Source organism: Paenibacillus sp. EZ-K15, from assembly GCF_002573715.1.
GTDB lineage: Bacteria > Bacillota > Bacilli > Paenibacillales > Paenibacillaceae > Paenibacillus_AQ.
Genome location: NZ_PDHM01000016.1, coordinates 1 through 115,343 on the forward strand (window position 1 = coordinate 1; position 115,343 = coordinate 115,343).

Annotated in this window: 109 protein-coding genes (1 of these 109 running past the window's edge); 89 read left to right on the plus strand and 20 right to left on the minus strand. The window is 48.0% G+C overall.

Annotated elements, in window-relative coordinates:
* The first annotated feature begins 163 nt into the window (after positions 1-163).
* The 4 genes from CRG97_RS12595 to CRG97_RS12610 all read left to right on the plus strand — a co-directional run bounded on the left by CRG97_RS12595 (position 164) and on the right by CRG97_RS12610 (position 2,575).
* A complete protein-coding gene (locus CRG97_RS12595) occupies positions 164-370 on the plus strand; it encodes a DUF896 domain-containing protein (RefSeq protein ID WP_098743267.1) in 207 nt (68 codons plus the stop codon).
* Positions 371-530: 160 nt separating this feature from the next.
* The gene (locus CRG97_RS12600; RefSeq protein WP_076321146.1) at positions 531-1,055 is read left to right on the plus strand and encodes a hypothetical protein; all 525 of its coding nucleotides are present in this window, start codon (positions 531-533) and stop codon (positions 1,053-1,055) included.
* A gap of 42 nt (positions 1,056-1,097) precedes the next feature.
* Positions 1,098-1,889 (plus strand): HAD family hydrolase, encoded by a 792-nt coding sequence (locus CRG97_RS12605; protein ID WP_076321147.1) that lies wholly within the window; start codon positions 1,098-1,100, stop codon positions 1,887-1,889.
* A gap of 281 nt (positions 1,890-2,170) precedes the next feature.
* Positions 2,171-2,575: a FixH family protein gene (locus tag CRG97_RS12610; RefSeq protein ID WP_098743268.1), complete on the plus strand. Its 405-nt coding sequence runs from the start codon at positions 2,171-2,173 to the stop codon at positions 2,573-2,575.
* A gap of 90 nt (positions 2,576-2,665) precedes the next feature.
* On the opposite strand, the gene CRG97_RS12615 is transcribed toward CRG97_RS12610, so the two are convergent.
* The gene (locus CRG97_RS12615; protein WP_098743269.1) at positions 2,666-3,202 is read right to left on the minus strand and encodes a cupin domain-containing protein; all 537 of its coding nucleotides are present in this window, start codon (positions 3,200-3,202) and stop codon (positions 2,666-2,668) included.
* 169 nt (positions 3,203-3,371) lie between these two features.
* On the opposite strand from CRG97_RS12615, the gene metH reads away from it, so the two are divergent.
* The 22 genes from metH to CRG97_RS12725 all read left to right on the plus strand — a co-directional run bounded on the left by metH (position 3,372) and on the right by CRG97_RS12725 (position 28,236).
* Positions 3,372-6,812, plus strand: a complete 3,441-nt coding sequence (gene metH, locus CRG97_RS12620; RefSeq protein WP_098743270.1) for a methionine synthase — start codon at positions 3,372-3,374, stop codon at positions 6,810-6,812.
* An 86-nt stretch (positions 6,813-6,898) separates the two neighbouring features.
* Entirely contained in the window at positions 6,899-7,828 is a 930-nt protein-coding gene (rnz, locus tag CRG97_RS12625) for a ribonuclease Z (protein WP_098743271.1), read from the plus strand.
* Positions 7,829-8,199: 371 nt separating this feature from the next.
* Positions 8,200-8,994, plus strand: coding sequence for a TIGR01457 family HAD-type hydrolase (locus CRG97_RS12630; RefSeq protein ID WP_098743272.1), 795 nt, complete (start codon positions 8,200-8,202; stop codon positions 8,992-8,994).
* A gap of 51 nt (positions 8,995-9,045) precedes the next feature.
* Positions 9,046-9,864, plus strand: coding sequence for a DNA-formamidopyrimidine glycosylase (mutM, locus tag CRG97_RS12635; protein WP_098743273.1), 819 nt, complete (start codon positions 9,046-9,048; stop codon positions 9,862-9,864).
* A complete protein-coding gene (locus CRG97_RS12640) occupies positions 9,854-10,702 on the plus strand; it encodes a deoxyribonuclease IV (protein ID WP_098743274.1) in 849 nt (282 codons plus the stop codon). The genes mutM and CRG97_RS12640 overlap by 11 nt, the downstream gene beginning before the upstream one ends.
* A 17-nt stretch (positions 10,703-10,719) precedes the next feature.
* Positions 10,720-11,058 carry a cyclic-phosphate processing receiver domain-containing protein gene (locus tag CRG97_RS12645; protein ID WP_076321155.1) on the plus strand — a complete coding sequence of 113 codons (339 nt, stop codon included), beginning with the start codon at positions 10,720-10,722 and terminating at the stop codon, positions 11,056-11,058.
* A complete protein-coding gene (locus CRG97_RS12650) occupies positions 11,055-11,402 on the plus strand; it encodes a thioredoxin family protein (protein WP_098743275.1) in 348 nt (115 codons plus the stop codon). Before CRG97_RS12645 ends, CRG97_RS12650 begins: the two co-directional genes overlap by 4 nt.
* Positions 11,399-12,172 (plus strand): ABC transporter ATP-binding protein, encoded by a 774-nt coding sequence (locus tag CRG97_RS12655; protein ID WP_098743276.1) that lies wholly within the window; start codon positions 11,399-11,401, stop codon positions 12,170-12,172. Before CRG97_RS12650 ends, CRG97_RS12655 begins: the two co-directional genes overlap by 4 nt.
* A 5-nt stretch (positions 12,173-12,177) precedes the next feature.
* Entirely contained in the window at positions 12,178-13,254 is a 1,077-nt protein-coding gene (locus CRG97_RS12660; protein WP_076321157.1) for an SAM-dependent methyltransferase, read from the plus strand.
* Between the two features lie 161 nt (positions 13,255-13,415).
* Positions 13,416-14,882 (plus strand): serine/threonine protein kinase, encoded by a 1,467-nt coding sequence (locus CRG97_RS12665; protein WP_098743277.1) that lies wholly within the window; start codon positions 13,416-13,418, stop codon positions 14,880-14,882.
* 28 nt (positions 14,883-14,910) lie between these two features.
* On the plus strand, positions 14,911-16,020 hold the full coding sequence (locus tag CRG97_RS12670; protein ID WP_098743278.1) for an SAF domain-containing protein: 1,110 nt from the start codon (positions 14,911-14,913) through the stop codon (positions 16,018-16,020).
* Between the two features lie 53 nt (positions 16,021-16,073).
* Positions 16,074-16,781, plus strand: a complete 708-nt coding sequence (locus CRG97_RS12675) for a hypothetical protein (RefSeq protein WP_098743279.1) — start codon at positions 16,074-16,076, stop codon at positions 16,779-16,781.
* Entirely contained in the window at positions 16,778-17,647 is an 870-nt protein-coding gene (locus CRG97_RS12680; RefSeq protein ID WP_098743280.1) for a CpaE/TadZ family protein, read from the plus strand. The genes CRG97_RS12675 and CRG97_RS12680 overlap by 4 nt, the downstream gene beginning before the upstream one ends.
* Positions 17,634-19,544, plus strand: a complete 1,911-nt coding sequence (locus CRG97_RS12685) for an ATPase, T2SS/T4P/T4SS family (RefSeq protein ID WP_098743281.1) — start codon at positions 17,634-17,636, stop codon at positions 19,542-19,544. The genes CRG97_RS12680 and CRG97_RS12685 overlap by 14 nt, the downstream gene beginning before the upstream one ends.
* Positions 19,534-21,606, plus strand: coding sequence for a hypothetical protein (locus CRG97_RS12690; protein ID WP_098743282.1), 2,073 nt, complete (start codon positions 19,534-19,536; stop codon positions 21,604-21,606). Before CRG97_RS12685 ends, CRG97_RS12690 begins: the two co-directional genes overlap by 11 nt.
* A gap of 74 nt (positions 21,607-21,680) precedes the next feature.
* Entirely contained in the window at positions 21,681-22,139 is a 459-nt protein-coding gene (locus tag CRG97_RS12695) for an ABC transporter permease (RefSeq protein ID WP_076321164.1), read from the plus strand.
* A gap of 24 nt (positions 22,140-22,163) precedes the next feature.
* Entirely contained in the window at positions 22,164-22,559 is a 396-nt protein-coding gene (locus CRG97_RS12700) for a hypothetical protein (RefSeq protein WP_237566376.1), read from the plus strand.
* A 5-nt stretch (positions 22,560-22,564) separates the two neighbouring features.
* Positions 22,565-23,119 (plus strand): hypothetical protein, encoded by a 555-nt coding sequence (locus tag CRG97_RS12705; RefSeq protein WP_098743283.1) that lies wholly within the window; start codon positions 22,565-22,567, stop codon positions 23,117-23,119.
* Positions 23,106-24,101 (plus strand): hypothetical protein, encoded by a 996-nt coding sequence (locus CRG97_RS12710; protein WP_098743284.1) that lies wholly within the window; start codon positions 23,106-23,108, stop codon positions 24,099-24,101. The genes CRG97_RS12705 and CRG97_RS12710 overlap by 14 nt, the downstream gene beginning before the upstream one ends.
* A 122-nt stretch (positions 24,102-24,223) precedes the next feature.
* The gene (locus CRG97_RS12715; RefSeq protein ID WP_098743285.1) at positions 24,224-25,777 is read left to right on the plus strand and encodes an ABC-F family ATP-binding cassette domain-containing protein; all 1,554 of its coding nucleotides are present in this window, start codon (positions 24,224-24,226) and stop codon (positions 25,775-25,777) included.
* A gap of 393 nt (positions 25,778-26,170) precedes the next feature.
* Positions 26,171-26,980 (plus strand): aminoglycoside phosphotransferase family protein, encoded by an 810-nt coding sequence (locus CRG97_RS12720; RefSeq protein ID WP_098743286.1) that lies wholly within the window; start codon positions 26,171-26,173, stop codon positions 26,978-26,980.
* Positions 26,981-27,162: 182 nt separating this feature from the next.
* The gene (locus CRG97_RS12725; protein WP_237566438.1) at positions 27,163-28,236 is read left to right on the plus strand and encodes a ThiF family adenylyltransferase; all 1,074 of its coding nucleotides are present in this window, start codon (positions 27,163-27,165) and stop codon (positions 28,234-28,236) included.
* A gap of 99 nt (positions 28,237-28,335) precedes the next feature.
* Here CRG97_RS12725 and CRG97_RS12730 read toward each other — a convergent pair whose 3' ends face one another.
* Entirely contained in the window at positions 28,336-31,686 is a 3,351-nt protein-coding gene (locus tag CRG97_RS12730) for a discoidin domain-containing protein (protein ID WP_098743288.1), read from the minus strand.
* Positions 31,687-31,912: 226 nt separating this feature from the next.
* Between CRG97_RS12730 and CRG97_RS12735 the strand changes: the two genes are divergently transcribed.
* Positions 31,913-32,635 carry a response regulator transcription factor gene (locus CRG97_RS12735; RefSeq protein WP_098743289.1) on the plus strand — a complete coding sequence of 241 codons (723 nt, stop codon included), beginning with the start codon at positions 31,913-31,915 and terminating at the stop codon, positions 32,633-32,635.
* A 53-nt stretch (positions 32,636-32,688) separates the two neighbouring features.
* Here the strand turns inward: CRG97_RS12735 and CRG97_RS12740 are convergent, their stop codons facing one another.
* Both CRG97_RS12740 and CRG97_RS12745 read right to left on the minus strand, forming a co-directional pair.
* The gene (locus CRG97_RS12740) at positions 32,689-33,183 is read right to left on the minus strand and encodes a C40 family peptidase (protein ID WP_098743290.1); all 495 of its coding nucleotides are present in this window, start codon (positions 33,181-33,183) and stop codon (positions 32,689-32,691) included.
* A 267-nt stretch (positions 33,184-33,450) separates the two neighbouring features.
* Positions 33,451-34,095: a thiamine diphosphokinase gene (locus CRG97_RS12745; RefSeq protein ID WP_098743291.1), complete on the minus strand. Its 645-nt coding sequence runs from the start codon at positions 34,093-34,095 to the stop codon at positions 33,451-33,453.
* 139 nt (positions 34,096-34,234) lie between these two features.
* Here CRG97_RS12745 and CRG97_RS12750 point away from each other — a divergent pair, with 139 nt between their 5' ends.
* Together CRG97_RS12750 and CRG97_RS12755 are read left to right on the plus strand one after the other, a co-directional pair.
* The gene (locus CRG97_RS12750; protein ID WP_098745046.1) at positions 34,235-34,882 is read left to right on the plus strand and encodes a trimeric intracellular cation channel family protein; all 648 of its coding nucleotides are present in this window, start codon (positions 34,235-34,237) and stop codon (positions 34,880-34,882) included.
* A gap of 79 nt (positions 34,883-34,961) precedes the next feature.
* Entirely contained in the window at positions 34,962-35,426 is a 465-nt protein-coding gene (locus CRG97_RS12755; RefSeq protein ID WP_098743292.1) for a low molecular weight protein-tyrosine-phosphatase, read from the plus strand.
* A gap of 304 nt (positions 35,427-35,730) precedes the next feature.
* Here the strand turns inward: CRG97_RS12755 and CRG97_RS12760 are convergent, their stop codons facing one another.
* Positions 35,731-36,459 (minus strand): alpha/beta hydrolase, encoded by a 729-nt coding sequence (locus tag CRG97_RS12760; protein ID WP_098743293.1) that lies wholly within the window; start codon positions 36,457-36,459, stop codon positions 35,731-35,733.
* Positions 36,460-36,715: 256 nt separating this feature from the next.
* Between CRG97_RS12760 and pdhA the strand changes: the two genes are divergently transcribed.
* The 8 genes from pdhA (at position 36,716) to CRG97_RS12800 (ending at position 47,412) form a co-directional block, all read left to right on the plus strand.
* Complete coding sequence (gene pdhA, locus CRG97_RS12765; protein ID WP_076321344.1) at positions 36,716-37,783, plus strand: pyruvate dehydrogenase (acetyl-transferring) E1 component subunit alpha; 1,068 nt, start codon at positions 36,716-36,718, stop codon at positions 37,781-37,783.
* A 167-nt stretch (positions 37,784-37,950) separates the two neighbouring features.
* A complete protein-coding gene (locus CRG97_RS12770) occupies positions 37,951-38,928 on the plus strand; it encodes an alpha-ketoacid dehydrogenase subunit beta (RefSeq protein WP_098743294.1) in 978 nt (325 codons plus the stop codon).
* A 29-nt stretch (positions 38,929-38,957) separates the two neighbouring features.
* A complete protein-coding gene (locus CRG97_RS12775; RefSeq protein WP_098743295.1) occupies positions 38,958-40,277 on the plus strand; it encodes a dihydrolipoamide acetyltransferase family protein in 1,320 nt (439 codons plus the stop codon).
* Positions 40,278-40,280: 3 nt separating this feature from the next.
* Positions 40,281-41,696: a dihydrolipoyl dehydrogenase gene (gene lpdA, locus CRG97_RS12780; protein ID WP_009589200.1), complete on the plus strand. Its 1,416-nt coding sequence runs from the start codon at positions 40,281-40,283 to the stop codon at positions 41,694-41,696.
* A gap of 138 nt (positions 41,697-41,834) precedes the next feature.
* Positions 41,835-42,629, plus strand: coding sequence for a thymidylate synthase (gene thyA / locus CRG97_RS12785; protein WP_098743296.1), 795 nt, complete (start codon positions 41,835-41,837; stop codon positions 42,627-42,629).
* Between the two features lie 58 nt (positions 42,630-42,687).
* On the plus strand, positions 42,688-43,176 hold the full coding sequence (locus CRG97_RS12790; protein ID WP_098743297.1) for a dihydrofolate reductase: 489 nt from the start codon (positions 42,688-42,690) through the stop codon (positions 43,174-43,176).
* A gap of 341 nt (positions 43,177-43,517) precedes the next feature.
* Positions 43,518-45,005, plus strand: a complete 1,488-nt coding sequence (locus CRG97_RS12795; RefSeq protein WP_098743298.1) for a glutamate synthase subunit beta — start codon at positions 43,518-43,520, stop codon at positions 45,003-45,005.
* 115 nt (positions 45,006-45,120) lie between these two features.
* Complete coding sequence (locus tag CRG97_RS12800) at positions 45,121-47,412, plus strand: type IA DNA topoisomerase (RefSeq protein ID WP_098743299.1); 2,292 nt, start codon at positions 45,121-45,123, stop codon at positions 47,410-47,412.
* A 70-nt stretch (positions 47,413-47,482) separates the two neighbouring features.
* On the opposite strand, the gene CRG97_RS12805 is transcribed toward CRG97_RS12800, so the two are convergent.
* Together CRG97_RS12805 and CRG97_RS12810 are read right to left on the minus strand one after the other, a co-directional pair.
* Positions 47,483-48,220 (minus strand): HAD family hydrolase, encoded by a 738-nt coding sequence (locus CRG97_RS12805; protein ID WP_098743300.1) that lies wholly within the window; start codon positions 48,218-48,220, stop codon positions 47,483-47,485.
* Positions 48,221-48,236: 16 nt separating this feature from the next.
* The gene (locus CRG97_RS12810; protein ID WP_098743301.1) at positions 48,237-49,154 is read right to left on the minus strand and encodes an ArsR/SmtB family transcription factor; all 918 of its coding nucleotides are present in this window, start codon (positions 49,152-49,154) and stop codon (positions 48,237-48,239) included.
* A 129-nt stretch (positions 49,155-49,283) separates the two neighbouring features.
* Between CRG97_RS12810 and CRG97_RS12815 the strand changes: the two genes are divergently transcribed.
* The 6 genes from CRG97_RS12815 (at position 49,284) to CRG97_RS12840 (ending at position 55,527) form a co-directional block, all read left to right on the plus strand.
* Positions 49,284-50,465: an MFS transporter gene (locus CRG97_RS12815; protein ID WP_098743302.1), complete on the plus strand. Its 1,182-nt coding sequence runs from the start codon at positions 49,284-49,286 to the stop codon at positions 50,463-50,465.
* A gap of 83 nt (positions 50,466-50,548) precedes the next feature.
* Complete coding sequence (locus CRG97_RS12820) at positions 50,549-51,268, plus strand: phosphonate ABC transporter ATP-binding protein (protein ID WP_098743303.1); 720 nt, start codon at positions 50,549-50,551, stop codon at positions 51,266-51,268.
* A gap of 145 nt (positions 51,269-51,413) precedes the next feature.
* The gene (locus CRG97_RS12825; RefSeq protein ID WP_237566377.1) at positions 51,414-52,658 is read left to right on the plus strand and encodes a hypothetical protein; all 1,245 of its coding nucleotides are present in this window, start codon (positions 51,414-51,416) and stop codon (positions 52,656-52,658) included.
* A 3-nt stretch (positions 52,659-52,661) separates the two neighbouring features.
* Positions 52,662-53,360 (plus strand): response regulator transcription factor, encoded by a 699-nt coding sequence (locus tag CRG97_RS12830; protein WP_098743304.1) that lies wholly within the window; start codon positions 52,662-52,664, stop codon positions 53,358-53,360.
* On the plus strand, positions 53,357-54,811 hold the full coding sequence (locus CRG97_RS12835) for a sensor histidine kinase (protein WP_098743305.1): 1,455 nt from the start codon (positions 53,357-53,359) through the stop codon (positions 54,809-54,811). The genes CRG97_RS12830 and CRG97_RS12835 overlap by 4 nt, the downstream gene beginning before the upstream one ends.
* A 185-nt stretch (positions 54,812-54,996) precedes the next feature.
* A complete protein-coding gene (locus CRG97_RS12840; protein ID WP_098743306.1) occupies positions 54,997-55,527 on the plus strand; it encodes a GNAT family N-acetyltransferase in 531 nt (176 codons plus the stop codon).
* 152 nt (positions 55,528-55,679) lie between these two features.
* Here CRG97_RS12840 and CRG97_RS12845 read toward each other — a convergent pair whose 3' ends face one another.
* Complete coding sequence (locus CRG97_RS12845; protein ID WP_098743307.1) at positions 55,680-56,894, minus strand: glucose-1-phosphate adenylyltransferase; 1,215 nt, start codon at positions 56,892-56,894, stop codon at positions 55,680-55,682.
* Positions 56,895-57,118: 224 nt separating this feature from the next.
* Here CRG97_RS12845 and glgB point away from each other — a divergent pair, with 224 nt between their 5' ends.
* Positions 57,119-59,098, plus strand: a complete 1,980-nt coding sequence (gene glgB, locus CRG97_RS12850; RefSeq protein WP_098743308.1) for a 1,4-alpha-glucan branching protein GlgB — start codon at positions 57,119-57,121, stop codon at positions 59,096-59,098.
* Positions 59,095-60,534 carry a glycogen synthase GlgA gene (gene glgA / locus CRG97_RS12855; protein WP_098743309.1) on the plus strand — a complete coding sequence of 480 codons (1,440 nt, stop codon included), beginning with the start codon at positions 59,095-59,097 and terminating at the stop codon, positions 60,532-60,534. Before glgB ends, glgA begins: the two co-directional genes overlap by 4 nt.
* A gap of 154 nt (positions 60,535-60,688) precedes the next feature.
* Here the strand turns inward: glgA and CRG97_RS12860 are convergent, their stop codons facing one another.
* A complete protein-coding gene (locus CRG97_RS12860) occupies positions 60,689-62,437 on the minus strand; it encodes an alpha-glycosidase (RefSeq protein ID WP_098743310.1) in 1,749 nt (582 codons plus the stop codon).
* Between the two features lie 560 nt (positions 62,438-62,997).
* Here CRG97_RS12860 and CRG97_RS12865 point away from each other — a divergent pair.
* The 3 genes from CRG97_RS12865 to CRG97_RS12875 all read left to right on the plus strand — a co-directional run bounded on the left by CRG97_RS12865 (position 62,998) and on the right by CRG97_RS12875 (position 66,066).
* A complete protein-coding gene (locus CRG97_RS12865; protein ID WP_098743311.1) occupies positions 62,998-64,440 on the plus strand; it encodes an ABC transporter substrate-binding protein/permease in 1,443 nt (480 codons plus the stop codon).
* A complete protein-coding gene (locus CRG97_RS12870) occupies positions 64,427-65,149 on the plus strand; it encodes an amino acid ABC transporter ATP-binding protein (RefSeq protein ID WP_202618915.1) in 723 nt (240 codons plus the stop codon). The genes CRG97_RS12865 and CRG97_RS12870 overlap by 14 nt, the downstream gene beginning before the upstream one ends.
* 185 nt (positions 65,150-65,334) lie before the next feature.
* Entirely contained in the window at positions 65,335-66,066 is a 732-nt protein-coding gene (locus tag CRG97_RS12875) for a 3D domain-containing protein (RefSeq protein ID WP_098743313.1), read from the plus strand.
* Between the two features lie 78 nt (positions 66,067-66,144).
* On the opposite strand, the gene CRG97_RS12880 is transcribed toward CRG97_RS12875, so the two are convergent.
* Positions 66,145-66,993 carry a polysaccharide deacetylase family protein gene (locus tag CRG97_RS12880; protein ID WP_098743314.1) on the minus strand — a complete coding sequence of 283 codons (849 nt, stop codon included), beginning with the start codon at positions 66,991-66,993 and terminating at the stop codon, positions 66,145-66,147.
* A gap of 167 nt (positions 66,994-67,160) precedes the next feature.
* Here CRG97_RS12880 and CRG97_RS12885 point away from each other — a divergent pair, with 167 nt between their 5' ends.
* The 7 genes from CRG97_RS12885 to mobB all read left to right on the plus strand — a co-directional run bounded on the left by CRG97_RS12885 (position 67,161) and on the right by mobB (position 72,867).
* The gene (locus CRG97_RS12885; RefSeq protein ID WP_098743315.1) at positions 67,161-68,183 is read left to right on the plus strand and encodes an NADH:flavin oxidoreductase/NADH oxidase; all 1,023 of its coding nucleotides are present in this window, start codon (positions 67,161-67,163) and stop codon (positions 68,181-68,183) included.
* A gap of 189 nt (positions 68,184-68,372) precedes the next feature.
* Positions 68,373-69,041 carry a PspA/IM30 family protein gene (locus CRG97_RS12890; RefSeq protein ID WP_076321197.1) on the plus strand — a complete coding sequence of 223 codons (669 nt, stop codon included), beginning with the start codon at positions 68,373-68,375 and terminating at the stop codon, positions 69,039-69,041.
* Between the two features lie 198 nt (positions 69,042-69,239).
* Positions 69,240-69,644, plus strand: a complete 405-nt coding sequence (locus CRG97_RS12895) for a DUF350 domain-containing protein (RefSeq protein WP_098743316.1) — start codon at positions 69,240-69,242, stop codon at positions 69,642-69,644.
* Positions 69,645-69,674: 30 nt separating this feature from the next.
* Positions 69,675-70,181 carry a DUF4178 domain-containing protein gene (locus tag CRG97_RS12900; protein WP_098743317.1) on the plus strand — a complete coding sequence of 169 codons (507 nt, stop codon included), beginning with the start codon at positions 69,675-69,677 and terminating at the stop codon, positions 70,179-70,181.
* Between the two features lie 10 nt (positions 70,182-70,191).
* Positions 70,192-70,923, plus strand: coding sequence for a DUF4247 domain-containing protein (locus CRG97_RS12905; protein ID WP_098743318.1), 732 nt, complete (start codon positions 70,192-70,194; stop codon positions 70,921-70,923).
* Positions 70,924-71,077: 154 nt separating this feature from the next.
* Positions 71,078-72,367 (plus strand): molybdopterin molybdotransferase MoeA, encoded by a 1,290-nt coding sequence (locus CRG97_RS12910; protein WP_098745052.1) that lies wholly within the window; start codon positions 71,078-71,080, stop codon positions 72,365-72,367.
* The gene (gene mobB / locus CRG97_RS12915) at positions 72,364-72,867 is read left to right on the plus strand and encodes a molybdopterin-guanine dinucleotide biosynthesis protein B (protein ID WP_098743319.1); all 504 of its coding nucleotides are present in this window, start codon (positions 72,364-72,366) and stop codon (positions 72,865-72,867) included. The genes CRG97_RS12910 and mobB overlap by 4 nt, the downstream gene beginning before the upstream one ends.
* Positions 72,868-72,878: 11 nt before the next feature.
* Here mobB and xerS read toward each other — a convergent pair whose 3' ends face one another.
* Positions 72,879-73,961 carry a tyrosine recombinase XerS gene (xerS, locus tag CRG97_RS12920; RefSeq protein WP_098743320.1) on the minus strand — a complete coding sequence of 361 codons (1,083 nt, stop codon included), beginning with the start codon at positions 73,959-73,961 and terminating at the stop codon, positions 72,879-72,881.
* Positions 73,962-74,165: 204 nt separating this feature from the next.
* Here xerS and CRG97_RS12925 point away from each other — a divergent pair, with 204 nt between their 5' ends.
* From CRG97_RS12925 to CRG97_RS12950, 6 genes are all read left to right on the plus strand, one after another.
* Entirely contained in the window at positions 74,166-74,669 is a 504-nt protein-coding gene (locus tag CRG97_RS12925) for a GNAT family N-acetyltransferase (protein WP_098743321.1), read from the plus strand.
* Between the two features lie 81 nt (positions 74,670-74,750).
* The gene (locus tag CRG97_RS12930) at positions 74,751-75,524 is read left to right on the plus strand and encodes an SDR family NAD(P)-dependent oxidoreductase (RefSeq protein WP_098743322.1); all 774 of its coding nucleotides are present in this window, start codon (positions 74,751-74,753) and stop codon (positions 75,522-75,524) included.
* A 127-nt stretch (positions 75,525-75,651) separates the two neighbouring features.
* The gene (locus tag CRG97_RS12935) at positions 75,652-76,539 is read left to right on the plus strand and encodes an aldo/keto reductase (RefSeq protein ID WP_098743323.1); all 888 of its coding nucleotides are present in this window, start codon (positions 75,652-75,654) and stop codon (positions 76,537-76,539) included.
* Between the two features lie 356 nt (positions 76,540-76,895).
* Positions 76,896-78,236 (plus strand): ABC transporter substrate-binding protein, encoded by a 1,341-nt coding sequence (locus CRG97_RS12940; protein ID WP_098743324.1) that lies wholly within the window; start codon positions 76,896-76,898, stop codon positions 78,234-78,236.
* Between the two features lie 118 nt (positions 78,237-78,354).
* Positions 78,355-79,212 (plus strand): carbohydrate ABC transporter permease, encoded by an 858-nt coding sequence (locus tag CRG97_RS12945; protein WP_076321207.1) that lies wholly within the window; start codon positions 78,355-78,357, stop codon positions 79,210-79,212.
* Positions 79,213-79,233: 21 nt separating this feature from the next.
* Complete coding sequence (locus tag CRG97_RS12950; protein ID WP_076321208.1) at positions 79,234-80,106, plus strand: carbohydrate ABC transporter permease; 873 nt, start codon at positions 79,234-79,236, stop codon at positions 80,104-80,106.
* Between the two features lie 123 nt (positions 80,107-80,229).
* Here the strand turns inward: CRG97_RS12950 and CRG97_RS12955 are convergent, their stop codons facing one another.
* Complete coding sequence (locus CRG97_RS12955) at positions 80,230-81,168, minus strand: NAD(P)-dependent oxidoreductase (RefSeq protein ID WP_098743325.1); 939 nt, start codon at positions 81,166-81,168, stop codon at positions 80,230-80,232.
* Between the two features lie 288 nt (positions 81,169-81,456).
* On the opposite strand from CRG97_RS12955, the gene CRG97_RS12960 reads away from it, so the two are divergent.
* A complete protein-coding gene (locus CRG97_RS12960) occupies positions 81,457-81,891 on the plus strand; it encodes a MarR family winged helix-turn-helix transcriptional regulator (protein WP_076321209.1) in 435 nt (144 codons plus the stop codon).
* A gap of 54 nt (positions 81,892-81,945) precedes the next feature.
* Positions 81,946-82,581 (plus strand): NAD(P)-dependent oxidoreductase, encoded by a 636-nt coding sequence (locus CRG97_RS12965; RefSeq protein ID WP_098743326.1) that lies wholly within the window; start codon positions 81,946-81,948, stop codon positions 82,579-82,581.
* Positions 82,582-83,127: 546 nt separating this feature from the next.
* Here the strand turns inward: CRG97_RS12965 and CRG97_RS12970 are convergent.
* Positions 83,128-83,589 carry an Hsp20/alpha crystallin family protein gene (locus CRG97_RS12970; protein ID WP_098743327.1) on the minus strand — a complete coding sequence of 154 codons (462 nt, stop codon included), beginning with the start codon at positions 83,587-83,589 and terminating at the stop codon, positions 83,128-83,130.
* A gap of 122 nt (positions 83,590-83,711) precedes the next feature.
* Here CRG97_RS12970 and CRG97_RS12975 point away from each other — a divergent pair, with 122 nt between their 5' ends.
* From CRG97_RS12975 to CRG97_RS12995, 5 genes are read left to right on the plus strand one after another with little or no spacing between them, the layout of a single operon-like run.
* Positions 83,712-83,936 carry a spore germination protein gene (locus CRG97_RS12975; protein ID WP_098743328.1) on the plus strand — a complete coding sequence of 75 codons (225 nt, stop codon included), beginning with the start codon at positions 83,712-83,714 and terminating at the stop codon, positions 83,934-83,936.
* Positions 83,937-83,950: 14 nt separating this feature from the next.
* Positions 83,951-84,181 carry a spore germination protein GerPB gene (locus tag CRG97_RS12980; RefSeq protein WP_098743329.1) on the plus strand — a complete coding sequence of 77 codons (231 nt, stop codon included), beginning with the start codon at positions 83,951-83,953 and terminating at the stop codon, positions 84,179-84,181.
* 50 nt (positions 84,182-84,231) lie between these two features.
* Complete coding sequence (gene gerPC / locus CRG97_RS12985; RefSeq protein WP_098743330.1) at positions 84,232-84,849, plus strand: spore germination protein GerPC; 618 nt, start codon at positions 84,232-84,234, stop codon at positions 84,847-84,849.
* Positions 84,827-85,012: a spore gernimation protein GerPD gene (locus CRG97_RS12990; RefSeq protein WP_098743331.1), complete on the plus strand. Its 186-nt coding sequence runs from the start codon at positions 84,827-84,829 to the stop codon at positions 85,010-85,012. Before gerPC ends, CRG97_RS12990 begins: the two co-directional genes overlap by 23 nt.
* Positions 85,009-85,437: a spore germination protein GerPE gene (locus CRG97_RS12995; RefSeq protein WP_098743334.1), complete on the plus strand. Its 429-nt coding sequence runs from the start codon at positions 85,009-85,011 to the stop codon at positions 85,435-85,437. The genes CRG97_RS12990 and CRG97_RS12995 overlap by 4 nt, the downstream gene beginning before the upstream one ends.
* A 194-nt stretch (positions 85,438-85,631) precedes the next feature.
* Here CRG97_RS12995 and tlp read toward each other — a convergent pair whose 3' ends face one another.
* Complete coding sequence (gene tlp / locus CRG97_RS13000) at positions 85,632-85,859, minus strand: small acid-soluble spore protein Tlp (RefSeq protein ID WP_071218157.1); 228 nt, start codon at positions 85,857-85,859, stop codon at positions 85,632-85,634.
* A 223-nt stretch (positions 85,860-86,082) separates the two neighbouring features.
* Here tlp and CRG97_RS13005 point away from each other — a divergent pair, with 223 nt between their 5' ends.
* The 15 genes from CRG97_RS13005 (at position 86,083) to CRG97_RS13075 (ending at position 102,488) form a co-directional block, all read left to right on the plus strand.
* Positions 86,083-87,375: a YCF48-related protein gene (locus tag CRG97_RS13005; RefSeq protein ID WP_098743337.1), complete on the plus strand. Its 1,293-nt coding sequence runs from the start codon at positions 86,083-86,085 to the stop codon at positions 87,373-87,375.
* Between the two features lie 196 nt (positions 87,376-87,571).
* Entirely contained in the window at positions 87,572-87,754 is a 183-nt protein-coding gene (locus CRG97_RS13010) for a hypothetical protein (RefSeq protein WP_076321218.1), read from the plus strand.
* Positions 87,755-87,977: 223 nt separating this feature from the next.
* Positions 87,978-88,394: a DUF2500 domain-containing protein gene (locus tag CRG97_RS13015; RefSeq protein WP_098743339.1), complete on the plus strand. Its 417-nt coding sequence runs from the start codon at positions 87,978-87,980 to the stop codon at positions 88,392-88,394.
* A 67-nt stretch (positions 88,395-88,461) separates the two neighbouring features.
* Positions 88,462-89,211 carry an SDR family NAD(P)-dependent oxidoreductase gene (locus CRG97_RS13020; RefSeq protein WP_098743341.1) on the plus strand — a complete coding sequence of 250 codons (750 nt, stop codon included), beginning with the start codon at positions 88,462-88,464 and terminating at the stop codon, positions 89,209-89,211.
* 202 nt (positions 89,212-89,413) lie between these two features.
* Positions 89,414-91,747 carry an AraC family transcriptional regulator gene (locus CRG97_RS13025; protein ID WP_098743344.1) on the plus strand — a complete coding sequence of 778 codons (2,334 nt, stop codon included), beginning with the start codon at positions 89,414-89,416 and terminating at the stop codon, positions 91,745-91,747.
* Between the two features lie 141 nt (positions 91,748-91,888).
* Positions 91,889-93,520, plus strand: a complete 1,632-nt coding sequence (locus tag CRG97_RS13030) for a type 2 periplasmic-binding domain-containing protein (protein ID WP_098743346.1) — start codon at positions 91,889-91,891, stop codon at positions 93,518-93,520.
* An 82-nt stretch (positions 93,521-93,602) separates the two neighbouring features.
* Complete coding sequence (locus tag CRG97_RS13035; RefSeq protein WP_076321223.1) at positions 93,603-94,562, plus strand: ABC transporter permease; 960 nt, start codon at positions 93,603-93,605, stop codon at positions 94,560-94,562.
* Between the two features lie 14 nt (positions 94,563-94,576).
* Positions 94,577-95,458, plus strand: coding sequence for a carbohydrate ABC transporter permease (locus tag CRG97_RS13040; RefSeq protein WP_098743349.1), 882 nt, complete (start codon positions 94,577-94,579; stop codon positions 95,456-95,458).
* 15 nt (positions 95,459-95,473) lie between these two features.
* Positions 95,474-96,601: a glycoside hydrolase family 88 protein gene (locus CRG97_RS13045; RefSeq protein WP_098743351.1), complete on the plus strand. Its 1,128-nt coding sequence runs from the start codon at positions 95,474-95,476 to the stop codon at positions 96,599-96,601.
* Between the two features lie 173 nt (positions 96,602-96,774).
* The gene (locus CRG97_RS13050; protein WP_098743354.1) at positions 96,775-97,416 is read left to right on the plus strand and encodes a copper resistance CopC family protein; all 642 of its coding nucleotides are present in this window, start codon (positions 96,775-96,777) and stop codon (positions 97,414-97,416) included.
* Positions 97,417-98,505 carry a copper resistance D family protein gene (locus CRG97_RS13055; RefSeq protein ID WP_098743357.1) on the plus strand — a complete coding sequence of 363 codons (1,089 nt, stop codon included), beginning with the start codon at positions 97,417-97,419 and terminating at the stop codon, positions 98,503-98,505.
* 152 nt (positions 98,506-98,657) lie between these two features.
* Entirely contained in the window at positions 98,658-99,089 is a 432-nt protein-coding gene (locus CRG97_RS13060) for a GNAT family N-acetyltransferase (protein ID WP_098743360.1), read from the plus strand.
* A 70-nt stretch (positions 99,090-99,159) separates the two neighbouring features.
* Complete coding sequence (locus CRG97_RS13065) at positions 99,160-100,860, plus strand: GAF domain-containing sensor histidine kinase (protein WP_202618916.1); 1,701 nt, start codon at positions 99,160-99,162, stop codon at positions 100,858-100,860.
* Positions 100,857-101,498: a response regulator gene (locus CRG97_RS13070; RefSeq protein ID WP_098743363.1), complete on the plus strand. Its 642-nt coding sequence runs from the start codon at positions 100,857-100,859 to the stop codon at positions 101,496-101,498. Before CRG97_RS13065 ends, CRG97_RS13070 begins: the two co-directional genes overlap by 4 nt.
* A gap of 174 nt (positions 101,499-101,672) precedes the next feature.
* Entirely contained in the window at positions 101,673-102,488 is an 816-nt protein-coding gene (locus CRG97_RS13075) for an NmrA family NAD(P)-binding protein (protein ID WP_098743365.1), read from the plus strand.
* 43 nt (positions 102,489-102,531) lie between these two features.
* Here CRG97_RS13075 and CRG97_RS13080 read toward each other — a convergent pair whose 3' ends face one another.
* Positions 102,532-103,401, minus strand: coding sequence for an AraC family transcriptional regulator (locus tag CRG97_RS13080; RefSeq protein WP_098743368.1), 870 nt, complete (start codon positions 103,399-103,401; stop codon positions 102,532-102,534).
* Positions 103,402-103,605: 204 nt separating this feature from the next.
* Between CRG97_RS13080 and CRG97_RS13085 the strand changes: the two genes are divergently transcribed.
* The 5 genes from CRG97_RS13085 to CRG97_RS13105 all read left to right on the plus strand — a co-directional run bounded on the left by CRG97_RS13085 (position 103,606) and on the right by CRG97_RS13105 (position 109,758).
* Positions 103,606-106,287 carry a glycoside hydrolase family 78 protein gene (locus tag CRG97_RS13085; protein ID WP_098743371.1) on the plus strand — a complete coding sequence of 894 codons (2,682 nt, stop codon included), beginning with the start codon at positions 103,606-103,608 and terminating at the stop codon, positions 106,285-106,287.
* Between the two features lie 134 nt (positions 106,288-106,421).
* Positions 106,422-106,844 (plus strand): cell wall hydrolase, encoded by a 423-nt coding sequence (locus CRG97_RS13090; protein WP_098743374.1) that lies wholly within the window; start codon positions 106,422-106,424, stop codon positions 106,842-106,844.
* A gap of 88 nt (positions 106,845-106,932) precedes the next feature.
* Positions 106,933-107,334 carry a spore coat protein GerQ gene (gene gerQ, locus CRG97_RS13095; RefSeq protein ID WP_481856198.1) on the plus strand — a complete coding sequence of 134 codons (402 nt, stop codon included), beginning with the start codon at positions 106,933-106,935 and terminating at the stop codon, positions 107,332-107,334.
* A 444-nt stretch (positions 107,335-107,778) separates the two neighbouring features.
* A complete protein-coding gene (locus CRG97_RS13100; RefSeq protein WP_098743380.1) occupies positions 107,779-109,098 on the plus strand; it encodes a hemolysin family protein in 1,320 nt (439 codons plus the stop codon).
* A gap of 159 nt (positions 109,099-109,257) precedes the next feature.
* Positions 109,258-109,758 carry a hypothetical protein gene (locus tag CRG97_RS13105; RefSeq protein WP_237566378.1) on the plus strand — a complete coding sequence of 167 codons (501 nt, stop codon included), beginning with the start codon at positions 109,258-109,260 and terminating at the stop codon, positions 109,756-109,758.
* 280 nt (positions 109,759-110,038) lie between these two features.
* On the opposite strand, the gene CRG97_RS13110 is transcribed toward CRG97_RS13105, so the two are convergent.
* From CRG97_RS13110 to CRG97_RS13125, 4 genes are all read right to left on the minus strand, one after another.
* Positions 110,039-110,851, minus strand: coding sequence for a DUF4367 domain-containing protein (locus tag CRG97_RS13110; protein WP_098743383.1), 813 nt, complete (start codon positions 110,849-110,851; stop codon positions 110,039-110,041).
* Positions 110,829-111,419: an RNA polymerase sigma factor gene (locus CRG97_RS13115; RefSeq protein ID WP_098743387.1), complete on the minus strand. Its 591-nt coding sequence runs from the start codon at positions 111,417-111,419 to the stop codon at positions 110,829-110,831. Before CRG97_RS13115 ends, CRG97_RS13110 begins: the two co-directional genes overlap by 23 nt.
* A 405-nt stretch (positions 111,420-111,824) precedes the next feature.
* Positions 111,825-113,054, minus strand: a complete 1,230-nt coding sequence (locus tag CRG97_RS13120; protein WP_098743390.1) for an aminopeptidase — start codon at positions 113,052-113,054, stop codon at positions 111,825-111,827.
* Between the two features lie 167 nt (positions 113,055-113,221).
* Positions 113,222-114,454: an aminopeptidase gene (locus tag CRG97_RS13125; protein WP_098743393.1), complete on the minus strand. Its 1,233-nt coding sequence runs from the start codon at positions 114,452-114,454 to the stop codon at positions 113,222-113,224.
* Between the two features lie 143 nt (positions 114,455-114,597).
* Between CRG97_RS13125 and CRG97_RS13130 the strand changes: the two genes are divergently transcribed.
* Positions 114,598-114,873, plus strand: a complete 276-nt coding sequence (locus CRG97_RS13130) for a hypothetical protein (RefSeq protein WP_071224350.1) — start codon at positions 114,598-114,600, stop codon at positions 114,871-114,873.
* A gap of 114 nt (positions 114,874-114,987) precedes the next feature.
* Here CRG97_RS13130 and CRG97_RS13135 read toward each other — a convergent pair whose 3' ends face one another.
* Positions 114,988-115,343: the final stretch of a TrkH family potassium uptake protein gene (locus CRG97_RS13135; protein WP_098743396.1), read on the minus strand. Its footprint extends 997 nt past the window's final position; the window shows 356 of its 1,353 coding nt (coding positions 998-1,353); its start codon lies off the right edge, out of view; the stop codon is at positions 114,988-114,990.

The following is a 115,343-nucleotide window of genomic DNA, read 5'->3' on the forward strand; positions in this document are numbered from 1 at the left end:
TTTGTCTTAGTAGGTTTATTATTACTACAAGTTTAAGAGGTGTCCACTTTTTATTCTAGGTGCATATTTGTTCTTAATCAGAGTTTGCAAGGGTGCAGTTGCCTTGACAAGCTCTTTTTCACATGTTTAAGTTATACATGATATCGGAATTGGAGGAGAAGTCATGGACATCGATACTTTGGTTGAACGCATCAATCTACTAGCAAGAAAACAGAAAAGTGAGGGATTGACCGCGGAAGAGCTCAAGGAACGGGCTGAGCTTCGGGAAATATACCTTAACAATATTCGGGGTAACTTTAGACAACAGCTGGAATCGATCGAATGGGTTGATGAAAATGAACAAAAAGGCGGCCCGCGATTAAAACATTAGTCGATAAACTTGCGCATGGATCTACAACCAGTGATTCATGACCAGATAGTAGGATAGAATTATAATACTTGGGGTGCCGATTATTCGCGGGAATCGAATACGGTTACCCCAAGTTTATATGGATTGGTAATATATTGAAATTGAATCCAGGGGGAACCATATGTCACGATCATGGGAAAGAAAAGTCAACAAAAATATGTCACAGCTCAACAAGCAGCGTAAGAAGCAGGGGCTGACCTCGTACCAAGGCTCTGCCGTTACTGATAAGCATGATGTATTTAAGGGACGTAAATATGTACTTCCGTTAGTGCTTGTTGCATTGGCTGGTGTGTATGCACTTCTTGGAACGGCGACGTCCGAGGCTGCAGGTGGAAGCAACGATGTACTGAACTGGGTAGGTGTCAGCTTGTACATTCTGTTAGCGCTTATGATTTTCTTACGCAAGCCTTATTTGAAGATTGAGCGTGCTTCCGTATCCACCATGAAGTTCAATCGGGAACGTCGACTGGCTGTATCGGATATCGAGAAGATCAAATTGGCTTCGGGTTCCGTCGTGATCCAGGGCAAGGGGAAAGCAGGCAACTGGGTATTCTCGCGTATGATGAATCTTTATGATACGAAAGCGATGGGCGAAAGATTAGAAGAGTTCGCAAAAACTCATCAAATTCCAGTAGAGCATAATTAACAAATAGAATAGATCAAAGTGTATATGAGGAGTGGGAGAGACATGCCGATAGCTGCGGTTTTGTTTGATTTGGACGACACGTTATTGTGGGATGAACGTAGTGTGGAAGAAGCGTTTGAAGTGACATGCCAGGCCGGAGCGAACGAGACCGGCATTGATGCCAAAGCACTGTTGGCCGCAGTACGGGAAGAAGCGAGAGCATTATATGAATCATATGATACCTTTGCTTTTACCAAAATGATCGGAATTAATCCTTTCGAAGGCTTGTGGGCTAATTTCACGGCTGGATCGCAGCCTGAATTCAGAAAACTGCAGGAGCTGGCACCCGTATACCGCAAGGAATCATGGCGACGCGGACTTCAGCGCCTGGGCGTTGATCATGAAACATTGGCCGAAACGTTGGCTGCACAATTCGCTGCTGAACGCAGAACAAGACCATATGTATATGAAGAAACGTTTGAAGTTCTGAAGGAATTGCAGGGAAATGTAAAGCTGCTGCTTCTCACGAACGGAAGTCCGGATCTGCAGCAGGAGAAGCTGGACGGTGTTCCAGAACTGGTTCCTTATTTTGATCATATCATCATCTCCGGTGATTTTGGCAAAGGGAAGCCGGATGTCTCCATCTTCCAGCATGCACTTGACTTGTTGGGTGTTGAGGCGGATCAGGCCGTGATGGTGGGAGATAAGCTGACCACGGACATTAAAGGCGGAAATGCGGCAGGACTGCATACGGTTTGGATCAATCGGGTAAACCGACCTCATGATCCGTCCATTCAACCGAAGTTTGAGATCAAACATTTATCGGAGCTGCATGCCATCGTCGCATCCTTGTAAACTACGCAATGAAGAACTCACACCCGAATAATGGGTGCGCAAAGGTACATAGGAACAGCCCTAACAGCAGATTCTGCGGTTATGGGCTGTTTTTTGTTGGTTACACAATCGGACTTGAGCCGTGCATTTGGCAATGATAAACGTCACACAATTGTAAGCTGCATGAGATAGAAGTAAAAGAATAATGCGATATAATGGTTTAGGTAACTTAACGAGGTTTGGTAATGACCATTACGTGAATGAACCATACATAGCCCTATTCTGTAAAAGAGGTGTAGAGAATGACCCGAAAAAAGATAGCCTTACTTGCAGCCATGGTGCTGATGGCGGTTGCGCTTGCCGCATGTAATGACAGCAAAACGGAATCCGGAGAAGATGTGATGGCGGAACCCATCATTGTCGAGCTGTCTTTGACGCCGGAGAGCATTAAGGCTGGCGAGAAGGTGCTGATCGAAGCGAAAGTGACGCAAGCCGGCAGTCCGGTGGAAGATGCCAACGATGTGGAATTTGAAGTCACGCTGGAAGGCGGAGGCGTTCAGGCAAAGGTCCCGGTTAAGCATGATCAGGACGGGGTTTACAAAATGGAGAAAACCTTCGATGAGGCTGGAACCTATCGCATCGTTTCACATGTCACGGCGAGAGGACAGCATTCCATGCCGTTGAAGGAACTGAAGGTAACGGAGTAACACATCGCTAATAAATAAGGCAGCACATGGTCCGCAAGGCGGATCGATGCGCTGCCTTATTTCGTTTTCCTATTCAATCTGCCCGCAGGCTTATTGGAATTGAGGATCTTCTACCGGTGTAGCAACCCAGCCGTTCTCTTCAATGAAAAGACGAACAGCGATGATCTGCTTGTTCTCCATCAATGTGAAGAAGTGAGGTGTGTTTTCCGGTACGGAAATGACATCGCCTGGCTCAAGCTCAACATTAAAGTAACCGACATCGTCGGAGCCCTTAATAATGAAGATTCCCTTACCGCCGACAATCGCACGGATTTCGTCTTCCGCGTGGGTGTGAACCTCTTCGAATTTTTTCAACAGGTCCTCGATATTGGGCGTGGATTCGGAAAGTGTGATGACATCCCAAATTTTGTAGCCGCGTCTTGAAGCCAAGTCACGAATTTCTTCATCATAGATGTCCAAAATGCGCTTCTTATCGTCATCACTAAGCTTGAAATTTTCTTGAAGCGCTGCCGGGAGTTTTTCCATATTCCAGTGCTCGTAAACAACCTCTTGGTTATTCAGGAATTCCCGAACATTATCTTCTCCAGTAATGCGTTCGTTCGTGTTGCGAATCACAATCTCTGCCATTTCTTTAACCCTCTTTCTCCCGTTGGATTAATATGTATTATAGCCCCCCTCACAGCATTTGTCATCTGCAAATGTTGATTTGTACCTATTGCAACGCAATATTTCGGCTTTTCTATTGAAAAATATTCTGATACACTAAGATTTAACGTTTTCGGGGGAGGTTTATGAGTTGAACAAGCCTAGCTTACAAGAAATACTTAAAGAACGAATATTAATTCTTGATGGTGCCATGGGCACAATGATCCAGCAGGAGGACCTCTCAGCTGAAGATTTTGGCGGCCCGGACCTTGATGGCTGTAATGAAATGCTGGTCATTCATCGACCGGATGTCATTCAAAAAATACATGAACAATATCTTGAAGCAGGTGCCGACCTGATTGAAACCAATACGTTTGGCGCAACCTCCGTTGTGCTTGCTGAATACGATATTCCTGAGCTTGCCCGGGAAATCAACCTGAAAGCGGCTCATTTGGCCCGCGCAGCGGTTGAAAAATATTCCACGCCGGACAACCCGCGCTATGTGGTAGGAGCGATGGGTCCGACAACCAAGACGTTATCGGTTACCGGTGGTGTGACCTTTGCCGAATTGATCGAGAGCTACGAGGAGCAAGCCGTTGCCTTGATTGAGGGCGGGGTTGATGCGCTTCTGCTCGAAACATCGCAGGATACATTAAATGTGAAGGCCGGGAGCATTGGGATTCGCCAAGCGTTTGATAAAACGGGTGTCACGCTTCCAATTATGATATCCGGTACGATTGAGCCGATGGGGACGACGCTGGCCGGACAAAACATAGAAGCATTCTACATTTCGTTGGAACATCTGAATCCCGTATCGATTGGCCTTAACTGTGCAACGGGCCCGGAATTCATGCGTGACCATATTCGCTCCTTATCCGAAATGTCGAGAAGTGCCATCAGCTGTTATCCTAACGCGGGTCTCCCAGACGAGAACGGGCAGTACCATGAATCTCCTGAATCGTTGGCTCAAAAGATGGGGGCTTTTGCTGAAAAAGGCTGGCTCAACATCGCCGGCGGATGCTGTGGGACAACACCCGACCATATTCGCGCTTTAAAACAAACGATGGATGGTTTCTCCCCCCGACCGCTGGATGGTGGACATTTGCCGGCATTATCCGGTATCGAGCCGGTATATATCGAGCAGGAAAACCGACCGTATATGGTAGGGGAGAGAACGAATGTTCTGGGTTCCAGAAAGTTTAAGCGTTTAATTGTAGAAGGTAAATATGAGGAAGCCTCCGAGATCGCTCGTGCCCAGGTCAAGAATGGCGCGCATGTCATTGATGTTTGCGTACAGGATCCGGATCGTGAAGAATCGGAAGATATGATTAAATTCCTGGAGCTAGTAGTTAAAAAGGTTAAAGTGCCGCTCATGATCGATACCACGGATCCGGCCGTTATTGACCTGGCGCTGCAATATTCGCAAGGGAAAGCGATTATTAACTCTATTAACCTTGAAGACGGTGAAGAGAAGTTTGAGCATGTGATCCCGTTGGTGCATAAATACGGTGCCGCGGTTGTCGTAGGAACCATTGATGAGACTGGTCAGGCAATTCATCGTGACGACAAGCTGAAGGTGGCCCAGCGTTCTTATGATCTGTTGGTGAACAAATATGGCGTTTCGCCGGAGGACATTATTTTCGACACGCTTGTATTCCCGGTAGGTACAGGGGACGAGCAGTATATCGGATCAGCCAAGGAAACGATTGAAGGCATCCGCATAATAAAAGAAGCCATGCCAAAAGTGCATACGATTCTCGGAATCAGTAACGTTTCTTTCGGTTTGCCGGAAGCGGGCCGTGAAGTCCTGAACTCCGTGTATCTGTATGAGTGCACAAAAGCCGGATTGGACTACGCAATCGTGAATACCGAGAAGCTGGAGCGTTATGCCTCGATCCCAGAAGAAGAGCGTCGCTTAGCCGAGGATCTGATATACAGAACCAATGATGAGACGTTGGCGGCTTTTGTCGCAGCATTCCGGGATAAAAAGATAGAGAAGAAGGTTAAGGTATCCAATCTGACACTCGAGGAGCGACTTGCATCCTATGTAGTGGAAGGTTCTAAGGAAGGCCTCATTCCGGACTTAGATATAGCATTGACCAAATACGGCGCGCTCGAGATCATTAATGGACCACTGATGGCCGGGATGACCGAGGTTGGGCGTTTGTTCAACAACAATGAACTGATTGTCGCGGAGGTGCTGCAAAGTGCTGAAGTAATGAAGGCATCCGTAGCGTATCTGGAATCCTTTATGGAGAAAAACGAGACGTCGATCAAAGGGAAAATCATGCTTGCCACCGTGAAGGGGGACGTGCACGATATCGGTAAAAATCTGGTGGAGATCATCTTGTCCAACAATGGTTATCAAATCATTAATTTGGGTATAAAAGTACCACCGGAGCAAATTATCGAGGCATACCGCCGTGAGCAGCCTGATGCTATCGGTTTGTCCGGTTTGCTGGTGAAGTCAGCCCAACAGATGGTATCCACCGCCCAGGATTTGAAAAACGCAGGCATTAGCGTTCCGATCATGGTAGGGGGGGCGGCTCTGACACGGAAATTCACGAAGACCCGCATTCGTCCCGAGTATGACGGCATGGTGCTTTATGCCAAGGACGCCATGGATGGTCTTGCGTTGGCCAACCAGCTCAGCGATCCGGTGCAGCGGACGAGAATAGCGGAAGAGATTAAGGCAGAACAGGAAGCTGATGCTGCCGCTCCGCAAGTGGTTAAAGTGATGCCGAAGCTGTCAGAAGGACTGCGATCCAAAATTTCGACCGATGCTCCTGTATATTTACCGCCGGATATGGAGCGGCATGTGCTCCGGAATTATCCGATTTCGCACATTCTGCCTTATATCAACATGCAGATGCTGTTAGGACATCATTTAGGCCTGAAAGGCTCAGTGGAACAGCTGCTGAAAGCCAATGACCCGAAGGCGGTATCGCTTAAGGAGACCGTTGATGGTATTCTGGAAGAGGCCGTTCAATCGGGGATCATACAGGCGCATGCAATGTACCGTTTCTTCCCGGCACAGTCAAGAGGAAATGATATTCTAATATACGATCCAAAAGATACAACAAAAGTGTTGCATACCTTTACGTTTCCAAGACAACAGGTTGAGCCGTACCTGTGCTTGGCGGATTTCCTGAAATCCGTAGATAGCGGGGTTATGGATTACGTTGGATTCCTTGTCGTTACAGCCGGCCACGGCGTCGGAAAATTGTCCGGGGAATGGAAGGACAAGGGTGACTATTTGCGCTCCCACGCGCTTCAATCGGTCGCCCTGGAAACGGCAGAAGGGCTGGCGGAGCGGATTCACCATATGATGCGGGATACGTGGGGATACCCCGATCCGGCAGACATGACCATGAAACAGCGCTTGGGAGCGAGATACCAAGGCATTCGCGTATCATTCGGGTATCCGGCCTGTCCGGATCTGGAGGATCAGGAACCGTTATTTAAATTGATGCAGCCAGAAGATATCGGCGTTCATCTAACCGAAGGTTTCATGATGGAACCTGAGGCATCGGTATCCGCCATGGTGTTCAGTCATCCGGAAGCTCATTATTTTAACGTAGATAAAGCTTAACATTTGAATACCGGTACAGCCGGTTTGAAATCCTCCGAATGTTTCGGGGGATTTCTCCGGTTTACAACCGAAAGGGGAGAAGAGGGATGGAACTCTATTTTCTAGGAACAAATGCGGGGGTTCCTACGCTGCAGCGTAACGTGACCTCGATTGCACTGCGTATGCTGGAAGAACGAAGAAGTCTGTGGCTGTTTGATTGTGGAGAAGGCACGCAGCATCAAATATTGAAATCCCCGCTCAAGCTGTCCAAGCTTGAAAAGGTATTCATCACCCATATGCATGGTGACCATGTATTCGGTTTGCCAGGTTTGCTATCCAGCCGAGGTGCCCAAGGGGTAACTTCACCCCTGACGATATATGGTCCCCCTGGTATTAAGGCCTTCATTGAAACTACGCTGAGCATCAGCCAATCGCGCGTTCCTTATACGATGGAGGTCATTGAGCATACCGGAGGCGTGCTGTTTGAGGACGATAACTTCCTCGTGGAATCGGCAAAGCTGGATCACAGGGCCGAGAGTTATGGCTACCGTATCGTGGAGAAGGATCTTCCCGGCAGTCTGGACCTGAAACGGTTGGCGGACTATGGTCTCAAGCCAGGGCCGCTTTATGGCAAGCTGAAAAGAGGGGAAAGCGTGGAACTCGGCGACGGCCGATGGATTCATGCCTCTGATGTGCTCATGACACCGAAAAAAGGGAGAGTGGTCACGATTCTCGGGGATACAAGGCCATGCCCTGGAGTGGAGACTCTGGCCAAAGACGCCGATCTTTTGGTCCATGAAGCCACTTTCATGGAGGATCTGTCGGAGCTCGCGCACGAATACTATCACAGTACGGCTAAACAGGCGGCGGAAGCAGCGAAACGGGCTGGAGTAATATCGCTGTTCCTGACCCATTTCAGCTCCCGGTATAAGGATATGGAGCATTTGCAGCCGCTGCTCAAGGAAGCGCAGGAGATTTTTGAGAATACACGCTTGGCAGAGGATTTCGGATTGTACCCAATCCAGCGCAAATCATAAGTCAATAGAGCTGCTATTTACAGGGAAATATCGAGTGATGGAGTGAATTATTTTCCGGGAAAGCGCAGGAAATGACAAACCGGTTTATAATCACTAATGCTTGGACAGTCTTCGATATCTTTCGACTGATTAGCTACCGGGCTGAAGTACTCGCCATGAGCCTTGCAACCGGAAGTAGCCTTCTTTACAATAATACTAACTGGGGTTTCTACGTAAGTATGCTTCAGGATAGTGTATGAACCGTGGTTATACATATTTATACCGACATATGACGATGATTGACGATCACGGCGATGCCGAGAGATCCCATACTTTAGCCGATGAATCATTTATGGCGTGAAGGAAAGAAATAAAGAAGGTGCTATCAATTCATGGAAAAACCAAAACCAAAAGGATTACTGATTGACCTGGATGGAACGCTTTATCATGGCCGTTATCGAATTGAGGGGGCAGACCTTCTCATCGAGCGGCTGAAGGAATTGCAGATTCCTCTTCTGTATGTAACGAATAATTCATCACGAACACCCGGGCAGGTTGCGGCGCATCTGATGGAGATGGGGATACCTGCCTTGCCGGAGGAAGTCTGCACCTCTTCCCTGGCTGCAGCTAAATATATTGCGGAGAAGTCGCCGGGTGCCAAAGTGGCAATGCTCGGAGAAGAGGGGCTTCGTGAAGCGCTCTTGTCTGCTGGCCTGAATATCGTGGAGCAGTCCCCTGAATATGTGATTCAAGGAATCGACCGCTCGTTCCATTACGAGAAGTTAACCAGTGCCGTTCGCTGGATTCAGGAGGGTGCCGTGTCGATATTGACCAATCCTGATTTACAGCTTCCGTCGGACACCGGCTTGATGCCCGGTGCAGGTTCGCTGGGTGCTGCGATCGAAGCCGCTTCCGGAGTGAAACCGACGGTCATCGGAAAGCCGTCCTCGATTTTAATGAAATTTGCTTCGGATCGCCTCGGTTTGGCCCCGGAGGACACTTATGTAATCGGAGATAATATACGTACGGATATCGCTGCCGGCGCGCATGCCGGCTGTAAGACGGTGCTCGTTATGACCGGAATCACGACCGATCTCAATATGGAGGCGCATATGGAAGCCACGGGTGTCACACCGGACTTTATCTGCCGGGATTTGAGCGAAGTGATAAACCTGCTGTGCTCATAATGAGCGAAAGTGTACATTAACTTTTGTGATTGACGAAAGGGAAGATGAATGATGCCGGAACTGCCGGAAATGGAAAATTACCGAAGATTGTTATCGCAGAGCATTTTGAATGTGCCGATCACGAATGTTGTCGTGAACCGTGAAAAATCACTGAATGTGACGGTTGACGAGTTTACTTCCGAGTTAAAGGGAAGCAAGGTCATTTTTGTGGAACGTAGAGGCAAATACCTCATATTCCATCTGCATAACGGAGGCAGATTGCTGCTTCACCTCATGCTGGGCGGCATTTTGTATTTAGGGCATAGGGATGAGGAGCGTCCTTCAAGGTCGACCCAGGTCGAGATCACATTTGGTGAACAGGTGCTGTATTTTATCGGTCTGCGTCTGGGTTACTTGCATTTCTTAACAGCCAGAGAAGCGGAAAATGCGCTTAAAGAGCTTGGTCCTGAACTTCTGGATCGGCGAATGACCAAAGCGCGCTTCGTTGAACGGATTGGAAAACGACGGGGCGCTTTAAAAACAACGCTGGTTAATCAGCAGGTTGTCGCCGGAATTGGCAACTGTTATGCGGATGAGATTGCCTTTGATGCTCACATTCACCCGCTGTCCAAAATTCAGGATCTATCGGAGCAGTCTTTAGAGCAGTTATACGAGAGTGCCGTTAAAGTGATGCACGAGGCGACGGATGGCGGCGGATATATGGAAATGCCGTTTCAGGAAGGGGACACCCTGACGGGGGCTTATAACGACGAGTGCAAAGTTTACGATCGCGAAGGAGAGCCCTGTGTTCGCTGCGGCACGCCGATCGTGAAGGCGGAGCACACCTCGCGCAAAGTGTTCTTTTGTCCGAATTGTCAGCATGAAGTCTAAAGTCCGGATTGGAAGTCATGTCAGCACACGAGGCGGATTTCTCGCAGCAGCTCAGCATGCAGCCGGCATCGGTTCACTCGCCTATCAGTATTTCCCGAAAAATCCGCGCAGTCTTCATTTGAAGACGCCGGATGTCCGCAATGCCGCCGCATGCTCAAAGTTTTGTCAGGAACAAGGACTCGTTTCGATCGCGCACACACCATATCCGACGAATCTGGCGGTTGGCTTAACCCGGGGAGAAGAGTTTTACCAGTTGACCGTAGATTCCCTTAAGAATGATCTCATGATTGCCGAGGCTTGCGGATCGCTGGGTATCGTGGTTCATTTTGGGCATCTCAAGAGCCAGGATATCCTTGAAGGGTATCAGAATATTATTCGCTGCATGAATGATGTGTTGGCTTCCTGGACGGGAAGGGCCAAGCTGCTGATCGAGAATCAGGCGGGGGACCATGGGTCCATGGGGATGACGCTTGAAGAGAGTGTGAAGGTTAGACAGCTTGCTGATGATCCGGAAAAAATAGGCTTTTGCCTGGATACCTGCCACTTGTTTGCTGCCGGAGGCTGGGACATTTCGAATACGGATGAGCTCCTTGCCAGGGGCAAGTCGCTAGCCTATTGGGAATCCACCGTTGCCGTTCATCTGAACGATTCGAAATATGGGGCCGGTTCAAGAAAAGATCGCCACGCCCGCATCGGACAAGGTATGATAGGCACAGAAGCCTTGAAGCGTTTGGTTCTGGCACCGGAACTTGCGGGCAAGGCATTTGTCCTGGAAAGTGAAAAAGGGGCTGACGGCACGCATCGGGAAGACATCGCCAAGGTGCTGTCCTGGTCCTGATTAAGGGAGAGAGTAAAATGATTCATCTGTATTTAGACGACTGGCGCCCCAATCCGAAAGGATTTGCGCTGGCTCGAAACGGGGAAGAGTGCTTGTTGATGCTCCGTGAATGCGAAGTGGATGTTTTGTCGCTTGATTTTGAATTGGGGCACGGCCAGATGAACGGCGGCGACGTGGTTGCAGCCATGATCGCCGAAAACCTGCAGGCCAGGGAAATATACTTGCATACCTCAAGCCCGTCGGGCAGAAGAAAAATGTATGAGCTGCTCTATGAGCACATGCCGGAAAGCGTCCAGGTTCACAATGGGCCGATGCCGGAATCCGTTCTGCGGGAAGTTGCCCAGGGTTCAAGATGATTGAGGTTACACAGCGTGAATTGACAGAGAGGCTTGAATGGCACGAGCGCCTGACGAAACGAGATGCGAATGCGGAGCCTGTCATCGTATTTTTACATACGCCATTATGCGGCACATGTGCCGCTGCGCGTAAGATGATCGACATTGTGGAACATGTGGTGCCGGATGTACAGCTGCTCGAAGCCGATGTTAACTTTCTACCGGGCATTGTAGAACGGTATCAAATTCGCAGCGTTCCTGCATTGCTGGCTATTCAGTCGAGTCCCCTCGCCGCGCCGGAGGTGCTGTACCGGATGGGTTCCGTGCAGGATATCGTAAGTTTTGTTAGGAGTGTGAGGCCGTGATTTCGTTACAGCATGTGTCGCTCGTCAGAGGGAGCCGTCATATTCTGGATGATGTTAGTATCGAGATGAAGCCGGGACAGAACTGGGCCATTTTGGGCAGGAACGGATCAGGCAAAACGACGCTGCTGGAAATGATGACAGGATATATGTTTCCTTCCCGTGGGCGTGTTGAGGTCCTGGGTCATATTTACGGACAATGCGACGTTCGGGAGGTCCGGAAGTCCATTGGCTATATTAGCCAGTCATTATTAGAGAAATTGACCCTGAGCGACCCAGTCTGGGAAGTTGTGGCAACAGGGGCTTATGCCTTTCTGCGCTTCTACCAGGACATTCCGGAAGAGGCCACGAATCTAGCCTATTCCCTGCTGAACGAAATGAATTTCGGCCATCTGGCGGAGCAGCCTCTCGGGACATTGTCCCAAGGTGAACGGAAAAAGGTGATGTTGGCACGCTCCCTCATGGCCGATCCGAAGATTCTGATTATGGATGAGCCTTGTGCCGGCCTGGATTTGTATGAACGGGAGAAGATGCTGCAGGAGATTGACAACCTGAGGCAGCGCGAAATTACGGTTGTGTACGTCACGCATCATATCGAGGAGATTGTCCCTTTATTTACTCATGTGGCGCTCATGAAAGACGGCCGCTTAACGGGTGCGGGAACAAAAGAAGAGGTATTAAACCATGAACTTATCAAACAAACTTATGATATCGACGCTCAGCTGGAATGGGACGGCGGACGTCCCTGGATCAAAGTTATTTCTGGAGGTTAATCCGTTTGGATGAATTAAATGTGATGCAAGAGCATGAGGAACAGAAGCAAAATCACCGGGATTTTCACAGCAAGTGGGTATGCACAGCAAACCATGGTTTTGCTCCCTACGCCCAAGAAGAGCTGCGCCGGATGTTTGGCAGTTTAAAGAGCACGATGATGATGCCGGGCGAGGTGTTCTTGGCGACACTCGGCAGTTCCGAAGAGGAGGCGAAGCGGCTAATTACGTCTTCCCCGCCAATTTTTCTGCGGCATTTGTTTCCGGTACATCTGGAGGTAGCGGCCGATACCGCTGCCGAAGCATTGCATGCGGTCGTTGAGCATGTCATGAAGCAGGAGGAGATCGGCAGCAGCCGCGTATCCATCCAGATCCGAAAGACGGAGAACAGCTCGTGGAAGGAAAACCCGGCGGCGCTTCGAGATGAATTACAGCATCGCTTGGCTGCGCTAGAAATTGAATACACGGTTCAGGCGCCGGAGTGGATTATTTCACTATTCGCTGCTGACAGCGTCTGGTATGTTGGCGTGTCGCGGCCGGAGGACAACCTGTCGGATTGGAACGGAGGCGCCGTCCGCTTTCAACGGGAAGAGGGACAAATCTCAAGAGCCAAATTCAAGCTCCTTGAGGCGGAGAAACAGTTCGGGATTCCGTTTGATTCCTTCCGCAAGGCTGTCGATATCGGAGCAGCGCCTGGCGGATGGACATCCTTTCTATTGGAGCGCGGCCTGCAAGTTACGGCAGTTGATCCGGCGAAAATGCATCCATCACTCGATGGTCACAAAAACCTCCGCGTGATTCACAAGAATGCAGCGGACGTATCGTTTAGGGATTCTGAGTTTGACCTGTTAGTGTGTGATATGAGCTGGAGTCCTAAACAAATGGCCAGAATGGTGACCGGACTGCTGCACAGTCTTCAAACGGGCGGTACCGCTGTCATTACGGTGAAGCTGCTGACTAAGAAACCGATGGCGCTGGTAAAAGAAATCATGTCGGTGTTTGAAGAGTCCAGAATGCAGATTCAGGGAGCGAAGCAGCTGTTCCATAATCGGGACGAGATTACGCTATATATGATTAAGTATTAAAAAAGTCTTTACAAGTGAATGTAACTTGTTCTATAATGATTCCAAAATTAACCAATGACAACATTAGGGAAAGCATCCCGCTATTCATCACAATTCAGTGATGTGGCGGAGTGCTTTCCTTTTTTTTGTTGTGCTTGTAAGTCAGAGGAGAGGACGTTGACATGAATCAGCCTTGCAGATTGGTACATGGGGAAGTGTTGGGCGAGCGTTACGTGATTGACCGCGTGATTGGTGAAGGGGGCATGAGCTGTGTATATCTAGCCGAGGATCTGAAGCTGTCCGGGAAGAAATGGGCAGTGAAAGAGAGCTTGTCTGAACCCGGTATGCAGCGCGCCGTTCAGGATGAGGCACAGCTTCTGATTAAACTCAGTCACCCGCGGCTGCCGCGTATTGTCGATTTTTTTCATGTTCAGGATACCGGCTACACCTATTTAGTTATGGATTATATTCAGGGCATGACATTGGAGAAGTACTTCCGAGGATATCGGGGAAATGTGAATCCGGACTTCATTATGGAACTGATCGAGCAACTGCTGGATGTTCTGGAGTATCTCCATAATCACGAACCTCAGGTTATATTCCGAGATTTAAAGCCATCGAACATTATGCTGACCGATCAGCTGGAGGTTAGACTCATCGATTTTGGAATCGCGAGAAGTTATAAACAGGAGAGTGGCGAGGATACGGTCAAGCTAGGCACGGTTGGATTTGCAGCGCCGGAGCAATACGGAGGAAGGCAAAGCGATGCGAGATCGGACCTGTATGGACTTGGTGCGCTTCTGCTTTATCTCTCAACCGGAGGCAAATTCAGTGAATGGATAACGGGCGTGGAGCGACATATTCGTGGCGATTTACCAAGAGAGCTTGTGCCCGTTATCCGAAAGCTGCTGCAGTATGCTCCGGAGCACCGATATCAATCCACGGTAGAGGTTCGTTCAGCCCTAAACAGGCAGCAGTCGATTAGTGCGAATATAGCGGGTGTTCAGTCCAACACGCTAGCCGGGACGCTTGTGACGGCCGTATTGGGGACATCGTCCGGTGTAGGAACAACGCATAGCTGTATCGCATTTGGTCATTACTTGGCATCAAGGTACGGGAAGGTAGCGATCGTGGAAATGAGCGCAAAATCCACCGCCTTTACCCGGATTCAGGAAATTGCCGAGGGCGGGAAGCTGGGATACATCCGAAAATTCGAAATCAACGGGATTCATTTTTGGCGGCAAACGGCCAGAACGGAAGTTATTTCGCTACTCGGAGGCAGCTACGATGCAGTTGTGTTGGATTTGGGAGCATACCGGGACAGCGAACGGCTTGAGGAGTTCCTTCGGGCCGATCTGCCTATCGTTATCGGATCAGGAGCGGAGTGGCGACAGCATGATGTGGTGACGCTGGCCCGGATGCTGTTAAGACACCCACAGGCGGCCAGGATCTATGCACTGCCTCTCGCAGGAGAAGAAACAATTCAAGAGATGAGAAGAACGCTAGGAACGAATAAAGTTTATTCTTTACCCCTGCAATTGGATCCGTTTGAAGTACCGGACAGCAGCCGGGAGGCATTTGCACAGTTATTTCAGGACTACTTGCCGCCGGCAGAAAGGAAGCGAAGATTCAGGTTTCTAAAGAATTAACTGCATTTGAACTGAAGGAGATGAAGCAATGCCGATTATCAGGAGGCGCAGCCGCAAACTGATATTTGCTGGACTTGCCGGCGCAGCCGTAACGGGTGCCGTATGTGCCGGCGCAATGATGTATTATGTGCACGGTTATAAAGAGCAGCAGAATGAAGAGCGTACTAAATACGAGCAGCGAATCACGGAGCTTGAAGAGACGCAGCTGCAGCAGCTCAATTCAATGAAGGTTGCATGGGTCCCGTTAAAAGATATTCCGCCTGGTCATTTCATAGATGCGAAGGATATTAAGGAAGTGCGTTTGCCTGATGACGGTTCTTCCGGCAATCTGTTCTCGGTCAAGGAAGAGATCGCAGGGAAGGGGGCTAAGATCGAGCTGCTGCAGGGAACACCGATTACCCGCTCGATGCTCTTTGAAGAAGAGCCGACACCGTCTGATCTCCGTCATCGGGAGATGAAGTCCGTATATCTGCCAAGCAATTTACGCCAAGGGGATGTGATCGATGTAAGGGTTCAGTTTCCGACTGGACAGGATTACATCATTTTATCCAAGAAGAAGATCGACAAGCTTCAAAATCCAGCGTTCTGGACGACGTTAAGCGAGCAGGAGATTTTATTGCTTTCCAGCGCTTTGGTGGATGCTTATCTGCATGATGCAACGCTTTATGCACTCACTTATGTAGAGCCGGAGCTGCAAGATAGAGCGATTCCTAACTATCCTCCGAACGCTGAAGTAACGAAGCTGATTGCAAGTAACCCGAATATTGTGAAGAAAGCTGAGAAGTTTTTCGAGGTTACGCTGCGAAGCACGCTGGAAGAGGATTTAAAGAAGCTTCAGCCGAATCAGCAGGCTCAGGTATCCGACATGCATCATAACTCGATCTTTGCTAGCGGTGCAAGGAGTCCGGACTCCTGGAGTCCTGCGTCCAATATAAGCTCCCAAGCGAAATCTTCAACGGATACGGCATGGAATACCGCTGACATCCGTTCTGACGATGAGGCAAATACAGAGACTCCGCTCCGTGAAGAGCGGGATTCAGAAGCAGAGCAGATCTTGGGATCATCCGGCTCGCCAGAATCCCAGAATAGCAGTGATAAGGAATCACAAGAAGCGGAGTTGATATTCTCAAGTCCTTAGTAAGACAAGGCGAACCCCGAAGAACAGATGGTGAGTGAAGGAGTGTAATCAAAGTGAAGACTTGGATATTTACAGGCATCTGTGATAAGAGCGACATGCTCCTCTACATGTGCAAAATATTAGCCAATGGAGACAACAGAGTACTGCTCGTGGATGGTGCGATTGACGCGAAGTACAAACATTGCATAGCCGTGATGCATCCGCAGCTGCCGGTTATGGAGTTTGCCGGATTCGACGTGGCAACCGGATTTGAGAACTATACGTCGCTGATGGACTATCTGGAGGAAACAGACGAGAAGAAATATGACTATATCGTCATGGACGTAGAGAAGACGGAATTCCTGGACAAGATGCAGTGGGATACAGCAGATGCCCATGTTTGGGTTAGCGGGTTCGAGGTAACAGGACTGCGTAAGAGTACGGCTTTGCTTGATGAACTGAGAGCTTCAAGAACAGATGATCCGCTACCGCCTTTCCATCGGGTATATGTTCAGGTTATTGAAGATTTGATGGATGAAACCTACATTGAAGGCTATCTGGAAGACAGCCGGATTCAGTGGCTGGGTCCTCCCGTGAAAATGCCATGGGATGAATTGTTTTTCGCCTTGAAAATAAAAAATGAACATGCAGGAAGATTGGGCATCAAGCCATTGTCCAGACAGTATAAACGATCGCTTACCGAACTTCTCCGCCTTTTAACGGAAATGGAGCAGCGGCATATTCGCCGGGCACTTCGGCAAGCAGGAAGGAGGCATGCATGAGTCTGATTGCTGTATGGAGTCCCTTGAAGAGCGGCAGTGGCAGTACGATGTTGGCCTCGAGCTTACCTATCGTGTTGGCGCTTGAATATCAGGTCAAAGTGCTGCTCGCCCATGGTGGACATGCAGGGGAACGAGTGGAACAAGCCTTTACCTATAAGCAGGAATCATTAGATTATATGACGGCATTTCAAGATACCGGAATGGATGCATTGGAACGGCTTCGTGCAAGCGGGCGACTGAGCCCAGAGAATGTACGCAATTATACCTTGCCGCTCCTGTCTGATCGGCTCGATCTTTTATGTGGGCCGAAACCCATGTCTGCCGATGCTATACATGCCGCAAGAAATGCGGAGGACAGGAAACAGGCGGAACTTATGACCAGCGTGATGGAGTCCTCCAAGCGAAGTTACGACGTCACGGTAGCCGATGCAGGCAATGGAGTTCCTGGAGCGGCAGATCGTGCGATACTTCAAGCTGCAGACTTCATCGTAGTTGGTTTGAATCAGAATTTGCATGTCCTGGAGAGTGCGCTTAAACAGGAGTGGTTGCCCCCTGAAGTGAAGGACAAGGCATGCTTGTATATCGTCGGCAAATATGACCGGGATAGCCATTGTACACGTCAAAATATCAAGCGCCGCTTTGGCATCAAGACGACGGTACTTGGTGTTCCGTATTGTTCCAGGATGACGGATGCATGGAATATGCGCTCAGTTATGCCCTACATGCAGCGAAGCCGGGGAAGCGCTGACCTGAAACGCATGAGCTCACTATATAATGCGGTTCATAATCTGGCGGATGCCGTGGCTGAACACCTTGGTCTTCCTGCTGGCGGTTCGAAACTGGGAGGCCTGCATGCTCTTGGGTAATTCCTTGAATACGATATGGATCATCGTCATGATTTTGTTTGTATTGCTATTTGTATATCTGCGTTATTTGGATACCCGAAAACCGGCGGCTGCGATTTCGCGGGGATCGGATCCCTATTCTCTTGAAGCTATGACTGCGTTTGTTAAAGAAAGCCTCCATCAGCTGACGCACAGCCAGTTGTCTGATTTAGGGCTGCACGAAGAGGAGTATCGCCGCAGGCTGAACAAGCGAAGCGAATTGAGAAGTGCCCTCAAGGGCTGCGTTTCCGGAGATGTGCTGGATAAGGCGTATGTAAAGGATTTTTTAAAGCAGCTCCTGGTAAGAGACCTAGGTTTGAACGAGTCCAACATTCATGCAGCCATTCCGTTCGAAAACCTGACCGAGTTAACAGCCCAGGATCAATTCGAGATCATATTATACCTGTATAAGCAGAGGCACGGAGAGGATGCTTTATCCGTACTTCTTGAGACGTATGATCTTGCAGAGCCGCGCGTGATTCCAGGCTATGGAGAGGGCAGCGTTTATGCGGTTACCGAGGAGGACATCGCATATATCTATGAGTCAGAGAAGCGTCCGCTCTTGTTTCCGGAGAAGCTTGACATCGTCGTCCAGCGCATTTATCAGCAGTACAAAGGCTTTTCCGTTGTGGATGAAATCAGGGATCAACGGATCGACGGGATCAGTGGCGGCGTTAGTGGCATTCCTGTTAATCGTGACAGCGGGCAGGATATTTTTCACTCCCAGGATGAGTTCTTGGGGCTAAGTTTTTCGCATACCGAATCGCCTGCAACAGGCTGTGAGAGTGTGTGGATTTTTTATCGAGGGGTGTCGCTGCATCTAGCTTTTTTATCATTTGGTTCGATGCTGGAACTTAAGAGGGTATGTCAAAACATATACAAATATAATCATCCTGGGCAGCTTTCGGAAGCCAGCGGTTATAAAGTGAATGAGATGAAGGATGGCTCCAGGGTCGTTGTGGTCCGGCCCCCATTTGCCGAGTCCTGGGCGTTCTTTGTCCGCAAGTTTGATCTGCCCAAGGCTTCGCTGGATCAGTTAATTACGGGAAACGGCTCGGAATTGGTGATCGGTTTGTTGAGGTATTTAATGAAAGGCAGCCGGATTACGGCAATCACCGGTGCTCAGGGTTCCGGAAAAACAACGCTGCTCATGGCGATGGTGGGTCATATTTATGCGTCTTATACTCTTCGGGTTCAGGAGATGGCCTTTGAGCTGCATTTAAGGAAAATCTACAGCCGCCGGAATATTCTCAGCTTTAGGGAAACCGAGCATATTAGTGGGCAGGCAGGTCTGGATCTGCAGAAGAAAACGGACGGTACCGTTAATATTCTTGGTGAGGTTGCCAGTGACGAGGTAGCGTCATGGATGATACAGATGTCTCAAGTGGCAAGTTTGTTTACCGTGTTTACCCATCATGCCAAGACATTCAAAGACCTTGTACAATCTTTGCGCAACTCCTTGCTCAAGAACGGCGTTTTCAGGCAAGAGCATATTGCTGAGCAGCAGGTGGTCAGCGTGATCAACTTTGATATTCATCTTAGAAGAGACGCTTACGGTAACCGTTACATAGAGCGTATTACAGAGTGCATCCCGGTTGAGAAGGGATCCCTGCCACCATTTGAGGGAACTTCGGAAAACCGCTGGAAGAGCAGCATGGAGGAGTATTTTCAGCTAAGTGCAGAACATATGCGGAGATTGAACGAAGTAAGTTATTTCGTATCCCGTAATGTAATTGAATACCGGGACGGTGCCTATATCGCTGCCGCCAAGTTATCCGAAAGCAGTGTTCGTGAAATGACGGAGCAGATGCATCCGGAAGATGCCGAAGAATTCAGAGTGTTTCTGGCTTCGGGTTGGGGGGAACAAAGTGACCTCTAAAGATGTGTTAATACTGATTTTAATCATTTCTATGGCACTGTTTTCCATCACACTCGGTATCATGTCGTGGATGAACAGGAGACGAGGGTATCGTGAGGTAACTTCCGTCAAGGTGGATGCGGGCGAGGTAAGATCATTGCGGGGGATGTACCGGCAATGGTTTCAATTGGCCTATATGTATGGGATGAAGCTCCCGTTAATCAAAGCCTATCTTAAACGGATCAGACAGCGGATCGCGATCATGCATCCGTACGACGAAATATCACTCCGGTTTGAAACAGTGAGGCTAGCCTTCGCGATTACCGGCACGATCGGGTTAACTGCCATGCTCCTTATATGGAGTCATCCGGACTTGGGGTTTATTATCATTGTTATTCTCGCAGCAGCGGTTATTAACAATATGCTCGTTGAGATGTTCATTAACCGACTGGAACGAAAAATACTTATCCAATCGGTTGAATTGTTCTCCTCCGTCCGCCATCACTATCAGCAGCATGGAATGGTAGAGGAAGCTTTGTACGAGGGGGCGGAGACTTCTGGACATGAAATCTCTATGCATGCCCATCGGATCTACAATGCCTTGGTATCAAACGATCCTGATGACGAACTGGAGAGGTATTATGAGGTAGCGCCGAACCGATATCTTAAAGCGTTTGCGGGTATTTCACATCTGGTCATGGAGTTTGGCGATCATGCGAGAAAACAAGGCTCTATCTATCTGCATGGACTAAGCGGATTGACCAAGGAGATCCAATTGGAAATATTGCGCAGAGACAAGCTGGATTATTTAATGAAGGGCTTGAATGTGATTGCGTTGGCGCCGGTCTTTTTCACCAAACCGATTGAACGCTGGGCCAGAAGCAGTTTTCCGTCGATGGATGAGTTTTATATGAGCAAGCTCGGTTTTGTGACCAAGATATCAATTTATGTCATTATTCTCATTTCTTATATCTTGCTTCAGAAGCTCCAGCAAAATCGAGAAACGGATTACCGCGCAGAGGTTCAGAAGATGACCTTGGAAGAAAGGATGTACCGAATTGCTTCTATGCGCTGGCTTGTGAAGGTGATGGCTCCGACACCCGGTACGGTGAAATATGACAGGCAGGTACGGTTACTAAAGGAAAGCAACGCGAGAATCAAGTTCGAATGGCTCTATATCAGAAGGGTGACGTTTTTCCTCCTGGCTTTCTTTCTGTCGTTATCACTGGCAGTAGGCCTGCATGTGCAGGCAAAACATCATCTGCTGTATGTCCCCGTTTCCCTGAACCATTCCCTGTTCGGCCAAATGAATGAGATCGAACGTCGTCAGGCAGAAGAAACGGTTGAGCGTGATCGGCTGCTAATGGAACAATTGCATATGTCGCCGGATGTAACCGATGATCAGATCAAACAGATGGTCAGTGAGACAGACCCTATTGAATTGACCAAAGAACAAGTTGAGATCACAACTGATCGAATTATGACTAAATTGCAGCGCTATGATAGCGAGTATTTGAAATGGTGGGAGTTGCTCCTATCCTTTCTGGCAGGTATGGCTGCATATGCGGCGCCATTATGGCTGCTGCATTTTCACCGGAAAGTACGCAATATGGAAATGCGGCATGAAATTTATCAATTTCAGACGGTCATATCCATACTGCGTGGAATGGAGCGCATCTCGGTTGAGGGCATATTAGAATGGCTTAATCGGTTTGCCGTTATTTTTAAGATTCCCATTCAAAAAAGCTTGCTTCATTACGAACATGGCGCGCAGTTGGCATTGCTGGAGTTGAAGGAAGACGTCTGGTTTCCTGAATTTCAGCGGCTGGTGGACAAGCTGTTGCTTGCGGTAGATAAAGTACCGATCAAGGATGTTTTTGATGATCTCGATGGAGAAATGATATTTAGTTTCGAGCAGCGCAAGCAAGAGTATGAAGCGATGATCGACACGAAGGCCGCATGGGGGCGAATGATCGGTTTTACTCCGATGTATGCGCTGATTTTTATGTATCTTGTCATTCCGCTAATCGGCATGAGTTTCTCCCAGATGGAAACGTACTATGAGCAAATTCAACGATTATAACGATACGAGGATGGGTCAACCAGAATTATGATCAATAGGTTCAAAAAATAAATGAGAGAATGAGGGAGATTTCAATGAATAATGCATCATCCGCTTTAAAGGTTGCAGCAGGTATATTTCTGACCATTGCGCTGATTACCATTGTTGTTATTTTGTTTATTTCGGCCCAGGAGGCAACCAAAACCGCTCAGAACAACTTTTCAGATATTCAGACAGAGCTGTCCCAGGCAGCATTTACCGTGTATGACGGAACAACCATCAGCGGTTCTCAGGTGACAAACGCACTGCGTAAATACAAGGACAAGGATCAATTTGGCGTTTTCATAGCAACAGGGAAAAATAAAGCAGGGCAATGGTACGGCAATGTGTTGGAGAAGGACGGCTCGATTCCCAATCCGGATTCAAGACAAGGGAATATCGAACACGTTATGGATGAGAAAAGCCCAGAGTACGTTAATCCAAGCGGGAAATTTAAGGCCACCATCGTTAAGGATGATTCCAACGTGATCAGAGGCATCAAGTTTGATCAATAGTTATGAATGGAAAGGTGACTTGCCTTGCGTGAACAAACGATAAGCGCGCTTGAAATGGCAGCAGGAGTGGCATTATTTCTTGGCGCAGCCCTGTATGCATTCCAAATTCAGACGATGGTGGATGGCGGTATATCAGCCGCAGGCAGAATGACTCAGGAGCAGCATGCGGGTGTGATCACCGTAGAGATGACGAACGAGAACAGAAAGCTCATTTATAAGGGAAGCGAAGTATTATTCACGCTGCGAGAGGTTCAAGCAGGCGGCTTCAATATGTATGTGGATGGAGCACTGTTCCGATCAGGAAGTAATCCGGAGGAGCTGGATTTTTCGATCATTGATATGAACGCCCGTTATGCTACGGAGTACGTTCGGAGAATCGATGGAGATGTGGAGAGTATCCAGTTTGTTAAAGTGAGGTAACAACAATGTCAAACTCGGTTTCGAAATGGTTTGCTGCCTTTCTGGCGCTTCTCCTGCTGTACTTGGTTCCAGCAGGCGAGATGGCCAGAAGACAGGATGATCTGTCACGACTCGTTGTTTATCAATCCGTCACCAAATTCGTGGACAGTGTCCGTACGAAGGGGTATATTACTCCGATTATGTACAATGACTTCCTACAAGAGCTGGCAGCCACCGGGAACATTTACAATGTGGAGATGGAGCACCATCACAAGAAGTACCACCCGGAATATGCGGATCCTTCAGATCCTGGTACATTCCTGAACCGTTATTCCGTCGTATATGATGCTTACTATCAGGAAGATGTTATGGGATATTTGTTCCCGGAGTCGAATGTTGATAAACACGATGATAGACGCCGATACCGCTTAACGGCCGGAGATCACTTCCAGGTAAGTGTCAGTTCTCTGAATCGAACCCCCGGACTGATCATGTTCGATGCGCTGACCGGATCAAATTCAGGTGGCAAAGCAGCAATCGCATTCCCTTACGGAGGCTTGGTTCTGAATGAAGATTACTGATCTTGCCATCGTATTCACCGCCGTGTTTTTCCCCATGTTTATTATCTTGGGCATGCGTGCCGAGAGTCTGGAGGATGTCCGGTACGTAGAGATGAAATATTCGGCTGCGCTGCGCACAGCCGTCCAAGACGGCGGGATGATGCTGAACGATAATGAGACCCAGGACAAAGAGTCGGCATATGATTCTTTAAAATTTATGCGTGCGGACAAAGAGCGAGCGCTGGAGTCCTTTTCCCATACGCTGTACATCAATATGGGGATCGCGGATGATCCGGCTACGCAGACTGCCCTGTGGTGGTATATTCCTGCTATCGTTGTGCTGGATTATGACGGGTATTATATGTATGTTTCGCAAACCTTCACCAACGCGTATGGAGAGGAGCTCATGGAGCACAGATGGACACCCAAAATTCCTTATGCCTGGAATGATGGCAGGGGCAACAGCATCCAGTTTACATTGGATTCCTTCGTTCAGGTATATGAATCAGGTGGAGGTTCCTCCATCTGGCACTCTGGCTTTCGGGAGGATCTGACTGGCAGGACGGGTGTAGCTTTGCTGGAGGATAAGGATATGTTTGAACAAGTCAGGCGGATCACGATTGTGAATACCGTTCAAGATCATCTTGCTTATTACATACAGCGGCACAACCAAGTGGCGCTCCGAAACGGAGTATCTTATACGTTCGCGCTTCCGTTGATATCCCAGGAAGAGTGGGTGAATACGATTGATGATATCGGTATGATGGCGTTTATTCAAGGCATTCCCCTGGGCGATCAGTATTATAATAACTATGCCCTTGGAGGCGGCAGACTCGTTAAAGCTCCGGTCTATTTCGGAGGAGTGGATAGCAGGGGGCTCAAATATTATTATCGTGATGTCTGCCAATACAACCATCGCGTGGAAGAAGTGTTTCCGAGTGCCAAGGAGGCAGCGGCAGCCGGTTATCAGGAGAAAAGCTGTTCTAATCCCGGTGTTCTATAATCTCTGAAAGTTATGGTTTCTGCCGGACTCCAGGATGTGATACAATAAACTCTTGACTGTGTATATTTCGCTAAATTAACATGAAATAAGTTCATTTTATACAGACAGGAGTTACTATAGCCATGAGTTTATTGACTGTAGAGAACGTATCACATAATTTCGGGGAACGTACTCTATTTAAGAATGTATCCTTTCGTTTGTTGGCAGGCGAACATGTTGGTTTGGTTGGAGCAAACGGCGTAGGCAAGTCAACACTAATGAATATTTTGACCGGGCAGCTGTTAAAAGACAGCGGCAAGGTGGAGTGGACGCCGAAGATCCGGTACGGATATCTGGATCAGCACACCAAACTGACACCTGGCAAAACGGTTCGTGATGTGTTGAAGGATGCCTTCCTGCCCCTGCTGGAGCTGGAAAAAGAAATGATGGAGATCACCAATAAGATGAGTGATGCTTCTCCTGAAGAGTTGGAGCTGCTGCTCGAACAAATGGGTGAAATTCAGGAACAGCTGGATATCGGGGATTTCTACATGTTGGACGTAAAGGTTGAAGAGATGGCGAATGGTCTTGGGTTATCCGTCATTGGCCTCGATCGCGATGTAGCAACATTAAGTGGGGGACAGCGTACTAAAGTATTGCTTGCAAAGCTTCTTCTGGAGAAGCCCAATGTACTGTTGTTGGACGAGCCCACCAACTATCTGGATGTTGAGCATATTGATTGGCTCACTCAATATTTGAAGCAATACCCATATGCTTTCATCTTGATATCCCATGATACGGAATTTATGAACCAGGTGGTGGATGTGATCTATCATTTGGAATTTGCAAAATTGACTCGCTATACAGCGAACTACGAGAAGTTCCTGGAAATGGCCGATATCAATAAGAACCAGCATATTGATGCTTACGAGAAGCAGCAGGAATTCATCAAGAAACAGGAAGACTTCATTCAGCGGAACAAGGCCCGTTATTCCACCTCTGGCCGAGCGAAGAGCCGGGAGAAGCAGTTGGATCGTATGGAGCGGATTGACCGCCCGGAGGAAGCGGCTAAACCAGTGTTTAACTTCAAGGAATCCCGTGCTAGTGGTAAAACGGTATTCGAGGGGATCGACTTTGAGATCGGATACGATCGACCATTGCTCCCCAAAATGAATATCCTGATCGAGCGAGGAGAGAAAATTGCCATTGTTGGCTGTAATGGCGTAGGTAAATCAACGCTGCTGAAGACCATATTAGGCAAAATCCCGGCGCTCTCCGGGAAGACGTATCAAGGGGATTTCCTGGTGCCTGCTTATTTTGAGCAGGAAGTACGTCCAGGGAATATTACGCCGATTGATGAAGTGTGGAACGAATTCTCACATTTGAACCAGCACGAGGTTCGTGCAGCGCTTGCTCGCTGCGGGCTCAAAAACGAGCATATTACCCGTCCATTGAAGGCACTTAGCGGCGGAGAGCAAGCCAAGGTCCGCCTGTGTAAACTTCTGATGCGCGAAAGCAACTGGATTCTGTTTGACGAACCGACGAACCACCTTGATGTTGTGGCTAAGGAAGAACTAAGACGTGCTTTGAAAGAATATAAAGGCACAATCCTGCTGGTTTCCCACGAACCGGAGTTTTATGAGGATTGGGTGACCAAGATCTGGAACGTCGAAGACTGGTCCAACCAGAATTCCTGATTCATATTAGATCACAATCCTGCTCACTGCCAGGATATATGAAACCCTGATTATCATAAATTTATTAGTATTCCATAAGGAGGATGGGCAGATTGCTGCCTGTCCTCCTTATGTATATCCGCAAAATGGTGCGTACGGTTACGTTTATTGGTTTTATGTTTTATGCTATATCGTATATCGTTCGTATATCGTATGGTATATGCCTTATGTTTTATGTTTTATGTTTTATGGTATAAGTGCATTTATGATATGCTAGAAACAACCTGAAATGAACGGAGGAGATGTTGATGGAAGACATGGACTTATCCATCGGGGCATCATTATATGAAGGGGATTCGCATCCATAGCCCCATGAACCCGTGTAATTCCCTTCTGAAAGGGAGTCGTATTAAAATGAATTCGGAAAATAACTTAAATCAGGGAGAAGACGCCATGCTCTCTCCTGAGAAGTCGGTTATACGGCGGGGCCAGATTGTGTACCGCCCAGCCGGAGCTTGGACTCCGGCTGTACACTCTTTGTTGAAGCATTTGAGGCAATCAGGGTTTACATCGATTCCGGCTATTATAGGTTCAGGATGTAATGAGAAAGGCCAAGAGATGCTAAGTTATATCGAAGGCGAATTTGTTCATCCCGGGCCATGGAGCGACGAAGGCATCATCGAAGTAGGACAATTATTACGGCAGCTTCATGACGCTTCTGCTACATTTAAACCCCAACCCGGGCTTGTCTGGAAGCCGTGGTTCCTGCGTAAACTGGGCGACACCAGGGTTGTATACAGCCACGGTGATATTGCACCTTGGAATATGGTTACCCGTGATGGGAGGCCGATTGCATTAATTGACTGGGAATACGCTGGCCCTGTACATCCGTTTGTTGAACTAGCCCGCGTATGTTGGCTATTTCCGCAGCTGCATGATGATGATGTAGCTGAAAGGGTTGGTTTGCCAAATGCAGAGGTTCGTGCAAGGCAGCTCCGTTTAATGGTTGACGCATATGGCCTCGATCCAACTAGTAGGGCCGCCCTCTTTGAGATGATCGTTGAAGTGGTCGTTCGGGAAACGGCAGAGGAAGCGATCGAGCTACAGGTCACGCCGGAAACGGAAGGCCATCTATGGGGGATTGCCTGGAGGGCGCGGAGTGCGGCCTGGATTCTGCGTCATCGCAGTATACTGGAGAAGGCGCTAAATACTAGGTTGTATTAGGTTGCAATAGTTAAACAGCCCATCCTCTTCGTGGGATGGGTATTTTCAATCATGGGTCGTCGTCAAAAAAACTTCGTGAACGTCATCTTTTGTTAGAAGATTTGCAGATATTGATCGGAGGAAAATTCATGTCTGATTTAAGCGATAACAGGGAGGAAGTAAATCGTACAGAGCCTCTCTTCATGGCAGCCTCGGGGTCCCCGGACCGTGGTGTAACAATGAATAGGGAACGAGAGGATCGGTATTCTAGGCAAGAGCGCTTTACGCCATTTGGAAAAGAAGGTCAGCTCCGCCTCCGGGACAGTCACGTGCTCGTTCTTGGTGCTGGGGCGCTGGGAAGCGCTATAGCGGAAACTTTGGTTCGCGCAGGTGTCGGGCATGTAACGATCGTGGATCGGGATTACGTGGAATGGAGCAATCTGCAGCGTCAGCAGCTGTTTACCGAACAGGATGCGATCGATCGATTACCGAAGGCCGTAGCAGCGGCTAAACGGTTATCCGAAATTAATTCGGATGGTATCGTGGATGGTATCGTTATGGATGTACGTGCCCAGGAACTGTCGGTACTCTGTCAAGGCGTTGATTTGATGATGGATGCTACCGATAATTTCGGGACCCGGCTGATCCTGAACGACATCGGTTTTAAGCATGGAATCCCGTGGATTTACGGAGGCTGCGTCGGAAGCTCAGGAATGAGTTACACATTCTTGCCGGGAGAGACGCCATGCTTGAACTGTCTGCTTGAAACGATTCCCTTGGGTGGTGACACCTGCGACATTAACGGAATTCTTCCGCAAGCGGTACAGATGGTCGTTGCCCATCAAACGATGGAAGCGATGAAGCTTTTGTCAGGACACCGACATGCTCTTAGAAAAAAGATGCTGTCGTTCGATTTATGGCGTAATGAACGGGTGGAGTTTGGCGTGGACCGAGCGAAAAAATCGGACTGCCCCACATGCGGCGAGCATCCGAAATATCCTTACTTGACGGCTGAACATGCTGATAAAAGCGAAGTGTTGTGCGGCAGGGATACGGTACAGATTAGGCCAGCCAGACCGCTGCAGCTTCAGCTGGATGAAATGGCCGATCGATTGAACAGGCTTCATCAAGGAAAAGCAACCGTAACGCCGTATATGATCATCTATCAGGTGAATCCACATCGTTTGGTTATATTCCGGGACGGTAGAACCCTGATACATGGCACATCGGATATCGCCAAGGCCAGGTCGCTGTACAATCAATACGTTGGTGGGTAATTACAAGGACAAGAGCAAAAGCGTTTCATCAATAATCGTAAACGCGCAAAAGGAGTGGGCCTCACAGACCCACTCCTTTTCATGTTGATCCCCAATCGCTTAATTCAAAATTAAATTAAAGCCGTTCTGAATGAAATACAGATCAGGATGAGCGATATTTTGTGTTGTCAGATTGTTAAATGTTGCCGACCCATTGCCCGTATAGGTGTAAATCGCCGCACCTGGATGAGGATTCGAGAATCTTGAGGATGTGATCCCGTCTAGCCCCGTACCGTCAATATGGATGTTGTTAAATACGATGTTCTGAAAACCGCCGCCATAACCAAGCTGAACGGCACTGCGCTGGGTGTTCAGGATATCGATGTTGGTAAACGTGACATTGCGGATTGCATCATTCGATGCTTCCAGATCGATTGCGCCGCGCTCCCCATCGTACAGGTCTTTACTGGTTCCACTCCCAATGATCGTTGTATCGGAGAACAGAATGCCGGTATTGTTCTGGAAATGGTACCCCGGGAACACGGTATTCATTCGAATACCGGAACCGCCTACGGTGTCAACAATCAGGTTGTGAGTAGCCTTATGACCGCTTCCTCCAAAGAATGCGATGGCTGCTGCGCGCCAATTATTTTCGATGGTGTTATAGGAGAAGGTGTTGTTAACGCCCGCAGGTGCGCCATTCACGTTACTCGTCCATACGGCGAGACCATCGTCTCCGTTATTTCGAATGCTGCTATTGCGGACAGTTGAATGGCTGGTTCCTTGGGCAAAATTGACCCCGTCCGCGAGATTATTGCGGATTCGGCTGTTTTCAATGATCAGACCCTCCGCAATAATGGCTGGGGTATGCGCATAATCGCCTACCCAGAATCCACACTCAAAGTGCTCGACCCACACATTGTGAATTTTGGAGTTGGTGCCGAAGTTATCCATAAATCCCTTGTAGATTGCATTTTGATTATAACGTGACCGCAGATTTGAGTTGAGGTAGATATGGCTGAAATCCAGCTGGCCCGTGATCCGAAGCGAGATCCCGCCAGAAGCGGCATTTGAATTGGTAAATTGAATATTTGTATGCCAGATGCCTGCGCCCATGATCTTGATGTCATCAATCATATTCCCAACTGAGCCGATCTTCCACATGTTGCCCAAATGGAATGTTCCTTCAGGAATGTATAAGGTTTTGCCGGTTGAAGCGGCAGCCTGCACAGCAGCTTCAAACGCCGATAGGTCATCTTGGCCGTCGTTCGGGGTTGCACCGAAATCCGTTACGGATACCGAATTTGCCGGACGGGCGATTGCCGCAGGGACCGGCTCGATTTCGATAAAATCAACGCCATACTCCAGGTTATCGGCATTGGACTTCTGAATACGAATGTGGTCTCCCGGCTGAAGCGGCGTATCCATCTTCCAGTGTACTTCATCGAACCGGAAGAGAGGGCGTCCCCCACCAGGCGCATCTGCAGGATGATCGCTAGAGAAGTATTGCCAGTTGTAGTAGGAAGTCAATGGAATGGTCTTTTTCTTCGTGCCATTCACATAAACGTCGAGTGAGCCGGTCAATCCCATGCCGTCGGGTGAGTCCGGCATCGTATAGCGCATAGTTACGCCAGCCCCGCCTTCACCTGGCCGAACCGTCCATTCGAGATTGGACCCGTTGGAAGGTAGCGCTACATAACGTTGGCCGGATGCTTCCGATGCTGTGAGCGCTTGATCGAAAGTCGGTGCCGACTTTAACAGAGCCCCGCCACCGCGTAATGCATCATCCGTATCGTAAAGGGTATATGGCATGCTGGCGCCGCGGGAGGAATATACCGTGAGATTGGCCTGGCTGACGTTGTTCTCCCGTTTAACGGGTAGTTCGTTTGCATCCGGTGCTACGGATGTTGTTAACGTGTAGCTGCCATTTGCCGCTGTCCATGTCCCCGGAATTTTGACAGCGGCGGAGGAGCCGGCAGCAAGCACGCCATCATAACTTCCGGTGAAGGTTTGAATCGTTGAACCGGCCGGATTCTTCAGAGCGACGGAAATTGTGTGGGATCCGCTTGCCGTGGCTTTATTGCCCTGATTCTTAAGATTTACGGTAAAGGATACTGCATTCCCTGCGACAGGAGTGGCGGGTGTCCATTGTACCGTTCCTATCAAATCAGAACTTGCGAGCGCACCAATAACCAGAGGGGATGGATGCGAATAGCTGTTGTTTTCGTTATTCTGTTCCATGATTTCATTATCCTCATCGACCTTGGCACTGACGGAATAGGATCCAGCAACCTTGGTTCCGGCATGGAGCGTTACCGTGGAGGATGCTCCTGCCGCAAGCGGACCTACCGGGGAGGAGCCTGCTTTCGTGTCATTTAAGTAAAAATTGACCGTCGTAGCCCCAGCTTCCAAGTCCCCAATGTTTTTAACTGTAGCACTCAGTGTAATGTCATCGTTTTCATTCGGGGAAGCTGGAGTCCAGGACATATCCGTAATGGTCAGGTCCGGATTCTGTGCGGGTGTGCCGTAAACTTCGAATTCCGCAATTTGCCCTGCCGGTGCGCCGGAATTGGACGTTATGTTCAATTGTAGACGTTTCACGGTCGCCGTTACCGGAATCATAACGAAGTTGCCGGACGCGGGATTGAATGTATGAGACTGAGCCGATACCAGATTACTAAAATTGGTTGTGCTCTGGTCATGCCCAAGCACTTGTATGGTTTGGGTGCGCGTACTCCACGCTAGAGACGGATTCAGCTTCAGCACGATGGAGGTGATATCGTGATCGGTTCCCATGTCGAGCGTCAAGGAGCTTGGGTTGCTTCCGCCTTCCCAGTAGGTTTGGATGTCGCTGTCGTTAGCATGGGTTGCTATATACGTGAAGGTGCTTGAGGAGGCGGTAATCGGTTTGCCGCTCGCAATATTGTTACCCGTTGGAGGTGTTGGCGGGGAGACCGATGGTCCATAAATTTCAAACTCAGACAGCTGCGCTGCCGGCCAAGTCGTGTTACTCGTTACGGTCAGGCGAACATATCGCGTGCTCGCTTCGTCAAAACGGATAGTCACCGAGTTTCCTGCTGTAGACGGGTTGAATTCATAATCGGCAGAATCCACGATATTTGAGAATGTTGAACCGTTCGAGCTGCCTTGCACCGTTAACGTTTGTGTCCGTGATTCCCAAGTGGCAGGTAGTTTAAGGACGATCCGGTTGATGCTGGTGTCATCACCGAGATCGACTTGAATCCACTGCGGAAAGGCTTGATTGGTACTTTCCCAGTACGAACCTTCATTGCCATCGTTAACGTTAGCCGGCTCATAAGTTTGGGATTGACCACTTGCTGTTACGGTTTTGCCAAGCGAGAGGTTTGTTTCCCCTGCGGCTGAAACCGGTGCGGGCGGCCCTGCGGCCGTGCATACGATAGATATCAGCATAGCCATGACAAGTGGCCATACCACGAGTTTGTTGCGCATGTTATTTTCCTCCTCCAAAGTGTTCACATACTTTCCCATTAAACATGAGCTAATCGGTGAAGATATCCCCCTTTCCTAATCCTATATCCCATTATAAAAAAAGCGCCGCTTCAGAGATAAGATGTATTTCTACGGAAATCGTATGTGATCCCAGCATCTTTTGGAGTGAAAGCAGGATGAATCAGCCATACTTACATTATTAAGTGTTGAAAGCGGGGGGGAACCCGTGGAGAAAGTAATTCTGATCGCGGCAGACAATCAAGATCGGGCCCAGACCGTTATGGAGATTTTAAAACAAGCGGGCTATGAGGTTATGCATGCCATGAGTTATTCGGAAGTGGTCGCCATTTTACAGCGCTCAGGCGCAGACTTGCTGCTCATCGACAGCAGACTGCCGGGTATGAACCATTTTAATCTCGTGGAACGGCTGACGGGCAAAAAGGAACAGATCCCGATCATCGTCATCGGAAATGACGGTTCTGATGAAGCCATTCAGGCATTGGAGGCAGGTGCCCATGACTATATCCCTGATGACAGAGATACAAGGGAGCTGTTGGCGCGGATTGCCAATTTGCTGAAACTTTTTCAGACAGGTCGCATGGAACAGGAGGAAGTCATCCAAATCGGAGATCTGGTGATCGATCCTCTGAGCCGGAATGTATCTCGGGATGAAGAAGCCATCGAGTTGACTCATCGCGAATATGATCTGCTGCTGTTTTTGGCTAGAAGGCAGGGACAAGTATGCACGCGTGAGGATATTTTAAAACAGGTGTGGGATTACGATTTTCATACGGGTACCAACGTGGTGGATGTCTATATTCTTCATCTAAGAGAGAAAATCGATAGAGGGCGCAAACAAAAGCTGCTGCGTACGATTCGGGGAACCGGATATAAACTGGTATCGCAGGAAGAAATCAATGCTGCAAGCAAAAAAGACCGCCTTCCGTAAGTGGAAGACGGTCTTTGATTTCATTTCAATAGTAACAAGTGGAGTAATGAACTCTACAGTACGCGGCGGGCTTTCAGGTAAGTCTTACTCCAGTTGCCTGACAGGCTGGAGATCGTTACGCCAGGCTTGCCGTAAGTGTGCAGAATTTTGTTGTTGCCCATATAAACGGCTACGTGTGTTACGTTTCTACCATTTGCGCGGCTTCCGCTCGAGAAGAATATCAAATCGCCGGCTCTCAGGTTCGATTTTGATACAGCCTTACCGACTTTGGATTGGGCAGCGGATGTGCGTGGCAGATTTACGCCGTATTTTTTAAAGATATGCTTCATAAAGGAAGAGCAATCAAATACTCTTGTCGTGGACGTGGATGCTCCGAATTTATAAGGTCTTCCCATATATTGTTTACCAAAGTTAACGACTTGAGATCCTTTGCTTACAGATGCTGCTTCTACAGGAGTCGGTGGTGCAACAGTAAGTACTGCTCCTACTCCCAAAGTTGCGCTCAAGCTGATTACTACGGCCTTCTTAATCCAATGTTGTCGATTCATGTTGTGATTACCTCCAAGCAGTTTTGTTTTAGCGATGAACCGAGTATATCAGATTTGAAACGGACTATATTTTGGATAATCGGCGCAAACCCTTGGGCCACATGAAATGAAAGCGAATTATTAAAATATCATTAAAAGTTACAAAATATTAAGAATTAGATGCAAACGATGACTTGAAAACGAGAAAAAACCCTTGATATACAAGGGTTTTTGACAATAATTTCGATTGTTAACATTGCTGCATCAAAGATGACAAAATAGTAATGATTAGTGGTCTTTACTCTGAATAATAAGGAGCAGACCGCCTTCGATCCGGACCGTCCCTTTGTCCTCGGCCAGCTTATTGCTAACTCCGAGAGACTGCCCCAATCGCAATGTGGCATCGTGAAGCGGGTACTCAAATCCTTCGAGATTGATCCCGGTAACTTCCGTAGTCAGCGGCAGTAGGGAGACATATGTAAACCCTTTGTTCTCAACTATGCAGCTGGAGCCCGTCAGGGTAATAAAATTGTTCTCATCTAATATAGAACACGGAATATGATGTTGGAGTCCACGAATCAGCATATGGATATTAGCCAGCGTATGATCCAGGCGCGTTCCCGTAGCTCCCAGAATCAGTATGGATTCGGGGGAATGCTCGAGTGCCATTTCGAAGGCAAGCTCGGTGTCGGTCAAATTTTTATCGATCGGATCACAGTCGATTACCTTACCGCTCATAGATCGTACTCGATCCATCTGGCCGGGCGGAATGGAGTCAAAATCTCCAACGGACAGGTCCGGCTTGATCCCATGTTCAATCAGGTAGAGGGCTCCGCGATCAGCCCCTATAATGAAGTCCCCGTTTTGAACCTCATCCAGGAAACGTGGTGACAACTCCCCACCTGTAAAGATCAGGACTCGAGTATAGTTCATTATATAAATTCCTCCTTTTTCGAGAGAATTGTCATTGTATTCTAGTATAGAGCAGTTTTCATGCTTGCACAATTTTAATAGGCACGGCTACAATGTAGTATGTAAATTGACGGGGGAGCGGGGGAACTGAATTTTGGACATGCATCTGTTTGACGTATTCAGTATCATTGGCACCATTGCGTTTGCCATGTCCGGAGCTTTTGTAGCTATGGAAGAGGAATACGATATTCTGGGGGTTGTGGTTCTGGGTTTAGTCACAGCCTTCGGCGGGGGTATTATAAGAAACGTATTGATCGGCGTGCCGGTTACCACCCTGTGGAGCCAGGGGGATTTAATCATGCTCGCGATGATTTCGGTATTTGTAGCGTTTGTGCTGCCGCTCGCTTTGATTCAGCACTGGAAGAAAACGGAGGCACTGTTCGATGCGATCGGATTATCTGCCTTTGCGATTCAAGGGGCTTTATATGCTACGCAAATGAATCACCCCATGAGCGCGGTGATTGTGGCTGCTGTGCTTACCGGAAGCGGCGGGGGAATGGTTCGCGATTTATTGGCAGGGCGGAAACCGCTGGTGCTGCGTGATGAGATCTATGCGGTCTGGGCCATGATAGCAGGAGTCGCCATCGGCCTTGGTGTCGCCACCAAGACATGGGAACTGCTGGCTTTGTTTGTTGTGGTGATCGTATTCCGGATGCTGTCCGTGCTTTATAAATGGAGATTGCCCAGAAGGTCGCTGCACGAGGGGCATCCTGTGGCAGCCAATGGAAAGAAAGTCAGTTCGGGTTAATGGAAGGTAGGCAACAATACTCATTAAGTTAGATTTCTCGTAAAATGACGATTTATTATAGCGTGAAGGAGAGAGGACCATGGTATCCGTTTTGTTTGTATGTTTGGGCAATATCTGCCGCTCGCCAATGGCGGAAGCGGTGCTGCGACATAAAATTGTACAGCGTGGGCTGCAGGGAAAGATCAGCGTGGATTCTGCCGGCACAGGAGATTGGCATATCGGAAACGTTCCCCATGAAGGAACCCGAAAGCTGCTGGACAGCTGGCAAATCAGCTACGAAGGAATGGTTGCTCGCAAAGTGGTAAGCGAGGATCTCGTCAAGTTCGATTACGTCATCGGCATGGATGATTCGAATGTGGCAAATATGCGCAAGTTAGCGGGCGGCGAACAGGCTGCGATTCTGAAGTTTATGGATTTGCTGCCCGATGAAAAGCTGCGCGAGGTGCCGGATCCGTATTTCACTGGAAATTTTGATGAGGTGTACCGGCTAATTGATGCGGGGTGTGACATCTTACTGGACAAAATCATGAAAGAAAAGCTATAATCGATTCGAACAAGCGGTGAGTCCACCGCTTTTTTGACGAAAATCATTGAAAGCGATACCAAGAAGAACGGGCTGCCGAACATAAAAGATGAACAATGCACATTCCATAAAAAATGCGCGGTTGTTCATCTTTTTTTGAAGTGAAGCAACAGGAGTGGCATAACTTGTGCTAACTATTGCTTCAAAGGTATTCTTTTTTTGCCAACGGCTTTAAAGCGTAACGCGTGAAGTCCCGGGTGGGACAGGCAATGAATTTGCTGTAACAGGTCATTTATATAGCCAATGGATTTTGCCAATCTATCGATTAATCAAGGAAGTACATAAGAGCAGCAGGGAGCTCTTTTTGCCAGAATCCCCAAAGGTGACGGCCGTCTTTTTCAAGATAGGATAGGGTGGCACCCCGTTCTTCCAGCAATGCCTTTGTTGAACGATTCAGTTCAACGAAGTTATAGACACCTGTATCGGTTGCATAGTTGTCTTCTTGCAAGCCTACAATCATATAGATGTCGAGCCAGGACAAATCCCGTTCTTCCCTAATCATATTCTGGGACTTCTCATAGAAGGCGCCGGACAAGCTGATGATTCGGGTAAATAGATGCGGGTAACGCAAGGCCAGATGCACGGAGACGCTTCCGCCAAGGGAGTCGCCGGCGAGTACTCTTTCGGCAGGCTCTTTGCGCACAGGATATTTTTGTTCGACGAAGGGAATAATCTCTTCGGCGAAGCAGGATAGGTAAGCATCGAAACGGTTGCCGAATGGCGCATACTCCTCGGTGCGAACTTTGGTGTTCACTTCCACGCCTACAATGATGAACGGCTCCACGCCTTCTTCGAGTATGAGCTGGTTGGCCCAAGTCGCGATGCGACCAAAATTGAAAAATTCCTCTCCATCCTGACAGTAAACGACGGGATAGCTGAGAATTTCATTGTATCCGGGAGGAAGGTAAATGCGCAGCGTTCGATTCTCCTGCAGAAACTTGCTTTCAATCACTTCTTTTACAATGGTTCGCTTCAATAAACGTTCATTCGTCATCATTCGTCACCTTTTTCGGGTTAGTTTTTGAAATGCTGTAAACAATAAGTTAAAATTACCCTGACATGTCTAAGTTGGCTGCTGTTCTATGATGTTTGTCATACTGTTATAGTATTATCTATTATCTGTTATACATACAAACGTTAAGAAATATGAAATTTTATCTCGTATTTCTTTGACGAATGGAGTGAAACAGGTGTATAATAATTCTATAACAGCGGAACTTGATATTCAAATATTTATTGAGGTGAAAAAAATGACCAAGGTTCCTTATGAAGTATATACCGAGGAAGTCGATACTCTATCTGTACTTTCCCCGGATGGCAAAATCGTAAACAAAGATCTTTTGCCTGAATTGTCAGACGATCAACTGAAAGAAATTATGTACCGTATGGTATTTACCCGTACTTGGGACGACCGCGCTGTAAATCTCGGCCGTCAAGGACGTCTCGGTTTCTATGCTCCTGTATCCGGTCAAGAAGCAACAATGGTAGGTAGCGAATTCGCTCTTGAGAAAGACGACTTTGTCTGCCCAGGCTACCGTGATATGCCGCAAATCGTATGGCATGGACTTCCACTTTATCAAGCGTTCCTCTACTCCCGCGGACATCAGCATGGCGGACAAATTCCAGAGGGTGTTAACGTATTGATGCCTCAGATCATCATTGGCGCGCAAATCTTGCATGCTATGGGTATCGCTATGGGTTACAAATTGAAGAAGCAAAAACAAGTTGCTATTACGTATACCGGTGACGGTGGTTCTTCCGAAGGCGACTTCTACGAAGGTTTGAACTATGCAGGCGTGTACAAACTGCCTGTTATCTTCTTCGTGCAAAACAACGGCTATGCGATCACAACTCCATTCTCCAAGCAGACTGCAGCATTGTCTATCGCACATAAAGCTGTAGCAGCTGGTATCAAGGGTGTTAAAGTTGACGGCATGGACGTTCTCGCTGTGATCAAGGCCGTTCGTGATGCTGCAGAACGCGGCCGCAATGGCGAAGGCGCAACGCTTATCGAAGCTGTGACATACCGTTTCCGTCCGCATTCCCTGTCTGACGACGCTACGAAATATCGTACGAAGGAAGAAGAGGGCGAGTGGAACGAGAAGGATCCGATCGCACGTCTTGCGAAGTACCTGGAAGCAAAAGGCCTCTGGACAGAGGAAGATACAGCTCGCGTGAGAGAAGAAGCGAAAGCGAAAGTCAACGAGCAAATTAAAAAAGCAGAACAAACGGAAAAAATGACGGTACCTGGTTTGATCGACAGCATGTTCGAACAAACACCGAAGCATCTGGAAGAGCAGAAAGCCGATTTTCAATAAAAATGACGGGCCGATGATTGTCGAAGGTTGATCCTGGATAATCATCCGGTTTGTCATGGCTGCATGCATCAGGTCTGTTTTAAATTACGTTTTGACATCGATATATAGCCGCAAGGCATAACACTGGAATTTTAGTGAACTGTATTTCTTAAGGAGGAAATGAAGCAATGGCACAAATGAACATGAAAGAAGCGATTCGCGACGCCATGCGCGTTGAATTGAGCCGTGACCCTAACGTTGTCATCTTCGGTGAAGACGTGGGTAATGTCGGCGGTGTTTTCCGGGTAACGGAAGGCCTTCAAAAAGAATTCGGGGAAGAGCGCGTATTCGATACGCCGCTGGCTGAGTCCGCTATCGGCGGTTTGGCAGTAGGTCTCGGTATTCAAGGCTTCCGTCCGATCGCTGAAATTCAATTCGTTGGATTTATCTTTGAGGCGCTTGATCAAATCGTCGTTCAAGCAGCGCGTATGCGTTACCGTTCCGGTGGACGTTACAACTCCCCAATCGTATTCCGTACGCCATTCGGCGGCGGGGTTAAAGCAGCTGAGCTGCATACGGATGCACTCGAAGGTTTGATTACACAAACCCCGGGTATTAAAGTTGTAGTACCTTCCAATCCTTATGATGCAAAAGGGCTCATGATCGCAGCGATTCGCGATAATGACCCTGTGTTCTTCATGGAGCACTTGAACCTGTATCATGCGTTCCGCGCTGAAGTTCCTGAAGGTGAATACACCATTGAGCTTGGTAAAGCTAACGTGGTTCGCGAAGGAACCGACGTTACGATTATCGCTTACGGCCTGATGGTTCATACCGCAACGAAAGCGGCGGACGAACTTGAGAAGAACGGAATCAAAGCTGAAATCATCGACTTGCGCACCATTTCTCCAATCGACATCGATACTGTGCTTGCTTCGGTTAAGAAAACCAACCGTGCCATCGTGGTTCAAGAAGCACAAAAATCGGCAGGTGTAGCTGCAGAAGTTATCGCTCAAATCAACGAGAAAGCGATTCTGCACTTGGAAGCTCCAGTGCTTCGCGTGACTCCGCCGGACACGGTGTATCCATTCGCGCAAATCGAGGACACTTGGTTGCCTACTCCAGCACGTATCGTGGATGCCGTCAATAAAGTATTGAATTTCTAATAGCAGCAATATCTAGGGAGGTTTTTCAGTTGGCAAAATTTGAATATCGTTTTCCAGAGCTGGGTGAAGGTCTGCATGAAGGTGAAATCATCAAAATGCATATCAAGCCAGGCGACAAAGTAACAGACGACGACATCATCATGGAAGTACAGAACGACAAGGCGGTCGTAGAAGTTCCTTGTCCCGTGAACGGTACGGTTCAAGAAGTGTTTGCCAAGGATGGTCAAGTGTGCCGTGTCGGTGAAGTGGTAGCTATCATCGATGCTGAAGGCGACATTCCTGAGCAAGAAGCTCCTGCTGAAGAGCAGTCGGCGCAAGAAGCTGACGCAGCGAAAGGCAGTGCAGATACAACTTCTTCACCGGCTCAAAATGCTCCGGCTGACGCTAAACAAGGCGGAAACGGTGAAGCAGCAGCACCAGCAGCACCTAACCGTGAAGTTCTGGCTACACCTAGCGTGCGTAAATTCGCTCGTGAGCAAGGCGTAGACATTGCACAAGTGCAAGGCTCCGGCAACAACGGTAAAGTGACTCGCGAAGATGTTGAAGCCTTCAAAAACGGTGGAGGCCAAGCAACAGCTCCAGCGCAAGAAGCGGCTTCCGAAACGAAAGCAGCTCCTGCAGCAGCATCCGCAGCGGTGGATACTCGTGCAGAAGAAGAGCGCGTACCATTCAAAGGTATCCGTAAAGCGATCTCGAACGCCATGGTTAAATCGGCTTACACAGCTCCTCACGTTACGATCATGGACGAAGTTGACGTAACCGAGCTGGTAGCGTTCCGTACCCGCATGAAACCGATCGCGGAGAAGAAAGGCACGAAAGTTACGTATCTGCCATTCATCGTTAAAGCACTCGTTGCGGCTAGCCGTCAATTCCCTGCTTTGAATGCGATGATCGACGAAGAAGCGAACGAAATCGTGTACAAAAAATACTACAACATCGGTATCGCTACAGATACAGACAACGGTCTGATCGTACCGGTTATCAAAGATGCGGATCGTAAGAGCATCTGGATGATCGCTGACAGCATCCGTGACCTGGCTGCTCGCGGCCGTGAAGGTAAACTGTCTCCTAACGAAATGAAGGGCAGCACGATTTCCATCACGAACATCGGATCCGCAGGCGGTATGTTCTTTACACCAATCATTAACTTCCCAGAGGTTGCTATTCTCGGTACTGGCCGCATCAGCGAAAAAGCGGTTGTGAAGAACGGCGAGATTGTAGCAGCACCTGTTATGGCATTGTCCTTGAGCTTTGACCACCGTATCATTGACGGCGCAACGGCTCAAAACTTTATGAACTATATTAAACAACTGCTCGCTAACCCTGAGCTGCTTGTTATGGAGGTGTAACTAATGGTAGTTGGAGATGCTTCTTTAGATATTGATACTCTAGTCATTGGTGCTGGTCCTGGTGGTTATGTGGCGGCGATTCGTGCCGCCCAACTGGGTCAAAAGGTTCTGATCGTTGATAAATCGGAACTCGGCGGTGTTTGCTTGAACCGTGGTTGTATTCCTTCCAAGGCTTTGATCGCTGCAGCTCATCAGTTCGAATCCGCTAAGCATGCCGATGCATTCGGTATTTCCGTGGAGAACGTAACGGTTGATTTCGCGAAAACACAGGAATTCAAAAACGGCGTTGTCAAAAAAATGACTGGCGGCGTAGCCGGTTTGCTGAAAGGCAACAAAGTGGAAGTTTTCAACGGCGAGTGCATGTTCATCAACGAAAACGAAGCGCGTGTATTCAATGATCATGAATCTCCGCGTTACCGCTTCAAGAACTGCATCATTGCTACAGGTTCCCGTCCAATCGAACTGAAGCCATTCCCGTTTGGCGGACGCATCTTGTCTTCTACCGAAGCATTGAACCTGCCTGAAGTACCGAAGAGCATGATCGTAATCGGTGGCGGCTACATCGGTGCCGAGCTTGGTCAAATGTACTCCAAATTCGGTTCGAAAGTAACGATCATCGAAGGTCTGGACAGCGTTCTGGCTGGCTTTGACAAAGACATGACAAGCCTCGTTACGAAAAACATGAAGAAAACCGGCATCGAAATTATCACAGGTGCTAAAGCTGAAAGTGCTGAGCAAAACGATAAAGAAGTTACCGTGAAATACTCCGTGAATGGCGAAACCAAAGAAGTAACAGCAGATTACCTGCTGGTTACGGTTGGCCGTCGTCCGAACACGGACGGAGAGCTCGGTCTGGACCTGATCGGCCTCGATATGGATGAGCGCGGATTCGTGAAAGTTGACCATCAAGGACGCACAAGCATTCCTCATATCTTCGCAATCGGGGATATCGTGTCCGGTCTGGCGCTTGCACACAAAGCTTCCTATGAAGGTAAAGTGGCTGCTGAGGCCATTTCCGGAATGCCTTCCGTCGTGGATTACAAATGTATTCCAGCGGTTGTGTTTACAGATCCAGAATGCTCCAGCGTAGGTTACACCGAAGCTCAAGCGAAGGAAAAAGGCCATAAAGTGAAAGCTGGCAAATTCCCTTACGCTGGTAACGGACGTTCCGTATCCTTGAACCATCCTGAAGGCTTCGTGAAAATCGTGGCTGAAGAAGGAACAGGACTTATTCTTGGAGCGCAAATCGTAGGTCTGGAAGCTTCCAACCTGATTGCAGAGCTCGGTCTTGCGATTGAAATGGGTGCTACGCTTGAAGATGTAGCCTTGACGATCCATGCGCATCCGACGCTTGGCGAAATCGTAATGGAAGCTGCGGAATTGGTTATGGGTCATCCGATCCACATCATTGCCCGTTAATCCAAACGACGTTTTTCGAGTCATTATATATTCGGCCAGGAGGCAGAGAACGCGCAGGCGGTTTCTGCCTCCTGTTTTTGTGTGTGGATATCGAACATGGTAGACTGTTGATATGAGATTCTAGTGAGGTGACTATACATGAAACAATACTTGGAGCTGCTGCAAGACATTCTTGATCATGGAGTAGAGAAAGGGGACCGTACGGGGACGGGAACGTTATCCGTATTTGGAAGACAGCTGCGTTTTGACCTTTCCAAAGGCTTCCCTCTGATGACAACCAAGCGGATTCACCTGAAATCGGTGATCCATGAGCTTCTGTGGTTCTTAAGCGGAGAAACGAACATCAGGTATCTGAAAGAAAACGGCGTGCGGATATGGGACGAGTGGGCGGATGAGGACGGCAATTTGGGACCGGTTTATGGCTCGCAGTGGCGAGCATGGGAAACGCCGGATGGACGCCATATCGACCAGATTGCCAATGTCATCGATTCGATTAAAAACAATCCCGACTCCCGGCGGCATATCGTCAGTGCCTGGAACGTGGCAGAGATCGATAACATGAAGCTGCCTCCATGCCATTTTGTATTCCAATTCTACGTGGCGGGCGGGAAACTCTCCTGTATGCTTACCATGCGTTCTGTGGACAGCTTCCTTGGGCTGCCGTTCAACATTGCGAGTTATGCGCTGCTCACCCATATGGTTGCCCAGCAGTGCGGCCTGGAGCCGGGTGAATTCATCTGGTCCGGAGGCGATGTCCATATCTACTCCAATCATATGGAACAGGTCAGAACGCAGCTTGAACGTGAGCCTTATGAGCTGCCGAAGCTGGTTATCAAGCGCAAGCCGGAGAGCATCTTTGATTATACATTCGAAGACTTTGAATTTGAGGGTTACCAGTATCATCCAACCATTAAAGCGACCGTAGCTGTATAAAAAGAGTTCAAGCGGATTTGCAGTGACATCACATATATAGGAAGGAGAGACTGGAGTCATGATATCCATGATATGGGCAATGGGCAAGGATCAAGTGATCGGACTGAACGGTACGATGCCATGGCGACTGCCGCGGGATATGGCTTTTTTTAGGGAGACGACCCTGCACAAGACGATTCTCATGGGGCGCAAGACGTGGGAGTCCTTTGGCAGTAAACCACTGCCTCATCGGAAGAACATCGTTCTTACGAGAGACCAAAACTTCACGCTGACAGAGGATCAAGGCATCGTGATCCATGATATCGATGAAGCCCTTCCCTACGCGGAGAACGGAGAACTGATGGTGATCGGCGGATCGCAGATCTATGAATTGATGCTGCCGAAAGCGGATCGTCTGTACTGCACATTTATTGATGAGACTTTTGAAGGGGATACATTCTTCCCTGAAGTGAACTGGGATGAGTGGAAGATGATTGAAGAGGTTCCCGGCATAACGGATGAGAAAAATCCGTATGCCTACCGGTTTGTTACATTCGAACGAAAATAAAGAGCTTGTTGGTGAGCTTAAAAGGGATAGACATCCTCCAATCCATTCATGTTGACAATACTTTGATAGTAGGATAGTACAAATGATCATGCATATAGTCCATTTAACAGGAGAAAAGCGAAATGCTACTATATTTTTAATGTTTATTCAAATCGCAGCTTAAATAGCCGCTAATCGTGGGGATTCATGCTCTGATAAAATTTTTTTTAGCATAAATAGAAAAAATAAATCAGGCTGAAACCTGTTTCTTGGGTCGTCTGAAGATCGATATCGGATGATTTATGATATGATAAATTGTACATGGTAACCAGCATGGATAGAACGGATGGGGGTAAAGCAGTATGTCTACACCAACAGGATTTATGGAATATCAGCGCCAGCTTCCGGCAGATCGGAGCCCGGCAGAACGAGTTAAAGACTGGGAAGAGTTTCATAAACATTTAGAAGAAGAAGAGCTCCAGACCCAGGGAGCACGCTGCATGGACTGCGGTACGCCATACTGCCATACAGGGATCGATATGCTCGGCGGCACTTCGGGCTGCCCGATTCACAATCTGATTCCGGAATGGAACAATCTTGTTTATCGGGGCTTGTGGAGAGAAGCTTTGGAGCGTCTCCATAAAACAAACAATTTCCCTGAGTTTACCGGACGCGTATGTCCTGCCCCTTGTGAGGGTTCCTGCACCGTCGGTTTGATTGGGGAGCCGGTCACGATTAAATCCATCGAGCAAGCGATCATCGATAAGGGCTTTGAGGAAGGGTGGGTTATTCCCGAGCCGCCGACAAAGCGCACGGGGCGTCGCGTAGCCGTTGTCGGTTCTGGTCCGGCAGGGCTGGCTGCTGCTGCTCAACTGAACAAAGCAGGCCATTCCGTAACTGTTTATGAACGTGCCGACCGCATCGGCGGCCTGTTGACTTACGGGATCCCATCCATGAAGCTGGACAAGGGCATTGTTCAGCGCCGTGTAGATCTGCTCGCGGCTGAAGGGGTCGACTTCGTTGTCAACACCGAGATCGGCAAGGACATTCCCGCCAAGCAGCTGATGGAAGAATACGATGCTGTCGTACTGTGCGGCGGTGCAACAAAGCCGCGTGAATTCAATATTGAGGGCAGTGACCTCAAGGGCATTCATTACGCGATGGACTATCTGAACGGAACCATCAAGAGCCTGCTGGATTCGGGTCTTGAGGACGGCAACTACTTGTCGGCAAAAGACAAGGACGTGATTGTCATCGGCGGCGGCGACACCGGCTCCGACTGCGTCGCGACAGCGCTTCGTCACGGCTGCAGCAGTGTCACTCAGTTCGGTACGCATAAGCAGGCTCCGCTGCAGCGTGATCCGTTTGCGAACCCTTGGCCGCAGTTTCCGAATGTGTACACGCTTGATTACGCACACGAGGAAGCCAAAGCGCTGTTTGGCAACGATCCACGCGAATTCTCCATTATGACTACGAAATTTGTCGGAGATGAAGAGGGCAATCTGAAAGAGCTTCATACCGTTCAAATCGAGCGTATTGTAGATGAAACCGGTCGTAAAGTGTATCAACCGATTCCGGGCACGGAAAAGGCATTTCCTGCTCAAATGGCGTTCATCGCCATCGGTTTTGACGGACCGGAGCATACGCTGGTCGAGCAGCTGGGGCTTGAAACGGATCGCCGTTCCAATGTGAAAGCACCGTATGGCAAATATACGACCAATGTGGATAAAGTATTTGCCGCCGGAGATATGCGTCGCGGTCAAAGCCTCGTGGTATGGGCCATCAACGAAGGTCGCGAGGTGGCACGCGAAGTAGACAAATATTTGATGGGTGCGACCGTACTGGTTTAATCCTTCTCCTAAATATGCTATCATACTAATAGTAGTAAAAGGACTTCGCTCTCGCGAAGTCCTTTTTGGAGTTAGCCACCGCGCCATGGTGACTCATCGGGGAGGAGAATGTCATTTGAAAACGTTGGTCATTGCCGAAAAGCCGGATATGGGACGGAACATCGCTGCGGTCATCGAGCCGAGGGCCAAGAATAACCGTACATATCTTGAAGGTGAGCGATATATCATAACTTGGGCTATCGGACATCTGGTTGGGCTAGCGGAGCCGGATGCATATGATCCGAAATACAAACGCTGGAATTTACGGGACCTGCCTATCATTCCGGAGCAATTCAAAATCATCCCGAATCCGAAAACCAAGGATCAACTGAAGGTCATTGGAGAGGTCGCCAAGCGCTGCAGCCATATCGTAAATGCATGTGATGCGGGACGAGAAGGACAATATATTTTCGCTCTTATCCAACAGCAATTAAAATTGAAACAGCCTGTAAAAAGACTATGGATTTCGGATTTAACGGCGGAAAGCATTGCCCGTGGCTTCGCGGAGCTGAAGGATGGGATTGAATTCGAGAATTTAACGCAAGCTGCGCGCGCACGCAGTGAAGCTGATTGGTTGATCGGCATGAATGCATCGCGTGCCTTTACGACCCGTCATCAGACATTACTGTCGGTTGGGCGGGTCCAGACGCCGGTTCTGGCTCTGATCTATGACCGGCAGAAGGAAATCGAAGCCTTCGAATCGCAAACGTTTTACGACGTGAAGGCCGTGTTCAAACAAGAGCAGTTGGAGTATACCGGAACATGGCAGGGAGAACGGCTGACCTCGCAAGAGAAAGCGGAGACGATCGCATCGAAGGTCAATGGAAAGAATGGGGTCATCACTAAATATGAAGTCAAAGAAACGAAAGAATATCCGTTTAAATTGTATGATTTGACCCTGCTTCAGCGTGAGGCCAATGCCAAATACGGATATTCCGCAAAAAAAACGCTGGATCTTGCGCAAGCGTTGTATGAGCGTCACAAGGTGATTTCATACCCGCGTACCAACTCCAATTATGTGAATGAACAGAACATCGAAGGCATGCACAAGGCGCTCCATATGTTGAAATCGACCTCCTATGCATCGATGGCTGAAGGAGCGGATCCTAACCGGGTGCATATAAACAATAAAGCGGTTTGTAATCCGCAGCGGGTTGAGGATCACCATGCCATCTTGCCGACATTAAAGCGTCCGGGCACACTCAGCAAGGAAGAGCAGCATATTTATGATCTGGTCATCCTCCGGTTTCTGTCGCATTTCTACCCGCCGGCGATGTATAAGCAGCATACGGTGCTCACTGAGGTAGAGGGTGAAACGTTTAAAACAGGCATCAAGGAACTGCTGTCGCTTGGCTGGAAGGTGCTGATTTCCCAGGATAAAGAGCAGAAGAAAGCCAAGTCTTCCAAGAAGGGGAAAGAGGACGAGGAAGAAGAAACTCAGGAATGGAACGACCGTTCCTTTGATCTATCTCCCGATGAGCCGGTACACTGCAAAAAATCCGAAGTGAAAGAAAAGGCAACCCAGCCGCCAAAGAGTTATACGGAAGGTACCTTGCTGAAGGCGATGGAGAGTGCCGGAAAATCCATTGAGGATGAAGCGCTTCGGGATGCGATGAAAGACAGCGGTCTGGGAACGCCGGCAACCCGTGCAGCGACCATTGAACGCTTGAAGAAGGTCGGATATATTACGATGCAGGGCAAAAGAATCACGGTTACCCAAAAGGGAAGGACGGCGGTGGAGTTGATCCGCCATGCAGGCGTAGAATTACTCGCTTCGCCTGAGATGACAGGTCAATGGGAACGGCGTCTTCACCAAATATCCAAGGGCGAGGCTTCCGCTGACGTGTTTATGCAAAACGTGCAGAAGTTTACCATTTCGATCATCAATAAGGTATCCTCGCAGCGTCAGGCGCCGTCGTCATTATTCGGCGGGGATGAGGACAAGTCCAAAGGCAGAGGGAACCGAAGCACGGGAAAAGTTGCCGCGGCCCCACGTGACAAGGAAGAACGTGCGGCTAAGCGGACTCCGAAGGCGGATACCTCCACATCAAGTGAAGCATCGTCCGTACGCTCCTCATTAGGCCGATGCCCTAGACCCGGATGTGAAGGGCATATTATTGAAGGACGCAAAGGCTATGGCTGCGCGAATTTCAAAACCGGCTGCAGCTATGTCATCTGGAAGGAATTTGCCGGTAAACAAGTTTCGCATGCGATGCTGAAATCCTTGCTGCTTCAAGGCAAGACCCAGCTGTTAACCTTTAAAAACGAGGACGGCAGCACGTATAAAGCCAGGATTGTCCTAGCTGCTGAAGGGAACGGAAAGCTTGCCGTTCAGGCAGAGGACTCGAATGAAGCCGTGAAATCGTGAGGCGACACCGTTAAATAAAAAAACCGAGCCAACCAGGGATACCCTCCTTGATCGGCTCGGTCTATTTTGATTAATCTAAGTGATCTTCTATAACCTCGGGCACTTCGGTCAGCGCCGAAACGGTATATAACACATTATGCGGCTCTTGCTTCAACTCGACCAGATTATATTGCCATTCGCGCTGCTGCTTGATATAGATGCTGTTGATGCCGGCCGTCAGTGCCGGAACGACATCCGTGCGAAGCGAGTTGCCGATCATCCATGTATTGGAGCGGGAGAATGTCCCCAACGTGAGGATTTCTTCCAATGCCGTAATATTTTTATGCTGGCGAATGTAGATTCGGTCATTGAAGTAATCGGCCAGCTTCATCTGTTTGATTTTACGCTTCTGAATTTTGGTCTCGCCTCCTGTGTAGAGGTGGAGGCAGTGTCCATCATCCTGAAGCTTCCCGAGCGTCTCGACCATGCCGGGGTAGGCTTCGATTTCCTGCTCATATACACTGAGCCCTAACTCGTAGATAAGCTCTTCTTCCTTGCGCGAGCTTTCCCTTCCATGAATGCGGCCGAAATAATGATACGTATCGATTAGGGATTGCGGGAAGTTCGCACTTGCAAATCCCAGCTTATCTACGCCGGCTACGTCGATTTCCATCTGTTTGGCCCGGATTTCTTCGGTAGTCAAGCCAACATGTTGAAACCATTCGGTCATCCACTCGAAGTAATCGCCGAGAATCAGATTGAAGTATTTGTTGCAATGTATTAACGTGTCATCCATGTCGAAGATAATATGTTGCGATGTTTTACTCATGGTATACTCCTTCTTGCTATGAAAGTCGAATGTAAGTTTCCAGAAACATCTGAAGCTCGGCAGCCCCATCCGGCCGCAGGCTGAATCTTTCGTTATTCTCGGACTTCAGATGGGAGCGCAGCAAGCCTGCTGCCCTCAATATCATCAAGTGGTGCATCAATTCCTCATAGGGCTGGCCCAACTCGGACGCCATTTCGGACACGGCCTTCGGCTCATCTGCAATATAACGCAGGAGACGCAGGCGTTTCGGGTCGGCGAGAGCCTCGGTCATGCGGAGGAGAACGACGGGCGGCTCATCTTCCTCTTCTTCCGGGATATCGATCGGATACTGCAGCAGGAGTACGTTCTCATAGAAGCAATAGGTATTGATCGGCCGGAAATGCGTGCCTGGGAACAAAACGACGTGCTCTTGAGGCACATCATCCAGTATTACCCCGCTTGAGGCATATTCGATCAAATTTTCGTCATCCATTTTCGGAAGGAGCATTCGTTTCTCTTCGGCATCGTCTTCCAGGAGCTGATATAGGTCAGGCTCCACTTCCGAGAAGTAGTGCTCGTGCCACAACTTCATCAGCGGTGTGTAGTTTTCTCGAATTCTAGATGTTTCATCCCGCGAGAGGGAGGGCAAGTGAGGCTGAAGCAGGTCATGCAGCTCTTCCACGGCGGAAGTTTCAATCCAATTCAGAAAATCCGGGATTTCAAGGTGTTCTCCCCGAAGCATGATCAAGGCGTATAACACATCATAATCCGCGAGCGGCCATGATCGGGCTCGACTGAACTGGACGCGAACAGGCTGAGGTAAACGCTCGTCCATCTCTGTTATCAGCTGTTTTCCGATATCCAGGTTATCGGTCCATTTCCTTGTTGCATATATCATGAAGCTGCCCAGCAGCTCGTAGACCATAGATACATCGATACTAACTTTATATTTCATGAACGGATACCCTCCCAATTGATGGCATTGTTATTATTATGGCTTGTATGGATTGGGCTTGTCCACTATAATGTTCATCTGACTGTTTAAATTCATCGTTTTTTCACATTAGAGGAGGACTATATTTCAGTGACAGAAGCTGTAAGCCCCCGTCAGGGGAGAACTCATTATTTCATTTTAATTGCCGTCGTCGTGGCGGCTGGTTTAAGCCAGGGACTGTTATTGCCAGTGCTGGCTATATTTTTGGAACGGATGGGCATTTCATCCTCCATGAACGGATTGAACGCGGCGGCCTTATATGTAGGCTCGTTTGCCATGACGCTTGTTGCGGAAAGACTTCTCGGCTGGGTCGGTTTCAAAAAACTGATCATTTCGGGACTGGTGCTCGTGATGCTGTCGCTGGTTGCTTTTCCGTTAGTTCCAAGCGTGGCCGTCTGGTTTGTACTGCGCGTGCTCGTCGGTATAGGCGACAGCGCACTTCATTATGCTGCCCAGCTATGGGTGCTGATGATGTCAACGGTTAAGAACCGGGGGCGAAGCATATCCTTTTATGGCATGTCCTACGGTTTAGGATTCAGTATAGGGCCGCTGGGCATTCCGCTGCTGAAGTATGGCGAGGCGGTACCATTTATAATTCTGGCCGTGCTGTTCTTGTTCATTCTGTTGGTCGTGCTCTTCAAACTTCCGAACTTGAAGCCGGAAAAAAGCGAGAATGGGAATCAGCAGCCAACTGGACGCTATCTCAAAAGCTACCGTCTGGCCTGGTTTGCGTTGATTCCCGCGTTCCTCTACGGATATATGGAGGCGGGAATTAACAGCAACTTCCCGGTCTACGGGTTAAGAAGCGGGTTTACATTAGGCGAAATTTCGGCGTTGCTTCCTTTTGTCGGCATCGGGGGTCTGGTGCTGCAGCTACCCCTCGGCATGTGGAGTGATAAATTCGGACGCAAACGGGTGCTGACAATCGCCGGTATTGTAGGCGGATGCTGTTTCTTGCTCATTCCTGCAGCAGGAACGAATTTCTGGGCAACCTTAGTGTTACTAACGCTGGCCGGTGGCCTGGTTGGTTCTTTCTTCTCCCTCGGTTTGGCTTATGCGGCGGATATCCTTCCCAGAGTGCTGCTGCCGGCGGCCAACGTCGTGGCTTCCTTCCATTTTAATGCGGGCAGCATAGCAGGTCCGAATGCAGGGGGCGCCATCATGGAAACAGGGTGGAACGGAGGGATCTTCGTACTGCTTGGTGGATTGTATATTCTGTTTGCCTGTACCGGATTATGGTTTAAAGTCAAAACCACATCAACACAAGAATAGAAACATGTGTTCTCATGGCAATTGCTTTCGCTTTCTTCTAAACTAGAGAGTAGGAATATGCACTTGACGGGAGAGACGATAACATGATTAAAGTGGATCGGCTGAAGAAAACGATGGGTCCTGAACGCACACCGGTGTTGAAGGATATCACTTTTCAGATGGAGCACGGGGAAATGATCGGTCTGATCGGTGCTAGCGGAAGCGGGAAAAGCTTGTTGATGAGCTGTCTATCCATGCAGCAAAAATGGGATGGCGGCAAATTAACGATTGATGGCGAAGATATGATGAATCCTGCGGGAAAACGGAGAATTCGCCGGGAATGGGCTTATCTTGAGCAGAATCCGTCCTTGAATGTTAATCGAACGGCACTGAAGAATGTATTGATCGGACAATCCAGCCAAACACCGCTGTGGCGGATGGTAACCGGGATGGTCCGGTCTGATGATTATATGGGAGCTATGGATACGATCGAGCACCTTGGTTTGTTGGACAAGGCTAAACGAAAGGCCAGCGAGTTAAGCGGCGGCGAGAAGCAGCGGATTGCTATTGCCCGCGCACTTGTGCATGGTGCCAAGGTGATTTTGGCGGACGAGCCGGTCACGGGACTCGATCCGGCCTCGGCCGAGCATGTATTGAAGACACTTAAAACCTTGTGCGAGGAAGAACGTTTAACTGTATTTACCGTTATACCCTTGGAATTAGCCGAGAAGCATTGCACACGGATCATGGGTCTATCCGGGGGAGAGCTGGCCGTGGATGTGACCGGAAGACGTTTAACCCATGGCGAGAAGTCAAGACTGTAATTATCGATCACCAAAAACGCCAGGTGAATGTATAGAAATGAGTTGATACTTATTGAAATATAGAGTGATGCAAGCCCTCTTGGCGGGTTTGTTACTATTTATCATAAGCGGCTGTACATTTATTCAGGAGGACCCGGTCTCCTTAATGAAGAAACCGGATTTGCCGACGGATAAAGCGACGCTGAATGGCGCCATCCAATCTGCGCTTCTGAAGAATAAGCTGGATAATGGTGCCATTATACGGCCGCGAAGTGACGTGGATAGCAGTTCCATCCGTATTCAGGACCTGGACAATGACGGAATTTTGGAAGCTGTCGTCTTCTATCAAACGCCGGACGATGAAGTGAAAATCCATGGCATGATCATGCAGCAGCAAGGTGATACATGGGTGAAGAAGCTTGATTTCGACGGAGAAGGGACGGTATTGGAGTCGTTTGATTTCGTTGATTTTACGAATGACGGCAAGGTTGACATCGTAGCCGGCTTCTCACGCGGAGAAGAGAATCTTCAGAACCTGCTGGCTGTATATTCATTTTCCGGGGATTCGCTCGAAAAAATACCGGCTTTGCCATATACTCATTTTAATATCGGAGATATGAACGGGGATAAGATCAACGATATTACGGTTGTCTATCTTCAGCAGAAAGAGCTCTCGTATATCAGCACCTATCAATACGATAAATTCGAGGACGCCTTTGTCGAGCTGAACAAGCTGGATCTGGGACCGAATATCGAAAGTTATTACAATGTTGTCGCAGGTAAAGTGGCCAAGGACAAAGAAGGTATCATCTTGGACGCTTCGGTTGTATCCAGCTCTTCTTATTCCAAGCTCATCATTATGGAGGATAACCAGTTTATTGACGTCCTTCAGGATGAATTGCTTACCTACAAGGAACTGCCTGTAGAGAGTGAAGATGTGAATGATGACGGTATTTTAGAGTTTGGTGTTCTTACGAGACCGAGCGGCTGGGAAGATCGGCTTATTCTGGATGAGATCCCGTTCTTCACCACGTACTTCCAGTGGGACGGAGTGGTACGGGAGACCAACGAAAAAGAAGGGCTTCAATTCGTGCTCCAAAGGTACTACGATATGAACAATCGATTCTATCTGGACTTTCCGCCAGACATGTATAATAAGATTACCATCACGCCGGAATCCAACAAAAATGCTTATTTGAATTTTGTGACCACCGACACGGGAGAGTCCGTTGCCGAGATTAAATTCTTTTCAAAGGCCCAGTGGGGGAAAGCCGAATCTGATTGGGAGATTCTGGTGAAGGAGAAAAACCGCGTAATTGCTTATCGCAGTCATGGCGATCTGAAATTGAGTAAAAAAGATAAAAAGCCAAACAGCAATAATGTGGCTCCTATCGAAAGAAAGGGGAACTAGACCTTGAGTAAAGTGCTCATATTAGAAGATGAAGAATCTATCCGCAGTTTTATCGTAATTAATCTGAAACGAAACGGCTTTGACGTCCTGGAGACTGGGGATGGCAACGAAGCCCTTCGTTTGCTGCAAACGACGCCAGATATCGATATCGCCTTGCTTGATGTCATGGTGCCGGGGATTGACGGGTTTGAAGTATGCCGCAGAATTCGGGAAACGAACGAGCGGATCGGTATTATTTTCCTGACGGCAAAAGTTCAGGAGCAGGATAAAGTGTATGCCCTCTCCGTTGGTGCCGATGACCACGTAAGCAAACCGTTCAGTCCGACGGAGTTAATCGCCAGGCTGCAATCTTTACTGCGGAGGGTGAATGTCCAGCGTGCGGGAGCCGCCAAGGTATCGTTTCAATCAGGTCCCTTTACGCTGGATCTGATCTCCAAGCAGTTTAAGAAGAACGGGCAACCGGTGGAGCTGACGCCAACAGAATTTTCGCTGGTGCAGTTTTTCCTGGAGAAAGAAAACACGCCGCTTAGTCGTGATGTGCTGCTCGATCATGTATGGGGCAAAGAATATATGGGTGACCCCAAAATCGTGGACGTGAACATTCGGAGACTGCGCCAAAAAATCGAAGGCAATCCTTCCGAGCCGGAATACCTCCAGACGGTATGGGGACACGGCTATAAATGGAAGGGTCAAGGACAATGATCATCAAAAAAGGCATTCGGCGGCAAATCGTGCTTCACTACTTCCTGGTAGTGTTCATCGCCTTGCTGCTGATTGAGGTTATATTTCTAATCGCTTTACGATCGTATTATTACGATACGGTATACAATCATATTGTGAATCATATTAATACGGCCTACGATTTTTATCAGCCCTTCCGATTGACGTCGACAGACAACGTTAACCAGTTGACCGAGATGGTTCGCCATTTTGAGTTGTATACAACGGAGCTTCAAATTTTGAATCCGGCTGGTCAAGTTCTCTCCACATCCACCGGCTTCGAAATAGAGCAGACCATCAAGACCAGTGATGTCACCCAAGCGCTTGCAGGCAATACGGGCCGTTGGATTGGCAAGCAGCAAGGTACGGGGCAGATCGTAATGGCCGTATCCCAAACCGTTTCGAACGGATTTGAGAAAACGTACATTCTTCGCTATGTGACTTCGCTTGAGTTCATTAACGATAAGCTGATGAAAATCACGCTGTTTGCTGTCAGCATCGGGGGGGCCGTGCTAGCGCTCGTGCTTGCCTTCAGCATCGGGCTGGCCAACTCCATCGTAAAGCCGCTCAATAACATTACCACGGTATCTGCGCAGATGGCCAAAGGCAAGTTTAACGTGAGGATCAAAGGCGATTATAAATACGAGCTTGGCGAACTGTCGTCAACCCTGAACTACATGGCGCAGGAGATTGTACGAAGCAATCAGGTAAAAGATGATTTTGTTTCATCCATTTCGCATGAGCTGCGGACTCCGCTCACAAGCATTAAGGGCTGGAGTGAAACGCTCGACTCCGGCGGCTATGATCCGGAAGAAACGAAGATCGGGATGCAGATTATTTCCAAGGAAACCGATCGTTTGATCGGTCTTGTTGAAGAGCTGCTCGACTTCTCCAAGCTCCAGCAGAATGAGATGAAGCTTGTGAAGGGTATCGTGAATTTACGGGAGCTTCTGCAAGAGATTATGCTCAATCTGTGGACCAAGGCCGAGAAGAAGGGCATCCAGATTAAACTGGAGACCGATGAAAAGCCGATTATCTATGGGGATGCCAACCGCATGAAGCAGGTGTTTCTGAACATTGTGGATAATGCGATTAAATTCTCGCATGAGAACGGCGTGATCAACCTGTCCTTCGCTATGGAAGACAAGTTTGTGATCGTAACCGTGGAAGATCACGGTATTGGCATATCGGACGAACATCTGCGGCGGGTAAAGGATCGGTTCTTCCAGGTTAATCCGCTTAACGGGGGAACGGGATTGGGTCTTGCGATTACGCAGCAGCTCATTGAGCTCCATGGGGGCACGATGGAGATGAAAAGCGAGCTCGGGCATGGAACATCCGTTATCGTCAAGCTGCCGCTGCCTGAAGGAAAAATACCGATGGCCGGCGGATTAGAGAACGGTGAGGATGACGTAGCCGGACCGACAGTATAAGCTTTGCCGGGTTGCCGGCAAAGCTTTTTCTAAAGATTACAGAATTTTTAAGTTTTCAGCGAAACGTACCTTATTCGCAATTATATGTTTTGGGGTATTGGTTGGGGTCCCCGCAAAGTATTCGGATTAAGCATCGAAGCATAGGCTCCACTTTGTGGGGCTGTTTTGAAAGGGGGAGTGCGGAATTGGGACACACAGCAGCAACGTTTTCTACTGAGCAAGGTCTGTTTGAATTAAAAGTGGCTGAGGCAGAACAGGCAGGAGAGATGCTGTCGCTTCTCAAGGAAGCGGCAGAGGTGATGGAACAGCAAGGGCGCAAGCAGTGGAGTCCTTCTCTCTTCTCCTTGGACTTCATGGAGCAGTACCTGGCGGAGCGTGAAGTGTTTATCCTCTGGCATGAAGACATGGCTGTCGGCATGTTCACGCTACAGTATGAGGATCCAGCCTATTGGGGAGAGCGGGACGATTCCGCCTATGGTTATCTGCATCGGCTGACCGTACGCGCCTCGTATCGGGGACTGGAGCTTGGAAAGAAGATGATTTCTTTTGCGGAATCGTTTTTGTTATCCAAGGGTAAACAGGGTTTCAGACTGGATTGCGTATCCCATCTGCCAACGCTGAATCAATTTTATCAGCGCCAAGGATTTAAGTTCGTGGCTGAGCAGGATATGGGTGGTCGTTTCGTGAATTTATATGAGAAGAGCTTTATTTCATAATTTTACAGTGTTATAAAACCTAAGTCGCATGCGCTTGAGACACAGTCAGCAGGGCACGATACATGAGAAAAAGCGATCCGTCACGGATCGCTTTTTTGTATAAAAGTCTGAAGAAATGATCTCAGAGCTAATATTTTGTTGAAGAAACTCGTTTAGGATGAAGAAACATTAGCCCGTAAGCGTCCTTTTTCGTATACATCCTGAAGCAGTCGGGACGGCTGGGTACGAATGGTTGGTTTCGGAAGTACGGTCTCATAAGGTCCAACAACCACAACATTGCCGGGAGCTCCTTTTACAATCGCTCCATCCTTAATGATCGCTCCCTCACCGATGATGGCATGCTCGATATGAGCGCCCTTGCCGATTTTGGCATTCGGCATGACCACACTGTCCTTGACGATGGAGTATTTGCCGATCTCCGCGCCGCAGAATATAACGGAGCTCTTGGCTCTTCCTTCGAAGGTGCATTGGTCATGAATCAAGCAGTCCGCATGCTCCACATTACGGGTCCGCGCTGCCGAAGGTTTGGTCATCCATGCACGGGTATACATGGGCCAATCGGATCTCTCAAGAACAAGCTCGTTTTGGCTCAACACATCCATATGGGCTTCCCACAGGCTTTCTACGGTGCCCACATCTCGCCAGTAGCCCTGGAAGCGGAACGCAAGCAAAGACTCTTCTCCGGTCAGCATCTTAGGGATGACATCCTTCCCGAAGTCATGGCTGGAGTTTGGGTCAGCCGCATCCTCAATGAGGTGCTGCTTCAGATAGTCCCAACGGAACAAATAAATGCCCATCGAGGCGAGGTTGCTTTGCGGTTCTGCAGGTTTTTCGGCAAATTCAATGATATTGAGATTGTCGTCAACACTCATGACGCCAAACCGGCTGGCGTCTTCCCAAGGCACTTCCATCACGGAGATCGTGGCGGGTGCCCCTTGCTTCATGTGGGCTTCAAGCATTTCGCGATAATCCATCTGGTAAATGTGGTCTCCTGACAGAATAAGCACATGCTCGGCATTTTGATCATCGATGTATGGAATGTTTTTATAAATAGCGTCTGCTGTACCCAAGTATCCATCTTGGTGTGTGCTGTTGGATGAAAGCAAAGCAATGCCTTCACGTCCTGTATGTGTTAGTCCCCAGGGTTCACCTTCACCGATATGTTCGTGTAATGATTCTGCCTCATATTGTGTAAGCACTCCAACCGTATCGATTCCGGAGTTCACACAATTGCTGAGAGGAAAATCGATTATACGATAGTGGCCGCCAAATGGAACGGCGGGTTTTGCCAGCTTGGACGTAAGGGGGGCTAATCGTTTACCCTCTCCACCGGCCAGAAGCATAGCAATACAGTCTTTTCTCTTCATCACGTTTCCCTCCCAATGTATTTTTACGTTGTACATTACATAAACGACATTCCCGGGGTTTGAAACGATTATATTGAAAAAGTAAAATGAAAATTACAAAATTATTTTTCAGGGACATTTTTTATTTTCAACATGGTTAGAATGGGGTAATAGCACTAATAATATTTGGATTTTTAAGAAAAAGCGGGTGAAGATGATTGAACCAAGCAGTTAGAGAAAGAAACATGACTCCGGAACAATTGTATTTATTTCATGAAGGAACCTGGTTTCACAGTTACCAATGCATGGGCGCACACCTTGCTACAGAAGATGGAGAAGAGGGCGTACGTTTTACGGTGTGGGCACCGAATGCAAGGCAGGTGGGTCTTGCCGGAGACTGGAACGGCTGGGATGGTTCCCAAGACACGTTATATAGGATACCCGATTCGGGAATTTGGAGTCGGTTTATCCCTGGGATGGAGACTGGAACTTTTTACAAATATCATATCACCGGACCGTATGGAGAAACGTTCTTGAAGGCGGATCCATACGCGTTTCATGCCGAAGTTCGACCTGCAACGGCATCGGTCGTGACCGATCTCTCTGGATATCATTGGAATGACGCTGCATGGAGAAGAAAGAACAGATCCCCCTACACCAAGCCGATGAACATATATGAAATGCATTTTGGAACCTGGCGGCAAAAAGAGGACGGCTCGTTCTATACATACCGCGAACTGGCGGACCAGCTGATTCCTTACTTGCTGGAGATGAGCTATACCCACGTGGAATTCATGCCCTTGGCTGAGCATCCGTACGACCTTTCGTGGGGGTATCAGGGAACTGGATTCTTTGCGCTCACAAGCCGATACGGAAGTCCCCATGATTTCATGTTTCTTGTCGATCAGCTGCATCAAGCTGGTATCGGCGTGCTGCTCGACTGGGTGCCCGCACATTTTGCCAAGGATGCCCACGGGCTTCGACTGTTTGACGGGGCGCCTCTTTATGAGTACGTTGACCCGCAAAAAGCAGAGAAACCGGGCTGGGGAACACTGTCTTTCGATTATGCCAAGCCAGAGGTAATTTCATTCCTCATCTCCAATGCCTTATTTTGGATGGATATGTATCATATTGATGGTCTTCGTGTTGACGCTGTGACGAGCATGATCCGGCTGGATTTTGAGAAGCGCGAAGGTCAGTATAGTCCTAATGAACATGGTGGCTTGGAAAATCTCGAAGCGATATCCTTTCTGCAGGAATTGAATAAAGCCGTGTTTCGATATTATCCGAATGCATTGATGATGGCCGAGGAGTCCAGCGCATGGGCAGGGGTTACCGCACCTGTGCACGAAGGGGGTCTCGGGTTCAATTACAAATGGAACATGGGCTGGATGAATGACACGCTGTCTTATATTGAACAAGAGTTCGATCAGCGGCCTACCCATCATAATTTACTAACATTTCCTATTTGTTATGCCTATTCGGAGAATTTTACATTGCCGTTGTCACACGATGAAGTCGTCCACGGGAAGAAATCGCTGCTCAATAAAATGCCGGGGAGCTATGAACAGAAGTTTGCGGGTCTCCGGATTTTGCTCGGATATCAGATCACCCAACCCGGCAAGAATCTGCTGTTTATGGGGGGAGAGTTCGGCCAGTTCATTGAATGGAAGGATCAGGAGCAGCTGGATTGGCTGCTGCTGGACTATGAAAGCCACCGCAAGCAGTTGGCCTACACGGCGGCATTAAACCGCATGTATGTGGAGGAGAAGGCGCTATGGGAGCAGGATCACCGATGGGAAGGATTCCAATGGCTCAGCGCCGATGATTATGAGCAGAGTGTCATATCGTATATGAGAATGGGTACAAAACCTAGCGATACGCTAATCATCGTCATTAATTTCCAGCCCCGGGCATATGACCAATATCGGATCGGCTTACCGAGAGCGGGACAGTACGTGGAAATATTGAATTCCGATCACACCGATTATGGCGGCACCGGACTGGTCAACGACCAAGACATGAAAACGGAGAAGAAGGCCTGGCAAGGCCAAACCCACAGCCTGGAAATCAAGCTGCCTCCACTAGGCATGGTAGTTTTAAAGAAAAAGCCGCCGCGTTCCAGAAAGTCGCAGGATCGAGAGGACGTTTCACTGAAGGCGGCAGCAGTAAAAGAGAAGCCGGCACGGAAAACCAAACGAATCCAAAGGGGGAAGCAGGATTGAAATTGTTATTTGCAGCTTCAGAATGTGGACCGTACATCAAGACAGGCGGATTGGCGGATGTGATCGCTGCTTTGCCTAAATCCCTTCGTGGCATGGGCGAGGATATTCGGGTGGTTCTGCCCAAATATCGCGGCATTCCTGACGACTACCTGGAGCGCATGGCGCATGTAGGGGAAACCCGCGTCCGGGTAGGCTGGCGCGAGCAGTATTGCGGCATCGAGTCCCTGGTTGAGGACGGGGTCACGATCTATTTTGTAGATAATGAATATTATTTTGGCCGCGACGGCATTTACGGCTACATGGACGATGGCGAACGCTATTCATTCTTCAACCGCGCCGTCCTCGAGATATTGCCGGTTATCGGTTTTCAGCCGGACGTGCTTCACTGCCACGATTGGCATACGGCCATGATTCCGCTGCTCCTTGAAGATGTCTACCGTCATGATCCCTACTATGCAGGAATTCGAACCGTATTTACCATCCACAATTTGTTGTATCAAGGCGTATATCCGTACGAGGTGCTGGTCGATCTGCTCGGTATCCACAGCCGCCATTTCACAGCGGAAGGCGTGGAATATTACGGAAACGTGAATTTCATGAAAGCGGGAATCGTCCATGCAGATCATGTAACGACGGTTAGCCCGACTTATGCCTCGGAGATCCAGACCGGTTATTACGGATACGGACTTGACGGGCTTTTGTCAGCCCAAGGTTCGAGATTAAGCGGTATTGTGAATGGCATTGATACCAAGAGCTACAACCCGGCGACCGATCCGCACATCGCGATGAAGTACCGGAGCGGTCTGAATAAGAAAACGCAGAACAAAATTGCCTTGCAGGAAGAGTTGAATCTTCCGGTGGCACCGCATATTCCGTTGATGTCGATGGTGACGCGGCTGGTCGATTCGAAGGGACTCGATCTGGTCATTCGGATTCTGGATGAGCTGCTCTACTACGATGAGATTCAATTTGTAGTCTTGGGAACGGGCGATCCTTCTTATGAGCATTGGTTCCGGGAAGCGGCGAATCGGTATCCCAATAAAATGTCGGCCCAGATTCGGTTCAATGAACCGCTATCGCGGCGCTTTTACGCTGGCAGCGACCTGTTCCTGATGCCTTCCAAATTTGAACCGTGCGGTATCAGCCAACTCATCGCCATGCGGTACGGCAGTGTGCCGATTGTCCGCGAAACAGGTGGACTGAATGATACAGTTCATGCATACAACGAGTATACGGGGGAAGGGAATGGATTCTCTTTCAAGGATTACAATGCGCATGATATGATGAACACGATTCGGCGGGCGACCTCAATTTACCACATGCCTGAGCACTGGCGTAAAGTGAGCAAGAACGCGTTGGGCGGGGATTATAGCTGGAACGTTTCGGCCAAGGAATATCAGGAGATATACCATCAAATCACCAAATCTCATGCTTGAACCATAACAAGACACAGGGGTGCAGGGATAGCCGAATAACGCGCTATCCTTGCACCCCTGTGCTCGTTAAAGATTGGAATAGATGTTATTGTGCCAGTTGGTCTGAAGCTTCATATTCCTTATCTAGGAGTGTGTATCACATAAGATGATTTTGCTAATGTTTCAATTGCCGGCATAAAATTCGATATGCATAAGGTTCTAAATCGATATGCATCGTACCGTTTACCGGTTTAACGGGCTCTTCCGTCTCGGCATCAATCCAATCGGTCGTAACGATAGGATGCGATAAGGTACGTTTCGAGTCGCTATTGTTCATCCAGACGATAAAATGCATGGTTTCGTCCGCACGCTCGTACACAATGCAAGGATCATGGAGATTCGCTTGCAGGAAGCGGAAGCGTCCCTGTCTCAGCGCCTTATGCTTTTTCCGAAGCACGATCATCCCTTGATAAAACTTATACACCTCTTGGTTTCGTTTCTTTGGATCCCATTCCATGCATTTGCGGCAATCGGGATCTCCGTCACCGGTCAATCCGATTTCGTCGCCATAAAAGATGCACGGCGTTCCCATGAATGTAAACAGAAATACAACCGTGAGTTTCATGCGCCGGATATCTTCTCCCGCACGGGTAAGCAGCCTTGGCGTATCGTGACTGCACAGCAGATTAAAGACCACTTCGTTGGTCTGCTGCGGATATCGCATCAAGATCGAGCCGATACGATTGGCGAAAGTGAGCCCGTCCATATTGCCGTTAAAGAACTCCAGCACCTTATCGGCAAAAGGATAATTCATTACGGAATCAAACTGGTCACCTTGCAGCCAGATTAAGGAGTCCGACCAGACCTCGCCCACGATATAAGCGTCAGGGTTGGCCTTCTTGACTACCTGTCTGAAATCCCGCCAGAAATGATGGTCAATTTCATTGGCAACATCCAGACGCCAACCGTCGAGATTAATCTCCTTGATCCAGTACTCGGCTACACCCAGCAAATACGCCTTAACTTCGGGATTGGCCGTATTGAATTTCGGCATATTACCGAAAAAGCCAAAGGTGTCGTAGCTGGGAATGCCATCCTTGACCTCGCAAGGAAACTGGTTCACATGAAACCATTCGGCATATTCGGATTTCTCGCCGTGCTTCAGCACATCCTGAAAGGGAGGGAACTCCTCGCTGCAGTGATTGAATACCGCATCGAGAATCACTCGAATGCCTTTAGCGTGACAAGTATCTACTACTTTTTTCAATAATTCATTATCGCCAAAGTGCGGATCCACCTGTTTATAATCAACCGTGTCATATTTATGATTGGAGGGGGAGAGGAAGAGCGGAGTAAAATAAATGGCGTTAATGCCCAGGTCAACGAGATCATCCAGATGATCCAGCACGCCCTGCAGGTCACCACCGAAGAAATTATCCACCTCTGGCTTGCCGCCCCAAGCCTTGGTTTCTTCAGGATTGATGGCCGGGTTTCCGTTAGCAAAGCGCTCTGTCATAATTTGATAAAACACGGCTTCTTTGGCCCATTCCGGTACTTTGAATACATCGACTTCATGTATGTACGGGAATTCAAAGTAACCGGCAGGCGGATAAGGGTAGTCCCATCCAATTCCGCTATCCACCATATAAACCGTCTCATCTCCGGCATGAATCCGAAAGCCGTAGGATAGTCGTTTATATTTTGGCCTGACTCCGCATTCCCAGTAATCAAACATGTCATCCGAGGCGGCCTTTTCCATGGTGATCTCGAAGTACGTACGGTCCCAATCATATTTGTCGCCGGTCATGGCAACAACAGAATCAATGTCGTTTTTCTTGGTTCGAATCCGAAGATGAATGGTTTTCGTATCATATGCATAAGCCCATTTATCTCTTGGAACATGATACAGTGCTTCTAACAGCATGGTTACACCTCCTATATGAGTAAAGCTATAGCTAATTAATAACCAACTGCTGGCTTGCATGAATCATGGAGTGAAAGAGACCGCCCGGCTAGCCTTCCTATATATCAAGTACCGCATGTTATGCGCAATTATAAGATGGGAAGGGGACGGATAGATTATGCATCGTCGGAAGATTGCTCACCATAGATCATCGTATCACTTTCTGGATGATGCTAAAGTCCTGTATTTACATTTATATGTAGGAAAAATTGAATGGCCCGTAATCGTTAATATAGCGAAGTGACTTCCACAATATGGACTCTCAATCGATTCACCCCTCTTATTTATTTGTTTAAATGATTAAAAGAATCATCAGTAACATAATCCTAAGGGTATGATGAATTGACCATTGTATTAAAATAGTGGAGTAGACGCCATATGTTAGGGTTTAATATAAGGGCGCTGTTCATGAGAACCCATGAATTTTCATTGCATATTCATGCATCCTGTTTTATAATGACTCAGTTGCATTTTTTCTATGGTTGAATTTATTCGTAACAGTTAGGGGAGAAACGAGACATATGAAACGTAAATTTACAGCGTGGATGACCCTGTTCATGGTGGTCGTGCTGTCTTTTGGCAGTATCGTTCATGCGGAGGGTGAGAAGAAAACGGTGATTCTCGGCACGAGTGCCGATTATGCACCTTATGAGTTCCATAAGACGATAGATGGCGTGGATACCATCGTCGGATTTGATATCGATATTGCGAAGGAAATCGCCAAGGATCTTGGTGCCGAGCTCATTATTAAGGACACCTCCTTTGATGCGCTCTTGCCGGAGCTGACGAGCGGACGCGTGGATTTTGTCATATCGGGCATGAATCCGACAGAAGAGCGCCGAAAGAGCATCGATTTCTCCGAGCCTTATTATGCTGCGGAACAATCGGTTGTTGTTCGTAAGGAAGATGCACTCAAGTTCAACACGCTTGAAAGCCTGGAGGGAGCTCGCATCGGGGTTCAGAAGAGCTCCATTCAGGAGTCCATTGCAAAGACAATTCCGAAAGCCAATGTGGTATCACTGGATAAAATCCCGGACTTGCTGCTGCAGCTGGAATCCGAGCGCGTGGATGTTGTTCTCGCCGAGTATCCAATCGCGAAGACGAATATGAATGAAGCGACCATGGTGATCACGGACGCTAAACCGACGGCTGAGAATGACGCCTATGCCATTGGGGTTCGCAAAGGGAACGAAGAGCTGCTCAAGAGCATTAATGCTACACTCGAGCGCTTGAAGGAAAATGACCAGATCCAGAAGTTTGTCGACGAGGCCAGTGACCTGGCTGCCGGTCGTAAGGCAGAGAACCTGAACACATTCGAATTCTTTTGGAAGTACCGTGATTATTACGCCAAGGGAATCCAGTTTACGTTGCTTATTTCGGCTCTTGGTGTGTTTTTCGGTTTCATTCTCGGATTGATTATCGCATTAATGCGGATGTCGGGTGTCAAAATCCTTAAGTTTTTGGCTACCGCTTATATTGAGATCATCCGTGGTACCCCGATGCTGGTCCAGTTGTTTATTATCCATTACAGCTTGGCGGCGTTTGATATTAAATTCTCACCGATCCAGTCGGGTATTTTGACGCTTTCTATTAACAGCGCTGCCTATCTAGCTGAAATATTCCGTGCCGGCATTCAAGGCGTGGACCGCGGTCAATTGGAAGCTGCACGCTCTCTCGGAATGACCAAGGGCAAAGCGATGCGCCACATTATTTTGCCGCAAGCGTTAAAAGGCGTTTTGCCTGCGATCGGTAATGAGTTTGTTGTCATCATCAAGGAATCCTCCATCGTCTCCTTCATCGGTGTGGTGGACATTATGTATCAAGCCCAGATTTTGCGCGGCATGACGTTTGCGGCATTGAATCCGCTGCTTGTGGCCGCCCTGATCTACTTTATACTGACATTCGTTCTTTCGAAACTTCTGGGTGTCTGGGAAAGGAAGTTGAGTGCAAGTGATAACCGTTAAGGATCTTCATAAATCGTTTGGCAAGCTGGAAATCTTGAAGGGCATTGACATTGAGATTGCAAAAGGAGAAGTAGTGGTTGTCATCGGGCCGAGCGGCTCCGGTAAAAGTACCTTTTTACGATGTCTCAATTTGCTTGAAGTGCCGACCAGCGGCGAAATTTCGTTCGAGGGTGAGCTGATCACCGCCAAGAATCACAATATCAATGCAACCCGTGAGAAAATGGGCATGGTATTTCAGCAGTTTAATCTGTTTCCTCACAAGAAGGTCATCGATAATATTACGCTTGCTCCTATTCAGGTGAAGGGTGTCTCGACAAAGGAAGCCGATGCTACTGCAGACGAGCTGCTGAAGTCGGTTGGCCTGCAGGACAAGAAAGAGGCATATCCTTCCCAGCTGTCCGGTGGACAGAAGCAGAGAATTGCCATTGCCCGCGCACTCGCGATGCAGCCGCATGTCATGCTGTTTGACGAGCCAACCTCCGCACTGGACCCTGAAATGGTGGGTGAGGTATTGGAAGTAATGAAGAAACTTGCCGAAGGCGGTATGACGATGGTTATCGTCACCCATGAGATGGGCTTCGCTCGGGAAGTGGGGGATCGAATTCTGTTCATGGATGGTGGTAAAATCGTAGAGGAAGGCACGCCGGACCAGCTGTTTGGCAATCCGACTCATCCTCGTACGCAAGAGTTTTTAAGTAAGGTTTTGTAACTTTTATATCTACATTGTAACAAACAAAAACAGCGCCATACCTGATTGTTTCAGGAATTGGCGCTGTTTTTGTTTGTTTATTGGTAACAATTGCTTGCAGTATAGGTTACAAAATTGTGATATATTGATGTCCGTTGACATATTACATCCGAATTACCATGCTACATATAGGGAGGCATCTTTAGATGTTACAACAAATGAAATCATGGACTAGAAATTATGGACTTAACAAAAATAATAAGATCGCTGGAAAAACTGCAAAATGGTTAACCATTACAGCCGTTGCACTTGGCTTGACTTTTGCCGGAGGCGGCCTGCAAGCCCATGCAAGCTCCGTGCATGTTGCTAAGAACGGCGACACCTTCTACTTCTTATCTAAACAGTACGGCGTTAATATGGACAAGCTGATAAAGGCTAATCCAACGATTAAGGCAACAAATATATACCAGGGACTAAAAATCACCATTCCAGGGACGGTATCGATGAACTCGACGGCATCTGCTGCACCGATCGCTCCAGGAACCTCCGGAGTTACGCCCAGCTTAAGCGTTTCCTCAGAGAAGAACGTGGTGGAAGCATGGGGCAAGACGTTTAATTACAGCAAAACATTGTCGGTCAAGGCTACTGCCTATTCTTCTGCAGCAAGCGAGAACGGTGGTTGGGGCGCGGTTGATTACTTCGGAAATTCCCTTGAGCTCGGCACCATCGCTGTCGATCCCAAAATCATTCCGCTCGGTACCAAGGTGCTTGTAACAGGACATGAGCATCCAGGACTGCCGAAAAAGGCATTTGTGGCAGAAGCTCGTGATATTGGCGGAGCTATTAAAGGGAATAAGATTGATATTTTCATCCCAGGTTCAAAATCGTCCGTGAATCAATTCGGCATTCAGGATATCAAATTGTTCATTATCGAATAATTCAATAATATTTCTAATACAAGAAGACGGCTAGACTGGATCCAACTCCAGTCAGCCGTCTTTTTTTGTTATGCAGATCTATCTCGATTCTGACACGCCTAACATCTCCGGGAGTGTGACGAAGCTATAACCTTTACTCCGCAGCTCTGTAATAATGTCCGGGAGAGCTTCGATCGTTCCGGTTAGGTCCGATCCCACGCCACCTCCGGCATGTTGGAGTACGATCGAGCCTGGCCCGACCGCTGATAAAATGTTGCTTTTAACCTCTTCCTTACGCAGCCCTTTCCAATCGAGGGAGTCGACATTCCAATTCACGACTTTGTATCCGTTTTTGCGTGCCCACTGAAGCTGTTCTTCATTAATATCGCCATAAGGCGGACGAATTAGCCGAGGATCCACTCCGGCTAGGGATTTCAAGATCGTGTTGGTACGTTCGATTTGGCCTTTGAATTTGTCCAGGCTCAGTTTGTTCAGCTGGGCGTGATTATAGGAGTGATTGCCAATGGCGTGACCTTCTTCATGGATTCGTTTCGCGAGATCGGGATGTTTTTTGGCCCGTTCCCCCACTGCAAAGAATGTGGCTTTTACCTGAAACTTTTTGAGGATGTCCAGTACTTTTCCGGTAAATCGGGGATCCGGGACATCATCAAAGGTCAGAGCGATCTGTTTGACCCGGGGTCCGCTGGAGCGAAAGGTATCCGGATATTTTCTCAGTAATTGACTTAAAGACGGCGCATCGTCTGAATTTTGGGTCTTATTGCGCTTGGCATGATCCAAGTTTTGGCCGGATTCCGACATGACGGAAGTGTCCTGGGGTTGAAGTGACAAACTATGTACATCAGACGCGTGTGCCGAGATGTCCGGCACCATGAAAAAGAATAACAGGATACACAACAGGCAGCTTCCTGCACGGTATCGATTGAACATCACGATCGGCCCCTTTCGCTTTTTAATATGGTATGCCCAGTTGATCGGGCGATTATCCTCAATATGGGAATGCGATGTTTTTTAGTTTTCCCTCAGAAAGGTGTATAATAACCGGTAACAGATTGGTTATTACATCTGATCATTTGGATATGGAAGGAGATAATCGCTTGGCAGACTTGTTTACACCTTACAATTTCAAGAATTTGACCCTCAAGAACCGCATTGTTATGCCACCGATGTGTCAATATTCCGTTCAAGCTGAGGACGGGATTCCGAATGATTGGCATTTTGTTCATTATGTCAGCCGTGCCGTTGGAGGTACTGGCTTCATTATTGTAGAAATGACAGGTGTCCATCCTGATGGACGCATAACGAATCAGGACACGGGGATATGGGACGATAATCAGATTCCAGCCTATCGCCGTATTGTAGAGAGCGTGCATTCTTATGGAACCAAGATTGGTATCCAGCTTGGGCATGCTGGAAGAAAAGCGCAGGATGCAGAACCGTCAGTAGCCCCTTCTGCGATTCCGTTCAGTTCCCATTACAAAATGCCCAAGATGCTTTCCGGGGCGGAAGTGGAAGAGCTCATTCAAGCCTTCAAGGAAGGCGCGCGTCGAGCTGTTGAGGCCGGGTTCGATACCGTTGAGATTCATGGCGCCCATGGTTACCTCATTCATCAGTTTCACTCGCCGCTAACGAACCAGCGCAGTGATGAATATGGTCAAGACCTTCCTCTGTTCGGCGAGCGTGTTGTCCAAGCCGTTAAGGAAGTGCTGCCTGAAGGCATGCCGATCATAATGAGGGTATCTGCAAAAGAATATGTAGACGGCGGCTATGATGTGCAATACTGTGCGGAGATTTGCAAACGTTACCGGGATGCCGGCGTCGATATTTTTCATATCTCCTCGGGGGGAGAAGGCCAGGTCGGCGCCAATGGCGGTCCGGAAACGAAGCCCGGTTATCAGGTGGATCTGGCAGCAGAGTTCAAGCAGCTGTTAAAGGTGCCTGTTATTGCGGTAGGAATGCTGGATGATTACCATGCCGCGCAAGAGGTGATTTTGTCAGGCAAAGCAGATCTGGTGGCGATTGGCCGGGGCATGCTCCGCGATCCCTACTGGGCTGTTCATGCAGCCAAGGCGCTTGATGGAGGACAGAAAGTTCCTAAGCAATATGAACGAGCATATTAAAAGTGCGTGTTCAAAAATTGAGAGTTCAAAAAGTCAGGTTTTCAGCACCGAAGCTTATGCTTTGCTTCGTGATCAAAAGATGACTTTTTGAACAACATCTATAAAAAATTTTTGAAACGTTTTGGAGCATGCAACGTAAATATTAATCATATACCAGTATTTTAAAGTGAAAGCGAGAGGAAGAGAACGATGTCCATATTTAAAAGATTGCGCGATTTGACCATGTCCAATATTAACGCCATTATCGACAAGGCGGAAGACCCGATTAAAATGACGGATCAGTACATCCGGGATATGACGGAAGATCTTGAGGATGCCGAGAAAGCGGTAGCTTCGCAAATTGCCATCGAGAAACGCTTTAAAGCACTTTATGAAGAGCAAGCTGCGCTTGTGGAAAAACGCACGCAGCAAGCGCATACCGCAGCACAAGCTCAAAACGTTGATCTTGCCCGCCGCGCACTGGAAGAGAAGAAGGCCGCCGAGGCCAAGCGTGATGAGTACAAAGCCAGCTACGATCAGAATAAACTGGCAGCCGACAATCTGCGCGGCAAGCTGGAAGAAATGCGCAAGCAGCTTACAGCGATGAAGAACAAACGTGAAACTTTGGTCGCTCGTTATAATGCCGCTAAAGCGCAAACCGAGATCAACAAAGCGATGAACGGGTTTGGGACTGATACAGCATCAGCCGGATTGAAACGAATGGAAGAGAAGATGCTGGCTATGGAAGCTCGTGCGGAAGCAAGCAATGAAATGTCGTCACGTGAGAAATCCCTTGATGAAGAGTTTGAGAACCTTGGCAAGGACAAAGTCGTTGAGGATGAGCTTGCAGCCTTGATGAAACAATACGAGAACAAGTAATAACGGATTTTAGCGGTCTAACAGTTATATTGTTCAGGGGGCGAGGGAGAAACAGCAGAGCTGAATGCAGCTGAGCTTCTCCTTCGCTTTTGTTTGATCGTAGATATAAGGGAAGATCCTTTTATTAGACGTCTGTCTTCAATTGAGGCGGCCCGGGCTTAAGGGAGTTTTTCGTATGTTGAATGTGGAGGCTTAGAGATGGATTTTGATATGATCTTGCGTGTATTGCTATGGACAGCTGTCGGTGGGCTGCTGTTGTTTGTTTTGATGTTTGTGGATTCCCTGTTCACGAAATATAACGATCTTGAAGAAGTGAAAGCGGGTAACATGGCGGTAACCACAAGACTGATACTGAAACTGTTCGCACAAGGGTATATTTTATCCGTGTCGATCGGAACGTCATATCATCTGTTTGAGGCGATTGTGGTATCAATCATTTCGTTTATCATATTGCTGGTTCTCGAATCGTTGACAGAACTCATGCTGCGTAACTTCGGCAAGCTGAACCTTGACAAAGGAACCCGTGAGGGTAAGACGGGATACGGTTTGTTTGCAGGTTCGCTGCATGTGGTTGGAGCGTTAATTATTACCGCTTGCCTATAGAACGCATAATGGAGATAGGGGACAGGAAAGATGAGTATGTGGAAAAGAATCAGCAATTTATTTAGTAAGCCGGAGCCGCCCAAGGTAGAGAAAAGCATGCTGCAGCTGGCTCCCGGCGATATTTGTGAAGTGTCTCTGGTCACTTATGAAGTCACGGGTCGCGTGCACAATCGCGGTCGTAATGCGGTCGTCTTGACGCTGCAGGATGGCAGCACCATTGCTTATCTGCATATTGAGGAACGCGAGACGGTTCAGTATGTGTTATACGCTCCGATCGATGGACGGCTGGACTCTCCGGATGAGGTACCGTCCATCATCGATTTGGACGATCATGTCTTTCACTTGGAAGAGGAATACGGGGGACATGTATCGATTACGGGTCGTACTGCGTTTACGCAAAGTGGGGAGCAGCATGTATGGCAATACCAATCGGATGATTACAAGCTGCTGCGTATTGAATGGCAGAACGGGCGGTTTATGTTGTATGAAGGCGAGAAAGTGATACCGGGGGACGTTCGAGTTATCCGGGCGACTTAGGAGTGGTGGCATGAAGGAACGCTCTTTTATATCTATAAAAATCATATTGGTGCTGAGTTTGTTCGTATCATTATTGAGTGGATGCGGAGCGCCGAATATCAAGGATACCTATCCGCTGGAATCCGTCAATCGAGACGGAAATGCAACGTCCTATGTGTACCGGGCAGCTGATAAAAGCGTTCCCGATGTTGCAAACGAGCTCATGGCGGCAAACACGCCGGATCAATCATCTCCTGAGGATACCGAGCGGATGTTCTTGGTGTATGGGGATGAGTATTACCATTTGCAGCAGGACCCCCAGAAGCCGACCGATACGCTGATTGAGATCGATTCCAGGGAGTATGTTCAGCGTAATTATGATTCAAGTTTCCTGCAAGGTTACTTAACGGCAGTTCTGATCGGGAATTTATTTGATTCGATGGGCGGCGGGGGTTACCGGGGGTATACAAGTAAAGATGTGTATAAACCGGCACAAGGTAACTATAAGAAGCCGACAAGCAAGGATAAGAAGATCGCTCCGCCGTTGACGGTAGACCGGAGCGGGAAGATTACCCGGCGCGGTCAGGATTCTGCCGGTACCGGTGGAGGCCTGTTCCGACGAAATCCGGATACAAGCGGAGACCGCGGCACGATTAAGCGCGGCGAAAGCGGCGGGGGACTGTTCGATTCGCCTAAGAAATCGTACAAGAAGCCGAAGACCCGAATCGGATCTGGAAAAATCTCCCGAAGGGGACGAAGGTAAGCAAGGAGTTTCAAGCGCATGGTCTGGTGACCATGCGCTTTTTTGTACGAGCAGAAGGGTTTCATATGAGCCGAAGGCTCGGTTTGAAGATTGCTCAGAATGTAGTACAGTAAGAATGTCAGGTTTCTTTGAGTCAGAAAGTGAGGAATGCGTTGTGAAGGATAATCATTCGATATCGCCTAAGAAACAAAATCATAAATTTGATCGGCGCGCTTTACAGGTTGCGGACGCGCAAGCGCTCGCCGCTTCATATGCAGGGCTTGGTCAGGAGGAGTTCATTCGGTTGCAGGACAGTGATGGACGTGTGCTTGCCTCCGATGTCATCGCCCCTCACCCGTTTCCGGCTTTTGCACGTTCGGGCATGGACGGTTATGCTGTTCGCTCAGCGGATTTGGCGGCATGTGATCTAGGGGAAAAGGTGTGGCTAGAGGTTGTCGACCAGATCCCGTGCGGATATGTGTCTTCAATCCCGATTGAGCAAGGCAAGGCTTCCCGCATCATGACAGGCGCTCAAGTCCCGGAAGGGGCAGACGCTGTCGTTATGCTTGAAGCGACGGAGCTTCGAATGGAGGATGGCTTAACCCATGTAGGCTTCAAGCGGTCCATCGAGAAGGGGAAGAATATCACTCCCCTCGGATTCGAGCTTCAGGAAGGTGATTTGATCCTCCGCCGAGGAACTCTCATCGGGCCTGGAGAAATTTCAGTTCTGGCCACCTTCGGCATACATCAGGTTGAAGTGTATCGTCAGCCGGTGGTAGGAATTTTCTCGACGGGCACCGAACTACTGGACATCACCGAGCCGCTTGAACCCGGTAAAATCCGAAACAGCAATACCTATATGCTCGCATCGCAAATTCGGGAAGCCGGTGGTGTGCCGGTGATTATGGAGGCGATCCCGGATGATATCGAGCTCGCTCGCCAGAAGGTGGAGGAAGCGCTTCAGGTGTATGACATCGTGGTTACGACAGGCGGCGTTTCAGTAGGCGACTACGATATTATGGGGGAGCTGGTGACATCCGGCGGTCTGGACATGCTGTTTAATAAAGTCACGATGCGTCCCGGAAGTGTTACAACCGCGGCAGTGAAGGATGGTAAACTACTCTTCGCGCTATCGGGTAATCCAGGCGCATGTTATGTGGGATTTCTGTTGTTTGTCAGACCTGTGATCCGCAAGATGCTTGGCATGGAGCAGTTGTTCTTAACCGAATGGACGGCAGAATTGGGTTCGGATTACTCGAAAGTGAACAACTTTACCCGTTTCGTCCGGGGGAGCCTTAAGGTGTCAAACGGCAAGCTTGTAGCGACACCTGCATCCCTTGATGAATCGAGTGTCATGATCACAATCAAAGACAGTGACTGTTTAATCGTGATCCCGCCAGAGCTTCGAGGTGCAGTTAAAGGCCAAGCCGTACAGGTCCTCGTTCTGCCAGGAACCTGGACATGAAGATTTTCCAGATCTGCGGTTATAAGAACAGCGGCAAAACCACGTTGATTGCCAGCTTGATTCCACAGTTGAAACGGCATGGCATTCGGACAGCCGTCATCAAGCATGACGGGCACGGATTCGAAATGGATCACGAAGGGACGGACACGTACAAATTCCGTGAGGCGGGAGCCGAGGGGATCGCCATCGCTTCGCCAGGGCGTACGGCGATGCTGATGGAAACGGAGCTGGAACTTGCGTCGTTAGTCCATCTGTACAGCGATTTTGAGCTGGTGCTTGTTGAGGGCTATAAGATGCAGCCTTATCCGAAGCTCGTACTGCTGCGAGGAACGGAGGATATTGGGCTAGTGGATCAAGTTGAAGAGATCAGGGGGATTGTGGTGCGTCCTGAAATGCTAAAGGAACCGTCAGCCCTGCATGAGATACAGCAGCGGCTAGCGGTTCCCCTATTTACTTGGAATGACACAGAGCGGATTACGTCGCTGCTGCTGTCATTATAAAGAAGTTGTGGTTAATCATCGGAGCGGCGTTCAATCGCCTCGGACATCGTTTTGTCCGTTAAGTGGGCGTACACTTCGGTTGTCTCGGTGGATGCGTGACCCAGTTGTTCTTTGGTTTTGTAAATATCATTTTGCAGATAATAGTCGGTTGCAAACGAATGCCGCAGCTTATGCACGGTTAGGGCTGGCTTGCCAAAACGCTTGGCGTATTTGATGATCATCGCCTGAATTGCCCGTTTGGTCATGCGCTGCCCTTCATTCTGGCCGTTACGCAGTGCAACGAACAGAGCCTTTTCTTTTTTCGGCACCTTGTAGTGGGCCTGCCGAAGCTGCAGGTAATATTCAAGATCGTCTTTGGCTTGCGCACGGAAGTAGACCGGGGTTTTAAAGGTTTCGTCGTTATTACCTTTACGATAGACATGGAGCATTTTATTGTTCAGGTCGATGTCTGCCAGATTCAAATTGACCACTTCGGATACACGAAGGCCGGAATTTAATATGAGGCTGGCGATACAGGCATCTCTGACTTTATTTTGCTCATGCGCATAGAGCGCCTGTTTGTTCTGCTCCACATCCAGCCCATAACCTTCGTGAATGTAAGTAATGAAATCCTGAAGCTCTTCTTCTTCCAGTATTTTTCCTTTTAACTTGGCAGCCGTATCTTTGGGTTTATGAATTCGCTTAATTTCCACTTTAGCCATGATGTTACGCTTGAGAAGCGGGTAAAAGTCCTCGTCCTCCGCAATCTGGCTTAAATAATGAAACAGGGAGCGCAGCGATGAGAGCTTGCGGGAAACCGTGATTCTGGAGTTGGTCCCTTCCCGGCGCGTAGTCAGATATAATCGATAACTGGTGATGCTGTCCATGCGCAGCGTCTCCAGCTCGAGCAGCGTCACCTCTCGATTAGAGGTTGCTTGGGAAAGCCCCTCCGACCGGAGCCAATTAAAGAACGTTTCATAATCCCTTACATATTCGAGCAGGGTGGAGGGGGAGAGATCCGGGAGCTTGTAGTCGATAAATTGCTGTACGAACCAAGGCATGTCCGGCGATTTCTCATCGAGTCTTGCACGGTCGATATCTTTTTGTATATTCATGTTCCACCTCGAATAATTGTCTTTATTGCAATGACCTGTGTCATTAATTACTAGTGTAACATATGGAAAGTCTATCGTGCTTGCAGGTGTCAGATCACCGTGCTCACTGATCCGTTATTGTGCTTGTGTTTCACTATGAGCGGATACTATGATGAAGATATGACGCGTTAAAATGATAGATGATATGCTCAGGGAGGCGGCAGCATGATTTCAGAACGAGCGGAACGCATGGGAATTGAGCTGGTTCCCAAGCGGAAACAAGCCGTTATCGTAAACTTGATGCAATTGTACCTATATGATTTTACCAAGTATCTGGATATTTCGGTAAATGATCAAGGGCTGTTTTTACCCTATCCGGATCTGGATGAGTTCTGGAAAAAGAGGGAACGGAAATACCCTTATCTGATTACGTTTGATCAACGGCCAGCCGGGTTTGCTTTGATCGAGCGGATGGATGACGCCGCAGAAGCGGACTATTACATGACGGAATTTTTTGTTATGCAAAAATATCGGCGTACGGGATTGGGGACTTGGGCGGCGACCTGGCTGTTTGATCAGTTTCAGGGACGCTGGAAGGTGACGCAAGTGAGCAGCAATATTCCGGCGCAGGCGTTTTGGCGAAAAGTCATTGAATTTTATACGGGCGGTCGATATGAGGAATATATTGATCCGGTTCGTCACAATCCTTCGCAATATTTTAATTCCTAGTATTTTTACATGGATCGAAGGAACGTTTCATTTCTTTGATTATAGAACTTGATTACAGATCGATGCCTAGGAGGAATTTGAATGTATTTACCGAGTTTTCATCTGGAAGGGAAAAAAGCTTTTGTTACAGGGGCGGGACGTGGAATTGGACGCGCCATTGCCATAGGATTGGCAGAGGCCGGATGTGATGTCGGCTTGATGTCCCGGACCAGAAGCGATTTGGAGGAGACCGCAAATCTGATCAATGGCTTGAACCAGGGTCAGGCCTTTGTGCTGCCGGGTGATCTGACCATAAGGGAAGAGATGGAGGGAGCGATTCGAGAATTTGTAGATCAGGCAGGACGAATCGATATACTGGTCAATAATGCCGGCATGAATATTCGTACGCCTGCGCTGGAAGTGACGGATTCCGAATGGGACTTAATTGTGCAAACCAACCTGAAGTCGGCTTTTGTGGCTTCTCAAGCGGCTGCCCGATTTATGAAAGATCAGGGAAATGGCAGAATCATTAACATCTCCTCGGTAGGCGGACACATGGCCCTTCGCACGGGCGTTGTCTATGGAGCCACGAAGGCGGCTCTCATCCATATGACCAAGGTGCTTGCGATGGAGTGGGCGCAGTATGGAATTCAGGTCAACTCGGTCGGACCTTGGTATTTCCGGACTCCGCTGACAGAGAAGCTGCTTAGTGATGAAGCTTATATGCAGGCCATATTGGACCGGACACCGCTTAAGCGCGTGGGAAGTCTGGAAGAAGTGGTTGGACCTGTCGTTTTCCTGGCGTCCGAGGCTGCCAATTACATGACCGGGCAAACGCTGCTGGTGGATGGCGGACTTAGCATATATGGATTTTAGCAGGGGAGTATTCTTTCTTTCAAACTGAAGAATATAGTGCAATCGAATGGTAACGAAAAAAGGGCTTTCAGGTTTATCTATATCGGGTAATGATCAATGGGATTAACAGGGAGGAGAGTGAAGGAAGATGGAACGTCGAGCATTTGGACGAACGGACATGCAGGTTAGTGTGCTGGGATTCGGTGGCGCCGAGATCGGCAAGTCGGATCAAAAGACGGTGGACCGGCTCCTGCACAGCGCCATTGATGCAGGTCTTAACATGATTGATACCGCAGAATGTTATGGGGACAGCGAGGAATTGATTGGCAAGGCTTTGTCAGGTCGAAGAGATGATTATTACCTGTTTACCAAATGCGGCCACGCTTCCGGTCTGGACTTTCCGGATTGGGATCCCGTAATGCTTGCGCAGAGCATTGACCGCAGCTTGAAGCGACTGCAGGTGGACCACGTCGATGTTATCCATCTTCACAGCTGCTCTGAAGAAATCTTGCGGCGGGGCGAAGTGATTGAGGTGTTGCGAAGAGCTAAGGAGCAGGGGAAAACGCGGTACATCGGCTACAGCGGCGATTCGACCGATGCGCTCTATGCCCTGCAAACCGGCGTGTTCGACAGCTTTGAAACTTCGCTGAACATTGCTGATCAGGAGGCAATTGATCTTACGATTCCGCTAGCTATGAAGCAGGGAATAGGGATTATTGCCAAACGTCCGGTAGCTAATGTAGCCTGGAAGCATCAAACGCTGAGCGAACAAAATTATGCTTATCCTTATTGGGTCCGGTTAAACGAATTGAATTACGATTTTCTCGCGGATGTTCAGCAAGGCGTTGAAACGGCATTAAGATTCACCTTAAGCACGCCGGGCGTAGCAACCGCCATCGTCGGTACGGCAAAACCGGACCGCTGGGAGGAAAATGCCGCATTATTGGAAAAAGGGCAATTGCCGGAGGATATTTACGAGTCGATCCGCAATCGCTGGCGAGAGGTTGCCGGTGCGGATTGGGTGGGCAAGGTATAGGTGTATAAAAAAGAGCCTGTCGAGAGATCTCGATAGGCTCTTTTTTGCTGTTAAAAGATTGCAAACCGTGACTGTAAATGATGATGTTATTTCAACATATGAAAAATTCATAATAGAGAAATACCCATCCATTTCCTGATCTAGCCACTGCATTATTTTCATCTGGCTTCCTCTACACCTAGCACATTTTCCTGGTTTAAAAAGGGAGGCGTGAAGCGAAAAAAGTTGACATGGAAAAATTTCCCCCCTCAAAAGATGAATGTCCCCCTTTGAAACCAGTAGGGCTTGGAATAAAATTCTGGTAGACAGCAAGTATTTACATAAGGTTCTGAAAAAAATACTTAGGGGGATTAGAAATGAAAAGGACTTCCATGTTACTCATGAGTGTCATGTTGTTGCTCTCCATGTTCCTAGCAGCATGCGGTAACAGTGGCACCAACACTCCTGCTTCTGGAGGAGATGCTCCGAAGACGGAAACGCCGCCGGCAGATGAGAAGAAGGAAGAAGCCGTTCCGGTTTCACTCCGCGTGTTCTCGACTTTCGGAGGAACTGACGCAGCTCGCGAAGCCTTCCAGGCAGCGTTGGATGAATTCACGAAGGAGCATCCGAACGTGAAGATAGACAACGACACCATGTCAGCAAATGATGACGGTTTCAGAACGAAAGTGAACACCGACATGAACAGCGGCAACGAGCCTGACTTGTTGTTCTACTTCATCGGGGCTGACGCAGAAGGATTCGTCAATGCAGGTAAAGTTGTGCCGCTGAACGAAGTTCTCGACGCTGACGCTGAATGGAAGAACGGCTTCATTCCTGACGCGCTTGAGCTTGCCAAGCAAAAAGACGGTAACATTTACGCAGCACCATTGACCGGTTTCTATGAAGGTTTGTTCGTTAACAAAAAAATCTTCGAAGAAAATGGTCTGGAGCTTCCAACAGACTGGGCGAAATTGACCACAGCTGTGAAAACGTTGTCTGAAAAAGGCATTATTCCTTTGTCCGTACCATTTGACCAATCTCACTACCTGATTGAGCATACGATTTTGTCAGCAGCAGGTCCTGAAAGCCAAAGCAAAGGTCTACTTGATGGCATCGATCCAAACTGGGAAAAAGCGTATGCGGCTATGCAAGAATTGTATAAGCTGGGCGCATTCCCTAAAGATGCAGCAACGATCGACCTGAGCATGTCCGGCAACTACTATAGTGAAGGCCTGGCTGCTATGACCATCGAAGGATCTTGGGCAGTTGGAGGTTGGAGCGATGATACTCGTGACAACTCTACAGTTCTGCCATTCCCTACGGTTCCTGGTGGCGCTGGCAGCGGTAATGATATCGTAGGCGGTTTCGGTTCCGGTTTCTACCTCTCCAAAGCCACTTATGATGATGCAGCCAAAAAAGAAGCGGCAATCGCTTTGCTGAAACACCTGACTTCCCCGGCATCTATTCAAAAAATCGCTTCAGCTAACGGTGGTACACCAGCTGCTGACGTGGAAGTGACTGGATTGCCGCAAGTAGCTCTTGACGGTTTCGCTATGGCAGCTAAAGCAGCTTCCATCGTTGCACCGGTTGACAGTAAAGTTTCGCAAGAAACGTTCGGTAATCTTCGTGCTAACGTGCAGCCTGTAGTGGAAGGTAAGAAGACTCCTACTCAAGCTATCGAAGAAGCGAAGAAGACCGAGGATGCCAACAAAAAATAGTTTTCATCAGAAACGGTAGAATTAAAAGTGACGTTACGCCGCCCCTCTGCTTTCATTTGGGCGGCGTAGTCATTTCGGCAAGGACGATGAAGAAAAATAAACATCAAGGGTGATTAATATGAAGGGTGATCGCAAGTACATTGTGATGTTTTTATTACCCGCAGCAGCCATCATGACAATCTTTCTATATTATCCGTTCTTCAAGAGTTTGTATCTTAGCTTTTATCGAACAAGCGGCTTTTTCGACAAAAAGTTTGTGGGATGGGCTAACTATGAGAGACTCGTTACGGATAAACTGCTTGGCGCTGCAACGTTGCACACGCTGGAAATCATGCTCTATGTTATCGTGTTTCAGGTTGGGATCGCGCTTGTATTGGCCGTCCTGGTAGATAACATTTCCAAGCTCAAAGGGTTTTATCGAACTGTCTTTTTCTTCCCGGTTGTCATATCCGGTACTGCCATTTCCTTATTATTTGTATTGTTCTACAATTACAACTTCGGTTTGCTGAACAATTTGCTGGCGAATTTCAATATTGAGAAGATTTTGTGGCTGGACGCGAAGAATGCGCTTAAGGCAGTATCGATTCCAACGGTATGGCATTATGTGGGCTTTTATTTCGTCCTGTTCTTGACCGCCATGTCCAAAATACCCGCGGATTATTATGAGGCTGCAAAATTGGAAGGAATCACCGGGTTCAAGAAAACAACGATGCTTACAATTCCGCTCATCATGAGTGACATTAAGGTTGTTATCACCCTTGCCATTACGGGAACGTTGAAGGTGTTCGAGTTCATCTGGGTCATTACAAGCGGCCAGAATGGAACGGAAGTACTGGGAACGTATATGTACAAAAAGGCCATGGTGGATCAGAACTTTGGTTACGGATCGGCGGTTGCTATATACATGGTGATCTTTGGTGTACTGCTTGCATTGATTGCCAACCGTTTGATGAAAAGAGACGAGATTACATACTAAGCATTATAGGGGTGTACTGTTATGGAGCCAACCATCGTCGTTGAACACAAAACTCAGCGCGTTAGGAAAAGTCGGTTTAGTTTAGGCACCACGTTGATGTACGTGATTTTGACAGCGTGGTCCTTAACAACCATCTATCCGTTATTCTGGATCGTGAATAACTCGTTCAAGGTTTCTCGCGATGTGATGAATAATTCCTTTGGTATCGCATGGGAACCGGTGTTTGTTAACTATCAGAACGCATTTGACCGCATCAATATCGGGAGAAGTTATATCAATAGCTTGGTGATGTCCTTCAGTACCGTATTGTTGGTGTTATTGCTCGGAGGACTAGCCGCTTATGTGCTGTCCAGATTCAACTTTAAAGGCAAGCGCACGATTTATTCCATTCTGTATGCGACACTTTTGATCCCGGCGTTTGCTACCGTAGTTCCGGTATATGAGCTTCTTATCAAAACCAGCCTGGTCAATACGTACTGGGGCCTGATCTTCCCGCAAACGGCAGGCAATCTGACGTTTGCGACCTTGGTTATTGCCGGTTATATGGCAACCATACCGAAAGAGCTTGAAGAAGCTTCTTTTATGGACGGATGCAACCGATGGCAGATGTTTGTTAAGATATTCGTTCCGATCTCGCAGCCTGTATTTGCATCGACAAGCATTTTTGTATTTATGTGGTCGTACAATGACTTGTTCTCAGCGTTGATCTTTGTAAACAAAGAGAATGTCCGTCCGATCGTTGCATTGCTTAATGAGATTAGTTCCCAATACGGAACAGACTTTGGCCTGATGGCTACGGCAGTATCGTTGACCGTTATTCCGGTGCTGATTGTGTACCTGTTTATCTCAAAGTATATTCAGAAAGGTTTGACCGAAGGAGCCGTCAAGGGTTAAGGAGACAGCGAATTCAACGAATAGGCAAGTCAAGAGGGGACGCTTTCGTCACCTGTTTGACTTGCCTATTCGTTGTTATATTCCATTTAGTCTTTAAATCTGGATCATAGTCGGATTAGCATTTTAAGCAGATGGGTGATTAAATTCGATTAAGCGTGAGAAGCCATCTTCTCCATGACCGGCATGGATTGCTCTTTGGGCAATCGCTTTTGCTGCGTTTAAGACGCTGCTATCGATGCCGTGATGTTCGGCCACGTGGATGATATGCTCTATACTTGTCATATTGGAGATGAGACTCGAGCCCTCACCAGGGTAGACGCCTTGATCCACATCTTGTGCGATATAGGTCATGATATCCGGCATAATGTGAATGATATTGTGCGCATAGGGGGCGATGTCTTTCGCGGCAAAGTTCTCAGCGCGTGCTATAGCCAGAGCGTGCACATAGCCGCTCATCGCTGTCCAGAACACATCGAGCAATGCGACATCATATGCCGCGGCACGACCGGGATCCTCCCCCAGGAACGAAGCGGCCCCTCCTAGACTGGAAAGTGTTTCACGATGGCTGCGATATACGTCTTCTTGCCCGCTGTACAGAAGAACCGCTGAAGGCTGCCCAATGGTCGTTATCGGCGTCATGATCGCTCCATCAATATAGTCCATACCGTTCTCGGTTGCCCAAGCCGCCATTTCGCGTGCACGTTCAGGGGAGTCGGCTGTCAGGTTAATGAGGGTTTTCCCTTTCAACGCGCTGGTAGCAGGGGAGAGAATAGAGCGGACTGCATCATAATTGAGTACACAGATGATAATAAGCTGGCTGGCAAGCACAGCATTCGTAACAGTCGGGGCAAGCACTGCACCTTGTGTTATAAGTGGATCGGCTTTTGCAGTCGTTCGGTTCCACACTGTTGTAGCGTGGCCATTCTTGATAAAAGCCCCGGCAAGCGCTTGGCCCATAGGGCCGAGCCCAAGCACGGTCACATGCTCCTTATTGGTGTTTTGCTGAATTTCACGAACGTTAGGTTCGATCATTTGGCCTTGATTTTGTTTGGACTGTTCCATCCTACTTCCTCCTTGAGTGTTGGTTTCGAATATAGTGTAGACCTTGACATTAATGTCAAGGTCAATCGTTTTTTTATTCATAAAAATTAGATGAGTATTTCAATATATGAAAAATTCATAACAATGAAGAAAAGCGCTCCCTATCTCTCAAGCAAGCTATATACGATTGCAACTGTGCTTAATTACGACGAAAAGGATAAAATCAATCATAGAACTAACCAAAAGAAAGTTGTTGACAAAATATTAGCGTCGTGTTAATTTGTATATACAAATGAGAGGTGACTGGTTATGAACATCGATGATTCCATACTAAGCTCATGCTTGTTTTTTACATCGAATCGGTTTGCTCGTTCGATGACCAAAATGGCAGAGGAAGCTTTTGCCAAAGCCGGTTTATCGCCAACATATTCCTATGTTCTGGTGGTAATCCATCAATATCCCGGCATCACGCAGAAAGAGCTAAGCGATAAGTTATCGATTGCTCCATCCACAAGCACCCGGTTCATTGATAAGCTGGAGGAGAAGCAGTTGGTACTGCGCCAATCCGAATGGAAAGAAACGCATATTTTTTTAACGGATGAAGGGAAGTTGTTATATCAGGAGCTGAACCAATATTTTGAACAGCTGTATGGACAGTATGTTTCCCTCTTGGGGAAGGAACATAGCGAACAATTAACTAAACTTCTCCATGAATCCAGTGAAATATTGAAAAAGGGAATATAAAGCCTCTTTTTCACCCCTCATTTGTATATACAATTGATAAAGGAGAGATTCATCATGCAGATTGGTATTATCGGTGCAACAGGGAAAGCGGGAAGTCTGATTCTCAAGGAAGCACAAGCACGCGGTCATGAAGTAACGGCAATTGTACGTAATGCATCCAAGGTCTCCGATTCCAGTATTAACATTTTGGAGAAGAACGTGCTGGATTTGACTAATGCCGATCTTCAAGGCTTCGATGTTGTCGTGAATGCTTTTGCGGCGGCGCCTGGGCAGGAAACTCAATATGTGGAAGTAGGCCGAGTATTGATAGAAGCTCTGAAAGGCACGAAAACCAGACTGTTTGTGATGGGCGGTGCCGGAAGCTTGTTTGTTGATGAAGCCAAAACCTTGCGACTCATGGAAACTCCTGATTTTCCTAAGGAATATTATCCGACGGCATTCCACGCCGGTGAGAATTTGAAAGACCTGGAGCAAACTTCTGATGTCAAATGGACGTTTCTTAGTCCGGCAGCCTTCTTTAATCCGAAAGGTCAACGCACTGGCAGCTATCAGGAAGGCAAGGACCATGTCATTGTCAATTCGAGCGGTCAAAGCTATGTCAGCTACGCGGATTACGCGATTGCGGTATTGGATGAACTTGAACAGCCGAAGCATATCAATGAGCGTTATACGGTAGTATCCGAGGCTTAATAAGCCTGGCAACGACCTTCATATAGATCCTTGAATAAGCTGATTTCATCATGAAATCAGCTTATTTTAATGTAGGAAATCGGCCTTGATAAGTGAATAATGCATCATATGAAAAATTCATAATAAGGGAAAAACTTCAATTTATCTAGCTAACTTCGATCTAATGCACCCCAACCTCCTGTATAGTCCCTACACAAAAGTGAAAATGGTGGGGAGAGGAACAGACATATTCTGGTAAATGTTCTTCATTCCGTTAAAATATATAAGTTATGCGTATGGTTGCATCATCCAGTGACCTGGGGCCGTCCCAAAAGTAGATTTAGTTACTTGACGTACGGCTCTCATAAACAGAAAGTGTGAACCATTCCAAGAAATGTGGGGGCACCAGCGATGGGAGGAACGATTCGTACATGGAGCGTCTTCTAACAGCAAGAAGGGGGCCTCCCTCAAGATCTATGATCTTTTGGGACAGCCCAGGTTGAACCGGAGTAAATTGACAGTAGGAACCGTTTTTGGATTGTGACAAACGTCGCAAGATATAGGAGTTCATAAGAAACGAATATTGATATCACGAAATCGGCCAGTAGACATTTTTGGCATTTTAATTTGAAGAGTAGGCTGTTTATAGGTCGCAATGCTTTGTGCAGGAAGAATGGGGACCGGTAAGACGATGGTCTGGCTTTGATCTTTTGGCAAACCATTGATTTTAATTTGTGTCCGATTTAGCTTAATCCATAAGTTTTCCGGATGGACACGTTTGGGTACATAACATTTCACAACCAGAAAGTTATGGGTATCAAAAGTTTCATATCGAAGTGTATTGGGGTTAGGCAGCATTTCATTTCCGGCCGTTGCTTGTCTGATCGTATCCTTTACATAATCCTCAATTACGGTTGGATCCAGCTGGAAATCCTCATTGAGATCATTAAGATCTTTGAATGGAAACGAATTATTGTTAAAAAAAGAGTCCTTTGACAACCAGTCAGGCCGTTTGGATCTTGAGTTCACTCTATATCCCTCCCTCGTTCTGTAAATTCATTATATGGGCGAAAGAATGTTATAGTGACATCTGGGCTTCCAACCACATAGAATAAATTCAAGCGTATGATTTTGAATGAAGAGGTGGAATTGTGGTTTCGATTATCGGCAATATGAAGATTGTAAACGTGGGCCCCAGTTCTACGGTCTTGGTCGGAAATACAGGCGTCATTGATTTAACCAGCTCTTCAAAAGCTTATTCCGGCGCCAACTCGTTCACCACCGGTGATAGTATTGGTACGAATATAGCAAACAACCAGGCCAGCAGCACGAATGCAATTGATCCGGACCTGATTGATTCGCCTAATGTTAATTAAGGTTGTGATCCACTGTGAATCTAACAGTACATCAATGTATTAATATACAGCAGCTTCGGGTGGGAGCGGTGACTAACTCTTCGGTGCTGCAGATTGGAACCGCTGGAGAGATCCGGGCATTATCCAATATATATAACACAGGTGGTTTTACAGGCCCCGCTCCGGATTTCGAGCCTCAGAATAATAGCAATAACCCCTTGGTCCCATTACCTGCGCCGACTGAAGGACTGTATAGGCAAGAATGAGGTGAATTGCCTGCGCATAGATTGTATAAGGAGCAGGGGAGGCGGGTTCCATGTACGATTATTATATACAGCAATTGTTCTATATTCTTCAAACCCAGTCAGAGCAGCTGAGTAGAATGGAGCAAATGCTGAAGGAAATGCGCAGTGAAATAGATCAATTAAAACAGGGAAGCGAGAATACGATAGATCGGGTGCAATATAATTTTGATTTATTGAAAATCGAAAAATTGGAAGGCACTTTAAATATTGGGTTGATGCCTAAGGATGGGCAATCCCTGGACGATATTATCGTAAATGGTCAGCCGTTAGAACAATCCCAGACGGGAAATACAGGCGGCGAACTACACTCGAACATATATCAGAATGTATCACGTTATCTAGAAGATATCGTACCTAAGCAGATCGAGCGCATGCTTCCCGAATCCAAGCTTGTAGTTGGTGATGAATATGCTGGGGTTATTATCGAGGATATTCGTAAACAACTCGGAGACCGTATAACGGTTTATCTGAAGCAATATCAAACGAATAGGGAAACTATGAACCCACAAGATGTTGAGCAATCGATCGTCAAACAAGTGAAGAGTGAGATCGTTACGGCAGTTGAGCAGCACCTTCTTAATTTGCAACGAGGGAAGTGGAATTCAAATGAAAATGACAGTCGTCAATAAAGAGCTTCAGGTTGGTTCGATCCGCATTACAGCTATTTCAGGTTCATCGGTACTGTTGATTGGAGATACCCATGTCATGAATTGCTCCTCCATGTATGATACGCCTTCCGAATCACTGCAAATCACCCCCCTTGTTCCGTTATCTCCGGGTTCCGCACCATGAAGCGTCATTCACACGTTGATCACATGTATATCATCAATATTTCCAATAGCTCCGTATTTGTATGCGGTGAATCGGGACATATCGATGCCGATACGCGTGCATTGGCGGTTCAGCGGCAGGTGCCGGTGTTCTTTGAAGACGAGGGACAATATGAGGATTACCCGATATTTTCCAGGTCCATACCCACATGGCCGCCGCACTCAGACGTAGAACTAAACATTATACAAGATTATAAAAAGATTCATGTGGGATGTGTCGATATTATAGCGACTGCATCAGCATCGGTTGTACAAGTGGGTCCGAACGATACCATGGATTTGGAATCCAGGGTGAAGGCGATCAGACACTTTATTACGGATGCGCCCGAGTATTTAAAGGATTATAAGGGAGTTATCGTCAAAAAGAATTTCGTGAAGAAGGACTAATCTCAGTTGGTTCGGAAGCTTGCTAAATGTAAAGCTAGCAGGCTTTTTGCGCTGTGGTCGGAATTTCGGTACTGAACGAAAAATTAATATTTTACCTTCGTTCACAGTGACCCTGACGATTCCCCGGATGGGTAGGAGATGTGCAAAACAGGAGGAGCGCCATGCGCTCCTCCTGTTTCTATGTGATCTATGGATTATTCTCCTTGCTGATGGGCAGCTTCGTCTTTGATCTCTTCTCGGAAGCCGGAAATACTCTTTTCGCGACGAGCATTACGATCTTGAATCTGTTCTTTCTCGCTTGCCGGAATCTCATCCCCGAACTCCTCGAGATAATCTTCGGCTTCACGGTAGTTCTCAATCGTGTTTTGGACGGCCTGTTGCAAATGTTCTACATTGTCTTCGCGATTATCGGGTTTAGCCATGAATTGTCACCTCCTTAAATTCAACTGCCTTGCTAAAATTTCACACCTCAAGAGTTTTCCATAATAAAAACATCCTTATGCATACGAGGCTGACACTATCAAAAAAGCTACAGTATTGTAAATATTGCAAGTCACTTCTTTACATATCCGTTGGACGGAATATGTTATAATGTCGAAAAAGCAGACTTGCAGCATGACATCGAAATAAGAGGAGGAAGAATTCTTGAAATCAAGTCGTTTTATATTCTGGCTCAGTATGCTAATGATGATGGCATTGATGTTAGCAGCCTGTACCTCAGAACCGATAAAACAACAGCAAACTTCTACATTAGAAGACCCTCCTGAATCGGTTGAAGAAGAAGAAGGTCAGACCATTACACTAGTAACGCCGGATACGGCGATGAAAGCGCCCGAGGAAAAAAGTAAATATCAGATACATACACGGTTGACGGATTTCCAACTCATAAATGAGTCAACGGGGATTGCTTGGGGGATAACGAACACGGAGCTGCGCCTTTACCAGACGCAGGATTATGGCGAAACGTGGGTTGATATCTCTCCATCCTCCAATGTACAGTTCGTTGATAAACTGGAGTATGGGAAAGACATCGTGTTCACGGATAAGAAACATGGTTGGATTATACGCAACAAGCAGAGATCAGCTGAAACGATCCTGCTCAATACGACGGATGGAGGAGACTCCTGGAAGCTTTCTTCGCTGCCGGAGACAGGTATCGTCACGGCCATGTCCTTCGTTTCATCTCAGCAGGGATGGATTATGGCGAAAGGCGACCTTTCCCGGGGCTCTGAGGAGAAGTCGCTATTTCGAACCAGCAATAATGGCGGATTATGGGAAGAGGTCATGCAGAATACAGAGTATCCTACATCTCGTGTTCCCGGCAGCGTGATCCCGCGAACAGGGTCCATTATTGGCTTAACCTTCACGGATTCGCTTGTCGGATTTGCGACCATCCGTGAAATGCAATCCTCCAAATTGTATATTACCCGTGATGGAGGTCAGAAGTGGAAGTCCTCCGGACAGATATTCAAGAGCAAACTGCTGGATCGGTGCGGTTCGGTCTTTGCAGGTGCCCCCAAGTTTCTGGGCAGAGGCAGTAGTGGAAGTGAGCTTTATATACCGATTACCTGCGTGAAGGATGACCAGGCGAGCTATTTGGGTTACTTTACTGCTGACACGGGGAAATCATGGAATCTGGTATCATTCCCCATTTCGGGTGATACCGGTCAGGGGTCTATTCAGCCTGTTTTCCGGCGGCTTCATGATGGGTGGAGAATGGTGAACGGTATTGTTTATCATACGAATGATATGGGAAAGACCTGGAAGCCATTTCCGAGGAGTAAGCTGCTGAACGATAATCTTGCCAAATATCCGAACGTGGTAAAACTGCAGTTTACATCTTCTGATGTCGGTTGGATGCTGATTGAAACATCGGACAAGAATCGATCGCGTCTGATGAAGAGCAGTGACGGCGGGGCAACCTGGCAGGGTCTATAGTTTTCAACGAGAATATATGACCTGAATATGCCGATAAAAAAGCAGATTGAAAAAGCTTTATCGAATGTGATCATCAGTTCGGATAAAGCTTTTTTTCGGTATATATTGTGAAATAAATCACAAACAATAACCTCCATGTATGCTACTATAAAGGTGTAATCAGATACTCCAAATTGTTTAGAAGGGGACGATCCTCATGCATACCGATCAAATGACGATAAATTTCCTCCGCCTTTGCTACCATTGTGATGATGCTTGTTTATGCGACACCGAGGAGCAGTGTCTGGCCTGCTGGAATGAGCAGGAAATGACACCGCAGGAGCATGAAATGACAGGACAAGAAGAAACGATGAAATGGATGAGATTGGCTTACGATTGAATGGACATGAAGACAATGAAGACAATAAAGAGAATGAATGAAACAGGACGTTCTAGTCCCGGGAAGAAGCTGATGACTGGCAAAATGCAGACATCAGCTTTTTTGGTGCTCCCAGAAAGGGACAAGTTCTTAAAATTTCAATCAAACTTTCCATAAGGTATGAGTTAAATTGTCCGAATTAAAGCATATACATATTTCAAGACAAGGTGGAGGGGGAAGCCGTATGGGATCGGGGTCAGTGTGGATGTTCGATTTTTTCGGCAGCGTTATGCCCGTGTTTTTCATCGTCGTCATCGGGATCATTTTGCTGTCGGCCGGTAAGGGAATCTTGCAATGGAGTCAGAATAACCGACAGCCTTTGCTATCGGTCGATTCCAAGATTGTGAGCAAGCGAACGGAAGTGAAACACACGCAGCAGACAGATGATACGATGTCGAGCCGTACTCGTACCACCTATTATCTGACATTTGAAGTAGAGAGCGGAGACCGCATGGAGTTTGTTGTAAATGGGGAGGAATTCGGCATGTGCGCAGAAGGAGACGAGGGATTGCTGCGTTTTCAGGGAACCCGGTATTACGGGTTCGTTAGGCACCCTAGAGCGCGTCTTAACGTGGTTCGAGGTTATGATCATTCGAAATAAGAGACGGATTTGATTTTTATATCCGCCTTCTCTTGTGGTATATATGAAGGAGAAGGAGGGACAGCATATGAAATTTCAGGATAAAACGGTTGTAATCACGGGCTCTGCCAATGGGATTGGCCGCGGAGTGGCAGAGGCTTACGCTCTAAGCGGAGCTCGAGTGATATTAAGCGATGTTCATGAAGAACAGGGCAACCTGGCGGCAAACGCCTTGAAAGAACAAGGATTGAACGCTATCTTCGTCCCTTGCGATGTGAGGAAGGAAGAAGATATTAAACGCCTGATGAACCAAGCCGTCCAATATGCAGGCACCATCGATATTTTGATTAATAATGCCGGGGTCTCCCGTTGGAAATCGCCATATGAGCTTACGGTTGAAGACTGGGACGATGTGATCAACACGAATGCCCGAAGCTGTTTTTTGGCTACGCGTGAAGCGGCGGTACATATGAAAAAGGCTGGAAGTGGCGGGGCTGTCGTCAATATGTCATCCACGCGTTCGATTATGTCCGAGCCGAATTCGGAGGCTTATGCAGCTTCCAAAGGAGCCATTGTCGCGTTGAGCCATGCCATGGCTGTCAGCCTCGGACCAGATGGGATTCGGGTGAATTGTATAAGTCCTGGCTGGATTGAAACTGGAAACTACGATGAGCTCCGTTCAGATGACCATAAACAGCACCCAGCCGGGCGGGTAGGGATCCCAGCTGATATCGTCAAAGCCTGCTTCTATTTTACCGATCCGGACAATGATTTCGTGACGGGGGCCCATCTGGTTGTGGATGGCGGCATGACCCGGAGAATGATATATGAGCCTTAGTTCATCTGAATATGAAGAGCGTCTTCCCATGGAAGGCGCTCTTTTTCTTGATGGTCATGGGGCCGGAGTCTACCATATGATACAAATTCGTGATGCATTAACATTTTTGAAGAAAACCTGTTCATGATAAATAAAAACAGTATGATGTAATTAATGTAAGTACGAAAAAAGTCACATCTAAAGAATGGGAAGGAATGAGGGTATGGGGAAATTGACGACAACCAGTGCAAAAAATGAACGTTCCAATCGAGTGTCCGTGTTCGTTACGCTGCTCATGTCCTATCTTGTGATACTGCTAATCCCGGTCATCGTGTTCTGGGGACTGTATACGCAAATCGAGCGGATTATGATCGAAAATGCCAACAACTCCAACATGGCACTGATTGAGCAGGCGAAGCAGGTGGTGGACAGCCGATTGGATGAAATGCATCTGATTTCCCGGAACATCACTTCACATCCGCGACTGGATGGGCTGCTAAAGGCAAAATCCCCTCAAAATGGAACCGAGAACTACAATTACTATACTTTCATGCAGGAGATGCAGCGATACCGCAACAGCAGCAGTTTTATCACCGATTTTTATGTATATCTACGGGAGAGCGATACGGTTCTCAGTCCCACCTTAAAGACAACGTCCAGTGTCTTGTTTTCCGATATTTACGGATATGAAAAATTAACCTATCAACAGTATCAAGCAGATATTCTGCACGGCATCCACTTTAACCGGTATTTGCCCGTGACCGAAGTTGGCAAAGGATTAAATCAGAAACGTATGCTCACATATATGCAAACGCTTCCATTTGGAGAGAAGGCCAATCCCAAAGGCGCGCTTGTTATGCTGATTGAGGAGAGGCAGATCGCAGGATTGCTTGATGAGATTGTGAAAACAAACCACGGAACCATTTACATCAAGGATGCCAGCGGCCAAGTGATTCTTAGTGCCGGTGAATCCGAGGTTCGCAATATGGGTAAAACCGCGGATCATCCGCGTGTGTTGACAGTATCGACAAGATCTGCGAGGAGCGGGTGGGAGTACGTATCGGCCGTACCGGAAAAAGCGTTTATGGAAAAGGTCAATATGGTCAAACGAATGGCCGTTGGCGTTATGGCCATCTGTCTTGTCGCTGGGATTGCGGCCTGTGCCTTCATGACCTACCGCGCGTATTTCCCTTTGCGCGACATCATCCGCTTCATCCGGCAATCCCATCCGGCTAAGGAGGGGAAGGTACGAAACGAATATGATTTTATCAAATCGACGATGGCTGATTCCTTCGGTAAGCAGACGGAGATGAAAGAGCAATTATCCAGGCAAACCCCAGTGATTCGGTCCAACTTTTTGCAGCGTTTATTGAAGGGAAACGTGGATACGGCGGATATGTCCGATCATGCTCTGGATTTCATGGGGATCTCGTTCCCGCATTCCAGTTTTGCCGTTGCCTTGATCGAGTTGAGGGATGCCAGTGGGTTCATACATAATGAGCGGGAAAGAGAATGGGCCCTGATCCGTTTTGTCACCGGGAAGGTGGCGGAAGAAATTCATCCCTTTACCGCATATTCCGTGGAGCTGGAGAAGAACCTGGTTGCGATTATTCTAAACATGCCAGAGCCGCTGCATGACAAGGCAGGCCAGCTGTACGATTGGGCAGAGCAAGTGAAGCAGGTGCTTGAACAGCGCTTTAAATCCGAAATAACGATCGGGATCAGCGATATCCGTACAGGTCTTGGATGCTTGGCGAGCGGCTACACCGAAAGCTTGAAGGCTTTGGAATATTCCATTTTTACTGCGTATAAACCGATTTTATTGTACGAAGAAATGAAACAAAAAACGGGGGTGTATTATGATTTTCCCATTGAGACGGAAATCCAGCTCATTAACGCGATGAAAAGCGGGGATACGGATAAGGCGCAGGATATCATCCAGTGTCTGTACCACAATAACTTCAACGGACAATCCATCTCGCCTGAGCTCGGCAGACTCATGTTCGCTAACCTGCTCAGCACCATGTTTAAGCTGCTGAATGCTTTGAATTTGAAGTACGAGGATATATTCGGCGAGTCAGGCAAATCGCTTGAGGAAATTACGGAGGGGAGTACGGTAGAGGAGCTCTACCGGGAAGTGAAATGGATGATCGGCAAGGTTTGTCTCTACGTAAAAGATCAAAGGGGCGATTCCTCTTCGCTGCTGCTTGAGAAGATCAAGAGTTACATTACGGTTCACCACGACGATGCCATGATCAGTTTGGCTTCCATTGCCGAGCAATTCGATATTACACCGCCGTATCTGTCGGCTTTCTTCAAGAAAAACAGCGGCACCAATCTCACGGATTACCTGGCCAAGATTCGGATCGAACGCTCCAAGGAAATGATGCGGGATGCTAAAAATACGATTTCGCACATTGCCCGGTCCGTCGGTTATACCAGTGACGTCGGTTTTATCCGGGTATTTAAGAAATACGAAGGGATCACCCCGGGAAAATACAAGGATACCCTGCATTCCCTATCATCGACCTTAAGAAATGATCATCTCAATTCTTAATCCCTGTTTATGCATGTTGAAACTGTACGGTATACGATGTAAGCGTTTCAGCATTAATATTTGGGGCAGGGCTGGTTGGAATCACCTAAGCCTAGTCTTATCGGATGATCATTCATTAGGAAAAAAGGGAGGCGTCGTGATTTGAAAACAAACCGGAAACGTGTTGCGAGACTTGCGATCTTTATGCTGATTGTGGCTATGATTGCCGGATGCAGCGGAAAAGGCTCGGGGGCCGTGGAGCCTACCGGCGAAAAAGGTAAGGAAGGAACAGGCGTGGCTGCTGGCGGTGAAACGGGATATCCTGGGCAGCTTACCTATTGGGTATCGCTAAATGGAAACGCTTCAGCAACAATGCAGGATATGAACGGAATTGCCGCATATCAGGAATTGGAGAAAACGACGGGCACCAAAGTGAAGTTCCAGCATCCACCGGCGGGTCAGGAGGCAGACGCCTTCAATATCATGGTCTCGTCAGGCAATTTGCCGGATGTTGTGGAGTACGGATGGGCTAACGTATCAGGAGGACCGGATAAAGCAATTTCGGACGGTTCGATTATTCGCCTGAATGAGCTGATTGAAGAGCATGCTCCAAATGTATCGAAATTGTTGAACGAGCATCCGGAATACAAAAAGCTGATTACGACAGACGGAGGCAACATTTACGTATTTCCGTTTATCCGCGGGGACGAGTATTTGCTGACCTTTAATGGCCTTATTATCCGCCAGGATTGGCTTGATCAGCTAAAGTTATCCGTGCCGGAGACGATAGATGAATGGTATGAAGTATTAAAGGCATTCAAAACCAAGGATCCCAATGGAAACGGGCAGGCGGATGAAATCCCACTCCTGCTTGATATGGATATGACGGCAATCAATCATGCGTTTGTCGGCGCGTGGGGAATTACGACAGGTTTTTATCAGGTGGACGGGAAGGTGAAGTATGGTCCCATCCAACCGGAATTCAAATCATATTTGGAGACGATGAGCAAATGGTACGCCGAAGGTCTCATTGATCAGGATTACGCGGCAACGGACGCTACGCTAAAAGACGCCAAAGTGACCAACAATCAAGTGGGCGCCTTCTCCGGTTACATGGGCAGCAGCCTCGGCCGCTATTCTGAGCTCATGCTAAAAAGTAATCCGAACGTAAATCTGGTAGGTGCTCCGAATGTTGTATTGAAAAAGGGGGACACTCCAATCCTCGGACAGAAGGATTCGCCATTCAACGGATTTGGCGCGGCCATTACAAAAGCGAACAAGTTTCCAGCGGAGACGGTGAAATGGCTTGACTATAAATACGGTGAGGAAGGGCATATGCTGTTTAATTTTGGGGTCGAGGGAGTCAGCTACGATATGAAGGATGGATACCCGACTTACACAGATGAAGTGATGAAAAATCCGGATGGCCTATCGATCACCCAAGCGTTGTCGAAATACAATCTGGCCAGTTATTCGGGACCTTTTGTCCAGGATCGCCGTTACATCGAGCAGTATTCCGCGCTTCCCCAGCAAAAAGCTGCCATTGAGACTTGGATGAAGGCTGAGAATGACCGTTTGATGCCGATTATTTCACCAACGGCTGAGGAAAGCACGCGTTATGCCTCGATCATGAACGATATTAATACGTACTACGAAGAGATGGTCAACAAATTCATTATGGGCGTGGAGCCGATCAGCGGGTTTGATCAATTTGTCCAAACGGTTCAAGGTATGGGCATTGAGGAAGCGCTTCAGATTCAGCAAGCCGCGCTGGACCGGTTCAACAGCCGTTAAATTGTAGGTGCATGAAGAGGGAGAAGACTTCAGGATTCTCCCTCTAACTGTGAATGATTTTTTTGTCAGAGGAGGGCATAGGGTGCAGCTTAAGGAAGAGACAAACCACGTTACGTTACAGAGCAAGCCAGAGAGCTTCAGCACAAGAGTTGCGAAGGACTTTCGCCGAAATTCCACAATCTACCTGATGCTGCTGCCGGTGGTGGCGTTTTATGCCGTGTTTCACTACGGACCTTTATATGGCCTGCAAATTGCGTTCAAAAACTTCTCGGCAGGGCTCGGCATATGGAATAGCCCGTGGGTTGGATTTCAACACTTCAGCGATTTCTTTAACGGATTTTTCTTTGAACGGGTGGTTTCCAATACCATCATCCTGGGTGCGTACGATCTCATATTTGTTTTTCCCGCCTCCATTGTGCTGGCGTTAATGCTGAACGAGGTGCGGCATCGTATATTTAAGCGGACGGTACAATCCATTACGTATATTCCCCATTTCATATCCGTTGTCGTGGTTGTCGGGATGCTGGTGGATTTTTTGTCGGTAGACGGGCTGATCAATCACATCATCACCTACTTCGGCGGTAAGCCGATTTCGTTCATGCGGCTGCCGGAATGGTTCCGCACCATATATACCTCATCTGCCATCTGGCAAGGGATTGGATGGGGATCTATCATTTACCTCGCGGCCATTTCCAATATCGATCCATCCCTTTATGAAGCGGCTAAAGTGGACGGTGCCGGCCGCTGGAAGCAGATGCTTCAAATTACGCTGCCCGGCATTTTGCCAACGGTCATCATACTGCTCATCTTGCGGATTGGTTCCTTTATGGCGCTGCAGGATGAGAAGATCCTGATCATGTACAATCCGGTTATCTATGAGACGGCGGATGTTATCGGTACCTATGTCTACCGCAAGGGGATACTGGAAGCGAGTTACAGCTATAGTGCTGCTGTCGGCATGTTTAATTCCCTAATTAACTTTATGCTGCTCATTGGAGCCAATTATCTCAGCAAGCGGTTTACCGACACGAAGCTGTGGTAGAAAGGGGGCATCTCATGCGAACTTCAAAATCTGTCAGTGAAGTCCTGTTTGATTCTGCGAATGTCATTCTCTTGTGCTTGCTATCGATCGTCACGTTATACCCGTTTCTCTACGTATTGTTCGCTTCAATCAGTACACCGGCCGAATTCGTTCAGCACCGGGGTATCCTGCTGTGGCCCAAGGGCTTCTCGCTTGATTCTTATCGAATGGTATTTGAGAACCCCAATATCATCCGTAGTTACATGAACACCATATTTTATGTGGTGGTCGGCACGACGCTGAACATTCTGATGACGGCTCTCGGAGCCTATGGCTTATCCAGGAAAAACGTGATGTGGAAGAGCACCATTATGATGCTGATCGTCATGACGATGTTTTTCGACGGGGGGCTCATCCCGAAATACCTGCTCGTGAAAAATATGGGTCTGATTGATACGTACTGGGCTTTGATTATTCCAAGCGCCATGACGACATGGAACTTGATTATCATGCGAACGGCATTTCAAGGGGTACCGGATGCGCTCGAGGAATCCGCTCGGATCGACGGAGCCAGCGACTGGACCATTTTGTTTCGGATCATCATCCCGCTATCGCTGCCGGTCATTGCGGTAATGGTGCTCTTTTACGGGGTATGGCACTGGAATAAATGGTTTGATGCCCTCATCTATTTAAGGGATCGGGACCTGTTTCCGCTGCAGCTGATCCTGCGCGAAATTCTGATCCAGAACGATACCAGCAGCATGATGACCTCGGTAGGCGGGGGAGACCGGATGCCGGTTGGCGAAACGATTAAGTATGCAACGATTATGGTGGCTACGCTGCCGATTTTGTTTCTATATCCATTTTTGCAGAAATATTTCGTGAAAGGCGTCATGATCGGAGCCATAAAAGAATAAGGAGGTAGTTGACTTATGTGGGAGCAAGCCATTATGGATGCGGTAGAAAAAACAAAGAGGAATATTGAACAATTCCCGATGAAGTTTCCTCATATTACGGAAGAGAAGCGTTACGAGTGGGGAGAAAGCAATGACTGGATTGAGGGATTCTATACCGGAATGATCTGGCTGTGCTATGAATATACGAAGGACCCGCTGTTTAAGGAAACGGCAATAGCCCAATTGGAGGATTATAAGCTGCGTCTTGAGGAGAAGCGACATCTGGATCATCACGATATCGGATTTCTGTATCTGCCCTCTGCCTTGGCAGCGTGGATCGTGGATGAACATGAAGAGGGTAAACAGCTCGCTTTGAAAGCTGCGGATCATCTGATGCTGCGCTGGCGGGAAGAGGGACAGTATATTCAGGCCTGGGGCCGGGAGGGCGACGAGAAGAACGGCGGTCGTATTATCATCGATTGCATGATGAACATACCGCTGCTGTACTGGGCCTATGATCAGACGGGGAATGAGCGATACAAGCGCGTGGCCGTGGCGCACGCGGACAAGAGTCGACGCTACTTAATGCGGGGGGATGATTCGTCGTATCATACCTTTTACTTCAATCCGACAGATGGAACGCCCATCCGAGGAGGAACGCATCAAGGATATCATGACGGCTCAACATGGACGCGCGGCCAGGCATGGGCCATCTACGGATTTGCGCTCTCATACCGCTATACCCGTGATCCGAAATATTTGGATACGGCTTTACGTGCTGCCCGTTTCTTTATCGAATACCTGCCAGAGGATCATGTTGCGTATTGGGATTTTGACATTCCGATTGAAGAGGGTACGCCTCGCGATAGCTCCGCTTCCGCCATTGCGGCGTGCGGCATGCTGGAGATATTGGAGCATCTGGACGGAGAAGATGACAATAAAGGGCTATTGACAGAAGCCGTTGAGAAGTCGATGATATCTCTGGTAAACCGATATTCTACCATCGGTGAGGAGGGTGAGGAGGGCTTGATCAAGCATGGTTCCTATTACGTCAGAGGCGGTGCGGGGCCTGATGATTATATGATCTGGGGCGATTACTATTACCTCGAAGCCTTGCTGCGATTGACCAAAGGGATACCCGGCTATTGGTATGAGAGAGGTTAGTATAATTGAATCTGTGAAACATATTGGGGATGCCGCGCGCTATGCGGCACTCCCTTTTTTGTGTGAAATATCAGAGGATCATTGTTCACAATATACTCATTAGCATTGTCAGAATGTCTTTGTTATGATGAGGAAGATTCAAATTTGAGATAAATGGTTTGGAGGAGATATGTGTGTTGAAACATGTGAAAGCTTCAGTCTTGCTGACCTTGGGTCTGCTGCTAATACTGGTGTTCCCGACTGCAACGTGGGCCCATTCCAAGCTGGAAACCAGTACGCCCGCGGCAGATACCAAGCTGACGGAAAGCGTGCAGGAAGTAAGTCTGTCATTTAATGAAAATATCGATGAAAACTTGAGCACGCTCAAGATTAAGAATGCGCAAGGCGAATCGGTTGAAGTAGCGGAGGTCAAGATCAACCAGAATACCATGCTGGGAGCGCTGGCTGCACCGCTTCCATCCGGCTCCTATACGGTCGAATGGAAAATCGTGGGCGGCGATGGACATCCCGTGGATGGAACATACGCCTTCGAGGTAGATGCCCCGGAAGCGGAAGTTACCCCGGAGACACCAGCAGGTACTGAAGAAACGCCTGCGGATACAGGAAATACACAGGATGAAACAGCACCAGCAGATAACACCGCTGCGGACAACACGGATCAGACGGCTGACCAGAATCAGCAGGCAGACAACACTTCTGCTACCGATACCGAACAATCGGCAGGCAGTGGGTCAACCGTGTGGATCGTCGTCATCGTGATTGTAGCAGTTGTTGCAGGATACTTTGGAATTAGAGCATCACGGAAGAAAAAATAAATGTCTTACTATTGGTTAGGTGAGCCGTTTCTATATTTAGCCTATGCCATGCTAGCAGGCATCACGGTACTATCCTTGGTACCGAAATCATATAAGCCGGAAATTTCAGTTCCGGCCTGGCTTGGCCCAGTGGCAGCAGCAGCCATCATCGTATTCGGATTTGTGCCGCTGCTGCAAATCATCATGTTCTTCAAGGATGATATCGGGTTCTGGAAGTCCTTTAACAGCATCATGTTCAAGTTCAGCGAGGGCGAGCGTTACGCCTGGATTCTGGTTCTATCGATCCTATTGGCGATTCTGACCATAATCGTTCGCCGGAAACCCGGTTCTGTATTACGCTGGCTTATGCCCATTGCCTTGCTGGGCATTGCGGTGGCCATGTCCTCGTTTAACCATGCGGCATCCCTGTTCGATGGCGTTGGACAGCTTGCATTCTTCGGCCATTTTACCGCGATGTCAATATGGACGGGGACGTTGCTGCTTACAGGATGGTTCAGTGCGGATCAGGAGCGCTGGAGCGCATTTCTCAGATGGTTTCATCCATTAGCGGTCGCCTGCGTCATCGTTGTGATCGGATCGGGTCTGTTCCTGATGACGGCGGTGACGCCGGAGCCCATAAACAGCTGGACGCTGTCCTATGGGCAAGCTCTGCTGGTTAAGCATATTCTTATTCTGCCTCTGTTGGTGTTTGCCTTTGTTAATGGTTATCTCGTAAAGCGCAAGCTGCGCCGGGATTCTGGTTATCGTCCAGCGGCATGGGCAAGAAGTGAAGGAATTCTGATCTGGTTGATCTATATCGTCACCGGATATATGAACCAGCAGCCGGCTCCGCATGAGGTGATCGATACATTGGCCTCCTATGGTCCTGCTGCAACCTTTGTTTGGTTCCATCCCGGGTTTACGATTGGTGAACTGGCATTTACGTGGAGCTGGATTGGAATTCTTAGTCTGTGTCTCGGTCTTGCTCTTCTGTGGAATGTCGTGAACGTATTTCGCAGAAACCGGGCAGCTGCCGTCGGACTGTTAAGCGGCTTAGGCGGAGTTGTGTTGATCTATTGCGGTCTGATGTTCTCGGTTACCGCCGTTTAATATGGTTTAAATTTACAAGGTCCTTGCTGTTTATGCAGCGGGATCTTTTTTATTGTTGAATGAGGAAGTTGGAACTGGATAAGGATGGTATACTGGGGAGTAAATAGATTATAGCTTTTACATACACTAACACTTCAAATGGGGGAAGTTATATGAACAATGAGAGACAAATTCGCTTAGCATCGCATTCGGATGCATCCGTCCTGGTCCGGTTGAACTGGGAGTTTAATGAAGTGCAAATGCCGCTTGCGGATGTTGAAGACCGATTAAAGCAATCGGGTGAAATTGTAGCCATAGCTTATATGGGCGATGAAGCCGTAGGATTTGCCTGTGCTCAGTCCTTTCAATCTTTCTGTTATCGGGAGCTGATCGGTGAGATTACGGAAATGTACATTCAGGAGCGGGCGAGAAGGCAGGGGCTGGCGGGCTTGCTGATCGCTTTCCTGGAAGAACAATTGATTGCGCGTGGGGTTAAGACCGTAAAGGTGCTTACGGGTCATGATAATCATGGGGCCATCGGAGTATATGAGAAATCAGGTTATAAGCGGGAGGAAGAAGTGCTTCTGGAGAAAGAGCTGGGGTAAAATGTTGCCTGAGGTATAATGCTAACCAGGAATATTTCCATTGTTCGGTATGGGATTGGAGGTGAGCCTCATGTTATGTGATAAAGACCAATACGTTGAAGAATTGCTCATTCTGAAGACGATAGCGGAAAATTTGAATCAGAGCAACGATATGAAGCAAATGCTGCAGACGACACTTGAAAAACTGTTGGATTTAACCCAGCTTGAGACAGGATGGCTTTTTCTGGTCGAGGATCAACCTGACTATACCAAGATGGCTGATGTCAACCTTCCTCCTGCTTTGTCATGGGATAATCAAAAACCGATGCGATGCGGAGACTGTCTATGCCTTCGCATGTATTGGGCAGGAACTTTAAATGAACCGGTTACGATTATTGAATGTGAACGTCTGCATAATGCCAAAGAGCAGTGCTGGGGAGAAACTCGAAATCTGACCCATCACGCCACGATTCCCCTTACGGTTCAAGGTAAACGGCTGGGACTTCTGAATGTGGGTTCGCCGGGCAAAGCGCATTTTAGCGAGGGAGAACTTGCGTTGTTACAATCCGTTGCTTATCAGATTGGAACTGCGATCGAGCGGACAAAACTGTCCGAGCAAAAGGAGAAACAGGCGGTGGACAGCATCGCCCGCTTCATCGTCGATTATTATGCCAAGGCAAGCAAAGTAACCAGATATCTTTGGAAAATTAACGATATGAAGAGAATGCTTGTGGCGATCGTGGAGCAGCTTGCTCATTCATTTGACTGGCCGTGCGTTGCCATGATTACGTCTGACGATGACAGCTTGTATCTTCGTACGGTCCATCAGAATGGGCAGACGCAGAGCGGCAAGGAGCTGGTGCGTAAGGCTTCCAAAAAGTCCGCGCGAAAGTCAGGAATCGTACAACGTGCATATGAGGAACAGAACGTGGTGGTTCAGGAAGGCCTTCTCCGGGTGCTCCCGGGCGTTCAGCCCCATACGTATACGGCAGCAATACCATTAAAGCATCTTGAACGTATTTTTCAAACCTATGAGACGATGGGGGTGCTCCTCATTGGCCGGGAGAGAGGCCCCTTCAGTGAACTGGAGGTTGAAATCTTAGAGGTGCTGGCTGAGCATATTTCACTGGCGATTGAAAAGATTTGTTTATATTACGAGTGGCAGGATTTATTGTTGGTTGAAGAGAGGAACCGTTTGGCACGGGATCTTCATGATTCCGTCAATCAAAAGCTGTTCTCTCTTTCATTGCTTGCCCAAGGCGTTCGTGAGACGACCATACATGAGAACACGCATACGGCTGGGGCTATACATGATATTGGACAGCTGGCTCAAGAAACGCTCACCGAAATGCGGACGTTAATATGGCAGCTCCGACCTTCCGGAGATGCCAAAGGGATATTGGCTTCGCTGAAGGACTATGCCGAGAAACTTGGCATACAGCTGACGTTTCTCATGAAGGAAATCCCTGTTTTGACGAACCGGGTGGAAGAGACCCTGTATCGAATTGCGCAGGAGGCATTAAACAATATCAGCAAACACGCGGGAACGAATCGAGCCTGGATTCGAATGGAACAGGACGGCTCCTATCTATATATGAAAATATCGGATCAAGGCCGTGGATTCAACCCCGGATCGCCTGAGCAGTGTCCCCGCTCATTTGGGCTTACCAGCATGAAGGAAAGAGCTTCTGAGGTACAAGGAACATTAAGCATTAGCAGTGAGGAAGGTACGGGGACGATGCTGACGATCATGATACCGTTGTGGACAAAGGAAGAGGTTGTGGATCAATGAAGATTAAAGTTCTCATCGTTGATGATCATCTTGTCGTATTAAGGGGGTTGCGTTATTTCCTGCAGACACAGCCCATGATCGAAATCGTAGATCAAGCCCTGAACGGGCTAGAGGCTCTGGATAAGGTAGAAAAGCTGCAGCCTGATGTGGTACTGATGGATCTGAAGATGCCGGAGATGGACGGAGTTGAAGCCACAAAGCGAATCACAAGCAAGTTTCCTCATATGAAAGTCATCATTCTCACCAGTTTTGCCGACCGGGATTCGGTTCTGCCGGCGATTAAAGCGGGAGCGATTGGATATCAACTGAAGGATATCGAGCCTAAAGTGTTGGTCGAAACCATCATTGCTGCTGTAAACGGAAACCGCATGCTTCATCCTCAGGTAACAAACCAATTAATTGCTCATGTGGCGACAGATACCGAGGTTGTCAAAGGAATCGATATTCTGACTATCCGTGAGCAGCATGTTCTTGAACAGATTACGCTCGGAAGGAGTAACAAAGAAATCGCCGCAGAACTACATATTGCCGAGAAAACGGTAAAGACGCATATCACGCATATTCTGGGAAAAATGGAGGTACAGGATCGCACCCAGGCAGCGCTGTACGCGATAAGGAACCATTGGTTCGACATATAAACATCAGACTATGGTCGTAGTGACAGGTCTTATCTTCGGATAAGGCCTTTTTTGTAGGGCTGATTTAGACCAGAGCTGGACGTAACCGGTCTGGAATTGGGTTTAAATGGAACTACAGGGAAGCAGGAAGTACACCCCTGTAGGCTTGTAATTGCTAAAAAGGAGGAATAAACAATGACAATATTAGTTACAGGTGCGACAGGAAAAGTTGGTCGTCATGTTGTGAATGAGCTGCTAAGGACTGGACATCGCGTCAGGGCGCTCAGCCGATATCCGGCATCATCCAGATTACCTGCTGGCGTAGAAGTGGTTGCCGGTGATCTGAGTAACCCCGACACGCTGGTTCCAGCATTACGGGGTGTGACCGGCATCCATTTAATCACGACAGGAGCAGGCTACGTCCCGCTTACGACAGGGGAGGAGATTATTCGAATCGCGGAGGCTGCCGGAGTAAGGCGCGTCAGCGTACTGTGGGACGGAAAGAAAGGGACGGTGGAGGAAGCACTAGAATCGAGTAGTCTGGAATGGACACAGCTGCAGCCGGTAGATTACATGTCCAATGTTATGAACTGGAGAGAATCGATACGAACGGAGGGTGTTGTACGAGATATGTTTGATGATTCGTTAAATGCTTCGATCCATGAGCGGGATATCGGACGGGTGGCTGCAGTTGTCCTGTCGGAGGACGTCCATGCGGGCAAAATTTATCCCCTAACCGGTCCCGAGGCGCTAACGGTTCCTGACAAGGTGCAGATTCTTAGTCACTTTATCGGTAAAGATGTAAAGTTTATTCAGTTAACCGAAGAGCAGGAGCGCAAACGAATGGCCGAACTTGGGGTTGATAAGGGCGTCATCGATTACGTTATCAACTGGTACAAGAATCCACCGATCGAAGCATACACCGTCAATCAAACGGTTGAACAAATAACAGGACATCCTGCAAGAACGTTTGCCGAGTGGGCGGAAGAGCACGCAAGATACTTCAAATGATAAGAAAAGGAATTCACTATTTGCTGGAGCGTGCGGTCGTTTATCAATGATGCTGAACATCGCTCCGGTATTGACCAGGCGTGAGCCCTGTATTCCGCTTAAACACCGAATGGAAAGAATGCATGTCCTTATAACCGACCTTCTCGGCAATTGTACTGATTTTGTCGGGGGTGGTGCGCAGCAGCTCGCGGCTCATTCGAATGCGTACGGTCTGCAGATAGTGATGCCAGCTCTGGCCTGTATACCGGCGGAATAACCGCTGCAGGTGGCGTTCGCTGAATCCGCTGATCTGTGCAAGCTGCGTCAAAGTGAGCTCTTGCATGTACTGCCCCTCCACGTATTGAAGAATATCATGAAAGGAGTGGTGTTGAGGCTCTGATGTCATGGGTTGTGAATGTTCAATGGCCCGGTTGAACTCTATGATTAGCTGTAGCAGCAGCGTGTGCAGATAAACGGCAGAACCGCTGCCTGGCATGGCATTTTGTTCATAGAGGGAGCCAAAGAGCCTCTCGAAGCGATCATGACGGTCCATAATCGCGTGGTACCCAAGGGATCCATCTTCCATACGTTTCAAAAAGGGTGCCGTATCCGAACCCGATGCAAAAGCAATCAGTTTGGGCAGCAGCTGTACGGAGAATATGCAATTGTTCACAATGAGCGGTTTCCCGTTCGCAGCGGTGGGTCTAAATACGTGAGGCATTCCGAGTGGTATATAGAACATTTGACCTTTGCGTACGCGCTGTACCGAGTTCTCCAGGTGATGAAAGCCTTCACCCTCCGCAATATATGCAATCTCCAGAAAATCATGGTTATGGTAAGAGCCTGTAAAATTCTCCACGTTGCGATTCACATACATCAAGGTGTCGTCCTGGAAAAAGGTATCTCCGTAATAGGTTTCCATCGGTCGTTTCATCGTACATGCTCCTTATCATTAATCGTAGGATAGATGTCTGTTATGCCACATCGAATTGTCCGTTATCCCCATAATTCCACGTTCAGGTTCACTTATAATAATAGTTGAAATAGATACGGTTAGGGAAGAGCATATCCCGGGTTGCGACCTATAAAACATGATAGTTGGGCTAACCCTTAATGAAGGTGAACGGAGGAATGTTCTATGTTCAGCGTAACGGATCTACGATGTGAGTATCAGCATAATCCGATAGGAATCGGCGAGAAGCACCCGCGTTTTTGTTGGAAGTTGGTCTCGGACGAAAGAGCAGTCAGTCAAACGGCCTATGAGATTGAGGTTTCGAATGACGATACCTTTGCCAAGCCCCTTTGGACCTCAGGGAAAGTGGCTTCATCGCAATCGGTTCATGTGGAATTAAGCGAATGGAGTTTATCGTCTTGTAAGCGCTATACTTATCGAGTCCGCGCATGGAATCAAGCCGGGGAAGTATCGGAATGGTCGGATGCAGCCTATTGGGAGATGGGGAAACTGCAAGGAGAGAAATGGGTAGGGAAATGGATTTCGGCACCTAGGTCTTTGCTGCCTACTGACTCTGCGCATCTACCGCTGCTTCGCAAGAGCTTCAGCTTAAAGTCGCCCATTGCGAAGGCAAGAATATACGCCTCGGCCTTAGGCCTTTATGAACTGGAGCTGAACGGAAAGCGGGTGGGAGATTGTTATTTCACGCCCGGTTGGACAAGTTACGATCATACGATTCAGACACAGACCTATGACGTGACGGAGATGCTGCATTCAGGCCAAAACGCGATCGGCGCTTGGCTCGGAAATGGCTGGTACAAGGGACAATTGGCATGGGAGGATCGGAGTGCGATCTATGGAGAGCGTTTAGGACTTCTGCTGGAGCTACATATTACGTATGCAGACGGGAGCGAAGAAGTAATTGCAACCGATTCAAGCTGGCAGTCGGCCAAAGGCCCGATACAGATGTCGGAACTCTACCATGGTGAAACCTACGATGCGCGGCTGGAGCTGGAAGGGTTCAGTTCGGAAGATTATAACGCAAGTGATTGGCACGGTGTCGAGTTGATCGATCACGGTTACGAGAAACTGAAACCTCAGATTAACGAGCCCGTCAGAGCCGTTCAAACGGTGCGGCCCGTTGGATGTCTGACCACACCACAAGGTGAAACCGTCATCGACTTCGGACAGAATTTGGTGGGCTGGGTCCGATTTAGCGTGTCCGGTGCGAAGGGCACCGTGGTGACGCTGCAGCATGCGGAGATACTAGATTCCGATGGTAACTTTTATACGGAGAACCTCAGAACCGCTAAACAAACGATTCAGTACACGTTAAAAGGCGGCGGAAAAGAAACCTATGAGCCTCATTTTACGTTCCAAGGCTTCCGATATGTGCGTTTAGACGGTTTCACAGAGGAGCAGCTGGACCGGGGGGCTTTCGAAGCGGTTGTGCTTCATTCGGATTTTGAAGAGACCGGGACATTCCAATGCTCGGAACCCATGGTGAATCAATTGCAGAGCAACATTCGATGGGGACTCAAGGGGAATTTCCTGGATGTGCCCACGGATTGCCCGCAGCGTGATGAGCGGCTTGGCTGGACCGGTGATGCACAGATGTTTATTGGGACGGCGGCCTATCTTGCCAATGTAGCACCTTTCTTCACAAAATGGTTATCGGATCTGGCTGCAGAACAGCGCGATGACGGAGCCGTTCCATTCGTTGTCCCGCATGTGCTTGGCGATGAAGCATATGCTTCGGCCGCATGGGGAGATGCAGCAGTCATATGCCCGTGGACGGTATATGTCAATTATGGCGATCGACGGATATTGGAGCGTCAATATGAGAGCATGAAGAGCTGGGTCTCCTACATTCAGGCTCAAGGGGAAAATGAATATTTGTGGAATACCGGCTTTCATTTTGGCGATTGGTTGGGGCTGGATGCTAAATCCGGCGACTATGTGGGTGCTACAGAGCGGGATTTCATAGCGTCGGCGTTCTATTGTTATTCGGTAGAGCTGCTTAGGAAAACGGCCGTCGTATTGGGACAAGAAAAGGATGCGGCCGCGTATGCCATGCTTAAGGAACGGGTTGTCGCTGCATTTCGTAACGAATTCGTGACCCCGTCCGGAAGGCTCGCGGCAGCGACACAGACCGCGCATGTGCTTGCGCTCATGTTTGGCTTGCTGGATGAAGAGGCAGAAAAACGGGCAGCGAAACGTCTCTATTCGCTGCTGGAGGAAAGTAGATTTCATCTAACGACAGGCTTCGTGGGCACACCCTATATGAACCATGTATTAAGCCGGCATGGCATGCATGACGCGGCATATAAGCTGCTGCTGCAACGGGACTATCCATCTTGGCTGTATCCGGTTACGAAAGGCGCTACCACGATATGGGAGCATTGGGACGGTATTAAGGAAGATGGCAGCTTCTGGAGCCGTGACATGAATTCGTTTAATCATTATGCATACGGAGCCATTGGCGAGTGGCTGTATCGTACGGTTGCCGGCATCCAAACCGTAGAGGAAGCGCCGGGTTATAAACATATTGTGATTGCGCCTGTGCCGGGCGAAGGATTGACGTGGGCTGAAGGCAAGATCGATACGCTGTACGGAACCGTCCGGTCAAGCTGGAGAATGGAAAGTGGAGAGTTTCAATTGGAGGTAACCATCCCGCCAAATACAACGGCGGAAATCCGTCTGCCGGGCGCTTCTGATGCCTCAAGCGTTACAGAAGGAGAGGCGATAGCTCTAGACCAAGCGAGCGGGATTCATTCTATGCGTGATGGGGGAGCAGGTGTTGTGATTCAAGTGGGCTCAGGAGAGTATGCGTTCAGATATATTTATTCCTATCACGCAGTGAAGTAATGAGTATGCAGGGAGCTAAAGTTCCTTACCGTGTTGAATTACGGTAAGGAACTTTTTTTCTTCTTACATAGTCACATTTATGGGCGAATGCACATACAAATACAAAGTGATCTTAAGGAAGCGAGGGGAACTCTGTGGCAGTCATCAAAACAAATTCGAATGATGTGGATCTTCTGGCAAGATTGATCCGCGCAGAGGCAGAAGGTGAAGGCGAGCAGGGCATGCTCATGGTCGGGAATGTCGGCGTGAATCGGATAATGGGCAACTGCCTGGATTTTCGAAATATCCGCAACATGAACGATATGGTTTTTCAGAGCCCGGGTGGTTTTGAAGCAACACAGAAAGGCTATTTTTATCAACGGGCCAGGGATCGGGATCGTCAGCTTGCCCAAAGGGTGATCAATGGGGAGCGCATATGGCCGGCCAGCAACGCGCTGTGGTTTTTCCGCCCGGCAGGGGATTGCCCGGCAACCTGGTACAATCAGCAGAACACAGGCCGATTCAAAGCACACTGTTTCTTCACCCCGACATATGCCGATTGCCCGTCCGTTTTTTGATTCATGTTATACAACCGCTTAAGCGGGAGATATAAATTAAAGGAGGAAATTACTTATGTACAATCAAGGTGTGCCGCCTGTGAATTTCATGAATGGAGTCCGTTATCCGGGAGTGCCGAACCGCGGGACGGCTGGTTATACGGCGAACGTTCCACCGCAGGTGCCCAGCGGAAGCCCAATGACGCCGGGAGGCACCGTTGTTCCGGCACCGCCGCAATTCGAACAATCTTACGTCGAGAATATTCTTCGACTGAACCTGGGCAAACAGGGAACCTTCTACATGACGTATGAAAACAACTCGCAATGGAATGCCAAAGTGTTCACGGGTGTTATCGAAGCCGCCGGACGCGATCATATTATCATCAGCGAACGGACGACAGGACGCCGTATCATTCTACTGATGGTGAACCTGGATTATGTCGTGTTCGACGAGCCGCTTCAATACCAATATCCGGGCGTTATCGGCAACCCGCCTCCAACAGGAAGATAATTTCTAGCAGCAAATGCATAATAACCTTCGTTTACTTAGGTGTAGACGGGGGTTATTTCATTATGTTTCAGATGGCAAATATTCAGTGTTATGCGATTTTTTTCCGTTTAGGTGCGTGAATATATCGTATTCTATTAACATTTTGAATGTTTATTCATAGAATATATCAATTCATCGAAAAACGAGTGCTAACGGCTGAGAATCAAATTAAAGCTTATAACAACGCTGATTAATGTCATAAGACAACGTTTGACTGTGTATCGTAGTACTATATAATTACTTATATAGCTTGATGAAGTCGGAATAAGATAAGGAGATGAGACCATTGGGAAGTTGATGCGTAGTCCGAACACGTTGTTATGCTTGATGGCACCACACATTTTTAATAACCGAAGGAGGTGTTCCTATTCGTCATAGCATGCTGTATGGCGGGTAGGAGATCGATTGAGTGACCCCTTACCGAGTTTGATTAGTTTAACCTTGGTATTGATTCTCGTCCTGTTAAATGGATTTTTTGTATCGGCTGAATTAGCTTTCGTTAAAGTGAAAAGCAGCCGCATTGACGCTCTGGTCGAAGAAGGACATAGACGTGCAAAATTTGCGCAGAACATACTGAAGAACCTGGACGGATATATATCCGCATGCCAGTTAGGTATTACCATCGTGTCCATTGGACTCGGATGGATCGGCGAAAGAACGATATCCGCCATGATTACGCCTTGGTTTAATGGCATTGGCTGGAGCAATACAGCTGTTCATGTCGTGTCCTTGGTATTAGCCTTTATCCTGATTGCACTCATGCACATTGTATTTGGTGCATTGGCGCCTAAGACGGTGGCTGTTCGTAAAGCGGAACAAATAACGTTGCTATCAGCAGGTCCACTGCGGGTTTTTTACACCATCATGTTCCCGTTTATCTGGTTTGCCAATGGGCTCTCCAATAACGTTCTCCGCCTATTCCGGATGCAACCGGTGGTTGAACGGAATGTGCATACCGAGGAAGAACTGCGGGATATGATGAAAGAGAGCAGTGAGAGCGGCCTGATGGATAGCACGGATATGGTATTGGTAGACAACATTTTTGAATTTGCCGATACGACGGCAAGGGAGATCATGATCCCCAGAACAGAAATGATCTGCTTATACAACAATCTTTCATTGGAAGAAAATCTGAAGATCGCAAGCGAGGGGATGCGAACCCGTTATCCAATCTGTGACGAAGACAAGGATCATATCATTGGCTTTATTCACATTAAAGATCTGATGCGCGGATTCGTTCATGACCAGCTTTCCTTGATTCGCCCGATCATTGCTGTTCCTGAGTCGATCAAGATCAGTGATCTGCTGCGAAGAATGCAGCGGAGCAAGACGCAAATTGCCATTCTTATTGATGAATACGGCGGGACTTCAGGACTCGTAACCCTGGAGGACATTATGGAAGAAATCGTCGGTGAAATTCAAGATGAGTTTGACGAAGAGCGCCCGGGTATTGAAAAGGTGGGGGAGGATGAATACTCCATTGATGGATTGATGCTGATCGATGAAATTAATGACCAATTTGGTCTGAACGTGGATACAGAAGACTATGATACTATCGGTGGATGGCTGTCCTCACGTCTTGAGGTGCTGCTCCCACATAAAGGTCAATCTGTCATGTATGAGGATTATCGCTTTGTGATTGAGGAGACCGAGAATAAACGGATTTCGCGGATTCGTCTGATCAGACAGCAGCAGCAGCTGATTCAGGAAGAAGCAGGCGCGTAAACTGGATATTAGAAGAAGTAGCGACATATTATGCCGCTACTTCTTTTTATTTGCAAAGAAGTTTCAATAATTATATCAAACTGTGAAAAATTAGATACTTTTGTGTCGAAATCATGTGTTAAAATATGGATGTTCCTAATATATTGAAAGAAAGGTGATATGATGTCAAAAGTACGCAGTCCTAAACGTATAGCTTCAGCGCTTGCAGTCAGTGTTCTACTAAGTTTATCTCTAGCGGGAGGGGCATACGCGGATTCCGCTGCAGACATTGCACCCGGTGCTTTAACCACTCCGCCTCCGGTGGAAATGAATCTGAACTCTTCTATCAACATTTTAGCCAATAAATATTTGATGAATTATTTTTCTTCAATTGGGAAAGTAAGCAGTACTCAAGTAGGCATAAGCGGTACTACCAGTGCTTCTCAAGCTGTTGATTCTCTGGGAATCAATTATGTTCTTCAACGCTGGACGGGCTCTGCTTGGGTTGATGCGGGAGCTTCATACGATAACGGAACGAATAAGGCCTCGCTGAGCGGAAGCAAAACTTTCAATGTGCAGGCGGGTTATTATTATCGAGCTAAGACGATTCACTGGGTCAATGAGAGCGGTACATATGAAGAAGGGACTTATCACACGAGTTCGGTTTTGGTGGAGCTATAATTCGAATACGGATTTATAAAGGAGTGCCCCAAAAGATCATAGATCTTGCGGGGCATTTTCTTTTTTTTCGTTGAAAGACGCTCCGTGAAGAATCGTCTCACCCATCGATGGCTTTATAATCTGCTCATGTGGACAACCATAAAACAAAAAGGTCGAAGACCAGCCCTCAATTTGAGCCTGTCTTCGACCTTTTTACGGTGCATAAATGATAGATCCAGGCTATTTTTCAAAGAAATAATATACTTTGGGACAGCCAGTTCTTTTTTAGATTATCTAAAAATCATTGTATGCTGTTTGCAATTTTTGTGAGTTCTTCTTCAGTAAAGAAGCCGCTAATGGATACAACTACTTGATCATTATCGTATAAGAAGCGAAGGTTATTTTCGGTTAAATAGGCTTTCGCTCCGGATTCAAGCACAATAGTCTTCTTGATATCCCCATTGAGATTGATCATTTTGCCAAGTTGCATCCCGATGAGATCAATATAGAAAAACTTATCATCCGAATTTTTATAATGAAGATGAAGCTCGTCAACAACTGGATTTTCCTCCGTTGTTAATGCGGTAGCCTCATGGAATTTGTAATCTTCCGGAAGATAATTGATCTTTGGTATTTTAAAAACGGCACGTTTTTGCGATTCTGTCAGAGATTCATCGGTATCTGTGAAAGGAACATATTCGGTGTCCACTAATTCAGCTGGCGGTACATACTCTTCTGGCTCTATTCCTTGTTCCGGTGGGGGAGCGGTTAATGCCTTGCCCTCATCAACAGGCTCTCGCATACCGAATATTTGAGTAACCACACCATTTCCCCAATCCTTGATCTCCTGATAAACCGGTGTTACCGCTTGAGTTACAGAGGATGGAGAGAATATCAACGCACCAAAGGCCATCGATGCGGCGATGACTCCGGCTAACTGAAATCTGTGTCGACGCTGTTTCTTTTTGTTAGCCTGATTGATTTGTTGCTTGACCTGCTGCCAGGATTGTCGTTTGGACTCGTTGTCAGTAGGGAGTGAGGAACGTGATGCTGCACGATCAAAGGCTTCGTCAAAGGCCTCGTCAAACCAATCATCGTATTTTTCGTTGCTCATCCAATTCACCCCACTCTCTATACAGCATTTTTTTTACGGATTCTCTGGCTCGAAACAAGCGCTGCTTCACGATCTCTTCGCGAGTATTCAGCAGCTCTGCGATTTCCCTGTACGTCAGACTATGCTTCCAACGGTACTCAATCAATAGCTTGTATTCAGGCTTCAATTGGTCGAGGTAATGCTCGATGGATTCCTCCAGCATATTCGACTCCACCTGATGTTCCACGTTTGTGGAAGAAACTGCCACGTCCTCTTCATTAATAAAAACACTCTCGACATCCACTTGGTTACGGTATTTTTTATTTTTTCTTAAATAATTCATCGTTGAGTTTTTGGCGACGACTCGGAGCCATCCCCGCATCTTGCTTTCCGTTTCAAAATTCGGCTTACTAGTGATCACTTTTATAAAGGACTCCTGAATGATATCCTCAACAGCAGCATGATCCCGTACGACATACAGTATCTGTCCATAAACGAGGTCATAAAATTCATAATAGATTTCTTCCTGAATAGGTTCGCTCAGATCAGCGAAATCTGCTGCAAGGAGGAGCTGTAATCGGTTGGACACGCGATAATCCCCTCTCTGGTGTAACCATCCTATTTCTCTCATCATTTTACAACATATCGGGTAAAAAAGCCCTACTAATTCTAATAACAGGGGGCTCTGAAGACTGTTTCCGCAAAATGGGTCTATCCTTATGAAGTCATGTGTTTGAAGTGCTTTAGCTTATGAGTTAAAATGGCAAGTCATAGACATGCGTCCATCTCTTCATCATATGCTCGGCAACCTATCGGTATTAATCGAAATAGGCTTGAAGTTGCATCGGGAAGGGAAGGGAAGGGAGGGAAGGGACTAGAAATTCCACTATGAATAAAAAAACAGAGCGGCCTCTGAATTTAAAGGCCGCTCTGTTACAGCGCTACGATCTCATTGCGGATGTGTCTGTTTTACGAATAGCGGAATTGCAGCGGTTTAAGCCCAATTCCCGTCGATGAATACGGGTTCCTCCGTGCCATCATGAGTGATTCCGGTAATATTAAGCTCTTTGGAGCCCATCATGAAGTCGACGTGGGTAATGCTGGTGTTCAGACCGCTTGCTTGAAGCTGTTCGGACGTCATGGTCTTGCCGCCTTCAAGGTTAAAGGCATACGCGCTGCCGATGGCCAGGTGACAGGAGGCATTTTCGTCAAACAGCGTGTTGTAATACAAGATGCCGCTTTCCGAGATCGGAGAGCGATAAGGCACAAGCGCAACCTCGCCAAGATAATGCGAGCCTTCATCCATGGAGATCAGGCGGGTTAAGGTATCCTCGCCCTGTTCCGCGGAGAAATCAACGATGCGACCATTCTCGAACGTAATCGAGAAATTGTCGATGATGTTGCCGCCGTAGCTCAAAGGCTTCGTGCTGCGTACCGTGCCGTTCACGCCTGTTTTGAGCGGAGCGGTGAATACTTCCTCCGTCGGAATGTTGGCAACGAACCGCTCGCCTTTCTCGTTGTGGCTGCCCGCCTGGGCCCAAATATGCCCCTCCGGAAGCTCGATCGTAAGATCCGTTCCCGGTGAAGTGAAGCGGAGCTTATGATACTTCTTGGCATTGAGCTCATCCGATTTGTGCTGGAGGGTCGTGATATGCTCTTCCCATGCACCAATGGGATCTTCGAGATCCGCACGAACGGCGTGGAAAATCGCGTCCCACATTTTGTCCACCTGCTGCTCGGCCGGAACGTCAGGGAAGACCTTGGCAGCCCAATCAGGGGAAGCGTAGGCAATGCCGGTCCAGCTCATTTTATCGGCTTGCTGATACTGCCGGTATTTCGCCATGGCTGCGCCATATGTACGCTGGTAATTGGAAATACGCTCTGGATCCACGCCTTTGAGCAGGTCCGGGTTCGAGGAGAGAATTGTCAAGAAAGCAGCTCCTTGCTCGGCAAGCTCGGTTACTTCCTCCGCATAATATGTCGGCGGCTCCAGAAAAGCTTCGTCTGGTGCCAGATCATACCGTATCCGGTTCACAACCTCATCACTGTAATTCACCTTAACTTGCTTGGCGCCCGTTTCATAAGCTTTCTTCACGATAAGACGTACTAGCGGCGCGGCATCGATCATTGCGTTAACAACCAGCGTTTGTCCCGGCTGCACATTGGCACCCACCTTGACTGCAAGCTCCGCATAGCGTTCCAATTTTTGTTCAAAGTTGGACATGACAGCCCCTCCATTTCTTTAATGCTAACTATAAGTAATCTCATGCGATTTCTTAATTATCCCACAATTTTTCTGTTTGTAAATCAACCTCAGGTCAATTAATGGCCGCAAAATTTCAAAGAAAGCAGCTACTTCATAAGAAATAGCTGCTTATTCTGTATCGTTTCTTAAAATGCCCAGTTTCCTTTCAGGAATACTGGTTCTTCCTTGCCATCTGCCGTCACTCCGTAAATATCCATTTCGCCGGAGCCGATCATGAAATCAACATGGGTTACGCTCGTATTGAGACCGTTCTGAATCAATTGCTCCTGATTCATATCTTTTCCGCCTTCTAAGCAGAAAGCATATGCACTTCCGAGGGCAAGGTGGTTGGAAGCATTCTCGTCAAACAACGTATTGTAATACAGGATGTTTGACTCCGAGATCGGAGATTGATGCGGCACAAGCGCCACTTCTCCAAGATAACGGGCACCTTCATCCATGCTCAGGAGACGCTCAAGGGTCTCATAACCTTGCTCTGCCGTGAAGCTGACTACTTTACCTTTTTCAAAAGTAAGGGAGAAATTGTTCACGATGTTACCGGCATAACTCAATGGCTTCGTACTATGCACGGTTCCGTTGACGCCTGTTTTGAGAGGAGCGGTAAATACTTCTTCTGTTGGCATGTTGGCCACAAAGGAATGTCCTCGCTCGTTAATGCTGTCGCCTTGTGCCCAAATATGTCCTTCCGGCAGCTCGATGGTAAGATCGGTTCCCGGTGCGATATAGTGGAGTTTCTTGTATTTCTTAGCGTTCAGCACGGAGGATTTCGCTTCAAGCACTTTGAGGTGCTTGTTCCAGGCTTCCACCGGGTTATCCTGGTCCACGCGTACGGTGTGGAAAATGGCATCCCATAATTTTCCAACCTGCTCGGACTCCGGCGCATCCGCGAATACCTTGGCAGCCCAAGATGCCGAAGGAACTGCGATCAGGCACCAGCTAAACTTGTCGGACTGCTGATAGGCACGGTATTGCTTTAATGCCTCGCCGCGCGCTTTGTAGAAGTTTCCGATACGCTCGGAATCAATGCCGCTGAGCAAATCGGGATTTTCGGCAAGCACATGCAGAATGGCTGCGCCGTTCTCCACCAATTCCGTCATTTCACCGGCATACCATTTTGGGGCTTCGGTAAAGACATCATCCGCAGCCTTTTCGAATTGAAGTCTTGTTATCATTTCGTCGGTCCACAGGATCTTGACCAGGCGGGCACCCGCTTCGTATGCCTTTTTGGCAATCAAGCGAGTGAACTCGGCGGAATCAACAGGAGCATGAACCACTAAAGTTTGTCCTTCCTGTATGTTAACTCCAACCTTTACAGCCAACTCGGCATATTTGTCCAAGTATGTATTGAAATCGGACATTTGGTACCCTCCAATGCAATTTAATTTACCAACCCATATTATACTAGATCAAGCCGCATAAGAAAAACAATAATCAGCTGCCAAGAAAAGTGATATACTGAGTCTTGTGAGTGCTTTACAATGTAATGAAGGAGCGTGGAAACGTGTCAGAAGTCCGAATCGAGCGTGCGGATATGAAGCGGGATGATAGCGATCAGTTCGTAGGATATACCGTATTTTCTATAGATGGACATGCATCAGCCTACGAGATCACATTCCTGAGCAAGAATGGCCGGGACTGGGACTACAGCCTGAACTTCGCTGGCGAGCCGGGAATCGAGGAGCAGTTTCTTCAGATTGACGAGCGGATTGAAGCCGACAACGAGTTGTTTGATGATTTGCTGGATGCAGCCATCGATGCTAGTGAGTTCGGCGAATAAAAGACGAATCAAAATGGATTCCAATGAAAACAAACCGTACACCTCCCATGGAAGGGAAGGGTACGGTTTGTTTAAGGTTATAGAATCTATAAGTTTTCAGCGGGTATGAACAACTTACCCTATCGTAATTCGGCCTTCCGGATGGCGGTACAGTTCTTTATTATTCTTGCGGCTAAGCGCGTAAGCAAGGGTTAACGGACCTAAGCGACCAAGGAACATGAGCAGGGCAATGGTGACCTTGCCAACACCGGACAGCTCGGTTGTAAGTCCCATGGATAACCCGGCTGTACCGAACGCGGATACGGCTTCGAACAGAATTCTTAAGAATTCGCCAGATTCCGTAACGGACAGAAACATGGAAGCTCCTACCAACAGCAGCAACGATAGTATCGTCAGCGTAATGGAACGGTAAACCAGGGCTTGGGAGATTCGATTGCGATAGAGAACAACATCACGTTTTCCCTGGATCA

Coding starts and splice junctions, on each gene's coding strand:
- CRG97_RS13085 (WP_098743371.1), top strand. CDS start 103,606: ATGTTCAGCGTAACGGATCTACGATGTGAGTATCAGCATAATCCGATA.
- CRG97_RS12695 (WP_076321164.1), top strand. CDS start 21,681: ATGAATAATGCATCATCCGCTTTAAAGGTTGCAGCAGGTATATTTCTG.
- CRG97_RS13010 (WP_076321218.1), top strand. CDS start 87,572: ATGCATACCGATCAAATGACGATAAATTTCCTCCGCCTTTGCTACCAT.
- pdhA (WP_076321344.1), top strand. CDS start 36,716: ATGACCAAGGTTCCTTATGAAGTATATACCGAGGAAGTCGATACTCTA.
- CRG97_RS13120 (WP_098743390.1), bottom strand. CDS start 113,054: ATGTCCAACTTTGAACAAAAATTGGAACGCTATGCGGAGCTTGCAGTC.
- CRG97_RS12715 (WP_098743285.1), top strand. CDS start 24,224: ATGAGTTTATTGACTGTAGAGAACGTATCACATAATTTCGGGGAACGT.
- CRG97_RS13040 (WP_098743349.1), top strand. CDS start 94,577: ATGCGAACTTCAAAATCTGTCAGTGAAGTCCTGTTTGATTCTGCGAAT.
- CRG97_RS12930 (WP_098743322.1), top strand. CDS start 74,751: ATGTATTTACCGAGTTTTCATCTGGAAGGGAAAAAAGCTTTTGTTACA.
- CRG97_RS12820 (WP_098743303.1), top strand. CDS start 50,549: ATGATTAAAGTGGATCGGCTGAAGAAAACGATGGGTCCTGAACGCACA.
- CRG97_RS13075 (WP_098743365.1), top strand. CDS start 101,673: ATGACAATATTAGTTACAGGTGCGACAGGAAAAGTTGGTCGTCATGTT.
- CRG97_RS12740 (WP_098743290.1), bottom strand. CDS start 33,183: ATGAATCGACAACATTGGATTAAGAAGGCCGTAGTAATCAGCTTGAGC.
- CRG97_RS13110 (WP_098743383.1), bottom strand. CDS start 110,851: ATGAGCAACGAAAAATACGATGATTGGTTTGACGAGGCCTTTGACGAA.
- CRG97_RS12955 (WP_098743325.1), bottom strand. CDS start 81,168: ATGGAACAGTCCAAACAAAATCAAGGCCAAATGATCGAACCTAACGTT.
- CRG97_RS13065 (WP_202618916.1), top strand. CDS start 99,160: ATGTTATGTGATAAAGACCAATACGTTGAAGAATTGCTCATTCTGAAG.
- CRG97_RS12730 (WP_098743288.1), bottom strand. CDS start 31,686: ATGCGCAACAAACTCGTGGTATGGCCACTTGTCATGGCTATGCTGATA.
- CRG97_RS12645 (WP_076321155.1), top strand. CDS start 10,720: ATGATTCATCTGTATTTAGACGACTGGCGCCCCAATCCGAAAGGATTT.
- CRG97_RS12960 (WP_076321209.1), top strand. CDS start 81,457: ATGAACATCGATGATTCCATACTAAGCTCATGCTTGTTTTTTACATCG.
- CRG97_RS12755 (WP_098743292.1), top strand. CDS start 34,962: ATGGTATCCGTTTTGTTTGTATGTTTGGGCAATATCTGCCGCTCGCCA.
- CRG97_RS12770 (WP_098743294.1), top strand. CDS start 37,951: ATGGCACAAATGAACATGAAAGAAGCGATTCGCGACGCCATGCGCGTT.
- CRG97_RS13015 (WP_098743339.1), top strand. CDS start 87,978: ATGGGATCGGGGTCAGTGTGGATGTTCGATTTTTTCGGCAGCGTTATG.
- CRG97_RS12795 (WP_098743298.1), top strand. CDS start 43,518: ATGTCTACACCAACAGGATTTATGGAATATCAGCGCCAGCTTCCGGCA.
- gerQ (WP_481856198.1), top strand. CDS start 106,933: ATGAATGGAGTCCGTTATCCGGGAGTGCCGAACCGCGGGACGGCTGGT.
- CRG97_RS12905 (WP_098743318.1), top strand. CDS start 70,192: ATGAAGGAACGCTCTTTTATATCTATAAAAATCATATTGGTGCTGAGT.
- CRG97_RS12865 (WP_098743311.1), top strand. CDS start 62,998: ATGAAACGTAAATTTACAGCGTGGATGACCCTGTTCATGGTGGTCGTG.
- CRG97_RS12615 (WP_098743269.1), bottom strand. CDS start 3,202: ATGGCAGAGATTGTGATTCGCAACACGAACGAACGCATTACTGGAGAA.
- CRG97_RS12670 (WP_098743278.1), top strand. CDS start 14,911: ATGCCGATTATCAGGAGGCGCAGCCGCAAACTGATATTTGCTGGACTT.
- CRG97_RS12805 (WP_098743300.1), bottom strand. CDS start 48,220: ATGAGTAAAACATCGCAACATATTATCTTCGACATGGATGACACGTTA.
- rnz (WP_098743271.1), top strand. CDS start 6,899: ATGGAACTCTATTTTCTAGGAACAAATGCGGGGGTTCCTACGCTGCAG.
- CRG97_RS12880 (WP_098743314.1), bottom strand. CDS start 66,993: ATGTTCAATCGATACCGTGCAGGAAGCTGCCTGTTGTGTATCCTGTTA.
- CRG97_RS12605 (WP_076321147.1), top strand. CDS start 1,098: ATGCCGATAGCTGCGGTTTTGTTTGATTTGGACGACACGTTATTGTGG.
- CRG97_RS12900 (WP_098743317.1), top strand. CDS start 69,675: ATGAGTATGTGGAAAAGAATCAGCAATTTATTTAGTAAGCCGGAGCCG.
- CRG97_RS13070 (WP_098743363.1), top strand. CDS start 100,857: ATGAAGATTAAAGTTCTCATCGTTGATGATCATCTTGTCGTATTAAGG.
- CRG97_RS12825 (WP_237566377.1), top strand. CDS start 51,414: ATGAAGAAACCGGATTTGCCGACGGATAAAGCGACGCTGAATGGCGCC.
- mobB (WP_098743319.1), top strand. CDS start 72,364: ATGAAGATTTTCCAGATCTGCGGTTATAAGAACAGCGGCAAAACCACG.
- CRG97_RS12640 (WP_098743274.1), top strand. CDS start 9,854: ATGAAGTCTAAAGTCCGGATTGGAAGTCATGTCAGCACACGAGGCGGA.
- CRG97_RS13125 (WP_098743393.1), bottom strand. CDS start 114,454: ATGTCCGATTTCAATACATACTTGGACAAATATGCCGAGTTGGCTGTA.
- CRG97_RS12720 (WP_098743286.1), top strand. CDS start 26,171: ATGAATTCGGAAAATAACTTAAATCAGGGAGAAGACGCCATGCTCTCT.
- CRG97_RS12810 (WP_098743301.1), bottom strand. CDS start 49,154: ATGAAATATAAAGTTAGTATCGATGTATCTATGGTCTACGAGCTGCTG.
- CRG97_RS12685 (WP_098743281.1), top strand. CDS start 17,634: ATGCTCTTGGGTAATTCCTTGAATACGATATGGATCATCGTCATGATT.
- CRG97_RS12965 (WP_098743326.1), top strand. CDS start 81,946: ATGCAGATTGGTATTATCGGTGCAACAGGGAAAGCGGGAAGTCTGATT.
- CRG97_RS12665 (WP_098743277.1), top strand. CDS start 13,416: ATGAATCAGCCTTGCAGATTGGTACATGGGGAAGTGTTGGGCGAGCGT.
- CRG97_RS12950 (WP_076321208.1), top strand. CDS start 79,234: ATGGAGCCAACCATCGTCGTTGAACACAAAACTCAGCGCGTTAGGAAA.
- CRG97_RS12945 (WP_076321207.1), top strand. CDS start 78,355: ATGAAGGGTGATCGCAAGTACATTGTGATGTTTTTATTACCCGCAGCA.
- CRG97_RS13020 (WP_098743341.1), top strand. CDS start 88,462: ATGAAATTTCAGGATAAAACGGTTGTAATCACGGGCTCTGCCAATGGG.
- CRG97_RS12745 (WP_098743291.1), bottom strand. CDS start 34,095: ATGAACTATACTCGAGTCCTGATCTTTACAGGTGGGGAGTTGTCACCA.
- CRG97_RS12835 (WP_098743305.1), top strand. CDS start 53,357: ATGATCATCAAAAAAGGCATTCGGCGGCAAATCGTGCTTCACTACTTC.
- CRG97_RS12845 (WP_098743307.1), bottom strand. CDS start 56,894: ATGAAGAGAAAAGACTGTATTGCTATGCTTCTGGCCGGTGGAGAGGGT.
- xerS (WP_098743320.1), bottom strand. CDS start 73,961: ATGAATATACAAAAAGATATCGACCGTGCAAGACTCGATGAGAAATCG.
- CRG97_RS12895 (WP_098743316.1), top strand. CDS start 69,240: ATGGATTTTGATATGATCTTGCGTGTATTGCTATGGACAGCTGTCGGT.
- CRG97_RS13060 (WP_098743360.1), top strand. CDS start 98,658: ATGAACAATGAGAGACAAATTCGCTTAGCATCGCATTCGGATGCATCC.
- CRG97_RS13080 (WP_098743368.1), bottom strand. CDS start 103,401: ATGAAACGACCGATGGAAACCTATTACGGAGATACCTTTTTCCAGGAC.
- gerPC (WP_098743330.1), top strand. CDS start 84,232: ATGTACGATTATTATATACAGCAATTGTTCTATATTCTTCAAACCCAG.
- CRG97_RS12940 (WP_098743324.1), top strand. CDS start 76,896: ATGAAAAGGACTTCCATGTTACTCATGAGTGTCATGTTGTTGCTCTCC.
- CRG97_RS12890 (WP_076321197.1), top strand. CDS start 68,373: ATGTCCATATTTAAAAGATTGCGCGATTTGACCATGTCCAATATTAAC.
- CRG97_RS12650 (WP_098743275.1), top strand. CDS start 11,055: ATGATTGAGGTTACACAGCGTGAATTGACAGAGAGGCTTGAATGGCAC.
- thyA (WP_098743296.1), top strand. CDS start 41,835: ATGAAACAATACTTGGAGCTGCTGCAAGACATTCTTGATCATGGAGTA.
- CRG97_RS12600 (WP_076321146.1), top strand. CDS start 531: ATGTCACGATCATGGGAAAGAAAAGTCAACAAAAATATGTCACAGCTC.
- glgB (WP_098743308.1), top strand. CDS start 57,119: ATGACTCCGGAACAATTGTATTTATTTCATGAAGGAACCTGGTTTCAC.
- CRG97_RS13045 (WP_098743351.1), top strand. CDS start 95,474: ATGTGGGAGCAAGCCATTATGGATGCGGTAGAAAAAACAAAGAGGAAT.
- CRG97_RS13105 (WP_237566378.1), top strand. CDS start 109,258: ATGATGTCAAAAGTACGCAGTCCTAAACGTATAGCTTCAGCGCTTGCA.
- CRG97_RS12935 (WP_098743323.1), top strand. CDS start 75,652: ATGGAACGTCGAGCATTTGGACGAACGGACATGCAGGTTAGTGTGCTG.
- CRG97_RS12860 (WP_098743310.1), bottom strand. CDS start 62,437: ATGCTGTTAGAAGCACTGTATCATGTTCCAAGAGATAAATGGGCTTAT.
- CRG97_RS12680 (WP_098743280.1), top strand. CDS start 16,778: ATGAGTCTGATTGCTGTATGGAGTCCCTTGAAGAGCGGCAGTGGCAGT.
- CRG97_RS12990 (WP_098743331.1), top strand. CDS start 84,827: ATGAAAATGACAGTCGTCAATAAAGAGCTTCAGGTTGGTTCGATCCGC.
- CRG97_RS12875 (WP_098743313.1), top strand. CDS start 65,335: ATGTTACAACAAATGAAATCATGGACTAGAAATTATGGACTTAACAAA.
- CRG97_RS12760 (WP_098743293.1), bottom strand. CDS start 36,459: ATGACGAATGAACGTTTATTGAAGCGAACCATTGTAAAAGAAGTGATT.
- tlp (WP_071218157.1), bottom strand. CDS start 85,859: ATGGCTAAACCCGATAATCGCGAAGACAATGTAGAACATTTGCAACAG.
- CRG97_RS12595 (WP_098743267.1), top strand. CDS start 164: ATGGACATCGATACTTTGGTTGAACGCATCAATCTACTAGCAAGAAAA.
- CRG97_RS12790 (WP_098743297.1), top strand. CDS start 42,688: ATGATATCCATGATATGGGCAATGGGCAAGGATCAAGTGATCGGACTG.
- CRG97_RS12925 (WP_098743321.1), top strand. CDS start 74,166: ATGATTTCAGAACGAGCGGAACGCATGGGAATTGAGCTGGTTCCCAAG.
- CRG97_RS13055 (WP_098743357.1), top strand. CDS start 97,417: ATGTCTTACTATTGGTTAGGTGAGCCGTTTCTATATTTAGCCTATGCC.
- lpdA (WP_009589200.1), top strand. CDS start 40,281: ATGGTAGTTGGAGATGCTTCTTTAGATATTGATACTCTAGTCATTGGT.
- CRG97_RS12705 (WP_098743283.1), top strand. CDS start 22,565: ATGTCAAACTCGGTTTCGAAATGGTTTGCTGCCTTTCTGGCGCTTCTC.
- CRG97_RS13025 (WP_098743344.1), top strand. CDS start 89,414: ATGGGGAAATTGACGACAACCAGTGCAAAAAATGAACGTTCCAATCGA.
- CRG97_RS12725 (WP_237566438.1), top strand. CDS start 27,163: ATGGCAGCCTCGGGGTCCCCGGACCGTGGTGTAACAATGAATAGGGAA.
- CRG97_RS12750 (WP_098745046.1), top strand. CDS start 34,235: ATGCATCTGTTTGACGTATTCAGTATCATTGGCACCATTGCGTTTGCC.
- CRG97_RS12995 (WP_098743334.1), top strand. CDS start 85,009: ATGAAGCGTCATTCACACGTTGATCACATGTATATCATCAATATTTCC.
- mutM (WP_098743273.1), top strand. CDS start 9,046: ATGCCGGAACTGCCGGAAATGGAAAATTACCGAAGATTGTTATCGCAG.
- CRG97_RS12710 (WP_098743284.1), top strand. CDS start 23,106: ATGAAGATTACTGATCTTGCCATCGTATTCACCGCCGTGTTTTTCCCC.
- CRG97_RS12610 (WP_098743268.1), top strand. CDS start 2,171: ATGACCCGAAAAAAGATAGCCTTACTTGCAGCCATGGTGCTGATGGCG.
- CRG97_RS12630 (WP_098743272.1), top strand. CDS start 8,200: ATGGAAAAACCAAAACCAAAAGGATTACTGATTGACCTGGATGGAACG.